The sequence below is a fragment of the Halioglobus sp. HI00S01 genome (assembly GCF_001635445.1).
GTDB lineage: Bacteria > Pseudomonadota > Gammaproteobacteria > Pseudomonadales > Halieaceae > Halioglobus > Halioglobus japonicus.
On the sequence record NZ_LWEE01000387.1, the window covers coordinates 1 to 115,343 of the forward strand.

Here is a 115,343-nt window from a genome sequence, read left to right on the forward strand (position 1 = left end):
GTGGGTTACCACATGGCCAAATCCTTCCTTGAGCCGCAAGCGTTCGATTGCAGCTACAAGCCCTCCGAGGCTGAGAAGAAGATTCCCGAGCAATTGGCAGACAAATGGTCGCAGGGTGATACGGATGCCCTGGCGATGCTGTGGGCCGATAACGTCAAGTACGAAAGTTGGGTGGGTATCGGCAAGATACGCTCTGTGTATCAGGAAATCTTCGACTGTACGACCAACAGAAAACTAGTCATTCGCTCCACCGAGTGGACCCGAGATCCGGTGACTGTCACGGGAGAAGCGATGCTATACGCCACGGGCTGCGGTTGGTGGCCTGAGGGTAAACTGTTCAAGTACTCACTCACGCTCAATGCGGCGGGTGAGATCGATCAAATGTTCTGGTGGTGGCGAGACGAATTTCAGGTGGCATCCCTGTAATCCCAATACGCGCCTCGCTGGCGCTTCTACCGCAGCGCAGGCATGAGGTTCACGCCTCATTTCTGCGCTTTCTCTGCTTGTCTGACTGAAACACTGGCCCCGCCAAGCCGATAGGAACACTACGTCGTTCACAGTGGCTGAGGGGCTTCCCGGTATGGGTTGCAAAACGCAAATAATTTCGGGACACAAGCATGCTAGCGATGCGCGCATTCTGACTGTAGCCCTTGTAACCACTACGTTTCACGACACTGGCAAGTTCCTTGCTTTACCAACGGAGGGCTATCAGAAAGATACATGTAGATGAGGGTCACGAAAGGATTATTGAAGGTGTCGCTCGCCACTTCATTGATGTGTTTGAGTGGCATTGTTAACGCATCACCATTCTCTTCGTGTCCTACGCAGGCGTTTCTCGTTCAGGGTTCGACAGCGAAACTCTACGGTGTCGATCTCTCAACGGGTTACGTTGAGACGCTAGCCACAAACATCGGTACCAGTAGCAAGTACAACGGTGTGGGGTTCAACTACGAGGACGGCTATATGTATGGTTGGAGTTACGAGCACAAAACCATTGCCCGTCTTGGGGAAGATTACAGCCTCACGCCACTCACCCTGACACAGCTTATCGACGATAATTTTTTCGTGGGTGATGTCTCGATTAACGGTAGTGACTATTACATTTACAAACGCGGCAGCGGTGGCACCCACGGACTGTGGCGGATTTCCCTGGACGAGAGTTCGGGCAACTACCTCAACCCGCAGCGCATCACCGATGGCAGTTCATTGTCGCTATCAATATACGATATGGCCTTCCACCCAAGCAATGGGACGTTGTACTCTGTGACCTCTGCAGGTGATCTGGTCGCCATCAATCCCGACAACGGTACAGTAAATTTCATGGGTCGGTTGCCTGAGCGCGGTACCTTCGGGGCGGTATATTTTGATCTGGACGGCAGATTGTATTTCAGCCGCAACACCGACGGCCGTATTTTCCGCGTGGATGTCAGCAGTAGCGATCTTGAGGTGGAGCCCTACGCCCAGGGCCCGAAATCCTTCCAGAACGATGGCGCCCGCTGCGCGTTGGCGCCGGTAGCACCACTACCTACCACCGAGATCGATTTTGGTGATGCTCCCGACAGTTACGGCACTTCCTTTGACAGCAACGGCGCCCGCCATCAACTCGAGGACGGTGCTCCCATCCTCGGTACTCTTGTCGATAGCGAGGTCCAGGCGCCTCTTGGGGTTGAATCGGACGACAGCATGGGTTCTGACGATGAGGACGGTGTCAGCTTTATCACCGACATCGCCGCCGGACAAAAAGCGTTAATCTCGGTAAAAACCACTGGGAACGGTTATGTAAACGCTTGGATTGATTTCAATATTAACGGCGAGTTTGAAGACGATGAGCAAATTCTTCAGGGTCGTGTGATCAACGACGAGACACAAGTCCTTTCCCTGGATATGCCTGCAGATCTGCAAACTGGCTCCAGCTGGGCGCGATTCAGAGTGTCCGATACGCCTAAATTGCCGCCCACCGGCGGTGCCAGCGGCGGTGAGGTCGAGGACTATCCGGTTGAACTGTATGGCCGCCGGGTCACTACCAGCTACTACCCCTCCGAAAGCGGCAGTGTGACGTTGGCGTATGAGGACCTGTGGCCCGCCACCGGCGACTACGACATGAATGACCTGGTGATGAGCTACAGCACTCAACTTATCACCGTTGCGCTGGACAACGACCCGGCTAACCGTTCGGTGTACTCCATCGAAGTATCCGGAGAGATTCTCGCTATTGGCGCCTCGATACACAGTGGTTTTGCCGTGGAAATTCCTGGGCTGCCACGCTCGGCCGTGGATCAGGACAATATGTCACTGAAGATTAACGGCACCTATCAGACCCGCGCATTCCTCGAGGAAGGTGCCGGTTATGAGAATGCGGTGTTTATTGTCTATGACGACGCCCACGACTACGTCACCCGCGGCGAAGGCTGCGAGTTCTTCCGCACGGAAGACTATTGCGGCGGTACGTCTGAGAGCCGCTTTACTCTCTCGGTGCCGGTGAGTGGCGATGTGTCTGACGACGCCATTGACGATCTGCTGTTCAATCCCTTTATCTTTGGCGAGAGCGCGCGCCGAATTGAGGTGCACCTGAAGGGCAAACCGCCCACAGGGAAAGCTGACACAAGCCTGCTTGGCAGTGGCGATGATGCCTCGAACCCGAGCGCTGGCCGTTACTACCAGACCGCGTCCGGCCTGCCCTTTGCCATCGTGATCGGCGACTCCTGGGATCACCCGGAGGAGGCTCACGATCTCGCGCAAACATATCCCTCGTTCGAGCCCTATGCGAGCAGCGGCGGCAGTACCAATAGCGATTGGTACCGCACCGAAAACGCCGTAACCTCAAAACTGTTCCAGGAGTAATGTTCATGATGACGTCTATCAGAGCCTTACTTAAAGCTGGCCTCACGGCCGCTGCCCTGGCAGCCATGGGCGGGTGTATTAGCAGCCCCCTGCCGGTGGGATCGATTGCCATACTGTACCGCTGGGATGATCGCCAGAGCGCGGTGGCCACACGCACCGGTGAGGCCCATGAAGAGGAGGGCGGCTACTTCAGCGGCGACTTCGATTTCAGCGACGTCTTGACGGACTATCCGGAACTCGCAGAGCGCCCCGATGAGCCGATTCTCATCGAAGCCTGTGCCGAGGAAACCTGTTACCGGGTCGTGGTGTTCGGCAATATGTTCAGCTTGTCCGCCGAGGGACTGGTCAACGGGTACGCATCGATGAATGCCATCACCACAGCCATGGCCAACCAGGTGTTGAATCTGCCAGTGGAAGAGGTGCGCCCGGCGCTGGATGTGCTCGCCGGTCGGCTCACCGCCAGCGGTGAACAAAACTACGCGGCGTTTGCGGCCCTGGACCCGGAGCGCAAGCCCAAGCACATCGCCCGGCTGGTCAACGCGCGGCTATACGATACAGCTGAACAAATGATGCTCGAGCAGCCCGGCTTTGGTGTGGACGCCTTGCTGGGGCAGTCTGCCACCGAAACCATTGACCTGGTCGTACCTGACGGTTTCGATTTCGATGACTCCTTCAAGATTAGCGTTGATGTGAATGTGTCATCCATGCTGGAAGAAGAGGCGTTTCTGCTGGTCTGTGCTGAATACGAAGAGAGCGGGGCGGGCTATGAGATTGACTTCGACGCCTGTCAGCTGCGGACGGCGTTGATTGGCGGCCGTTACGTCGGAGAGTTGAATCTCACAGGCACCTCTACGGAACTGCTGGTGGTCGTTCTGCCCATGGAGTCTCCTGAGGATGCGCTCTACTTCCCATGGTCACAGCAAGAGGATGGCAATCGTCTACGGATTTAAGCGGTTCTTTGGTTGCGCGGCGAGGGGTAGCTCCAAACTCGTCGCGCTTTTTTTTTTGCCTGAGAAATTACCGGGCCTGCGGGCCCGCGGCCGCCGGCAGCAGTATCGTGACGTCGGTACCCTTACCTGGCGTGCTGACAATGCGCACACCGCCGCCAGCGTCGCTGGCAAAGCGCTGCACCATTTTCAGTCCCAGCCCGTGGCCCTCCTGATCGCGCGAATCGCACAAGCGGCATTCACAGGATCCTGGCTGTAGCAGGCACCTAATCTGCTCCGATCCCATGCCCACGCCATTGTCGGAAACGGTTATCTTCACATAGTTGCCGGGCGCCAGTTCCTCACCGCGACCGACACTGGCCTGCTCGAGTATCAGGCGGATTCCCCCGTCGTGTTTCCCTTTCACGGCTGACCGCGCGTTCAGGCACAGGTTAAGAATGGCCGATTCGAGGAAGTGGGCATTCACGGTGGCATAGAGCCCCTGCTCGGGCTCTGAGTAGCTGACCCTGCCCTGAAATACGGTGCGATGGGTCCAGCCGTACACAACACTCATACTGTAGTTCACTCTTGCGACAGAGATGAGGTCCTCGCCATTGTCGTTTTTGCTAGACAAGCGAGTTAGGTTGGTGATGGCGTCCTGAAGGGCGCACAGCGCATCGCCAATTTCCTCATTGGCGCGCTGGGTGTTTTTATCCTGCTCTTGCACGAGCAGAAACAGATTGGTGAAGGCGATATGCAAGAGGTTGTTGAGATCATGTACGGCGCCTTGCCGTAGGTGCTCTGAATCGCTTTTGGCAGGTGGGGCCGCACGTGGCGATAGTTCCCGGAAGGCTTGAGGGTCATAGGGGCCTGCGGGAATACTCTCTGCGTGATAGGTCTGGGGGTCGTTCGCCGTATTGGCTTGCATAACGAGAGTCCTTCTTCGGGCCTGTGAGGGCCCTGTCAGTGTCAGTGACATCTTCCATGCTTGTCTTGGTCGCCTGACGCTCTTGTATCTATGGGCAGCGTTCGGCGGTTACCACGCGTTCTTTTGAATATAGTCACAACGCTTGATTTCTGCCCAGCTTTTGGGCTGCTGACCATATTCTCATCCTTATCGACGCCATGGCTTGAATCTTGAGCGTACTTGGCGGAGGAGGCCACCCATTGCGCGTAATCCTTAAGTTACCCTCATGTGAGTCGATAAAAGCAGTGTGTAGCGATGCTGTGTGAATGGCGCACAGCGCCGCCGCGAAGTTGTTGTAAAGCTTGCGTACACAAGCGAAGAGGGCGAGGGCGATGCAGAAAGAACAGCTAAAGTTTCGGTGCTTGGGCGCTGTCCTGCTTTTATCTACTTTGGTGCTTGGTGGGTGTGCCTCCGGCGATTGGGCCAGCTACAACTACGGCCCCGCCGACTGGCTTCACGACCGCGGCATTGGCACCTGGGAAACCATTTACAACTACGAAAAGTTGGCGGATCCAGAGATTCGGATTCATCGCGTTTCCAATGTGCAGGAAATCTGCGGCAACTTCTTTGCACTTGGCTGCGCCAAGTTGCAGGGCGACGTGTGCGATATATGGATAGGTGAGCGCGGACAGCGCAGCACTTTGGATCACGAGCTTCGCCACTGTCATGGCTGGGACCATCATCGTGTGGACCATTCCTTTTGGTATTCAAGGGACCGCAGCAGCAGAGAGCGCGAGCTGGCGCGGGCAGGGGGTTGGTATCCCAGTCGCAGTGTTACAGCGACGCAGGTAGCGGCCGAATTTTAGTCTTGAGAGCGTGGGTGATCGAATTATGCCTGCCTTGACTTCGTTTGGATTCAGGGCGAAGCTGTTCCGGAAGCTGATTCAAGGGTAACGGATTGCGCCTTTTTTCTATAGCGTCACGTGCTGCCAGTACCGCGCTGGTGGCCACAGCAGTTGTCACACTAACCTTCGTGGCAAGTCACGAGGGGCACGCAGTTGTACGTGCTACAGAAAGCCCGGTCGTCAACCCGGATCTCGATCAGGCCTGTGGCCTGAACGTGTTGATGATTCTCGATGAGTCGGGCTCTATCGGCAGTAACGCTGGCAATGTTCGCACGGCGTTCAAGGCATTTACCGCCGCGATTAAGAACACCAGTTCGTCCATGGCGGTGGCGGAGTTTTCCAGGGTGGCCAGGCTGCCAGGCATCGGACCGTTCCAGCCCGGCGACTACATTACCGTTACCGACCAGACCAAAGTCTTTCTCGACGATTACGTGGATTCTGATTACAACCCTAATGGTAATACCAATTGGGAGGATGGCCTGCGCATGGGTATTGCGGGGTCTGCTTTCGCACCTCGCCCCTCGTTCAACGTACCTCACCTGACGGTGTTTATCACCGACGGCGATCCCACCCGCGTGATTCGAAACGATCGCGTGACTACAGCTGAGTATTACAACAAGGTTCCTCTGGAAAACAACGAAACCACCGATTCCAACAAAAACCCGGCGGCCGACCGCGCTGTGGCCAATGCCAATAACCTCAAGTCACAGGGCTCGCATATTCTTGTGGTGGCTGTGGGCAAAGGCGTTACCTCTCCGTCTTCTTTGGATCGCATTAAGAAGATTTCCGGTGACGACGTTTATCCTGACGATGGCGACCCCTTCGATATCAGCACCGATGACGTGTATCGGCAGCCGAATTTTTCAGAATTGGAAGACGCGTTGCGCGAAGCAGCATTCCAGCTGTGTTCGCCTTCAGTGACTGTAGAGAAAATCCTCGACCTCACCCCCGACCCTGGCACCACCAGCGATGGGGTTCCTGGCTCCAACTGGGGCATTACTGGTGATGTGGACGCTCCGGGCAATGGCGATTACGCCTGGATCCTGCCGGTACAGGAAGACCCTGCCACTGGCCCAAAGAGCACACTCACGGATGCCTCGGGATTTGCAACGTATCAATGGCGTCCTGCAGACGAGGTCGGTCCTTCGGGCTTTACTGCCACCGAAGTTGTTCAGGCTGGCTTTACCAATGACCCCGGTCTCACTAACTGCACCTTCCGCACGCCGGATACACCCGATACACCGCTAAATCTCGATGATGTCGGCGATGGCTTCTTTGAGATCACGGTGCCGGAAGAATCTATTGTCACCTGTAAGCTGTTTAACCTGGCGGATCCCGCGCCCTCAATCACTTTGGAAAAACTTACCGACGGCCTGGACGCGGATACGCCGACAGGGCCAACCATCCCACGTGGCGATGCTGTGAACTGGACTTACGAGGTAACCAACGCCGGGAACACCACGCTCAGCAGTATCAGTATTACGGATGTGGTGACTGAACCCAATGCGTTTCAGGGTGAAGTGCAGCCCGTAAATTGTCCCAAGACGGAGCTGATACAGGGGGAATCCATGTTGTGTACCGCCACCGGGGTGGCGGGCGAGACGCCGCAAGGCAACTCATTCAGCGGGCAATTCCGTAACGATGCCACCGTGAATGCGGTGGACAGCTATGGCACGCCAGTGTCGGCTGCTGACCCTTCTCATTACTTTGAGGTTGAACCGGGCGTCAGCATTGAAAAATTCACCAATGGTCAAAATGCCGATCGGCCCCCGGGTCCCTTTATACGTCAGGGTCGCAATGTTGAATGGCGCTACGAGGTGCGCAATACCGGAAATGAACCACTCTCTGATGTCGTCGTAATCGACGATCAGGGCGTGTCAGTGTTCTTCCGCAGCGGTGACCTGAACAACAACGGCCTGCTCGAGAAGAATGAAACATGGGTTTATACCGGCAGTGGCACCGCGATCGCCGGGCAGTACGCAAACCGTGGACAGGTAAGCGCTAAGGGCTCTTTCCAGACGGTTTCGGATGCAGACCCCTCGCATTATTTCGGGCTCGATATTCAGGTGGATATTGAAAAGTCCACTAATGGCGAAGATGCTGATACTCCGCCCGGGCCGATATTGGCGCGCGGTGCTGGTGTGAACTGGACATACACGATTAGCAACGTGGGCAACTACCCCATCGACGACTGGACGGTTGTTGACGATCAGTTAGGTGTGGTGGGAACCTGCCCGAACATTGTGTTACTGCCAGGTGGTCCTCCGGCGATTTGCTCAGTGCGTGGCTTCGCAACGGAAGGGCAGTACCGCAATGTGGCGTTGGTCACGGCGGTGAATCCGGCCGGAGGTGCGCCAGCCACCGATACCGACCCGTCTCACTATTTCGGTGCCACTCCTGCTTTGAGCCTGGAGAAGGCCACCAATGGCGAGGACGCCGACATCCCCACAGGTCCCTTCATCGAGGTAGGGGATCCGGTTAACTGGACTTATGAGGCGACGAACTCCGGTAACATCCCTCTGCGCCTGCTTGGTGTGGTGGACTCCAAGTTGCCACTGAGCGAGGTGACCTGCCCGGACGTGGTGCTGAATCCCTCAGACTCAGCAGTGTGCACAGCCAGTGGCACCTCCCAGCCCGGCCAATACACCAACGTTGGTATTGCTCTAGCGGTGCCTGCAGCTGAGGATCCTAACAATCCCAGCAGTGTAGTAGGCGACTTTGACCTGTCCCATTACTTTGGTGCCAGCCCGGGTATTGCCATCGAGAAATTCACCAACGGCATCGATGCCGACACGCCCGATGCGGCCACCCGGATTCCCATCGGCGATCCGGTGGAGTGGGGCTACGTCATTATCAACACAGGCAACGCCGCGCTTGAGGATGTCGCGGTAACTGATAATCGGGGCGAAGTACCTGTCTATAAGAGCGGAGACGACAACAACAACAGTCTGCTGGATGTGGGCGAGCAGTGGCTCTATGAAGCCCAGGGCGTGGCCGCGTCAGGCCTGTATGCCAACATCGGTAGTGCATTCGGCAGAGATCCACTGGGTTCTGTGGTAGAGGACGAGGATCCCTCGCATTACTTTGGCTTCGAGAATGCCATCAATGTGGAGAAGTCTACCAATGGCGAGGACGCCGACGTGCCTCCCGGGCCCAATCTGGACGTGGGTGACGCGGTTACCTGGGAATATGTGGTGACCAATACCGGTGCCTCAGCCACGCCGCTAGAACAGGTGATATTGGAGGATGACCAGTTGGGTATTATCGCCGGCCCGCAAATGGGCGACGATAACAACGATGGCATACTCGATCCAAACGAAACATGGATCTACACCGTAGGTGGTGTCGCCCAGCAAGGGCAGTACGCCAACATTGCCACTATTACCGGTATTGGCCCTGACAGCGAAGAGGTCGATGATATTGACCCCTCTCACTACTTTGGTGGCGAGAGCTCGCCCGGGTTGTCGATAGAAAAGTATACCAACGGGGTGGATGCCGATGCCCCGCCGGGCCCGCTGCTGGAGGAGGGTTCTCCAGTGATTTTTGTCTACGTGCCACAGAATACAGGTGACGTGCCGCTAGAGCAGGTTGAAATCACCGATGACCAGGGCGTGCAGGTATTCTGTGCCGGAGGAAATCCTATTGCCGAGATTCCTGTCGGTGGTTTCGGCTACTGTGTGGGTCTTGGGACAGTAAGTCTAGGCCAGTACAGTAATCTGGGCACGGCGGTGGGTACCAGCCTTCTGGGTGATGCTCTGATTTCGAGTGACCCCAGCCATCACTTCGGTTATGTCGATGAGAAAGTTGGAGATCTGGCGATCGATATCGAGAAAGCCACTAATGGTGATGACGCTGACAACCCGCCAGGGCCCTTGTTGCAGGTAGGTTCTACCGCCAATTTCACATACCAGGTGACGAACGAGAGTTCGGTGCCGGTGGCTACTGTCTTGGTGACCGATGACCAGGGCGTGACGGTGGACTGCCCCTCGGGCAACCCCATTCCTGTCATGATGCCGGGCGCTACCGAGACCTGTACGGGCGACACGGTCGTTACCAGTGGGCAGTACCGGAACGAGGGCACCGCATCCGGCGTGGGCCCCGGCGTTCTGCCCGATACCGTGGAAGACACTGACCCCAGCCACCACCGCGGCCTGTCCCGCAACGAGCTGTTCGGCGTGCCGGTGATGCCGCTGTTCTACCTGGTGATGTCTGTATTGGCCCTGGCGGCCCTCATAGGCCACGCCCGCCGCAAATAAAACCCTGGGGTCAGGTCTTATTTTTCTCAGACAAGGGTTTGTCTGAGAAAAATAAGACCTGACCCCAGGGTTGTGGTTGGTCGAAAAATAACCACCCTGCGAATTCCTGTCTATACTTCAGAGAAGCTGAAGTCGCTGAACACGCGGGAGGTACAGGATGTACCAGGGAATGCTGTTTGCGTTAGTCATTGTGTTGATGAGTCTGCTCGTCTTGAGGACCTACGGCAGCTGGCGGGATGCCGGGGCCAGTCAGCCGCCCTCCAAACGCAGAACCCGACAATCAGCCGCGGTCGAACCGTGGCACTCCGTTTCTTGCGTGGGCAATTGCCCGGCACTCAATACCTACAAAGGCAAGCGCTTCCTGGTGGCTAGTGTGCCACCGCTCCCCGTCCCCGGTTGTAAGGCAGATCACTGCGACTGCAGGTATGTGCACTACACCGACCGTCGTGACGATATGGATGAGCGCCGTGGCCTGAACGGCTTGCGTGCTGAGCTTTATACCCAATCGGGCAAGGGTGACCGCCGATCGCGCAGCGGCGGGCGCCGATCTGAGGACCGCCTCACCTTTCATTGGTCGCATTTAGTGACTGCCGTCAATCAATATAGTCTGTGAACCTGTTCACCTTGTGCTGATGCAGCGGGTTACCCTCTCTCATGGATTCTGTTAGTGTCGTCCGAACATCCAGAACAAATAGACTAGCTCCCATGTTTGCTAGACCTGCCAGCGTTGGGACCCCCCGGCTTAAGGCGCTGCTGTCAACGCTTACGGCTGTGATGTTTGCGAACACCAATATTCATGCTGCCGTTGATGTCCCCCAATTGTCTGTCCCTGAAACGGATTACGGCGACGCAGCGGGCTATGGCGATGCCGGTCACCAGCAGAGTGGGCTGCTGGAAACGGTGGTTGCGTCCGGTGTGGGCGACGCCTGGCAGACCGTGAGCTTACGCACGGTATACGACAGCCCCGTTATCGTCTGTGCACGCGAACTGGATAACGCTGGCCTTACTGAGGCGGGAGTCAGGGTCAACAACCGCACCAATAACAGCTTCGATGTCAGGCTACAGGTACCCAGTGACCAGCCAGGCTCCGCGGCATCCGATGTGTATTGTCTGGTTGCGGAAGAGGGTGATTACGACCTGACTGCCGTGGGCGGGCCAAAGTTCGAAGCGCGGACGACAGAAGCCACCGAGACCAACGGTTTCGAGCTGTTCTTCGGCTGGGACAGCGCCGACACGGTGAATATAACCCCAGCCCTGGCCCAAACTTATACATCGCCCGTCGTGTTGGGCCAAGTCATGAGCTTTAACGATTCCCGTTACAGCCAATTCTGGACCCACGATTGTACTGACAGGGCCAATCCGCCCACGGGGGCGGCCATCTGCGTCGGTAAGCACGTGGGTAAAAACGACGACCTCACCGTGCGCAACAACGAGACCCTGGGTTATATGGTCTTCGAAAGCGCCAGCGGCACCATCAACGAACGCAACTGGGTTGCGGCGGTGGGCCCTGCGTTTGTAGAGGGCGTGGACAATTCGCCGCCTTACACCTATGGCCTGACGGGCAATTTTGCATCGGGCACCGTTACCCAGACGGCCGAGATTGGCGGGCAGGGCGGATTTGCAGTGCTGTTCGGTGGTGACCCTCTCGCCGATGGAGAGTTGGACCTTGCCATTGACGAGGACACCACGTTTGACGACCGCACACATCTTGCCGAGCGCGTGGCTTATTTCTTGATGGAGACGGCCGAAGGTATCCTGCTGCAAGAGCCCTACATGGGTTCCAACCCGGGTGACCGTGAGGACCCGCAGTCAGATGCCAATGCGCTGGCGGATGATCTTAACGACACCAGCGTGCGCGGCGTTGGCAGTGACGAGATGGGGGTGAGTCTGGCGCTGTCCTTCACGCCGACGCTGACACTTACAGCGACAGTTCGAGCGCAAAACCCGACAGCCGGCGACGTGACGCTTTGCGGCTGGATGGATGGGCCGGTAGTCAATGGCAGTTTTGACGCCGGTGAAGTGGCCGAGGAAGGTTGCGTTGCAGTGGCTCCCGGGTCTTCAGATCAGACACTTACATGGACTGGTTTGCCTGAGTCCGGGTATACCACGTTCCTGCGTTTCAGGATCAGTAGCGACCTATTGACTGCTGCCGATGCAGTCGGCATTGCCACGGACGGTGAGGCGGAGGATTTCATTGTGGAGGTCATCCCGCCACCGTCGCCCGAGAGGGACTTTGGCGATGCACCGGAAGTTGATTACGGGGATGCTTTTCATGGCCATGCGCCCTTGTTGGAGACGCGGGAAGTGTCCGGCAGCGGCGACAATTGGACTACTGTGAATCTGCGCGGCGACTATCAGGACCCGGTCGTGGTTTGCACGCCCATTTTGTCCTCTGCTGGGGATGCCGAGCGAGTGATTCGCGTTCGTAATGTAGCGAGCGAGAGTTTCGAAGTCCGTGCACAGCGCCCCGGCGGGGTATTTGTGGGTAATTGGCAAGCTTCCTGCCTGGTGGTGGAGGCGGGCGACAGCACCCTTCCTGATGGACGTCGCATTGTCGCCGGCACAGTGGAGTCTGACCTCACTAGTGGCAGCACACTGGCAGCCGGATGGTTGACCAGCCAGACAGAGAATGTGAGCCCGGCGCCGGCGTTTGCTGAGCCTGCAGTCTTCGGCCAGGTCATGAGCTTTAACGATACTCGTTTCAGTGCGTTTTGGAGTAACAACTGCAGCGCACGCACGGCACCGCCCGATAGTGGTGGCATTTGTGTTGGCAAGCATGTGGGTGAGGATACATCCGGTCGTGGTTCTGAGACTCTCGGCTATATCATCGTGGAGACTACGGGCGGCACCATCGGTAGCGTTGCCGCTAATGGCGCAGCATATGAAGTGTTTCTTGGCACAGATTCCATTCAGGGTGTTGGAGGGACGCCACCGCCCTATACCTATGCGCTCTCATCCTCAGACTACGTTTCTGGTGTGGCCATCCACGCCGCTATGGATGGTGCAGATGGAGGTTGGGCGGTGCTGCTGCCACCCAACGCAATGACTGATCCTGTTTCCGCAGGAGAAATTAACCTGGCGATAGATGAAGACACTATCGGTGATGGTGAGCGCAATCACACGGCAGAACAAGTGGCTGTCTGGGTGTTCGATCGAGAAAATGCCTTTGTGACCACCGGGCCACATCTCGGTGTGATTCCGCCCGATCTTGAAAGCGCTTCCCAGTACAGTGCGGGCGCTGACGGCGATGACACCAATGATACGAGCGAGGTAAGTGCCGGTAACGATGAGGACGGGGTGATCTTCACTTACACCTCGCCGGGCACTATTCAGGCCAGTGTGACGGTCAACAATTTTGCCTATACGGATGCAACGGTCTGCGCCTGGCTGGATGTGCCCAACCTGGCAGGAGTGGCAGATGGCAGCTTCGATGTGTCTGATCTTGGCACGCCCGGTTGCGTGACCGTCTCACCTAATACCGACGTGCCCCAAGCGCCGGTGCTGTTCTCCTGGAATGGCTTGCCCACCTCAGTGTCCTACTCTACCTATGCGCGTGTTCGGATCAGTACAGATGCACTTACTGCGGCAGATTCCACTGGTGGCGCCAGTGATGGTGAGGTGGAGGACTACCAGATCGTTGTGGATCCAACAGCGGTGACCCTGGCGAGCTTCGGTCTAGAGGCAATGCCGATCGAACAATTTGTGGGATCCGAAGGGGCGCCGGTGCAGGTATTGCTGGCAATGCTCGCAAGTTGGGATGAAAGCCAGGCTGGACTGCTGGAAGATAGCTCACGCGAAGACATCGCCGCCGCGCTGATCGACTATCTTGATCCCGATGGTGACGGCCAGGTCGCGCAGTTGATTTGGGAGACCGTCGAGGAGCGTGGTACTTTGGGTTATTATATAGAGCGGAGGAGTAACAGTGGACATTGGACGCGGATCAACAATCGTATGCTGCCCTCGCTGCCCATCGCACCCATGGGTGCGCAATATCAACTGCTTGATCCAGAGGCGGACCTGCAGCAAGTGTTGCATTACCGGTTGATTGAGCAAGAGGCGAGAGGTAGTAAGCGTACCTATGGTCCGTTCGTGCTGGAAGTGCCGAGCCGATAGGTGGATGTCATGCTTTGGTTAGCTGTGCGCGCCTCAAAACTGAACCCGCAAGGCCCCAATACGCAGGGGTGGGATGCCTGCGCTGACTCATCATTTCGGAACAGATTCAACATATGCGAATAACGAATATTGGTATAACAATTGCCCTAGCCTTGAGTACAGGGCTGGCGGCCACGCAGTCTTCCGCTTATAGCTTTGACTGGGCGGCTGCCACTCGCACTGATCTTGGCAGCGGTGTGTTCACCTATGTTGATACTGTGTCTGGGGTGGGTGCTGATATTCTCGTGAGGGCGACCATAACTCCGCAGGACGTGCAAGATGCCTCGAGCCTTTTCGAGGAAGGTACTCCCTGCACAAATAGCTGCGCATTTGGTGCCCCCTTCGGTCAGCTTGAACTGGCGGCTAATCACGGCAGCAGTGCTGCAAATCCCGATCAACGGGTCGAGATTACGATTGAGTTTTTTGAAACGGATGGAAGTACTCCGGTCGGTGTCAGTGTAGATACAGTGGAGGTGAACGATGTTGATGCCGGCGATAGTGGTGGTTCCAGTTTTGCTGACGGTTATCGAGTTGAGGGTTTTCCTGTATCTGTCGCGACGAGTGTGCCGCCCACTAGTTTTATACCAGGCGCTCAACATGATGTGATTGGAGTGAATGGCGTTCGGCCCGCGGTCACGACCGGTTCGTCTTATGGGCCTGAGTCCAGGTTCACCTTTGGCTTCGAAGGTCGGCAAGCCATCGAGAGAATAGTCTTGACCTGGTTTCCGGTCGTGGAACAGCTTCCGGTGTACCCGTTTCCAAATGACAACCCCACGGTTCAGGGGTCGAGCATATCTGGATTTAGCTTTGAGCGGGGCGCTGCTTTCAGCGATTTTGGCGATATCGATGGTTATGCGGATGCTTCGCATTCTGCAGCTGCGCTCATTGAAACGCGAGAAGTCTCGGGCTCTAACGACGATTGGGTCACTGTCAATTTGAGAGGGAAGTTCGTCAGTCCGGTCGTGGTGTGTACCCCGGTATTGCCTTCAGTTGGTGATGACGAGAGAGTCTTGCGTGTGCGCAATGTCGGAAGTGGTAGTTTCCAAATTCGAGCACAGCGTCCCGGGAAGGCGTTTTCTGCACCAGTAGACTGGGATGCTACCTGCCTGGTTGCTGAATCAGGTGAACAGACTCTCCCAGACGGTCGTCGCATCCTGGCAGGGACGGTAACGTCAACCGAGACAAATTATGGGGTTGCGAATAATGCCTTTTGGAACCCGGCCTCCACAGTGGATGTCACACCGCCGGTTCCATTTGCACAACCTGCCGTGTTCGGGCAGGTGATGACATTTAACGACGAGCGCTTCTCTGTATTCTGGAGTAATGATTGCGTGTCGGAGCTATCTCCACCAGATGCCGATGGTATATGTGTGGGCAAACATGTAGCAGAGGATGTGGGTATCCTCGAAGATGATGGGCCTCGCGCAAACGAAACGCTCGGATACGTTATAGTTGAGACCAATACAGGCACGACTGGGCTTGAAGCAGAAAATGGGGTCGCCTATGAGGTGGCTCTGGGGCCTGATTTTATACAAGGAGTGACCAATCCCTCGACCCCTCCAGGATACACCCTTACGCCAGCGGCGACTGTGTACGTTTCAGGGGTCGCAACTTTGGCGGCGATGGATGGGTTCAATGGCGGTTGGGNGGTGCTTTTTGGTACGCCGCCTATTCAACCGCCGAACCCTGGNCTGATAAATTTACGCATTGACGAAGACACCATTCAGGATGACGAGCGACAACATACGACGGAGCAGGTCGCATATTGGGTCTTTGATCGGCAGAACGTTCTTTTGACCGCTGGGCCATATCTGGGTGTGGTTCCGCCCGATCTCGAAAGCGGCTCCCAGTCCACTGTGGGCGCTGACGGCGATGACATCAATGATACGAGCGAGGTGGGTGCCGGTAACGATGAGGACGGGGTTGTCTTTACTTACACCTCGCCGGGTACTATTCAAGCCAGCGTGACTGTCAATAATTTTACCGGGACGAATGCAACGGTCTGCGCCTGGTTGGATGTGCCCAACGTGGCAGGGGCGGGCATCTTCGATGCGTCTGACCTTGGGGCGCCTGGCTGCGTGACCGTCCCAGCTAATTCGGCTGTGCCTCAGGCACCTGTACTGTTCTCCTGGACGGGCTTGCCCACCTCGGTATCCTACTCTACCTACGCACGTGTTCGCATCAGTACAGACGAACTCGATGAGAACGACTTCGCTGGCCAGGCCAGTGATGGAGAGGTTGAAGACTACCAGATCGTTGTGGATCCTACAGCGGTGACCTTGGCCAGCTTCAGCCTCGAGGCAATGCCTATCGAACAGTTGCTGGGACCCGGAGGAGCGCCGGAACAGGTTTTGCTGGCAATGCTCGCCAGCTGGGACGAAAATCAAGCTGGACTTCTGGACGATGCCTCACGCGAAGACATCGCCGCCGCATTGATCGACTATCTTGATCCCGATGGTGATGGCCAGGTCGCGCAGTTGATTTGGGAGACGCTGGAGGAGTACGGTACCTTGGGCTTTTACGTTGAGCGGCGCGGAAGCGAGGGGCGGTGGAACAGGGTTAACCAGCGGATGCTGCCAGCGCTACCCATTGCGCCCATGGGTGCGGAATATCAGTTGCTCGACCCCGAGGCGGACCTTCAGCAGGTATTGCGTTACCGTCTGATTGAGCAGGAGGCGCGAGGCAGTACTCGGACATACGGTCCGTTCACGCTGGACGCGTCACCCTGATGCGGGGCAACGCACAACAGCTTACTAGCGAAGTTCCAGTTCATATGGTCCGTAGGTGTTCTTGCCGCCGCGGGCCTCTTGCTCGATCAACCTGTACTCCCAGGTGCCTGAGGACACGGCGGGATCTACCAGCTGATACTGCCCACCCATGGGCGCGATGAGCAGCGAGGGTAACATTCTCTCGTTCACGGATTGCCACTCGCCGCCCGGGGTTCTGCGCTCCACGTAGAAGCCCAGTGTGCCTTGTTCTTCCAGGGTCTCCCAGATAAGCAGCGCCACCTGGCCGTCTCCGTCGGGGTCGAGGTAGTTGGACAGTGCCTCAATGTTGGCGTCGCGGTCGTCAGAGACCGTTTGTGCTGCCAGCGCCGGTGCCCAGACCTCCAACACACCGTGCAGCGAGTCGTTGTCCAAGGCTCCGATGCCAGAAGCATCCAGGTAAGCGTCCACTGCAGTCGGTTGCAGTTCAATATTGCCGATAGTCACGGCTGTGGGGTCGTAGACAATCCGATAGTCTTCTACCTCGCCGTCACTGACCACGGTGTTAAAGTCGGCTGTGGTCAGAGGATCGGAGGAGATGCGCACCCTGGCGTAGCTGGCGAACTCCCCGGTATTCGTCCAGGTAAACTCAACAGGTGGGTCCAATGGCCCTGATATTTCGGTTTCGTTCGAACAGCGGCCTTCCTCTGTGGTGAACGTATTGCTTTCATCCAGGTCGACCCAGGCGCAGACGTAATGCGTGGCGATTTCGCTGACGTTCACGATGCTTGCGGTAAGGATATTAGGTGTTTCACCGGTGGACGCCGTAAATGTCACGCCGTCTTCGTCATTGATCGCGTCGTTGTTGTCGTCGCCCACTGCGTCATCGCCCGGAGCGGCGTGTGGTGTTGGGTCTTCAAAATCCGGTGCAATATCACCCAGGTAGATAACATTGCCTGAAGCGGTGTGTTCGGGGTCACCGTAGGTGATGGGTGCATCACCGCGGTCGCTTACGGCAGGCGGCAGGGTGAACGTGAAATCTGAAATAGTGATCGCCTGGCCGGATGGGAGAAGGCTGGAACTCGAGCCGGCGCCATGGGTAATGGTGATTCTGGAAACAAGGTCGGCGCCATCGAAATTTGTGGTCAACCAACTGACGGGGTTTGGATAATCGACAGAAACTGTGCTAGTGGACTCATATGCTGTGGCACTTATCGTATTGATGTTTGTGCCCACGGTCACGTTATTTGGAGACACCGGGATGTTGCTGGCATCAAACCCCTGGATATCTATACGGTCAGAAAACCCCCCTGACAAAAAGCCTGTTGGTGGCGCGCTGTCGATATCCTTAATGATCAAGTTTTGTACTGACACTGCAGGATCAAAGGCTATCTCAGTTACAGTTCCACTGGTAGCTAAGAAAAAGTCATGGAATATTCTCAGCTCCTCATTGCCCGAAACGGTGAATAGCGCGGGTGACGGCGCAACTAGCTCGCCGGTGTTGCCTGAAAATGAGACGGTCACCTCCACGCTACCGGTTCCGTCTGAGAAGTTGAAGGTCTGCGTGTTGGTGGTGTCATTCTCGACGAAGCTGGGTGAGAGATTGTCCCAATCGAAATCAAAGGCGTGCGCGCTGGCGCTGGATAGAATCGAGGCGCCGAGGCCGAGAGTGAGCGCTGTGTGCTTGATCGACATGAGGTTAGATGCTTTTCAGTGTGTAGTTGTTCGCGCTACTAATATACCAGTATTGCCAAGCGCGGCCCAAGCTTGGTGCTATAGGTGCGAGCATGGTCACGCTCTTCCCAAGAAACGTTTGTCAACAATAAAGGAATTGCTTGGCTGGACCGGCTCGCTTGGCTTTATGCCGGTTCTAATGTCGTCCCAATAGATCCGTACAGTCTTTTCAAAATCGAATAAGGACTAGCCAACTACATCAGCCGCGGTCTTTTCTACAAATGGGGCTTTTACAGTTTGTGAGCACGTTCACGCCATTGGGTCACAATCTAGTGGAAGCGGGTTCCCGGAGGAGTCTGGGTATTAGTGATAACTAAACGGTTTTCCTCGGTACTAGCTTTGCCGTGGCTAGCCGGGTCAGGTGCCAGGCGAAGGCCAAGCAGCATGTTAGGCGCTTCGTGGCCTGGGTGCGCAGCGGCTGGCCCTCAATTTCAATAACCCGCCCCACGACCCTGGTTATGGGGAGCAGGGCGTCTGGCCGAGGTTCACGGTCTGCCTTGCATAGCAGGCGTTCTCCGGGAAGAGTGCCAAGTAAGCGGTGCACAAGCATACTGTCATGGCTGGTGGTGAACACCAGAACGTCACCGGGTAGGTATTTGTTCGCTTTCTGGGCTGTAATACAGGACCCAGGACACAATGTGGGCATCATGCACTCGCCATTGACAGTCAGCGTGAGTGCCTCGCCCTCGCGCAGTACCTCGGCGATATGCGCCCTTGAGGTCATGTATGGTTGGCCTCAAGTATGCGGGAATAAATCGTCGTGAAGTCATCTCCTGCCCGCGATTTGAGCTGGTGAAATGGGAGTATCGCAAGAATCTCCAGCAGAACATCCTCCAGCTGGGGTCCGCGTGAATGCAGGGAATTCACTGTTGGGGCACAGGCCATCAGCCGGCCGAAGGCGACCCCCGGAGACAGGGGCTCTACAGCCAGTTCATTGCCTTGGCACAGCCAGAACAAGCCCGCTACGGGGTAGGGGCGGTTACCCTGGCACGCTGTCTGCCCGAGGTCTCCGGCGAAGGGTACTGGTGCTACCTCGTAGCCGCCCTCTGGGGAGGGGAGTAGTAGATTACCGTCATCACTAAGGATAGTCGCGCCGGCCTCCAGTGCTTTGGCGGCGAGGGTTGATTTACCAGCGCCTGAGCGACCCAGGCACAAGTACGCCTTGTCGTTGACGACGACCCCGGCGCTGTGCAGCAGCAGTCCACGCAACTCTAGAGCCATGAGTGCGCTTAGGATTCGCAGGAAGTTTTCGAACACCACCGAGGTAGCGGCCTCGGTGGCGGTGTTGGTGTACAGCACTCCACCGGCGTCGGGGGTGAGGCTGATTTCGCCGCGGTAGTCGACACCCTCCACGCTCAGTTTGGAGTCGGCAATTTCTTCAATCAATTGTCTGTAGCCGGTTTGAGGGTCGTTATAGCGCTCTATAGAGTGCCTCTGAAAAGCCTTTTCAGCGGCACAAATGGTCGCCTGGCAGCGTTGGATGCTCGCCTGATCAGGGTTCAAACCATAGCGCTGCCTGATGGGCGCACACTGCTCTTGCGTCAGCCCCTCAATGCGGAACTGGAAGCCGGCGAACGAGAGATCTACGTGCTGTTCGCCCCAGGTGGCGAGTTCCATCTGACAACCTTTTGCTCGTTGTGTGACGCGGATCATATCACGGTGCATTTGTGGTCTGCAGCAACGTTTACAGGGAAGGTGATAGGGACGATAATTGGGGGTCAAGATCGCTTTGGCTGTCCAGATGACAGCGTGCGATCTATCAAATCGATGGGAGAGGTTAATGCCACTATCAGGCAAGTACAATGCAGCGAGAGCTGGCATCGGCGCAGCGGCGCTGGCGCTCGGCTTGATTGCCGCCAGTGCCGGTACACAGGCAGCATCGCGTAGCAGCGAGCAGGCAGCGTGGGGCGAGTGGCAGGCTATTAGCGGCGGCTTTGTAGGGCGTCGTCGCGAGCCCCACGGCATGGGAGTGAGCCGCGCTGACCGACAAGCGCTGCCATCGCCCGCAAAACTATCACGCAATAGTTTCCGCGGTAGCGATTTTGCTGCTGTCTCGTCCAAAGTGTCTGTGCCGCCCTCGGGACATGTTTGGCTATATACCCAGGGTGACGGGGTCCAAAGCGTTTCGATTGCTAAGCTTGCACTGAAGATGGGCAAATCCGAGGCAAGCATCCGTGATCGAGCAGACCGGGGCAGACTCGTGCTGCGTAATGGCCGCAAAGGTGTGGCCTGGTACTACGACGCCGCGGGCGATTCGATTCAATTTGTTGCAGAGACATACGATACATTCTTCACGAGCGAAAATGCCTATCACCTGAAATTCGGTGGTGGCAAGCGTGCGCTGAGAATGGCCGTCGCCGTGGGTGAGGGCCCCGCAGAAACTGCTCTGACTGCCTTCCAAGAGACCCTGTTGTTCGAAGAAGAGCCGGACATGGTGTACATCCCATGGGCAGTTGCCGAGGAGCCCGAGGCAGACTTTTGGTTCTGGGATGTGTTGAGCACCGGTTTTCCCGACTTTATTACCCGTGAATTTACATTCGATGCCCCTGATCCCGATGTATCTGGTAATGCGAACCTGCGGGTGCGCCTTCGTGGAGCCAGCGAATTACAGACAGGCGACGACCATTATGTGACGGTAGCGCTGAACGGTGTCGATGTGGCAGCGCAAAGTTTCGATGGCTTTCAGGAAGTGGTCATCAGCGCGGCAGCTGTGCAGGACTATCTAATGGTGGATGGCACCAATACGGTAGCGCTGACAATTTCAGGTATTCCAGATGGCGGAAGCCGGGTTTATGTTGATGACATTGAACTCGATTACCAGCGCCAACCTGTTGCAAAAGACGGTTTTTTACGCCTGCACAATGCCGTGGGAGGCCTTCAGTCGGTCTCTGGCTTTTCTAGTGATCAGATCAGTGTGTATGAAGTGGCCGATGGTGGTTCATCCGTGCGGCAGGACGTTGCAGTGGTGGACGGCGGCACCGATGGTTTTATCGCTTCTTTCGACGCACTCGCTGGCGCAGACTATGTGGTGATGCAGCAGGGTACAGCTGCACTTCCTGAAGTCGCGATTGATGAGCGGTCCTCTCTGCAGAGGCGTTCCAATGGCTCTGATTACCTGATCATCGCGCCTCGCTCGCTTACCGAGTTTGCTGAGGAATTGGCAAGCTATCGCCGTCAGATGTTTGGCGCGGTCAAGATTGTATGGATGGAAGACATCTACGACCAATACGCCCAGGGCCGCAAGGATCCGGCTGCAGTGACGTTATTTATGGAAAAAGTCCGCAAGCGCTGGAGTCAGGTGCCTTCCTACGTGGTGCTGTTGGGCAAGGGCAGCCTCGATTTGAAAGACCGGATGGGATATGGCGATGGCATTCTCCCTGTGCGGTTCGTGTCAACTCCGTGGTCTATCGTGGCGTCTGATGACGCATTGCTCGGCAATGACGGCCGTAATGACCTGGCCATAGGTCGAATCGCGGTAACGACTAATGAAGATGGCTTGCTGTATCTGCAGAAAATGCAGGCCTATGAGGAAGATTTGCTTTACGGCAACTTCGCCTCGCATGACAAGGCGGTACTTTTTGCCGACAACGCTGATTCCGCTGGCGATTTCCCTGCCAATACCGTGGAGAAGGGCGCATACCTGGGCAACGAGGGCGGCTTCTTTACGGTTGAGCAGAACGTTCACGTGAGTGGCACCGCCGTGCGCACAGCGTTCAATGACCCTGAAACCTGGAATTCCGGCTATGTCTCTTATGATGGTCACGGTTCCACCCAGCAGCTGGGTAATTATTCAGAGAACTTCTTTAATGAAAGCGCAGCAGCGAGCCTCACAAATACTGGCCGCCCGATATTCTCTGCGCTTACCTGTTCCGCGGGCAACGACTGGTATCCTAATTACTTGTCGTTGGCATCGGCACTTGTGCTCAACCCCGATGGCGGCGCCATTGCTGCGCTGGCGCCTGCTGGAGCATCACTTGATGCGGATGCGCATACGCTAGGCATGAGCCTGGCTGAAGGGCTTTTTGAGACCAATGAATCGATTGGCAACGCGGCAACGGCCGCCAAGGCGGCCAATGTAGGCGTGATTCGGGATTTCATGCCGCTGATTTATGACGTAAAGGGTGACCCTGCGCTGAATGCGCGGTAGTGTGGCTCATCAGCAAGGTTCAGGTGGGAGAGAATACGTGAGTACACAAAAGCACGACAATGATACTCGCAGTGGGGCTGGTCAGAAAGTGCGCAAAGCCTACCAGCCGCCAAAAGTGATTAGTATTGAGCGCTTGGAGGCTGCCGCCTCGACCTGTGGGCCGCCGCCCAATCCCAACGGGCCAGGGAAGAGTGTGCCTCTACAATGTTCTACTCTCGGATCATAGCTGGGCCCTTTGTGTTTACTCTCTCCCCCCGCGCCAGGTACCGTGCGGTAGCTGGCGAAGGGGTTGTTATTCAGCTCGATCGCGACCAGATTGTCGTGGTAAATGAACTGGGCCTTGAATTACTCGAACAATTAAAGGCGGGCGCTACGATCGCTCAACTGGCCACCTCTGTCTCTGCAAATTACGAAGTGACGTTTTCCAGGGCGTCTGACGATATAGCGCATTTTATCGCTGAATTGCAGGCACAGGAGCTGGTGAGCCAACAGGCTGAGTCATGACAGCCGACCACTATAGCCGTGTTGTGCTCAGCCGTATTCGCGAGCAACGCCTTCTCCATGATGTCACCCTTGAGCTTACTTACGGCTGCAATCTGGATTGTTTCTACTGCTACAACGATAGAGACAAACCGGGCGAGGCCCTGAGCCTTGCGCAATACCGAACGCTGCTGCACGACCTCGCCGAGATGCAGACCATGTATCTCATGCTGACGGGTGGTGAGCCCATGCTACACCCGCACTTCTTCGCTATTGGTGCGCTAACACGCGAACTCGGTTTTGCGACGACGATACGCACCAACGGCCATTCCCTTGGCGCTCGAAATATCGAGCGCATGCGTGATGAGGTCGACCCCTACAAGGTTGAAGTGTCCCTCCACGGCGCCAATGCCGAAGTTCACGACCGCCAGACGCGGGTGGCGGGTAGTTTTGAGCGCCTGATGGCGAATGTCGCGCAGGCGGTATCTGCGGGGCTCCGGGTAGATATGGTGTGCACGCCAACGAAATGGAATCAGCATCAGATCTCGGAAATGTTTCTATTGTCTGATGCCCTTGGAGTGCGGTTGCGCTGCCAGGGGCCTGTTGCGCCTCGAGACAATGGTGATACTGCGCCACTGGAGCTGCAACCTTCCAGTGCCGTGTGGGATGTGGTGCGTGCTGAGCTCAGTTCTCGAAATCCTCTGCTGGAATCGGAACTTGAGGGGCGGCAGAGTCAGTCTTGCTCGGTCACCGCGACTTGTTCGGTTGGTGTTCAGGGAGTAGACATTGACCCCTATGGCAATGTGCAGGCATGTATTCACTTGCAACGTTCGGCCGGTAATTTGCATGAGCGTTCTATAAAAGATATCTGGACTGCCTCGCCATTGTTTGTCGAGGCACGTGATCGGGCCGAACAGGCGGCTCAGGGCTTTGCCGAGCGCCCGCCCGAACAATACGGTGCGCCGATATATTGCCTCGCGGTAGAAGAGAACGCAGAGAAGGGCTGCAACACTGATACGCCCTTTGATGAGCTGCCCAAAGGCGTAGAGCTTATCCGGCTGATCCCAAGCTGACGCAAGTTTACTTCAGGCGTATTACTCGATCGGCGAGTGCCAGCGTACTCTCGCGATGAGTGATGAGCAGTACTGTTTTGCCTGTCAGGGATTGGCCGCATTCGTGAATGAATGCTGTTTCACCTTCCTCGTCATACATTGACGTTGCCTCGTCCAGAATCAGAATCGCAGGGTTTTTCAACAATGTCCGTGCCAGCGCCAGCCGTTGCCTCTGGCCACCTGACAAGCGCACCCCCTGATCGCCGATCACGGTGTCGTAGCCATCTGGTAGCGCCCTAATAAAGTCGTCAGCCCGAGCGGAAATCGCTGCAGCCTCGATTTCAGCGTTACAGGCGCCAGGCTTGCCGTATGCAATATTTTCCCGCACAGGACCATTGATCAGCAGCTCCCGTTGAGCGACTAACCCGATAGCATTGCGTACCGATTTTATGGTCGCTTCCCGCGTATCGACACCGCCGATTCGAATCACGCCAGCGTCCGGGTCGGCGAACCTCATTAGCAGGTGCACGAGGGTGGATTTCCCCGCCCCGTTGGGCCCGGTGATCGCCACAGTTTCGCCTGCATCAACATGTAAATTCAAGGCTTCCAGTACCTGTGAGCTACCCGGATAGGCAAAGCTGACCTCACAGAAATCGATGCTCGCGCCTGTTGCCTGCAAGTTGGTTGCGCCGGTATCTTCTGGCTCTCGCTGCTCATTGAGAAAATCAACAATGCGCTCAGCTGCCCCCCTTGTTGCTTGAAGTTGGCCATACAGATTGGCCAGGCTTTGAAGCGGACCCATCATCAGCATCGCATAGAACATCAGCGACACCAGTTCAGGTGCTTCCAGTTGGCCTGCCTGAATTTGCTGGTAACCCAGCGCCAGTGCGCCGACCAAACCGGCGCTGCCGATCAGGTTCATCGTGGGCCCATACAGGGAGTCAATCCACAGGCGCTCCCGCGATACCGCCAGCAGGTGTTGCAGGCTCTCGCCAAAACGGCGGTTCTCCAATGGCTCCCGGGTAAATGCTTTGATGGCTGGGAGCATCCCCAGGTTTTCTTCCATTACCGAATAGCTCGCGCTATCGGCATCCACCAGGCGCCGAGACAGTGGCCGCATCCGGCGGCCCAGTATTTTCATGGCCAGCATGTAGCCGGGAAGAAACAGCATCGCAATACCGCCAAGCAGTGGGTTCAGCCACAACATCATTCCCATTGCCGCCAGCAAAGTCACCAGCGCCGGGAGCGCCTGCAACCCACTGCCTGTCACGAAGTGGCTGATGCGACTGGTATCGGCGTAGAGAATGGTGAGCACATCGCCTCGCCGCTGGCTGTGGTGGTAGCTCAGGGGCAGCACCTGCATGTGTTCGTAAAGACGCTGGCGCAGCTCATGGGTGAGCTCCATGCCGGTTTGCCCGATGATATAGCTAGACGCCGCGCTCAGCCCCGCTTTGACAGCGGCCACCAGCAACCAAAGCCCGACAATGGCCCATGGCCCAACAGCCGCTTCTTCAGGCTGCAGCAGGCCGCGAGTGAACACCCCTGCGAGCATTGGCGGCACGATCGAAGCTGCACTTACGCACAGCAGCAGAGCTAGTATCAGGATCAATCGATCGCGATGCGGGGTCAGATACGCCAGCACGGTGCGGAACTGGGTCACAGCTGTGTATTTTGTCATCCGTGTATATTACCCAATGGGTTCAGCTCTTTCCCCCTCAGCTGTTACAATTTGCCCAGACTCAGGTGGAGATGATTATGAGCAGGTTTTTCCTCACTATTTGCATGCCGCTGGTGTTCACTACGACCGCCTGGGCTGTTCCTATGGGCGACGCTGAGGCAGTCGCCGCTGTCATGCAGTTGGAACGCGACGGTCGTCCCGCATACGAGTTGGTCAATTTGCTAGTGGATGATGGCCGCAGTGTCGAGGATGCCACAGTGCTGGTAGTGCGCGTAGGCAATGAAACTACGCGGGCCGCGGCCACCTTGGCCGGCATGTGCCTTGCGGGGAGGCTGGAGGAATTTGCCGGTAGTGTAGGAAATGCCGTGTATGCCATCGCCCCCGAAGATGACGCGGTGGTGAATACGATCAGTACTTTCAGCTTCGAAAAGTGCGAAACATTCCTGAAGGGTTTGCCCTACCCTCAAGGGGTAGGAGCTCCTGAGCCCCGCGGCCCAGGCGTCCCCGTTAGCCCTTCTAGTTGAGCCCACAGCCCTCTCGATGGGAGGCAGGCCTGTTCGCCTGCCTGCTGTTAGTGCTGGTGTGGGCGCCGCTGCCGTTTGCGTCCAACCGTGTTTGGGGTGCAATGCTGCTCACCACACTCATAGCCCTTCTGTGTGCAGCCTGGGCTATGTTGTATCTAGCAGGTAAAACGCAACTCCAGCAGGATGTCTGGCGTATTGCTCGCTGGCCGCTGCTGGCTCTACTTGGTGTGCAGTGCTGGGTGTTATTGCAACTGTTGCCCTTGCCCAGATGGCTGCTTGGCCTGGTCAGCCCGCAGGCCGATGCCTGGTGGCTTACAGAAGGCCCAGCGTCCATATCGCTAGACCCCGAGGCCACTCGTCAATACCTGCTGAAAGGCCTGGCCGTTACCGGCGCATTCTTCCTGACAGTCGCCCTGGTAAACACGGCAGACAGGATGAAACTTCTCCTGCAGACCCTCGTTTTTTCCGGCACCGCTCAGGCTATCTATGGGTCCATGATGGTGCTGACGGGCCTGGAATACGGGTTTCTGATTGAAAAGTACGCGAGTCTCGGCTCCGCCAGCGGCACGTTTGTGAATCGCAATCACTATGCGGGCTATCTCGTGATGTGCCTTGCTGCGGGCATTGGGCTTCTCCTCTCGCAGCTCAGTACCCGTTCTTCCAATGGATGGCGCGATCGTATTCGCCGTTATCTGCAGCTGATGTTGAGCTCCAAAATGCGCCTGCGCATCTATCTGGCCCTGATGGTGATTGCCCTGGTACTGACGCGATCGAGAATGGGCAATGTGGCGTTCTTTACGGCGCTGGGAGTCACCGGCAGCATACTGCTCATCAGTCAGCGGCGGTTTAGTTGGCGCATCCCCGTCTTCCTGGGCAGCCTTTTGGTGGTGGATCTGCTCATCTTGGGGCAGTGGTTTGGCCTCGACAAAGTGGTAGAGCGACTCGAGCAGACCGCACCGGATACCGAGGCTCGTGTGGACTATTTCAAGCCAGGCCTGGACTACGTCAGCCACTTTCCAATGACCGGGTCTGGCGGCGGTTCTTTCTACGGTATCTTTCCCAATTTTCAGCCCCCGAACGTTGAGGGGTATCTGGACCACGCGCACAATGATTATGTCGAGTTTGCTGCTGAGCTAGGGGTGCCAGTGCTACTGGTGCTGGGTGCGTTGGTGTTGGCCGCGGCTTGGCAGAGCTGGCTAGTCTTGAGGATGCGCCATACTCGCCTTTACCAAGGTGCGGCATTTGCTGTGCTTATGACCATTGTCTGGCTGTTGTTGCACGCCGCTGTGGACTTCAACATGCAGATTCCGGCGAATGCTGTCACCTTCGCGGCCATTCTGTCTCTTGCATGGATCGCGCGTGGCCTGCCCGCTGTGGGGGAACCGTGTCACAAAGTCACAGATTTGTCCTAGCTGCGGAGGTATAGTTTGATTAGTATGGGCATCTGCGCCGAAGTCCATATAAATCGTCGCGAAATGCTGCAATGTGACCGGATGTCTTTCCCGTTTAAATGACAATTAAGAACTCTGCCAGGGATAAAGGCATACCTGATTGCCAGGATGGGCGTTTGCGCCGCGGGATTATTGCCCTGGGGCTGACGTGCGCGTGTGCGCCGGTAGCTGCCCTGCAGCCAGCGAATATTCCTCTCGGCCCCCTTAAAATTGAGCCCACGCTGCTCTTTGATGCCGCCTGGGTGGACAACCTTTACCGCAGCGCGGATGACGAAATCGAATCCTGGGTTTTCTACACCCAGCCCACGCTCGATGTATGGCTAGACAATGGGCCTAGCAAATACATCTTCCATTACGAGCTGCAGGACAGGCGATATTCCGGTACACCTAGCGGTGAAGATGATGACTTCACCGGTCATCTTTTTCGGGGTGATATCCACCAGCGTTTTAACGTGCGCAATGAGCTGAACCTTTACGCCGAACACCACAGGGCAGCGGAGGAGCGCGGCACTGGCCTCACCGAAGGCGATGATGTCGGTCGCTTAACCAGCGAACCGTTGGAGTATGACCGTGATAGCCTGGGAGGCACCTATATTTATGGTAGCCAGACCGGCCAGGGACGCCTGGAGGCTACCGCCGAATACTGGGAGATGGATTACCGCAATTTTGAAAGCTACACGCAAAATTTCGACTACGATGCGACTCATTATCAAGGTGAATTCTTCTGGGGTGTGGCCCCCAAAACGGCCTTGGTCCTGGATGCCTCTTACTTGCAAACCAAATACGCTGAAGATCGGGCTGACATGCCGTCGCTGGATGCGCAGGAGCTCCGTGTGCTGGTTGGCGTAGAATGGGAGGCCAGCGGTCGTACTCGAGGTGCTGTCAAAGTGGGTGGGTATGAGCGAGACTTTGACGACAGCGAACGAGACAAGTCCACTGGTTTTTCATGGGAAGTCGATGTGACCTACCGTTTGAGAACGCACTCTAATTTCGATTTTGGCGCAGCGCAGATCTCCCGCGAGACCAATGGCCAGGGAGACTTCATTGACTCCAAGGAATACACTTTTGATTGGCTGTATATGTTTAAGCGAGGCTATCGCTCTAACTTGGCTATCCTGCGGGCGGAAGATGATTACAAGGGCACGGACCGTGAGGATGTGCGCCTGAATGTCGAGCTCAGTTTAACCAAGGCATTTCGCCGCTGGCTGGAAGCAGGTATCGGCTGGCGCTATGAGGACCGCGATTCCGACGAGGCGCAGTTCAAGTATGAGCGCAATGAGTTCTTTATAGATCTGAAGCTGAGCCTGTAATGGTTGCAAGGGCTGCTGTCGTTAGCCTGTTGGTAGTAGCCTGTGGTACAGCTTTCAGTGCTGCAACAAGAATCCCTGCAGACTTCAAGTATACAAATCTCTCCACTGAAGTGAGCTTCTGGGGTCACAACGATTACAGGCCAACCCCCGACACGCGCGAAGCGACCGCAGCTGGCATCGCTAACCTGGTGAACCAGTATCCCCAGAACGCCGACTACCATGTCTTGGCGGCGCGCACCTATGAGTGGCTCGCGTATTTCACCTTCAACCCAGAAGCTGCAGTAGGGTACCGCCAACAATCCAAAAACTACCAGGAACTAGCTATAAAGCTCCGCCCCGCTCATAGTTATTCCCGTGAAGTCGGTGGTCCGAGATTTCGGAATCCAGTAAACTGACGTCAGAATTCGCCAGTAGCTATCCAATAATGCAGTACGTCACAAAACTACTAACAACACTGTTACTAGTATGGGTCGGTACCATACAAGCCCAAGACGCATATACTCTGTCCGCCGGTGACACTATCCGAATCCACGTCTATGGCGAGCAAGACCTGACCTTCGAGGATCTCCTGGTCGGCCAAAACGGCCGTATCACTTACCCATTCCTCGGTGAGATGAAGGTCAGCGGCCAAACCGCTTCTGAAGTGCAGCAGCGTCTGGTCACCGGGCTGAAGCCCGATTATCTAGTAGACCCTAGAATCTCGGTGAGTGTGGTGAGTTACCGTCCCTTTTTCGTTAATGGCGAAGTTAATGCCCCAGGGGGGGTAGACTTTCAGCCCGGCCTCACGCTCCGCAAAGCCGTTGCACTTGCAGGTGGCTTTACAGAACGAGCCAATAAAAAACAGTTTGTACTCATTGCTGAAAGTGACCCAGAGCGCAAGGAACAGAAGGTAGGCTTGGATTATCGGATAGAGCCAGGCGACATCATTACTGTTCAGAGCACATTTTTCTGATGAATCAGCGTTCTAGTCTTGGCTCAGAGGAACTGGCCCGGCAGCAAGCCCAGGTTGCAGTGATCCAAACCTCGCCTGAGACATCTGAAGACGACCTGATTGATCTCAAGAAAGTATGGAGAGCGGTATTCCGCTACAAATGGGGAATTGTCGGGCTCTCGATACTTTTCGGTTTGATAACGGCAATGTATGTTTCCACGATCGAGCCTGTTTACCGTGCCTCTGCGACTTTGCTGCTCGAGAGTCGCGAAGCGAATCTGGTTGGCGTTGAGGATATATATTCAAGCAGCTATCGCGCATACGATTACTACACGACACAGTTCGAGATACTGAAGAGCCGGAGTATCGCTGAACGTGTAGTCAGGAATCTTGAATTGCACAAGCGTCCCGAATTTCAACCCGGGGAGAAAAAGCAATCTGGTTTCTCTTTGCAGTCATTGCTTCCCGCACGTGAGCAGTCGCCGCCGGTTCAGCTGAGTCCTGCAGAGCGCGAGAAGCGCTTGATCGATCAACTTACAGGCTATGTGGCCGGTGGTCTTGTTGTGGAGCAAGTCGATTACACCCATATGGCGCATCTGAGCTTTAACTCCACCAGCCCCCGGTTGGCAGCAGATATCGTTAATGCCATGGCTGAAGAGTTTATCGCGGCTAATCTTGAGGCCCGTGTCGAGGGAACACTGCAAGCCACAGGGTGGCTTTCTGAGCGCTTGAGCGTATTGAAGAAGAACCTCCGAGACTCGGAACAAGCGTTACATGACTTCAGGGAGATGGAGGGTCTGGTCCACATTGATGGTGAGACCAACCTCGGTGGCAATGAGTTGGCCGGACTGTCTCAGCGCTTGGAAGATGCCCGAAGGTCGAGAATTGAAGCGCAGAACATCAAAGCGGATATTCAAAACATGCCCGGTGCAAGCACCGAAGAGTTGATGGCCTTGCCAGCGGTGTTAAAGCATCCGCTGATTGGAGGCCTGAAGCGAAGCCAGAGTGAGGCAGAGCGCCGGGTAGCCGAGCTGAGCATGCGGTACGGCCCCAAACACCCGGTAATGATTTCTGCTAGATCAGACCTTCAGGTTGCAAACGAGGACTTGCGTCGAGAGGTGCGGAAGGTTATTTCGGGTATCAGCCTAGAGTATGAAATAGCGCTGCGGAACGAGCAGCAATTGCAAGTCAATTGGGAGTCCCGGAAGAAAGAGCTTCAGGAGTTCAATCGCGTCGAGTTCGACCTCCAGGAATTGGAGCGCGATGTTGAGACAAATCGTCAGCTATATGATCTCTTCTTCACCCGGATCCGCGGGGTCAGCGAGGGTGGTGGATTTGAAAAACCTCATGCGCGTATAGTTGATCGAGCGAGAGTACCAGCGAGTCCTCACAGCCCTAATGTAAAACGCGCCGCGGTTATTGCGGCAGTTTTGGGCCTAGTGTTGGGTGCGGCAGTCGCGGCGGTCATAGAGCTTATCGACTACACGATTAAGCAGCCCGATGACGTCCAGAATGAGCTTGGCGTGCCTCTATTGGGCACTCTGCCGCTCGAAAAGACCAAGGGAGAAAGCACATTCCCTGCCTATTGGCACGAGCCTCAGGGCCGCTACGCGGAGGCTATACGTACGATACGAACCGGTGTGTTGCTGTCCGAGCTTGATGAGCCGGAGAAAATTATTCTCGTAACCTCAACAGTGCCGGGCGAAGGTAAGTCGACGCTCGTTTTGAACCTGGGGGCGGCACTTGCCCAGATGGAGCGCATATTGATCATCGGTGCCGACCTCCGCAGGCCCAGTCTTGCCCAGAAATGCGGCCTGGAGCCCGGGCATCTTGGGCTGAGCCACTATGTCTCGGGTACGGCAGAACTGGAAGAGTGCATTTCAGAACTTGAAGACTCTGGTATCTGGGCTATGCCCGCTGGGGTTATTCCGCCCAATCCACTGGAAATGATCAGTTCAAAGAAGTTTGAAAACGCCTTGTCTTCACTAAAAGGGCAATTCGACAGAATTTTGATTGATTCAGCGCCTGTACAGGCGGTGAGTGATGCGCTGGTGCTCGCAGCGTATGCCGACGCTGTGGTGTATGTTGTGAAGGCAGGTTCCACCCACGCCGGGGCCATCAAGAAAGGCATTGGTGGGTTGCTAACTGTCAATAAGTCTTTAAATGGCGTTGTCTTGAATCAATTTGACAGCCGGCGTGCTGACCAATACTTCGCTAACGGCGGGTACTATCAGTATGGTGGTTACTCTCAGGAGCAGGCGTGAAAGGTTTATCCGTTGGTGCTCCAGGCGACCATGGAGCCGTGAAGCGAGGGTTGTTCCAAAATTCCCGAGGTCTCAAGCAGCGGTGCAACGACGCCGTGGCTGTAAGTCAGTGAAGTGACAATACTGCTAGCTTTGCTCAGAAGGGTGTTCAAACTGGCGGATGCTTTCCGAGGAGCCTGTGCGCTTCTGAAATTAAAACTCATATACCCGAGGTCAAGATTCCCTTCAGATATGCGTTTAGCTTCTGGTGCACGCGTACAAGTTACTGACGGAGGTCACGCGGAAATCGGCGCGGGATGTTCGATAGATCGATTCGCTACCATTGTGTCAAGGAGGGCGAATTGGTAATAGGGAGCCATACGCACGTTGGTGCGGGTACACACGTCTGCGCCAGACAAAGCGTGCTCATCGGTGACAACGTGCTCATTGCAGAGCATGTCACGATTCGGGATCAGGACCATATATTCGGCCCCGGATTGGTAACAGCGAGGTCGGGATTCGCGACAGCGCCCATAGTCATCGGAAACAATGTTTGGTGCGGAGCTAAAGTTACTGTTACCAAGGGTGTCTCCATAGGAGACAACGCCGTGATTGGTGCTAATTCTGTGGTGACGAAGGACATTCCTTCCGAAGTAGTGGCGGCGGGTAATCCTGCCGCGGTCATTCGTGAGATCACTTCCTCCAACCCATGATTCCTGAACACTAATGAAGGTGCTTCATGTCATCGACACATTGGGCGTTGGTGGAGCTGAACGCCTTCTGATAACTGCGTTGCCAGAGCTAGCGAGGCGAGGGCACAGTATCACAGTGGCCGTTATGAAAGCGCCCTACGATCTGCAAGTCGTGCTTGAAGACGCTGGAATTCCGGTGGTTAGGCTGCCCGCCAGACACAAATGGAATTTGTTCGCCAGTGCCCGAGACATAGCGATGTTGTGTGACGAGCTGGATGTGAACATTTTACACGCTCACCTATATTTCCCGGCAGTATGTTCATCTTTGGTGCGCTCTTTTCGACTAGCCAAGGTGCGCACAGTAACGACCTTCCACAACCTGGCCTACGCTGAAGGCGTTAACAAGGCAGGAGTCGGGCTGTCACTGAAGAAAAAACTCGCATCTTTAGCATATCCCGCTGGTATAGATCAGTGCCTTGCGGTGAGTAGTGTCGTATCCCATCACTACTCTAAGGAACTGGGTTTGGATGGGATTCGCGTGATTCATAATCCCATTGATATCTCGATTGTCGATCGAGTGATTCGAATGAGTAGCGAACACAGAGATGCTGAGTTACACATTGTGCTGCCGGGCCGCCTGGTGCATGAAAAAGGGCATGGCCTGTTCCTTTCCGCGATAGCCACAATTGCTCAGGAGCTGCCTCCGTTTCGCGTCAGCATCGCGGGCGGCGGCCCGTTAAGGGACGATCTCGAACAGAAAATTTCCGCTTTGGGCTTGGAAGGGCTTGTAACAGTCACCGGCAATCTGGATCATGCTGTCCTGCTGGAGTTGGTGCACAGTGCCAGCATGGTTGTTGTTCCTTCACTGTCAGAGGGATTCGGGCTTACGGCGCTGGAGGCGATGGCGCTGTCGAAACTGGTCGTTGCGTCAGACGTGGGCGGACTAAAAGAAGTAATAGTAGATGGTGAGAGCGGAGTGCTTTTTCCTGTAGGAGATAGTAAAGCGTTAGCCTCGATCCTGCTGGAGCTTGTGAACAGCCCTGAGCTGATGAAGCAGATTGGCCTTGCCGCCAGAGAGAGGGCCGAAGCTGCTTTCTCGCTGGGCATGATTGCGGATCAGTATATCGATGTTTATCAAGAGCAATTGCAGCATGCACAGTGAAATGTGCAGCGAACCTGAATGGCAGAGATGAAACCAAGCGTACTGTATATATCCTACACAGGTATTTTGGATCCATTGGGCGAATCCCAGGTCCTTCAGTACGTTATTGGGCTGAGCAAAAAACATAAGATGGTGCTCCTGACTTTTGAAAAGCCGGAGGCCCTGAAAGATGAGCAGCAGCTATCTGAATTGAAGCGGACTTGTAGTGATGCCGGGGTGGAGTGGCACTACCATCATTATCATCGCCGCCCAAACCTACCGGCCACGTTTTACGATCTTCTCGTGGGAATATTTACTGGAACGCAACTGGCCAGGCGACATGAGATCGACATAGTGCATTGCCGTAGTTATCTGGCTGGCCTTATGGGGCTGGCGGTTAAGAGGCTGACCGGCACATGCCACATTTTTGATATGCGCGGATTCTGGCCTGATGAAAGGGTGGATGGTGGTGTGTGGACGAAAGCGTCACTGCGCTACCGTCTGTTCAAAAGGCTGGAAAGGACTCTGCTGCTGGGCACCGACTATGTGGTGTCACTCACTCGCTCGGGTGTAACGGAGCTTACCAAATTTGACTATCTTGAAGATCGAGATCTTAAGGTATCAGTCATTCCGACCTGCACTAATTTGCAACTTTTTTCGCCAGTAGAAGAGACCAGACCGAGTGCTGGAAGTGGCTTTGTGATGGGCTACGTGGGGTCCGCGGGTAGCTGGTATATGTTCGATCAGGTTGCCAAAGCGGTAAAGCAGCTGTTTGATCAGTTGCCAGAATCGCGATTTCTTGTGCTGAACAAAGGGGGGCATACCGAGATTCTCAGGCACCTGGAATCCGAAGACGTTGATATCTCCAGAGTCGAGTTGAAATCGGTTCCTTATCAAGAGGTCTCGCAGCACATTGCGTGCATGACTGCTGGAATTTCTTTCATCAAGCCGGCCTGGTCGAAGCGTGCGTCATCTCCAACCAGGCTGGGGGAATTCCTGGCGTGTGGAAAGCCATTGCTGGCAAACGCTGGAGTTGGTGACGTTGAGTCAGATTTACTCAGCTCTGGAACGGGGGTTGTCATCAAGGGGTTTTCAGACGAGGAATTATCTGCGGCTCTAGCATCTATCATTGAACTTGTGAGTGACCCTGAACTAGGTGTCAGGTGCAGGGAAACTGCAGAGAGGCAATTTTCTCTACAGGCCGGAGTGGAAGAATACTCCTCAATCTACCTGCGTCTTGAGGATAAACGTTAGTTCTATGGCCTTTCTGCTGTGAGAGTATTGTTTCTGACTCGATACCCCGTCGAGGGAGCGAGCAGTCGCTATCGAGTCTATCAGTACGTCCCTTATCTGGAAGAACTTGGAGTCAGCTGCGAGGTGCAGAGCTTCATGGACCGAAAAATGTACGATCTGAGTCTCGCAAAAGGCCGCACCGTACAGAAAATTTACCTGACTTTGCTGGCCATCGCGAAGCGAATCGCAGCTCTCACAAAGCACCGGCAGTACGACATCATATACATGCAGCGGGAACTGTTTCCCTTGGGCGGTGTAGTCGTAGAGCGTTACTTGAAGAAAAAAGGCGCCGTACTTTGCTTTGACTATGACGATGCTTTGTTCATCAAGAAACCCAGTCGATACAATTCTATTGCGACGTTTTTCCGCTCACCCACCAAGACACTAGATATTTTCAAGGTTGTGGATTGTGTGGTCGCTGGCAACAAGTGGCTCCAGGAATCGGCCCAGAAACACGGTGCTAGGCGTGCCGAGACCATTGAGGTTGCTGAAGATGTTTCACGCTATATCCTTCCCGAGGATCGAGCGTCTCGAGCTACGGTTACCATCGGGTGGCTGGGCTCACCTTCAACATCCAAGTACCTTTTCGAAATTGAAGGCGCTTTACGTAGAGTGGCCAGTGAGTTCAGTGATGTAAGATTTCTGATGGTTGGCGGGGGCGAGCTCATCATGCCCGGCGTCCCATGGGTGCTGAGAGATTGGTCATTGACCGGAGAGGTAGACGCCCTGGCGGAAATTGATATCGGTTTAATGCCACTGCCATCAGAGGACTGGGCGCTTGGCAAATCGGGCGGTAAGGCAAGAACCTACATGGCGGCCGGTGTTGTACCTATCTGTTCGGCCATTGGCTACAATAATGAGTTGGTAGTTCAAGGAGAAACAGGTTGCTTGTGTAGTAGCGAGGAGGAGTGGTACTCAACCATCGCTGAACTAGTGCAAAGCCCAGGCCGACGGGAAAAAATGTCGGCCTCAGCTAGAAATTACGTAATAGAGAACTTCTCAGTTGAAGATAAAGCCAGCCAAATGAACCGCCTCTTTTCCGATCTTGTCCGCCGCGACGAAGAGGGGGTCACCAAAGCTAAGGCGGCAGACTGAACCTTGTACACTTATATCTCAATCTATTTTTCTCTAGCTCTTATCGGTCTGATGAAGGGCTCTCGTCAACAGAACGTTCTGTTGTTATTTGCCCTTTTCTTCCTGTTGGTGGCGTTTGTAGGTTTCCGTTTCGAAACCGGATGTGACTACACAGCCTACTTTTTGCGGTGGAGTAACTTCGACGTAAACGCTGATTTTTGGTCCGGGCTAAATGAGCCGGGATTCTTCCTTCTGACCAAGACTGTCAAGTCTCTCGGGTTGGACTACGTCTGGCTAAACGTGATCTGTGCAGCAATCTTCCTCTATTTCGCGGTTAGTTTTTCATACAGGCACCCTCGCCCTTTGCTCCTGCTGGCGATAATGTTTCCTCTCCTGGTCATTCAGTTGTCAATGTCAGGGGTAAGACAAGCCCTGGCAGTGGCGTTGCTAATGGGCGCTTTTGGTGCTTTTTTCGACCGCTCGCGCATCAAGGTGGCGGCATATGTGTTGCTCGCGTCTACGTTTCATCAGTCTGCAGTCATCTTCCTCCCTTTGGCATTAATGGTAGGCAAAACTGTTTCCTACTGGAGGATGATACTGGCAATGCTTCTCTTGATGCCGGTGGCACTGTATCTCTTGTCTGATCGTCTGGATGTTTATCAGGCTAGATACTTTGACGAGACCTATGGCGAGATGGAGTCAGCTGGCGCACTTCTTCGGCTTGGATTGATCATTATTATTTCCCTGCTGTTCTTCAACTATAGGAAACGCATGCGAAAGTACTTTCCTAAGGAATACAGCCTCATGGAAATTGTGGCGTTGGCATCTCTATTCCTTGTCCCAATTGCCTTTGTCAACACCGTGGTCGTCCACAGGTTGATTTATTACGTCGCACCGATGCAGTTATTTACTTTTGCAGCCTTGCCATACGCTATGAGCGTACACTTTGGTGGTAGACGTTTCAGCGAGCTTATTCCGGCAGGCGTTTTTCTGTTGTATGTCGTTGTCTGGTTTTCATTGTCAAGTCACGCACGGTCTTGCTATGTTCCATATGACTCCTTTTTGTTCTATTGGTAACGGCTGAGTTCGTCAACTAGTGTAGTGCTCTATATAAATATGGATGGGCAATGAAAGGTTCTCTACCGCACGGCGTCGTCTTAGGTATGTCTCCTACAGGTTTGTACGTCCTTAGGGAACTGGGCGGTTTTGGTGTCGATGTAATTGGCGTCGACAAGGAATTCGCCTGTGCCTCATGGTCGAGATTCATCAGAGCTGCCGGTAAGTGTTGGATAGAATCGTCAAGGGATCGGTTGGTTTCAAAGTTGATTGACTTTGCCAAGTCTGTCGAGGAGAAGCCGGTATTGATTCCTACCAGTGATTACTACATTGAATTTGTAATCGAAAATTTCGAGTTACTAAGCGAAGAGTTTCTAGTAAGCACGGGATACAAGCGGGCGGCTTTGACCCTACTTGACAAGACTCTTTTCTCTGAGCTGTGCGTTGGGGCCAATATTGAGGCGCCGAGGATTTGGCGGCTGTCCAAAGATTCAGATGTGTCAGCGTTTGAGAGCGAGATCAAGTACCCATGTATTCTCAAGCCGGTGTTCATTCATCTAGCGAAGCCTTTTCTGCGCGGCGAAAAACTTCTTGTCGTGAATGGCATTACCGAAACTCGTGAGCTGATGAGTAAGTTTTCCAGTGAGTCTGGCGATTGGTTCTTACAAGAATTGGTGCCAGGCGAAGAATCACGGATAACACTTTTGGCAGGTATAGCCACGGATGATGGAGACCTTTCCGAGTACTTTACCGCCCGGAAGCTGCGTCAGTATCCACCGGGGTTTGGCTCTGCGTCTTTGGTAGAAAGTGAGGAGTGTGAGGAAACTGCAAGGCTTTCGAAACGGCTGGTTCGCGCTGCTGGATATTCCGGAATCTTTGGTGCAGAGTTCAAGCGAGATCCAAGAGATGGCCGACTGAAAGCCATCGAAATCAATCCACGACCAACGCTGTGGTTTCAGATCAGCCACGATGCAGGTAAGCGCATAGTACAGAAGTTGGTTGAGGAACTTGTAGGGCTTCACTCTAATGCAGGTGAAGTTCAACGTAATGGTGTCGTCTGGCGCTACTTGCTCAAAGATATGTACTCCAAGATTTTCTACATGTTCCTGCCTCGAAGGTTCGTGTTACCTCCCCCGGACGTGAGCAGCAACCGTAGAGTCGCCGGACGTTCCTGGCCAGTTTTTTCGCTCGACGACCCATTGCCCGTCTTTGCCGAGTTTCTGGTCTCTATTCGAAAATTCGTCGGAAGAATAGTTTGAGCGAACTGATCATTAATGCAGATGACTTTGGGCTATGCGATGGCGTAAACGAAGCAATTATTGAGCTGTTTGAGCTGGGAGTGCTGACCAGCACAACGCTAATGGTCAACGCGGATTCTACCTTGAGCGCTGTCACTATCGCGGAGAAGAATCCGAATCTTGGTGTGGGATTGCATTTTAACCTGACGCTGGGGAGGGCTGTTGCTCCTGCAAATGAGTTAGATGGTCTAGTTGATAGTGATGGGCATTTCTATCCAAGATCTAAGCTCTTGAAGAGGTTGGCGGCGAGGAGTGTGCAAGCGGAGCAAATAAGTCTTGAACTAGAGTCGCAGTATCAACGCATGCTGAGCTTTGGCTTGAAGCCCACGCACATCGACAGTCATCAGCACCTTCATGTTTATCCACTTGTGTTTGATGTTCTCGCTAACTTCTGTGCCTCGAAGTCTCTGCCAATCAGAATGCCCTGGGTTGCGCACAGTCCGAGCAACCGATTGTCGCTCCCGAAGCGCGCCAAACGTGGAATCCTCTCTACCGTGAATAGCTGGAATGCGCGGCGCTGGGATGGCAAGCTCAAGTGGAATGACGCTCTGTGCAGTGTCTTTGATATTGCTAGAAGGCCTTCGTTGGTGACTGTAGGAGATTATGCAGCGCTGATAGGCGAGCAGCCTGGTGGAGTCGTTGAACTGATGGTGCATCCGGCTACCAATCTGCAGGATATAGGATCACTAACCCGAATTGGTGAAGTAAGTCTTCAGGAATGGACCGTAATGCGAACGCCAGAATTCAGGCGCATGCTGGTGGATAGTGGTTTAAGACTTCGCAGCTTTAGAGGTTTGTGAATACTCGTGAAAGTCATGCTTTTTGCCAATACGGATTGGTACTTATATAACTTCAGATTATCGCTTGCAGCCGAGATCAAGCGACAGGGCTTCGATCTTGTCCTGGTTTCGCCGAATGGAGAGTATGGTCCCAAACTTCGTGAACTTGGCTACGAATGGATCGCTGCTCCGATGGACAGAACCAGCCTTAACCCGCTAAGAGAACTAGCGCTGCTTTGGTGGCTGAAGAGATTGATCCAGTTAGAGGGGGTGACTTTAATCCACGGTTTCACAATCAAGTGCGCAGTTTACGGATCACTAGCTGCAAGACTTGCCGGTGATGTCGCGCGAATCAATGCTGTTGCGGGATTGGGATATGTCTTTATCAGCAACGATATAAAAGCTCGCGTGCTGAGGCCTATGGTGCGCGGGATGATGCGGTTTGCACTCGGCGGGGATCGAGCGAGGTTGATTCTTCAGAATCCAGATGATGTGGATATGTTTGTGCGAACTCGCTTGGTGAGAGAGGAGATAATTCGCCTTATCCCTGGGTCAGGCGTTGACTGTGAGAGGTTCAAGCCCAATCAAAGATCTCGAACCAACAATCCACCTAGAGTTCTGCTTCCGGCTAGGTTGTTGTGGGACAAGGGCTTGGCTGAGTACGCGTCTGCTGCAAGGGAAATTATAGCCGACGGCTATCAAGCTGTATTCTTGCTCGCCGGTGAGCCTGATCCAGGTAATCCCGCTTCGGTCTCCAGACGCGATATTGATAAATGGGTAGGCGAGGGTATCCTGGAGTGGCTTGGCCACGTGGATGACATGCCTACGCTGTTTTGTTCTGTGGATGTGGTGGTACTGCCCAGCTACAGAGAAGGACTGCCAAAAGGGTTGATCGAAGCTTCTGCGTGTGGCTTACCGCTGGTCACGACAGATGTACCGGGCTGTCGGCATGTCGTCGAAAACGGAATTAACGGATATTTGGTGCAGCCTCAGAGCTCCCAGATGCTTGCTATTGCTATTAAAAATCTGCTCGATAATTCATCACTGAGGCAAAGGTTAGGGATTGCGGCACGTAGAAAAGCGTTGATGGAGTTTGATGAGAGGATCGTGCTAAGCGAGACAGTATCTACCTATGGCGAGGTGGCATGATTTGTATGAGGTCAATTTAGATCTCCATTTTATTTGGATTGCGCGTCCTGAACGGTAAATTATGGATAGCACTGTTTGCTCTCGGCAACGGTTTTTTCGTCTGGCTAGTTGCGTGAATTTGATTGCATTTCGAACTGCAGCGCCCGAGTGCGCGGCCGCATTGTGTGCAATCGAATGCCCTTCTAATCTGCAGAGTGTAGGTCTGCCAGCGTGAATTGATCAGACTGCTACCATCGACGAAGACTAATAATTCTGCTTCCGAAATTGCTGTTGGGAAAGAAGAGAGCTCTCTAGTATCTGTACTTAGAACTTTGGGCGAGCGTTGAGCGTAGCGGCAACGAAATCGGCGGTGTGTTCGATAGTCGCTAGGACTGTCTGCGAAGCCCAGCTTGGTTGAGCTAGAGGAAACGGGTTTGACTGATTGGCTGAAAATAGGATGAACCTAGCTAGTTAGTCGAGCAGAGATATGATGAGAAATTGGTAGTCGAAGCTGCGATTGAAGTATTAAAGTCGATAGAAAAAGCGGTGTAGTACTCCCTTACTCTTAAAAGCAGAGACAATCATTTGTAGCGAGTGATATCTTTACTTACGCAAGTGTAGCTAATGTTTTGATATGCAGAGAGCGAAGAGTGCCAATCCAGAAAAGTAAAAATTAGTAGTACTTCATAACTTTGGACTTCCCAGCCTTTACTAGACGCCTTCTAGCTCCGCGAAATAGGACTCTTCAAACTTAGCCGGCGAAACACCACCCTGAGGCTGTGGCGCTTCACTGGACTGTAGAACATTTCGATAAAATTGAATATCTCCGCCTTGGCTTCCTCGCTTGTTGAGTAGATTTCTCTTTGGGTGACACGTTTTTTGAAGGTGGCGAAGAAGCTTTCAGCAACGGCATTGTCATGTCAATTCCCGCGACGACTCATCGACGGCTCCAGATTAGTCTCCTTCATAAAGGCAAGATAATCGGCATTGTCATATTGGCTGCCCTGGTCGCTGTGTACCAATACGGTTCTCTTTGGCTGCCGTTTCCAGACCGCGACTAGCAAAGCCCGAATAACCAGGTGCAGATCCATGGTTCCATCCATCGACCAGCCCAAGATGCGACCGGAGAATAGGTCCAACACTGTGGCCACATACAAAAAGCCTTCATACGTACGAACATAGGTAATGTCGGTCACGCATGCCCGATTGGGCTCTTCAGGATTATAATTACGATCCAGCACATTGGCTGCAACATTCGCCAGATTGCCAGCCTTGATATAACGGCGCTTGTAGCCGATTTGAGACTTTATCTTGTTCACACGCATAATCCTCGCAACGCGATGAACGCCGCAGCTTTGTCCGGTCTCGCGCATATCCCGATGAATCCCGGGACTACCGTACGTCGCTCCGCTGGCAATATAGAACTGCTTGATCAGCTTCAGTAAACGCTGGTCCTCTATTGCCCGGTTCGACAGGGGCTTGTCAGGCCAGGCGTAAAAGCCACTGAAGTGCAATTTGAATATCCGACACATGGCTCTGACAGAAGAGGCTGAACGATGGTCAAGGATAAAGGCGTACTTCACCCGGGGTCGTTGGCAAAGTACGCGGCGGCCTTTTTTATAGGATATCATGCTCTTCAGTGACTCGGCGAAGATCCGCCTTGAGCTTGGCAATCTCTGCCTGGTCGTCGACCTAGTTCGCCTGTTGGGGATTGGGCTCTCCATATCGCCTCTTCCACGCATACAAACTGTGGGTGGTCATACCCAATCGTTCCGCGACCTCGATGACAGAATAGCCTCGGTCCGTGCCTTGCTTGACCGCTTCAATCTTGAATTCTTCTGTGTATCGCTTGCTGGTCATAAACATCTCCAATAGAGTTATATTTTAACGCTATTAGGTGTCTAGCAACCCCTGGGAAGTCCACTTTTACGCGTGACTCTTTGTAACAGGTTGTTTTCGTTGAGCTTCCAGTAGATTGAAACTTTATGTTTGCTTTTAGTATTTGTGTCAGGAAATTCTCGAGTTTTATCCATGACCGGAGTATTGAATACAGCGTTACCGTACTCTATATATAGGTGGCCAATAGTTTGGCTGAAGTGTTGTTTTGAAATTTAAAATTATGCACTTTAAAAAGTGATTGGCAGGGAGGAGGTGATATGAGTATACAGTTGTTCGTTCCTAAATTTAGAGTCGATGAGTGTCTGAACGAAGTTAAGGAGTGTCTTGAAAAAGGTTGGACTGGTCTAGGGTATAAGACAGTAGAGATTGAAGAAGAATGGAAAAAATATACAGGCTTGGAGCACGCGCACTTTATTTCCTCGGCCACTGCCGGGCTGCACCTCGCCTTGTATGTGCTTAGGAAGCGGTATGGCTGGAGTGATGGGGACGAGGTTATTTCCACATCACTGACATTCGTTTCAACTAATCATGCAATCAAGTATTGCAATTTGATGCCGGTGTTTGCGGATGTCGACGACCATCTGTGTTTAGACCCGATCGATGTAGAGAAGAAAATCGGCGCAAATACAAGAGCGATAATATTTGTCGGCATAGCGGGAAACACAGGGCAGTTCAATAAAATTGTAGAGCTGTGTAGAAAGCATAATTTGAAGCTTGTACTTGATGCCGCTCATATGGCTGGCACTAGGCTGGAGGGTAAGCATGTAGGGCCGGGCGCCGATGCGACTGTGTTTAGCTTTCAGTCTGTAAAAAACCTGCCTACTGCTGATTCCGGTATGATTTGCTTTGCAGAAAGAGAGGACGATGAAGTCGTGAGAAAGTTGACTTGGTTGGGGATAAATAAGGACACATTCTCTCGTACAGTTGGTAAGGGGGCCTACAAATGGAAGTATGACGTTGAAGATATTGGATTTAAATATCATGGGAATTCAATCATGGCCTCTCTGGCACTTGTGGGCCTAAAATATCTCGACAATGACAATGCATATCGCCGTCAACTAGCGTCTTGGTACAGGCATGGATTGGCTTCGGTTTCTGGTGTTGATTTGATACCAATCGCTCCTGACTGTGAATCGTCTACTCATTTATTCCAGATACTCGTAGAAGAGCGAGATCGGGTCATTATGGCTTTAAATGACCATGAAATTTACCCGGGCGTGCATTACACAGACAATACGGTGTACGAGATGTACTCATATGATGGGTGCGAGAATTCTCGCTCGAGGTCTTTTTCAGATAAGCTCCTCTCATTGCCTATGCACCTTGGCGTGACTAAGAAAGACGTTGACTCAATCGTAGAAGTTGTTGGTATGTATGGAAATAAATAAGCAAGAAATATACATGCGTGACGGTGATCTAGAGTTAAGATCACTTGAGGGTGACGATCTAGCGTACACACTATCTTGGCGGAATAGTCCTGACGTGCGGAAATGGTTTTTAAACGACGCAGTTATCACTGAGAAAGCTCACAAAGATTGGTACCACCGGAATCTGTCCAACGATAAAGATATTGTATTAATTGGACATGGAGGCACCACTAAAGAAAGAGTCTGCCAAGTATCTATTTACAATATTGACGAAAGTTCAGCGACTGCCGAAGTTGGACGTTTCGTTTCTAACCCTAGAACGGTTGGTATGGGGTTCGTGAGAAGGTCCATAGTATTGTTGATTGAATTCGCTTTTAGCGAATTGGAAATGCAGGAGCTTTATCTTGAGGTTAAAGATGACAACTTCCGAGCGATTGAATTGTACAAATCACTAGGGTTTAAGGTCACGCTGGAAAGTGAAAAAATGCTTAGAATGGGTTTGTGCAGGGCTCAATAAGGCATGATTTTTCGAGAAGGATGCACCTTCGATTTTGTATATTGAGCTCACTCTACAGTTTTGGTGTCATTGAGAGCTAGGTGCGCCAAATCAAGAAATCCTTTGGATAGATGTAAGGCGGTTGTGGAAGTGAGCGTACTAAATGACGTTCTAGGTATTACAGACACTCTGCATCGGAGATGATAGTTCGAGCCGAATCACAAGTGTTCTCAGGGGTAATTGTTAGTGCTATTTACTTAGATAGAAGCACTTAGCTTTCAGAAGGGTATTAAAGTGAAAGGTCCGAATTTTATATCAGTAGTTATACCGACCCACAATCGTGGAAAATTAGTACGGTTTGCTATTGAGAGCGCTGCCTCGCAAACCGATGAGAATATGGAGATTATAGTTTCCGATACCTCTACACGGGTAGAGGATCAGTTGCAGGTTAGAGAGGCTGTCGAGAAAGCCAAGTTAAATAGTTCTGTTTCTGTCTCTCTTGTTCGTCCCGATAAGAGGCTAAATATGGCCGACCATTGGGAGTTTGCAGCCAAGGGTTTCACTGGTGATTACCTGGCCATACTCTGTGATCATTACGCATTGAGACCAAGTGCAGTTTCGACCTGGCGTGAGATAATTGGAAATTCAGCGTCTAGCCCCGACATTGTTATGTCAAATGTTCGCTCAGGATACTCCAGTGTTACTCGTACTGAGCGTACAGCATCTTTCACGGGTGAAATTGTATCGAGAAGTGCGCAGGATGTTCTGAGGGATTTCTTGAAGTTTGACGCTTGGAATGATGATTCGATGTTGGCTACCAATCTGCCGCGGGGTATGAACTGTCTTTATAGTAGGAGGATCTGTGATGCTGTTCGTGACCAGCACGGGAAGCTATTTCATGAAATCTCCCCGGACTATACATCGTCGTTTCTTTTGTTGGCACACGCATTAGACGTTTTGTTGGTAGATAAACCTTTCTATTGTACTTTCGGATCTCAGAGTAATGGTCGAAATTCTGTGGTTAATGGCATGGAAAAATTCCTCGAAAATTACCCTGGCGTAGACCCTTTTCAGGATTGTCCTACTCGAATACATGCAGTTCAGAACACCTTGTATAGAGATTTCTACGCCATGAAGAGAGTAGAGCCCAAGCTTGGCGACTACCATATTGATACTGTGGGTTACTGCCTGTCGCTATATCGCGAAATAATGGTCAAGGAGTTTCATGGTTCTGGTTTAGATACTAAGGACATGAAAGCTGAGTGGCATCACTATGTTGGTACTCTTGATTCTGAATCACGCCAAAGAATAGACCACGGAGTTGAGGTTTTAGCAGCTCGAAGAAAAAAAAACACTCTCGTTCGAAAAGTGCTCTTTAAGCTGGGCCTTTTTGAGAAGTCACGAGATGTCTATCGTGAAGCTCGAATCAGAATTGGGAATGCAACTGGTCGTCCTCAGCTCCGTTATGAGAATGTAGTGAATGCGGTTGCTGGCACAGACAGTTATTTGAAAGATTGACAACTAAAAGCAAATGCTGACTGGTCTTTATTGGTTGATCTGAAAACCCTAGTTAGCTAAATGTTTGACTCATCTTAGAGTAGTCCCGCTCTGTTTTCTTTCTGCAGAATACCACCAAAGACTAGTATTCTAAAACGTTAGTTCGATGGTGCGGTGTTGAACTGAGCCGTTAAAAAATGAATATTTGGCATGCAGGGAATGTCTGCCTGATCGAGAGGGTTCCATATCAAGGCAGCAGTATGCGGTCGAAAGCTTTTAAAGGTTAGATGGTAAGTAAGTTCAGAATATGATCAGTCGCTTAGTGGCATTTTTTGGATCGTTCTAGAAGAAATACATATCTATTGGTTAATTTGATGCAAATAGTTCGAAAGCTTTTATTCTTACTTCAGCCAAGAGAGCGAATTCAGCTCTACTTACTGATGGCTGCAGTCATATTTAGCGCGATGTTTGAAATGATTGGAATCGCCTCGATTTCACCATTTTTGACCACTGCCACGAATCCCGAAGCAGTTTATGCTAACGAATGGTTGAGCTTTGCTTATAGATACTCGGGGGCCGAATCGCCAGAGGAATTTTTGATTTATCTTGGTGTTTTTTCTTCAACCTTTATTTGCATTAGTAATGCCTTTATTGCTTTTACTCTCTGGGCGCAGCTCAGAATTGCGGGGAATTTCCGCTACTCTATTTCAACCAGATTGATGGCTCATTACGCAGAACAGGATTATACGTTTTTTTTAGACAATAATACTGCTGAGCTTCACAAGAATGTGATATCGGAAATTGATTTCGTATCTAGCTCGATCCTCAGGCCTGTGTTGCGATTTATAGCGCGCTTAATAGCTTCCATCGCGATAATACTACTAATTGTCTTTATGGACCCGATACTCGCAGCGATTGTTGGCTTTGGTTTTGGACTGGCTTATGTGCTTGTTTTTCTTTTTGTTAGGCGGAAGATTAGTAGGCAAGGGGAGTTGAGAGCAAGCTCCAATACTGATCGAGCGAAGTCAGCCAATGAACTGTTGGCCGGCATAAAGACCATAAAGATGCTTGGTAAAGAGACGTATTTTCTCCGTAAATTCGCGATAGCAGTGAAAGATAACACCAGAACGACGGCGATGAATGGTTTCTTGGGTGAGCTTCCTAGATATCTTCTGGAAGCTATTACGCTAGTAAGCGTCATACTTGTGGCTACTATTTTCCTCGGGACAGACGAAAATTTTATACAAAAAATTCCGATGATGGGAGTGTACATTTACGCTGGCTATCGCTTGCTCCCAAATTTGCAGCAAGTGTACGCGTCATACGTCCAGCTAGACTTCGGCCATGCAGGGCTCGACAATCTCTATTTGGCTATGCGCGACGTGACTGAAATAAATTCGGAATCTGATCCAAAGGTCGAGAAGCGGTTTAGATTGAGTGATTGTATCGAACTGCGTGATACAACATTCACCTACCCGGGCGCGGATAGACCAAGTTTGGATTCACTTAATTGCAAAATATTAGCTCATAGAACATATGGTGTGGTTGGAAAAACAGGCGCGGGAAAAAGTACATTCATTGATTTGTTACTTGGCTTGTTACCAGGCTATCGAGGCGCAATACTAGTTGACGGCTGTCGACTGTCGGAGCGAAATCTTGGCGGCTGGAGAAAAACTATCGGTTACGTACCTCAATCTATCTACCTCAGTGACACTACTATCTCCGAAAATATCGCGTTCGGTGTGCATAAAGATTGCATGGACGAGGAGAGGATTCGAAGGGCCGCAAAGATAGCCCAGGCAGATGAGTTCATACACTTGCTACCGAACGGCTTTAAAACTGTAGTGGGTGAGCGTGGGGTCCGTCTTTCAGGAGGCCAAGTCCAGAGGATTGGCATAGCAAGGGCTTTGTATAGCAGCCCGGAAATACTCGTTTTTGATGAGGCTACTAGTGCGCTGGACAAAGATACCGAGGCCGCTTTAGTAGAGTCTCTTAAAAAACTCCATGGAAACAAAACAATTATAATAGTTGCTCATCGCCTAGAGACACTTAAATACTGCGATAGCATCATTAGGCTAGAGAATGGTTCGATCGCCGAAATAGAAAATTTGATCTAATGACCGCGCTAGTTTTTTGGTTGAGTAAAATCTTCGGGGTTTACATACTTTTCACGGTGTTTGGGATGCAGCATGAGGTATCGTCCAGAGATTGATGGGTTGCGAGCCGTGGCGGTGGTTCCGGTGCTTTTTTTTCATGCCGGGATTTCAACTTTTTCTGGTGGCTTTGTAGGCGTCGATGTTTTCTTTGTTATTAGCGGTTACCTGATCACCTCGATCATAGTTAGAGACCAGAAAAAGGGGGCTTTCTCTGTCTCTAATTTCTATATGCGTAGGCTAAGACGTATATTGCCGGCACTTTTTCTAGTGACGTTTTTGACGGTTCCCTTTGCTTGGCTTTGGATGCTTCCGGATGATTTGGATAGCTTTGCGAGAAGTGTTCTTAGTATCCCATATTTCGTTTCAAATATTTTTTTCTGGAGCGAAATCGGCTATTTCAATACAGATGCAGATCTCAAGCCTTTGCTGCACACTTGGAGCCTTGCTGTAGAAGAACAATTTTACCTTCTCTTTCCTGCATTTCTTGTGACGACGGTGCACTACGGCGCCAAACCTCAGGTAGTACTTTTGATAATCCTTGCTACAGCTAGTTTACTGCTGGCAGAGTGGGGCTGGCGTAACGCTGAATCAGCGAATTTTTACCTCGCACCGACTCGGGCTTGGGAGCTATTAGTCGGTTCTATCTTGGCGCTCTCAAGCTTTCGGTTGAGTGTGCAGTCAGCCAATTATGTTTCTATGGCTGGTCTGGCACTAGTTACATTTTCTATCTTAGTTTTTGACGAAACTGTCCCAACTCCATCGATATATACTCTTGTGCCTGTGTTGGGTACCTCTCTTATACTTATAGGAGCGGTTCGGGGAACGCTGGTAAATGCTCTTCTATCTATGCGTTTATTGGTTTCTATAGGACTCATAAGTTACAGTTTGTACCTGTTCCACCAGCCAATCTTGGCGTTTTGGCGTATACGCACGCAAGACGAAATATTGGGCTTCGATGTCCTCTATTTTCTTATTACTACATTTGTATGTGCGGCGCTTTCATGGAAGGTTGTGGAGGCGCCAATGAGACGATCTAGTTTTATGCCTGCAAGGTTGTTTCTTGCCACATTAGCACTGTCTATTGCGATTCTATCTCTTTTTGGGGTTCATGTGGTTCGAAATGAAGGCTTGCCTAATAGACTTCCATCCATAGTTAATGACCTTGATGAAATCGGTTCGTGGAGTAACTACTGCCTTTTTCAAATTGATGATGGCGCGCCGAGAGATATGCCAATGAGTGATTGTCGTTACGGTCGTGACCGGAATACAGCGTACGCAATCTGGGGAGATTCTATTGCTGCAGCTGTGGCTCCTTCTGTTGCAGCTGAATTTGCGAATCTGGATATAGGCCTGCTACAGCTAACGCATGGACATTGCGCACCAATAAGTGGGGTAGAGCGCGCGTATCACAGGTGGTCATCAAACTGCAGAGAGTTTAACAAAGTCGCTATCGAAATGATTTTATCCAATAAGATTGACACGGTTATATTGATGGCGAATTGGGATGACTTTTTTGGCTCAGAGTATCTCGATTTCGGAGGCGGGGACATATTATCAAATAACATTAACGTATCTGAGCAATTGGCATCTAGCCTCGATTCAACTATAGATATACTCAGAAGCAATGATATTAGTGTGACAGTTGTCTACCCTGTAGTAAGAAGCTCCAAAGACGTCCTACGTTATATTCAGCAGTCATTGGTACATCAAGTAGAATGGCCTCTTGTCCAGGAGACACGAGCAAATGTACTCAATTCGTCGGAGTTTAGTTACAGAATTTTGGACAGAATATCACGCCCTATTACTAGAATTTATCCCGAGGCAGAAATGTGCGAGGAGGGCCTCTGTACGCTATCTTCCAATGGTGAGTTACTAGTATCTGACAAAATTCACCCTACAGAGCAGGGCGCAGCCAAGTTGGCGAAATTTTTTGTGAGATCTATGCCGATTAAGTCAGATATAGTGAACTGATGTACCCTTGGAAATTCTCGTGATAGAGGGAATGCTTCATTACAGAATAGTTGTTCTTTCTATCGGCTGATTTCAGGAGATGCGTTTTCTCTCCATAGGCTCTGGAAGATTTCAGTATTGGTCGAAACTTGATGTACGGATATTTACTGATACTTCCTATATAAAAAGAGTGTCGCAGAGGGAAGAGCCTTGGATATCGAGCAGCTGAATTTACAAGATGAAGATGTTTGGACAGAAGTCAATGAGCTCCAAAAATTGTGCTTTGGGGATTTCTCACCAACGCTCCAGGCCCACATTCTTCGTGATTCCCATCCAGAAACAGTTATGCTGGGAGTCTAAGGCGGGGGGGAACTCAAGGCAGTTAATGGTTTCATCGCCCACAATGTTCATCGTAACGGAGTACATGGATTGGCCTATCAATCTTGTATGAGTGCAACCCACTTTACATTTGGTGGACGAGGAGCGTTTACGGAAATCATAAAAAACTCAAAGGACATATTGGCAGCGTAAGGAGGTGGCTTTATCCCCGATTATCCAAACCAGAATTCCGCTCCCATTTTCCTCAAAAGCTTGGGTTTAGAGATGTATCTATGTCCGTTGCCTATTTGCCTAGTCGACTCCCTGGCTTCGCTATAAATGAAGCACTTTTTATGTATAGGTGCAGAGGGGCTTGCAGGGCACCGTTCAGTGAGGCGAAGCGGGACATCGGTTGCTACCTGATGGACTACTACAACTGGCAACGGCCGCATCAGTACAAACGGGGGTCTATCGCCCGCTGACGCAGAAAATAGACCTAAACCATTGTCCGAGAATAGTTGACCACTACATCTCATACCCTGGGCTATGGCGGAGATGTCTCACAAGGTTCCCTTGGGCAATATCTCTAATGAAGGGGCCTTGCTCGAATGGACTAGAAGTACGTTTCGATCTTCGTGGTCTTCAATGCTACCTAGGTCAACTCTATCTAAGCAGGAAGGGTCAAGAGCAACGTATCCACACCGCTCGAGTAGGTTGGCTGCTTCTCTATTCTTTTCCGCTCCACCTCCATTCGCAAATGTACTTGCAGTTTCCTTGCTCCAGAACTTCTCTCGCGCCTAGAAGAACTTTGCCTTCAACCCCCTCGACGTTCTTAACATGGTTTGGCTTTAGTCCGTGTGTCGAGCAGAATTTTTCAATAGTGGTGACCGATACCATAGTATGAATCCATACGGCTCCCTAGGAATTCCGCATCTAGAGAAGCGCTATAAACCATATCACCTCCAGGATCGAAAATTTGGAGCTGACCCTCTATGTTTGAGGTTGCCAAAGGATAAATTTTAACGTCAAGGCCGGAAACTAGTCGGGTCTCCTCAGGAAGTTTCGCTATTCTTTGTATTGGTTCAAAGGCATCAACAGATGAATTGGGGCAAACGGCTTTGGCAATGAATGCAACAGATGGTTGACTTCAATCTCTTTGTGCCGGCCAATATGGTCTACTTTGGATTTCTTGCAGGCGTGTTCTTTCACCCCTATTCTGAACCGGCTCCGAAGCCTCGCAAGCGCAACACGCCCCGCGTTCCTGTTGAGCGGTCGAAGCCGCTGCTACAGCCGGTGGATGAGGGTAGTGACAGAAATCCGTTTATGGATTGAACCCGGGTCAAGGCCCTGATTGGATGTCTAGACGTTATCTGGGAATTTTTGCAGGCGTATTCTTGGTGCTGGCAGTCGTCGGAACTTCGGTGTTGCGAACAAAGGGGTTTTTATCCACGATATTTATCGTGTCCAGGAGTGGCTGGGCGGCGATAAGATGGCCCACGCCTTGATGGGTGCTGCATTTGTGGTTGCTGGCTGGCTATTCCTGTCTGGAGGTAGACCAGTGGCACGCATGCGCAAGGCGTTTGGTTTGGCCCTGCTGCTGGTGTTACTGGAAGAAGGCTCGCAGGCACTTATTCCCAACCGATCGTTTTCACTGTCTGACTTGGCGATGGGCGTTGTGGGTGCGGCCACTATCTATCTATTCGGCTGCTTTATTATGGGTAAGCTGCCTTCAGCGTGACCTATCCCTTCAAATTATTGCGGATATACCCCGTAAGTTTACCAGGGCTTACTAACATCTTTTTCCCAAGGTGCCGAACTCGGCCCAATGTATCGAGGTAAGTCGCTGTTCTCGCATTGTTGTACCGAGCCTTTATAAGTCGCTCAGTGAGCGCATTAGCTTTAGCCTCTGTAAATAAAATGGGCGCTTCTACTTCGAATAGCCACTTGAGTAAATAGAAAAATTGTTCCCCTCTAATGCCACATGTCTGGGCCACGCTGGCGTTATCAATTTTTGTATCGTCGGCCGTGGCCTCGCTCATCAACTGTATGTAGTCCAAAGCAGGCCGAATCGGCACTCGGCAGGTGGCGGCGTAACCATCGTGAACGAAACTCCCGAGAATCAGGTGAATGGCACGGTGTTCGAAGCTGGGCACCCTGAAACGAATGTCGCCGGCGGTATGTGTAGCTGCGGTGTTGAGCAGGTCCTCTAAAATTCCTGCCTGATCGAAGCCAGCGGGGAGATGGTAACGATGCAACTCGACCAGTGCCGTTGCTTTCGGGTGTGTCATCGGTGGCAGATGGTGGTGGTAGCGAGATTCTTTTAGGGCTCTCTCAATGTCTCTATGCGTGGTGACATTTCCTTTGTTGTCGTTGGGCCTTGTGGTAGTAAAACGATAGCCCGCCTCCACCAGCTGCTCGCAAGCGGCGCGCAAATTAGCGGGCTCGACGACCACGTCGATATCCGCTTGGTCTCTCGCCGCGAAATCTGCTGCCTTCGAACTCAAAAGGGTTGCAGTACCTTTTAGGAATATAGGCGTTATTTCTGCCTTGTTGAGGGTTTCGGCCAGCCTCAGAGCTTGTGCGTAAATGGACATTGTCCGCACGGCAACTTGCCTGCCAAGTCCATTCAGCGATGCAGGGGTTGTTTCTGGTGCGCAAGAGAGGTGGGCGCACGCGTTTAGCTTCGCGGCTAGCGCAGGCAGGCACTGATGGCTGCTCGCGAGGTCCACGAGTGTCGGCCAGCTATCTGTCGAATTGATGCGCTCAATGTAACTCGTCGGTTCACTATCCGTCAGCAATAGGCACAGCAACTGTAGCTGCTCCCAGCCTGTGAGGCTCGAGCCAGTGGGACTTTTAGCGGTCATGTGTGGAAGGAGGGTGGTGCAAGCATGGAAGACCTCTCTGGAGAGTTGTCTTCCAGCGGTGAGGGTTATTCAGTGAAATCAGAGAGATGGCCGCATTGTCGTCGCTGTTGGAGTCGCACCTACCTGATTGTGTGTGGCTGCGGTGGAGATGCTTTCACAGGCCTCTGGCGATCCTATGGTCGCGATTTCGTTGTCGCCTAGGCTTTGTATGCAGCCATTGGCAAAATGCGCCTGAGCGCTGCCACCCTTCATGACCATCAGGCGGTCGCCGGGGTACAGGAACATGCTCTCAGTGGCCTCAACGTAGCTTTCAACCTGATCTGCCATCACGGGAGCCTGCACGTCAGTATGGTTTGCTTGTCTTCGGCGGTGGCAGATAAGCCGGTGGCCACGGCACTTAGGGTGAAAATAGAGGTCAGAAGCTGTTTCATAGATCACGATCCCTGTAAGTCAGATTAATATGTCGCGCGCGCTTCTTCTTAGGGGCTCTTATCGTAATGGCAAGGATAGGAGCGAACTTGGGGCATGGCAAGGTGAAAATCGCACCTTTCTTCGTTGCCTAATGTATCCATTTTGCGGTGTTGTCTTGCCTACCTGCTCGGTTTTGTCATACTGAACCATTGATGGTGCTGTTTTCTTACCGTTTTTGGTTCTGCTGTTCTTATGATTGATCTTCACTGCCATATGCTGCCCGGGATAGACGATGGTGCCCGGGACCTAGAATCCGCCCTGCGTATGGCTGAACTGGCCGTAGCCGACGGCATCACGATGACCGCCTGCACTCCGCATATCTATCCGGGCTTGTTCGAAAACACCCACGCCGGTATCCGCGAGGCAGTGGCCAGTTTTCGGGAAGAGTTGAAAAAGGCGAATATTCCTCTGGAATTGACCTATGGCGCTGACATCCAGGTGGTGCCGGACCTTGTGCGGGGCTTGCAGGATGGCACCCTGCCAAGCTTGAATAGCAGCCGCTATTTCCTGTTTGAACCCCCGCATCATGTGCCCCTGCCACGTATGGCGGATTTGATTCACAACGCCTTGCTGGCGGGTTATGTGCCTGTTATCACCCATCCTGAGCGACTGACCTATATCGAGTCAGATTTTGACAAATTCGTGGGGGTCGCCCGGGCCGGCGCCTGGATTCAGCTCACAGGCGGCAGCCTGCTGGGGCGGTTTGGCCCCCGGGTAAAGAAAATTACCGAGCGTTTTCTGGAAGAGGGTTACACGCATTTATTGGCATCTGATGGACATAATCTCAAGAATCGCACGCCTGAACTGCGCGAGGCACGTGACGCGGCCGCACTCATCGTGGGCGAGGAAGAGGCTGACAGGTTGGTGCAGGGAAGACCCGCAGCGATTATTGCCAATACTGCACCAGGCGAGGTGCCGCTGCCCTGGGGGTTGGACCCAGAGGGTACTCGCCCGTTTAATCCCTCATCACGGCAGAAGGGCTGGTTTGCCAGGTTTTTTAGTGGCGAGTGACTCCGCTTTTATAACGAAGCCACAGTGAATAGCGAACAGCAAGAAGTATAGTGCCAGGCTGACATAGGCAGGTAGCGCTTCCAGCGCCAGGCCCGCCGCCGCCGCAATCGCACCGTACGAGACCATCACCGCCAGCGCCGCGCGTTTTCCAAGTCCCGTAGTATCCACCAATGTGTGGTGCAGGTGCATGCGGTCTGCTTCCATCAGTGGAAGCCGTTTTCTCGCGCGCCGCAGCATGGTCGCCAGCATATCCATGAGTGGCAGGCATACCAGCCAGAGTGCCGTTACCGGTTCGATGATCGCTGTTTCGCCTTGCGAGAAAAATACCAGCGCTGCAGTGACCAGAAAACCAAGGGTAATGCTGCCGCTATCACCAAGAAACATTTTCGGCAGCAGCGCATTGTTGGGGCCCAGGTTGAACAACAGGAAGACACCTATCGGAATGAGCATCAGCAGCAACGCGTTGGCGTGGGGGTGGCCGGCGTTCACCGCCAGGCCAAAGAGCACCGCCAGCGGCAGCGCGACCAGCGATGATGACACCCCGTCGATTCCATCAAGCATATTGTAGGCGTTGCACAGCCCGGCCACCGAGAGTGCTGTCAGTGGCGCTGCGAGCAAGAGCAGGGGAATGTCTCCCATCGCGAGTAAGTTGCCGACATTCTGTATAGATATTCCGCCCCAAGTCGCGAGCATAATGCCCGCGCCATACTCGATGCCCAGCCGGATCCAAGGGTTGATGTGTTTCACATCGTCGAAGACGCCAATAATAAAAACGAACGCCGCGATGGCCAGCATGGCCCAGGTGAAGGGGGGAATGCCAAGCAAGAAAGAGCCGGTGATGATGGTCAGGAAGATCGCGAGACCACCGGACAGGGGAATAGCCCCCACGTGGCTTTTGCGGCTATCCGGGTGGTCCAGAAGCCCCACGCGAAGGCCCACTGATACGCTCGCCCGAGCAAGCACTAGGGCAATCAGCAGGACTTGGAGAACCAGTATTAAGACACCCATGTTAAAACTATCTATCGCTTCAAAAATACAACAGCTAAGTAACAAAAAGACTAGGGTATGATCCTTTGTCTTGTCAAAGCCATTCCGCGCTCTTGAGCCTAGTTGATGCGCTTAGTAAACAATTAACCGGGTGTGCGATGGCAGCCATATTCTGGGGTTCTGATGAGCTCGTGCGGCAAATGGAAGAGGTGGGTATTTCCAGGGCCCAGGCGAGCGCCATCGCGAAAGGTACGGCGACAATGGTGGTTCAAAATTTCAATGCGCTGGTGACCAACGATTACCTCGATGCCAGGTTTACCGCGTCCAAATCAGAGCTCGACGCAAAGATCGAGAAGCGGTTTGTTGAGGTCAACCTTCGCTTTGAGCGCGCCGAAGGCAAATTCAGGCTAATGTTTTGGATGCAGGCCATCACCTTTGCTGCCTTGGTGCTGCCTTCTCTTCGTGATTTTATTCGCTAGCTTGGTTCACCTCATACCCACTATCCAGTAGCAGGCGCTTTTTCCGCGCTGTGTGATGTCTAAGCGCGAAGTTGAAGCGCTGCGGGAGTAGAAGCGGGATTTTTACTGGTTCCACGATGACGATGACGACGGCACGGTGGTGATACACGGCCGGTTTACCCCGGAGGAAGGGCTTGTGGTGTGCAGAACAATCGACACGATGACAAAGCCCATTTGGGAGGCGCGGCAGGCGGACTGGGACGCAGTGCACAAAGGGCGAATGCAGGCAGCGGCACGAAACATAATTGCCCGTGCGCGCGACGCGGAAGATAGGGTGATCAGAGGCGAGGATGTTAACGCGTCGCCGGATGTGGAGTATGAGCAGGCCAAAGAAACAATCTCCGCGGAGAAGCACAAGCAGTTTATGGACCAAAATCGGGCGGATGGGTTTGTGGGTTTGGTGGAACACTTTCTGGCGATGGCGCCGAACTATTCGCAGCTGCAGGGGCTGAAGGGCGCCGAACGGTGCCAGGTGGTGTTGCAAGTGGATGTGAACACGCTACGGGAACAGAAATCGGGGGTGTGTTGTGTGCATGGGCGCGCCGATTATGAGCAGACGCCGAGTCTGGCGCCTGAAACGGCGCGTAGGTTGAGTTGCGATGCTTTGCTGGTGACGGTGATCGAGAGCGAGGATGGCCTGGTGCTGAACGTGGGTCGAAGGTCGCGTGTGGTGCCTGCGCGCATCCGGCGGGCAATGGTCCGAAGGGAGTGAGACAAGCCTCGTCAACCTGGTGACCTTGTGCCGGTTTCACCACCGGCAGCTGCATCGTGGGCGCATGGAGGTGGTGAAAGACGACGTCTCCGCAGAGATTTTATTTGTGGAGACGCCGGAGTAGTTCAGGCGCCGTAGAACTCGCGGTACCAGCGAATGAAATTATCGATGCCTTCACTGACTGGGGTGCTGGGCCGGTAGCCCACAGCGTTCTCGAGGGCATCGATGTTGGCGGCAGTGGCGGGAACATCCCCGGGCTGCATGGGCAGGAGTTCGAGCTTGGCTTTCATGCCCAGAGCGTTTTCGATAGCGCCGATGTAGTCGAGCAGTTTTACCGGGTTGTTGTTGCCGATATTGTAGATACGGTAAGGCGCGCTGGATGTGCCCGGGTCTGGGTTGGCGCTGTCCCAGTCGGGGTTGGGGGTGGCCGTGTTGTCGGTGACACGCACCACGCCTTCGACGATGTCGTTAATGTAGGTGAAGTCGCGCTGCATATTGCCTTCGTTGAATACCTTGAGGGGCTCGCCGGCGAGAATGGCGCGGGTGAACAGGAACAGTGCCATGTCGGGTCGGCCCCAGGGGCCGTACACCGTGAAGAACCTTAGGCCGGTAGTGGGTAGGCCGAACAGGTGCGAGTATGTGTGGGCCATCAGTTCGTTGGCTTTCTTACTGGCGGCGTAGAGCGAAATCGGATGGTCCACATTGTCGTGCACGGAGAAGGGCATGGTGCTGTTCATGCCGTACACCGAGCTGGAGCTGGCGTAGACGAGATGGCCAACGTTGTTATGGCGGCAGCACTCGAGAATGTTGGTAAAGCCCACGATATTGCTATCGATGTAGGCGTGGGGGTTCTCCAGCGAATAGCGTACGCCCGCCTGAGCCGCTAGATTGATTACGGCGTCGAACTGGTGCTCGGCAAACAGTGCTTCAAGCACAGGCCGATCTTCCAGATTGGCCTCAATGAAGGTAAAACCAGGCTGTGCCTCGAGCAGCGCCAAACGGGCTTGCTTGAGACTTACCTCGTAGTAATCGTTCAGGTTATCCAGCCCCACCAGGGTATCGCCGCGGGCGAGGAGTTTCTGGCTAGTGTGGAAACCGATAAAGCCGGCGGCGCCGGTAACGAGAATATGCATCTGGACTTCTTGCGCGAGTGAGCTTTTGCCGAGGATAAGTGATTTAGACAAGCGCCGCTATGTTAGGATGCGCGTGTTCGTCCAATATTTGTTCGAGAATTGATTTATGTCGCAAACTGTTCTGGTCACCGGTGGTGCGGGTTATATCGGAAGCCACGCCTGTGTCTCCCTCGTCGAAGCGGGTTTTACCGTGGTGGTGCTGGATAACCTGTGCAATAGCAGCCGCGAAGCGGTAGCCCGGGTGGAACAGATTACCGGCGCAGACATCCCCGCCATCGAAGGCGACATTCGTGACGCCCAGTGCCTGGCCGATGTATTTGCCTCTCACCGCATCGACGCCGTAATGCACTTTGCCGGCCTCAAAGCCGTGGGCGAATCTGTCGAGAAGCCTCTCGAATACTACAACAACAACGTGAATGGCACGCTGGTGTTGCTGGGTGCCATGGAGCAGGCCGGTGTCACCCGAATGATTTTCTCCTCCTCGGCCACCGTCTATGGCGACCCGGCCTCTGTGCCGATTCGCGAAGATTTCCCTACCTCGGCCACCAACCCCTATGGTCGTTCCAAGCTTATGGTGGAGGAGATTCTCGGCGACTGGGCGGTAGCTCGCCCCAACTGGAGCATCGGCCGGCTGCGCTACTTTAACCCGGTGGGCGCTCACGCCAGTGGCCGTATCGGTGAAGACCCGAGCGGCATTCCGAACAACCTGATGCCCTTTGTGGCGCAGGTGGCGGTAGGCCGACGGGAAAAACTGGCTGTGTTTGGCGATGATTACCCCACGCCCGATGGCACTGGCGTGCGTGATTACATTCATGTGGTTGATCTCGCAGAAGGCCATGTAGCGGCACTGAACTATGTGCTGGAAAAGCCCGGCCTGCTCACCGTGAACCTCGGCACGGGCAATGGATCTTCAGTGCTCGACATGGTGCGAGCCTTCGAGGCCGCCAGTGGCAAGCCTGTGCCGCATGAGATTGTTGCGCGCCGAGCGGGGGATATTGCTGAATGTTGGGCAGACCCGGCTTTGGCCGAAGAGTTACTGGGCTGGAAAGCCAGCCGCACCTTGGAAGATATGTGCGCCGACACCTGGCGCTGGCAGTCGGCGAACCCGGCCGGTTATTCCGGCTGAGTTCGCAGCCTCGCTGTTATAGCTGGCCGATAGCACCCCACAGCGAAAGCACCATAAGGCCCACGTTTGCGAGAAACCCGATGCCCATGCCCGGGCCGCGCGTGGCCGGGTCCTTCATGTAGGCGTTGCGGTACAGCAGCCGGCCCACCATAAACATCACGCCCAGGCCCGCCGCCCACAGCGGGCTGAAAAAATACGCGCACACCCACATGGCGGGCAAAGTCACTGCCATTTGTTCCAGGGTGTTCATCTGCACCCGGAAGGCGCGCTCGAATTTTTCGTCGCCGGAGGTGGCTGGCGCCACCACGTTCTCGCCCCGGGCAAAGCCGCACAGCAACATGTAAGCCGTGTATTGCACGAGCATGAGGATGGTGACAATCGCGACATATTGCATGGTATCTATTCCTTGTTCTTGTTGATTTGTGGCTTAGTATGGTCCCAAGCGCGTTCGAGTATACAGGAGTTGCCCCATCTCATTTGCCGTTACAAAACTGTTGTCGCTGCTGGTGTATCCGCTCACCCAGGTGATTCTGGCGGTATTAATTGGATTATTCCTGCTGAAGAAAGATTGGCCGCGCAGCGGTAAGTGGCTGATCTTCTTTGCCACGGCCTGGCTGTATGTGTGTTCCAGCGCCCTGTTTGCGGATTTCCTGATGGGCAGCCTCGAGGACGATTACCGCCCCAAAGTGATGTCAGTTGTGCCCAAAGCGGAAGCGATCGTCGTGCTGGGCGGCGGCACCCGCGGCGATACTCACTGGAGTAGCCACGGCGATCTCAACCACGCGGCTGACCGCATGCTGCACGCGGCGGATCTCTATAAAAACGGCAAGGCCCCGTTTATTTTGGTGAGCGGCGGGGCCGGGCCAGGAGACCGATCCGAGGCGGATATCATGGAGCAGATTCTGGTAACCATGGGCGTGCCGGCCAGGGCTATTCTTAAGGAGAGCAACAGCCGTGATACCCACGAAAACGCCGTTTTTTCAAAAGTGATTCTCGACGGCAAAGGCGTTGAGAAAATTCACTTGGTAACGTCTGCCTGGCATATGCGCCGCGCCGTGCCCTTATTTGCGCGCGAAGGGTACGAGGTGATTCCCGCGCCCACCGATTACCAGCGCCTCGTCGGTACACCCGCGGTGCCGCCCTTTTTTCCCACTGTGGACGATCTGGCCCGCACCACGTATGCCTTGCGGGAATATGTCGGTTATCTTGTGTATCGCTACCGCGGTTGGCTCTAGATCAAGTAGTGCTTTGCGAAAAAGTACAGAAAAGCTGTCCTGAACTGTGACGGAACTCTAGCTTTTACGCCCCTCAAGCCACCGGCCACTGTAATTTCCCTATACTGATGATCCCCATTTTCGAGGGATTGAAGGACAACGTGGCCAAGATCAGTACCCTTCAGTCGGCGGCGAGCAAACTTTTGCTGGGCTGCCTCGCACTCCTGCTTCTGGCGGGACAGGCGAGCCTTGTCTCGGCGAACGATACTGTCGCTGCCCATGTGGACGAGCATCTGCTGCGTGAGTCGCTATCGCTGAAAGGCGATTGGCGGTTTATGCCCGGCGACGACATGGCCTGGGCTTCGCCCACCTACAGCGATGCCGAGTGGGAGGTGCGTCGTGTTCCCGGACGGTGGGAGCGCCCGGGTTACCCAGAATTCAATCACATGGCCTGGTATCGGCTGACGATCCAACTCGACTCGAACCTCGTTGCCAGCGACCAGGTAAAAAGTCTGGCCATTCGCACCGGCAAGGTGATGAGTGCGTTTGAGCTTTATGCCGGTGGTGAGTTAGTCGGTAAAGTCGGACAACTGCCTCCCCTGGGTGATATTAACTACGACCGCCAGCGCGTATTTGTCATTCCCGCCTCTGCCGTTGATGCCCATGGTCGCGTGGTGCTGGCCATGCGTGTATGGGGCGGCCCGGAGCCCTTAGTGAATGCCTGGAGTGCGGGCCCATCCGGCGGTGAATTCCGCTTCGGTGAATTTGCACCGCTATTACTGAAAGGTGTGATCGGTGAATTGCCGGGCCTGTTGTTTGCCGTGCTCATTTTCGCGTTTGGCTTGTACCACCTGTACATCTACGCGCAGAACAAGGTCCTGGTGAGTTACCTGTGGTTTGGCCTGGCGTCGATGGTGATCGCGCTCTACGGGCTGATGCTCACCCAATGGAAGTTTATGCTGGGTCTGGATTTCGGCACCCTGAAGAAAATAGAGTTCGGCGCTATTTACCTGTTCCCTGCCCTCGGTATTCAACTGGTATGGGCGGTGCTGAAAATTGGCGTGCCACCGTGGCTGCGGATGGTGCAGGTGGCCTTTGTGGTGTTCTCCGCCGCGGTGATGTTGATTCCGGGGCAGAATGTGAACTTCTACACGCTCCGCTACGAGCAATTCCTGGCACTGGGCGTAGTGGCCTATACCGTATATGTCATTTTGGCGGAGACACGCCGGGGCAACCCCGAAGCACGCTCGGTGGCGGTGGGTACGTTTATCTTTATGGCCACTTGCGTCAACGATGTGACCATCGACCTGTTCCACATCGAAACCCCGCGGCTGTCGCCGGTCGGTTTCGTGGCTATTCTGTTGGCCATGGCTGTATCCATGGCGCGCAGCTACACGTCCATGCATTCCGAGTTGGAAGCGCAGGTGGCGGATCGAACCGCCGAACTCAGCGACGCCAATGAAAAGCTCATGAGGGCGGCGAGTATTGATCACCTCACCGGCCTGCTGAACCGTCGCGGTTTTACCGATGAAGTCAGCCAGGAAATCAGCCGTTCACAGCGCTCGGGTAAGCAGTTCTCGATCGTCATTTCCGACGTGGATCACTTCAAGCAGTTCAACGACCAGTACGGCCATGCCTGCGGTGACCACGTGCTGCGCCGGGTAGGCGAGCTGATGCGCGACCGCACCCGCGATGTCGATCGCGTGGCCCGCTGGGGCGGCGAGGAGTTTATTCTCATGCTGCCCGAGACAGATTCCGAAGGCGCGGCGGTACTCGCCGAGAAGTTGCGCGAAACCATCGCCGACAATGTATTCGAGTACGGTGGTGAACGCTTAAGCCTCACAATGACCTTTGGTGTCGCAGAGTATCGCAAGGGTGAGACGCTCGACGCCTGCGTTGCCCGGGCAGATACCGCCCTGTATCACGGCAAGGAGCGCGGCCGGAACAAGGTGATGATCGGCAATTACAAAGGCCTCACACTGGTCGGCTGACGCAACCGCCTCACTTCAGTATCCGCTCTGTTCCCTGTACTGGCTGTACGTTAGCCCGGTCCAGCGCTGGAAGGCGCGGTAGAAGCTGTTCACTTCCAGGTAACCCAGTTCATCCGCCAGGCATTTGCCCGGTCGCCAACGATCTCGCAGTGAGCGTTCACAGCGGTATTGCCGCACCCGGTCCAGCAAAAACTGGTAGCAGGTGTGGTCTTGCCGCAGGCGCCGGCGCAATGTGGTGCCGCTCATGCCGAGGGTCTCGGCAACGGAATCGGCCCTCACTCGCGCCAGGTTACTCTCCAGTAGTATTTTCAGGACGCGCTCGGCGGTGCAGATCTGATGTGAGGGTCTCTCCCGCGGCAGAAAGCCTTCGCTGGCGTCAGGTTCAGGTGGGGCAACGGGCTGGGGTGGCATGGGTGCCAGCAACGGGTTGCCGATGAGTGCTTTCACATCGGGCAGGTAGCCGGAGCCAGCTCCCGCCCGAGAGGTCAGTGCGTGTTCCATAGCCAAAACTTCCATGTTGTGGTTCAGAAACTGTTATGTGTGCCGTCATCCTTGACGGTAAGGATCAGCCTAGCACAGGGGGCGTGCCTCGCCAGCGAATGGTCGATTTTGGTGGGGCGGGCTTCAGCTCTGCAGGTAGCCGGGAAGGGGGCAGTCCATTACCGCGGCCATCGCCGCGACAATTTCGCGCTCTTCGGCGGTGACAGCGCCGTCGGCGCCGGCGGCAAGCGTCATCGCTTTTAGTATCCGCGGCTTTAGGAGGGGGTAGCAGCTGGCCAGCTCGTGCACGGCCTGGCTGAAGGCTGCCACGCTCATCTGGTCGCGCTGCATCAACTGCATTTTATTGAAACCCAGTTCATCGGCGCCCAGGCGGAAGGCCTGTTCGCTGTCCTCTATGCTGCTGGCGCCGCCTTCATAGGCGAGGGTGGAAAGGACCACGCGTAAATGGAAGTCGACCTTGGCCAGCTTGCGGTAGCGCGGCTTGCTGGGCTTCACCTGGATGTATTCCGGATCCAGGTAGTGGCGAGCGAGTTGGAACAGGCACCATTCATGCAGTTCAGTGCGCGTGTCCGCTTTAATCAGTTGCAGCAGATTGGTTTTGAAGGCCCGATACTGTCCGAGGGACATGGCCTTGAGAGCGGGCAGGCACAGCTCGAGCAGCGGCAACCGCTTGGGTGCTCCCAGCGCCTGTACCGCTGGGTAAACGGTATGGGTGAGCTCGGCCAGGCCCTGCACACCGGATTCGCTAAGCACTTGTGACTGCACCTGGTAAACCGGCGCCTGTGGGCTGGCCAGCAGCGCACACACCAGTGCCTGGGCGCCTAACGGTTCGTGGCTGTGGCGCACCAGGGCCACGGGAATAGCGGCCTGAGTCGCGGTCTCCGCTTCAAAGTCTGCGGGTTCGCCAAACCAGGCGTCTTCCTCAGCGCTTACCTCATCCTGTTGGTCAGCCACATCTGCTGTGGCCGCCATCGAAGCCGCTATGATACCTGCGCGTGCCAGCCCTGATTCAGCCGCCGAGGTGCCGGGGTTGGGGTAATGCTTGGGTTGGCGTTTGATGAACTGGCCATCCCAGGCAGGGTCGACGCGATGAATGCGCTCGGCCAGCGGCGGGTGAGTGGAAAACACCTGCCACAAGTGATGCTCCACCTGGCCAAAGAAAATGTGCGACATCTCTACCGCGCGTGCGGCGTGCACCAGCGTGCCGGGCACATAGCCCCCTATGACCTTCAGCGCATCCGCAATGCTGCTGTTGTCGCGGGTGAACTGCACCGCACTGGCGTCGGCCAGATATTCTTTCTGGCGGCTGATGGCGGCCTTGATAAAGCCCGCCGCGAGACCGCCCAACCAGCCCAGTAGCCACAGCAGCAGGCCCAGTATCAGCAGTGCTGGGCCCTCATTATTACTGCGTGCCCCGGTGCGAACGCGGTTGGTGCTGCGCATCAGAATGTGGCCCACATCGCCCACAAACGTAATGCCCTTGAGCATTGCCGCCAGGCGAATGTTCAGGCGCATATCGCCGTTGAGTATGTGGCTGAACTCGTGGGCGATAACGCCCTGCAGTTCTTTGCGGGTGAGGTGGTCAATACAGCCCCGTGTCACCGCGACTACGGCGTCTGCCGGCACGATCCCGGCGGCGAAGGCGTTAATGCCGCGCTCTTCCGGAAGTATGTAGACCGCCGGCACCGGCATATTTGCCGCCAGTGCCATCTCCTCTACCACATTGAGGCAGCGGCGTTCGGCTTTGTCGGTGGTTTGCGGCAGCAACCGCACGCCGCCCATGCTCTCGGCTACTACCTTGCCGCCGCTGGAAAGGTGTATCCACTTGAACAATATTACCAGCGCGATCGTGGCCGTGGTGGCCATGCCGATCGCCCCGAAGCGCTCCCAGCTAAAAAAGGCCATAAAGCTCTGCACACCGCTGCTGCCCGAATACACGTTGTAATCCTGGCTGAAGTACAGAAAGCCCGATACCAGCAGGTTGGTAAGCAATACCAACAAAAACACCGCCGCCACAAACAGAGTCACCAGCAGCCGGCTGTTTCTGCGAGCAATATCCTGTTGCTGAAAAAAATCCATAACCCTTCCCGCTGTCGGAAACCCTGGGGTCAGGTCTTATTTTTCTGAAACAGCTGTTTCAGAAAAATAAGACCTGACCCCAAGGTGTTAGAAGGCGATTTTGGGGGCGGCCTGGAGTTGGGGGGAATCGTCGAACTCCAAGAGTTGGGCGTCTTCGGGGTGGCCGAAGCGGGCGGCGAAGAATACCGGGGGGAAGCTCTGGCGGTAGGTGTTGAAGGCCATGACGGCATCGTTAAAGCCCTGGCGGGCGAAGGCGATGCGGTTTTCGGTAGTGGTGAGCTCCTCGGTGAGTTGCATCATGTTGTCGCTGGCCTTGAGGTCCGGGTAGGCCTCCATGGTTACGTTCAATTTGCCCAGGGCGCCCTGCAGGGCGTTTTCCGCGCTGGCGAGGTTGCCCAGGTCGGTGGCGCCGAGGTTGCCGTTTTCCAGCGCCTTCAGCACGGCGGCCGCGTCGTTGCGGGCGGTGACCACGGCATCCAGGGTTTCGCGTTCGTGGGCCATGTAGCCCTTGGCCGTCTCTACCAGGTTGGGGATGAGGTCGTAGCGGCGCTTGAGCTGTACTTCAATTTGCGCGAAGGCGTTCTTGTAGCGATTTTTGAGAGTGACCAGGCGGTTGTAAATACTGATGATGTAAATCACCAGCGCCAGTAGCACGAGCCAGAAGATGATGCTTCCCATAGGTCACTCCGTTTGGTTTATGGTGCTGACTGCTCGAGCAGCCATTATTAATTGTTGCGGCGCGGAGCGCTCAGTCGCTCAGCTCGACCAGGCCCATCTTGGCCAGTTTGCTGAACAGCTCGCCCATGTCTTCCTCGAGCTGCTCTGCGGTAACGTCATACTCAGCCAGCATGCGGTCGTACACATCTTGCAAGCTGCCGGTTTCCTCGGTGAGTTGCCAAATACGCGTACCGACCTCGTCCAGGCCGAAGTAGTTCTCGCTTTTGAGATCGAGAATCACGGTTTCACCGGACACTTCCTGATGGATGGCATCCGGGGAGATTGTGACAGTCTGGGCCAGATTCATCTGCACTGCATCCTTATCTTTGGTATGAATGCAGGGTGTATAAATTGGAGCGGGAATTCAAGCGTGTTGTGTTGCCATTTGTCGCGAAGTGTCGTGCTTGTGTCGACGGATCGGTGGGGGGAATAGCGCGGATTGAGATTCCTGGAACAAGTTGTAGCGGAGAGTCGCGGAGCTCGGACTGCGGCCGGCTCCGCGAAGGGCGCTGTTAGCGGCGGCGGTTGCGGCGCGCGGCCAGTCCACCCAGGGCAATCACCAGCGGCACGAGCCACAGCGAGGGCAGGGGCACCGGCCTTGGATCAAAGGCTGCGCGGCTGTCACCGTCGCCAGCGACCCCGGCCTCGGCGGCCACCGCCGTGTCGGTGCCTGAGGTAGTGTCTACGGACGTAAAGTCAAAGTTATAGGCGGCGCTGTAGCCCGCACCTGCGCTGTGCGCAATTGAGACGTTATCCACGTACCCGATCTGGCCCTGGTATAGGAACCCACACCCAGGCTCACCTGTACCAGGTCAGCATCGGCAAAATCAGTTGAGAGCTGGGCGAGCCATTCATTGAGCGTATTCAGCGGCGGGCCGCCAGCGGCGTTGCCGGTGCCGAAGCCGCGGGTAGACCATAAGATGCCTTTGTCGCCGTCGATGGTTTCTGTAGTCCAGGTGTCCAGCGGTGGCTCGCTGTTGCCATAGTTCCAGTAGGGCACGTAACCAGCGTCATGAAGCAGTCGTCCGCACTGATCACGTCGTCGCAGGTGTCATTGAAGAATGTCAGTCGCAGCGCAGGAGCGGCGAAGGCACTCTGGCCGACGTTGGTGGCCTTCAGGTAGCTGTAGCTGAGCTGAAGTGAGCCAAAGATGTCGGTAGGCATACCGTAGGCATCCAGTACCCCGATTTCACTCTTGGCTTCGTTGGTGAAGTCTGTGTTCAGCAGGGCGGCGCCGACTGGCAGTGGCGCACTGTTCTCCAGGTTGCCCCCCAAGTCCGGTCAGGTCGACGATGCCGGCGGTGCCACCTGTGCGAACGTCGTTTTCATACCAGACCTGAGGGTCGGTATTGGTCGAGTCGGCGATGGTGGTGACAAGGGTTTGTGACAGGGCCGCGGGGGCTATAGCGACGCCCAGACAGACGGCGAGGAACTTCTGGTGGTACACGGTGGATCAGACGCCATCCTGGTGGATGAGTAAGGGCGGCCATTGGCGCGAATCTTGAGGGCTGCAGCAGTTGAAAACTGGAGATTGCGCCAGAAAGTGTGCGGTGGGTCACACAACTGGTCTCAAGTGGCCAAGGCCGCTGTTTGGTCTATGCTGAGCAGAACCAGTTAAGGACCCGGAGTCGACGTATGAAATCCCCAGCTATCGCACTTTCTCTCGCCCTGCTAGTAAGCGCCTGCTCCGGCGGAGACGGCGGCGGCACCGGTAGTCCCGCGGTGGGATCGGATGTCGACGAGCATGGCTGTAAGGCTTCCGCAGGCTACAGCTGGTGCGCCAAAACCCAGCAGTGCGAGCGCCCCTGGGAGTTGGCCAAGCAGCAGGGCTTTGAGAATAGCGAGGCCGCCTATAAAGCGTTCTGCGAGGAGTAGCAGCCCGCTGGCCGGCGTTAGTAGCCAGCCTGGGTGTTCACCTTGTTTAGCAGTGGTTCACCGGCCACGTAACGTCTGAGATTCTCCACGGTGAGTGCGCTCACCCGCTGCACTGTGCCTGCGCCTGATGCAGACAGATGCGGTGTGATGATCACGTTGTCCATCTTCCACAGGGGATGATCCGCGGGCAGGGGTTCCGGGTCAGTCACATCCAGACCCGCCGCATAAATCTGCCCGGAGGTCAGGGCCGCCATCAGGTCGTCGGTGACGGTACTCTTGCCCCGGCCGATGGACAGGAAGATAGTGCCGGACTTGGTCGCGTTGAAAAACTCTTCATCAAACAGGCCGGTGGTGGAGGTAGTGAGCGGTAAGGCGTTCACGACCACATCGGCTTCTCCCGCCAGTTTGTGCAGTTCATCGGCGAGGCCCACGTAGCTCACAAAATCTGGCCCACTGCGGCTGGAATTTCTCGTGGCTGTCACGTTCATGCCCAGTGCATGGGCGCGGCGGGCGATTTCCGTACCAATACCGCCGAGGCCCACCACGAGAAGGGTTTTTCCGCGCAGTTCGCCAAAAGGCATATTGCGTGCAGGGCCACCCAGCCATTCGCCCGTTTGTTGGGCGTTGATCAGCAGGGGCAGGTTGCGGGTGAGGGCCATCAGCATGGCAATAGTGTGCTCGGCAATGGCTGGGCCCATCAGGCGCTTACTGTTGGTGAGCACCCGCTGGTCGAAGGCGTCCATGGGGCAGCGGTCAACACCGGCGGAGATGTTGTGCACCCAGAGCAGCTTATCTGTGGCGGCCTGGATGAGGTCCAGTGAGCAGAACCCGATCACCGCATCGGCGTCTGCGAGCTCTCTGGTCAGGGTGTCGCGGGTAGCGAACACGAGTTGTGCATCCCCCGCGGCGGCCTTCAGCTGTGCCTGGTAGCCGGGCATGGCCTGAAGCATGGTCGGCGGTACGGCCGCCACAATTTTGCCGGGTGCCCAGCCGGGGTGCTCGCGCATGGGCTCAGCGGCCTCGCGCAGGCCCAGTTCATTAATCATGGCTTGCACCTGGGGACTGGGGCCCGCCTGGGCGGTCAAGGTGATCAGCGTGGTGATCATCAGGGCAATTATCTGGCGCATCGGCAAGTCCTCAGAGATTTCGTGATCGGTTGTACGCAAGAAGTTGCCAAGCGTATCAGGGTCTGCGGGCCTTTGCCCCCTGAGCCTGGCCCTCTATACTGCGCGCAGCTTTTGTCCCTGACGGAGAATCCCACTGTCTACTAACGCCCCACAACCCGCGCCGCGCAGTAATACCCCACGTGCCATCGCCTGGATGATGTTGGCGCTGTTTTGCTTCTGCCTGCTGGCGGTGGCCAGCCGCGAGTTGACGGTGGAGATGGGCACGGTGCAAATTCTGTTCTGGCGCAGCCTGTTGGGGCTGGTCATGGTCAGCACCATTCTCTATTCCAAGGGGCTGTTGAATCGCGAGGGGTTAAAGCCCGAAGTGGCGCCCTGGCACTTCCTGCGCAACGGCGCGCACTTTGCCGGCCAGTGTGCGTGGCTAATAGCCATTGCCGCGCTGCCCCTGGCGGAGGTGTTTGCGCTGGAGTTCACTACCCCTCTATGGGCAGCATTGCTCGCGGCGGTGTTTATGGGTGAATCCATGACCCGTGGCCGCTGGGCCTCAATTTTATTGGGACTTATCGGTGTCCTGGTGATTTTGCGCCCCGGCGCGGCGGTCATCGACCCTGCCAGCCTGGTGCTCCTCGCCGGGGCGGTGGGTTTTGGTATCAGCATAATTGTGACGCGTAAGCTGACGCTGCTGCTGAGCGGTACCAATCATACTTTCCTGTTGATTCTGTTCTACATGACGGCCATGCAGTGTGTGTTCTCGCTGCTGTTGTCGCTGCCGGCGCCGGGCTTGCCCCCGGCGGATGACTGGGGGTGGATGATCGCGGCAGCAGTGACAGCACTGGTGGCTCACTACTGCTTGAGCCGGGCCTTGTCCTACGCGGACGCGGCGATTGTTATGCCCATCGACTACCTGCGCTTACCGCTAATCATGCTGACGGCATGGTGGTTGTACGACGAGGCTGTGACGATCTGGTTGGCCCTGGGTTCCGGGCTGATTATCGGCGGCAATGCGCTTGGATTATTCCTGGAGTCGCGGCGCAGGAAAGTAGCCAGCACCTAGCCGCCAAAGCTCGCGAAATCAGCTGGATGCTGTTGTGAACCACCCGGCGCCTCCACCTGGCCTATATCTAGTGTACACAAGCTTGGTCTGGTAAGTTTGGCCGCATTAGCGAAACCTTACTGCTGGGGATGGATGAATGGTGTCGAAAAGTCGCGTGCATTCTGGGTGCCATGGCCCTTTCGGTAGGGGCTTTGGAGGCCCGCGCCGATTTGACGGGTCAGACCATCACCCTATGCATCGAGTTTTAACCCGGTGACGTGGCGCCACCGCTAACGGCTCCCACGACGGACACTGCAGCCTGCAGCCTGCCGCACGTTTAGCGATGATCCGTACGTGCCCGGTGATGTTCCCGCCGGCACTTGGGTTGTGGGGCCTGGTATCGAATATGACGATGTGGGTTCAGGCGCGCCGTTTGATCGCGATGTGGAATTCACCGGGACCAGCCTGACTATCACCTACGGTTCGGAATTGGCCGACGGTGATTTTTACCTGTTCACCGATCTCGTTTCCACTGTGCCCGGTGAAATCATTACCCATGTCACATTGGTGGGCTTTATGGACGCAGGAGTGTCGGTTGCGTTTGATTCCACCAGCATCGGTCTGTTCGTGGAAGATAAGGGCCGCCTTGGCCGCGAAGGCCGCGTCACGTTCAATATTGAGCTTAGCAACCCTAATGCGCCGGATGCCGCGCCCGCACACGCTCCTTATGCGCAGGCCATTCCCGCGACCTCGACAGGTGCGCTTGTTTTTCTCGCAGTGCTATTGCTGCCGGTTGCTCGCCACCGGATTCGACGCCAGCCACCTTTGCGCTAACACTTGTGTGACGAGTGCGCGTGCAGCTCGGGCGGTTTGGCGGTACCTCCGAATTCAGCGAGGTAATCGCAGGCTGCGATAATGTCGTTGGCCAGTTGTTCGACCACAGTACGATTGAGATGCGGGCGCACTACAATCCGCAGTGAGTTAATGGACTCTGCATTGGGTGGCATGGTGTACGCCGACAGTACCCAGCCTTTCTCGCGCACCTTGAAAGACACATCGAATTCGTTAAAGCGCGTGATGTCGTCATTCAGGGTGAGCGCCACCACCGGAATGCGTTGAGTCTGGTTCATGATTTCAAAGTAATCACTGTCGACCAGGCGATCGCGCAGGTAGGCAGCGTTTTCTACCGTCTGCTGCATGATACGTGTGTAGCCTTCCCGGCCGTGGTGCAGGAACTTGTAGCACTGGGCGATGATTTGCCCGGCGTTGCGGCTGAAGTTAAGCGTGGCGGTGGCGGATTCGCCGCCGAGGTAGTTCACATAAAAAATGAGCCCCTCGTTGAAAATCTCCTTCTCGCGGAAAATCACCCAGCCAATGCCCGGGTACACCAGCCCGAACTTGTGTCCGGAGGCATTGATGGAGGCGACACGCGGCAGGCGGAAGTCCCACTCGTAGTCGGGGTACAGGAACGGGTTTACGAACCCGCCGGAGGCGCCGTCGATATGCAGTGGGATGGAGATGCCGGTTTTCTTCTCGTACTCATCGAGCCAGTCGTGAATGGCCTGAATGTCGTCGTCTTCGCCGGTAAAGGTCTGTCCGGCAATGGCCACTACGCAGATCGTGTTCTCGTCGACATATTCATCCAGATGCTCGGCGGTGAGCCGGTAGTTGCCGGGCTCCAGCGGGATGATGTGATCTTCCACGTCGAAGTAGCGCATAAATTTTTTCCACACCACCTGCACATTACCGCCGGTGACCATGTTTGGCCTTGAGATGTCTTTCCCCTCGGCTTTGCGCTTTTCCCGCCAGTTCCACTTGTGCGCAAGGCCCGCCAGCATACAGGCCTCGGAGCTGCCCACGGTGGCTGAGCCATAGGGCTCCTTGTCCTTGGGGCCGTTCCACAAATCGTGCAGCCACTTCACCATGAGCTGTTCCATGGCGTAGGTTTTCGGGTACATGTCATGGTCGACATAGTTGACGTGCAGGTGCTCTGTCATCAGGTCGCGTACCTCAGGCTCCATATACGTGGTGACAAAGCTCGACAGGTTTAACATGGGATTGGCGTCGGTCCACATGGCAGAATCCACCAGGGCTCGCGCGGCACTTGCGCTGATGGACTCCTGGGGAAAAGCATCCTGGGGAACCTCAATGTTGAACTCCTCATACACGGTCATTTTTTTGTCTTCAGACATGTGTTGTTTCCTTATACAAAACTTCTGTTAGCAGTAGCTGCTCGGGCCTCTGTGGCTCAGGCAAGCATAAGCACGATGACCAGACCCCAGAGAGTCAGTGTGGTGTTGGCGACGGCATAGGGTACGGTGTAGCCCAGCATGGGCACGTTGCTCTTGGCCACGTCGCCCACCATGGCGACCGACGCGGTGCTGGTTCTGGCGCCGCCGCAAACGCCGAGGTTAATCGCGGGATCAAACTTGAAGATGTATTTGCCGATGAGTGGCGCCAGGAGCATGGGCACGGACGTGGCGAAGATGCCCCAGAAGAAAATGCCAAAGCCCACCTCCTGCAGGCCTGCGATAAACGTCGGGCCAGAGGTAATGCCGACCACGGCAATAAATACGTTCAGCCCGACAGAGTTCATCATCCAGAGGGCGCCGGATGGTACAGCGCCAAAGGTGGGGTGTACGCCCCTCAGCCAACCGAGCAGAATGCCGGCGATCAGCGCGCCGCCAGAGGTGGACAGCGTGAGGGGTACACCGCCTACGGGCAGGGTGAGCGCGCCGATCAGGCCGCCAATGGCGATGGCGAGTCCCACCCAGACCATATCTGTTTCGGAACTGGGACGGTCGGCATAGCCCATGGCGTTCACCACTCGACTGGTGTCCTTGCGGGTGCCGACGATGGTCAGAATGTCGCCTCTGTGAATTTCTGTGAGGGGGAGGAGCGGTATCTCCACCGATGTAGCGCCGCGAGTGATCTTGTTCAGGTAGACACCGCGGGTGAACTTTTCGCGGGCCAGATCGATGATGGTTTTGCCGGCGTAGCCTTTGTGGGTAATCACGAGGTTGACCCGCTCCGTGGGCACGTCGAGCAGTTCGCGGTCCTCAACTTCCTGGTGGTTGTTGCCCAGCGCGACAACAACCTCGCGCTTGCCAGAGACAGCAACGATGTCACCAGCTTGAAACACGGTGTCTTCGTCGAACTCCAGAATAGTGCCATCGCGACGAATTCTCTGGATGAACACCCGCACACCTTCGTGCTGGGCCTCGGCGTGGGCGATGGTCTCACCCACTGGCCACTCCTGGTGCAATTGGTAGGCGCGCATCTCTACCTGGTGCCAGGCGGTTTGTCCGGCCTCGGGTGGGTGGTCGCCTGACATTTCTCGCTCATAGCGCTTGCACTCTTCGGCCAGATCAATGCGCAGCAGCTTGGGCCCGAGCACTGACAGAATAAGCCCCGTGCCAATCGTGCCCCAGAGATAAACAACCGCGTAAGCCACCGGGATGTGATTGAGCATGGTCTGCTTTTCTTCGGAGCTGATATCCAGATTATTGATGGCATCGGTGGCCAGGCCTATAGATGCCGAAATGGTTTGCGAACCGGCTAGAAGTCCAGCGGCGAAGCCCACGTCATAGCCAGCGACGACGGCAGCGATATAAACCGATAGCAGGCACAGCACGGTGATGACGACAGCGAACAGGGCCTGGGGTGCACCGTCGGTAGCAATGCCGCGCACAAACTGAGGTCCCACGCCGTAACCGACGGCAAACAGGAACATGATAAAGAAGACGGATTTGACCAGTGGGTCGATCGTGATGCCCAGCTGACCCACCACAATGCCGGTCAGTAATACACCTGTCACAGAGCCAAGCTCAAAGTTGCCGATGCGAATCCGGCCGATGGCGTAACCGATGCCAAGTGTCAGAAAAATGCCGAGCTCGGGGTTGGAGCGCAGTGTGTCGAAGATGTACCCGAGCATATGTGTGGCCTCAGTTTATGTTCAGCGTTTCCAAGGGTTACCTCTTCAAGTTAAGTTCACGATTTGAGTCTGTTCAAGTTTTGGTCATCGACTTTGTCGACAGGTACCTGCAGGCGTTGCTACCTGAGTCGGACTGAGGCTCTCTGCCTTAAGTGATTTGTTGACGGGGCGGAGATTCAGGCTCTGGTGCCAGTTCATGGAGCTGCTTTATCTTGATATTGGCATAGCCGTATACGAGCGCGATGACAGGGTTTATCAGGTTGAAGAAGCAGTACGGCAGATAGCTGAGGGTGGCGACGGCCAATGTGCCTGCCATGAATACACCACAGGCATTCCAGGGAATAAGCGGTGATGTAAGCGTCCCGGCATCTTCCAATGTGCGCGAAAGGTTGACTGTATCGAGATTGCGCTTGCGGTATTCCTCTTGCCACATCTGCCCGGGCAGTACAAGCGACAGGTACTGATCTCCGGTCAGCACATTGACGCCGATACATGTCGTCATCGTGGTGGCGATTAGCGATCCTGTTGATCTCACCAGGCTCACCATGCCGCGCATGATAAGTTGTATGAAGCCGACCTTTTCCATGACGCCGGCCATCATCATTGAGCTGAGGACCAGCCAGACCATATTTACCATGGAACTCATGCCGCCACGAGACAGCAGTGAGTCCACGTCCTCGTTCCCTGAAGCCAGGACGAAGCCGTCGAACAGTACGAGCCAGAGCCCCTTGATGACCAGCATGGTCTGGCTTAGCTCACTGTCATTTACAAAGCGAGATAATGTCGGTTGCTGGAAGAGCGTTGCGAATAAACAGGCGAGCAGCGTACCGGCGGTGATGGCAAGCAGGGCCGGGACTCGCTTTATCGCCAGCATGAGCACGAAGACAATGGGTATGAGGTTGTACCATGCGATGTTGAAGCTGGAGTCCAGAGTGACAAGAAAACGCTCTACCTGGGCCTGGCTCTCGCTCTCGACGTTGGCGGTCAGGCCAACGATGGCGAAGAGTACAACGCTTATAATAAAGCTGGGGATCGATACCCATGTCATGTGCCGGATGTGGCTGAACAACTCGCTGCCAGTGACAGCGGGAGCCAGATTGGTGGTTTCTGACAGGGGCGACATTTTGTCGCCGAAGTAGGCGCCGGAAATGACGGCGCCTGCGGTGATCTCTGGCGAGAGCGAGAAGCCGTAAGCGACACCGATGAGGCCCACGCCCACGGTCGCCGCTGTGGTCCAGGAACTGCCGATGCACAATGAGGTTAGCGCACAGATCAGGCAGCACAGCGGATAAAAGTATTCAGCAGAGAGTATGTTCAGTCCTACATACAATAGCGTTGGCACAGAACCTGACAACATCAGGCTGCCGATCAATGAGCCAATGGATAAAAAGATGAGATTAGTGCCAATGGTGCGCGACGTGGCCTTGACGATATTGGCTTCGATTGCGTTCCAGCTCAAACCATTTTTCATGCCGATAACCGCCGCCGCAAAGCCGGTGAGCATTAAGGCTATCTGGGTCGCGCCCTGCAGCGCGTCGCTGCCAAACAGCGCAATAGCCCCGCCTAGCAGCACGACCAGCGTGGCGGCGATGATCATCGCATCAAAAAGGCTCAGGTCTCTTGTCTTCATCATTCTTCTGTCGCCCTGTACCGGGTTCGGCTCGCTCAGGACCTGAGCGACAGCCGTATCCTTGGGATAAGGTACAGGTAACTCGCGTGCGTCTAAAGCGCGTCGCGATGATTTTTTGTGGTATTTCAAGTCATCTCGCTGGACTGGAAAGTACCGGGGCTGAGAATGGCTGCAGGCGGATGGGAAATGGAGTTTTCCACCACAACGAAAGGACCCGCTTAAGACGTGATGGTCTCAGAATTCTCAACACAGAACGCCCCACCATGGGGTGTTGCGTCGGTATTAAGAATAAAGTCAGAGAAATCAGACTTTAAGAAATGGTGCCCAGGAGAGGACTTGAACCTCCACGCCTTTGCGAGCACTAGCACCTGAAGCTAGGGAAACTCGGCTCGGATGTTGCCCGGACGCAGCGTTGCTGCTCCCTGACCTGTGTCGGTCACCCACATCAGGTTAATCTCTTCCATGGCGAACGGCAGTGTGCCACCGACAAAGCTGACGGCGCTTAAAGCGTCTGTGTCCTCGCAGTCAAAGGCGTATACCGCGGTAATATCGCTGTGGGCATTCTCGTCATGATCGTGATCATCATGTGAGTGACCGGTATTTCCATGGTCGCGCTCGTTGCCATGTTCTTGCTCATAGGAATGGTGGTGCTCATCTCCATGGTCATGGGTCGACGTGCCAGCCTTTGGCGCTACGCCTGCCATATCAACCTGTGTGGAAGTCAGCGTACACTGCCCCCCCCCTCGAGAGTTAGCCAGGTGCTCACTGCATTCAGCTTCTCCTTGGCTTTCTTGACGTTCGCTTTCTGCTCAGGGGTCGAAGCGGGGTGCTCAAAGCCCGCGATGCTCATCGCTGGCGAGGTAAATTCCAGTTCCAGCGTGTTGTCTTCTGCGACCACCATTAATTCGGCGAGCCCGTGGACGTGCGCGCCGTGGTTCTCGCTTTGTGCCGCGGCCAAGCCAGGCAACATCGCCATGGCCAAGACAAGTTTGGTGAGCAGGTAGCTGGGCTGAGTCGGGTTTTTTTTCATGGGCGATGGGCGTATGAGTTCTCGGTTAGGGTGGTGATACAGTATATAACTAAGGTAGACCGCTTTACGCCCGCTTGGTTCGCCGAACCATTCACTTCACCCGCTATCGTGGCCTTGGCGAGGCCTGCCCCGATGCTTTGGTTGATATTCATAACGGAGGCAGGGAAGTGCTTCTGAGAGCCATTAGACAGCGTGATCGTGGTGTGTTTTTCGGAGCGTGGGTTGGCGTTTATCCAAATGATGATTGAGACGGTTATGTCTATTTCCGGTCGATGACCACAGCATTGTGGGCGTGCAGGCTTTCCTGATGCTCCACTTTGAACCAGTAGTCAATAATGGCGGGCATGTGCTCTAGTGTTTGTTTGATGCGACGTGCGGCATCTTCGCAAAACAGCAGATTCTCAGCGTTGAGTCGTGCGAACTCCTGCTCGTCGACGCGCTTGACGGCGGTCTGTACCGGGGTACCGATCGCGGATTCCAGATGCGCGATCAGGGTGGCAAAGTCGGGCCATGCGTTGTCAGCCGTTGTTAACGTGAGGTAGGCATAAGACCGCTGGCTGTGCGGCGTGGCAATGCTGCCCTCGGCAGAGGCCACCCAGTTCAGCAGGCTAGCCTTGTCGATGGTGTCGCCGGCGAACTGTTCTGCAATAGCTTCGGCATACAGTTGGCGAGACAGAGACGCGGAACACGGGCATGTGCTGGAGTAGGGGATGGTCACTTCCAGCGCATAGCTTCGAATACCACCTGCGACTTCCCCGCGAATGACCATGGGGTAGGTCTGATAGCCGCTTTCACCACTTAGCAACGCTGAGCGCTTCAAAAGTAGTTCGAAAGAGAGCTCCAGACGTCCATTCTGACTTAGCCCGCCCTGCGATGAGATGAGCTCATCGAGCAGCCGGTCGAGCGTTGTCTTGCTGCTCTCTGCCTCCGCCAGTTGGTTGAGCAGACGATGCAGGCGAGACATATGAATGCCCTTAGCGTTCCTGTCGTCGAGGCTCACAAAGACATTGGCCTTGGCAGCCACTGTTTGAGGTGGATTGTTATCCACAGCGAGGTGCAGTGGAACGGCAATCTGCTCCATGCCCACCCACTGTAATGGGAGCGCGCTGTGCTGCATTGCACTGCTCGTAATATCCGGTAAATCGTACATAGGTTTTCGCGTATCAGCGGTTAAAGGCAAGGCGCATGGCGTGTGAGCGCTCGTCGCGCAGGTTTTCTCCGTCAAACACCAGCGTTCCATTCACCCAGGTGCTGCAGATGCGTGACGTGAACGTATGGCCGGTAAACGGAGACCAGCCGCACTTGTAGCGAATGCTCTCTTCGGTGACGGGGGAGGGCGCGCTTGGGTCGATCAACACCAGATCGGCATAGTAACCCTCACGAATGTAACCGCGTTCCTTCACACCGTAACGAATCGCCGGGTTGTGAGCGGTTTTCTCTACGACCTGAGCGGCACTCAGGCGCCCGTGGTGGACATGGTCCATCAGGGTGGGCAGTGCATGTTGAACCAATGGCAGGCCGGCTGGTGATTGCCGGTAAGGCTGCTCCTTTTCTTCGAGCGTGTGGGGAGCGTGATCCGTGGCAACAATATCGATCTTGCCTGTGTGGAGGGCGGCTAACAGGGCATCCCGGTCATCTTTACGCTTGATCGCGGGATTACACTTAATGAAATTGCCCTTCTCTGCGTAGTCCTCCTGGCTGAACCAAAGGTGATGTACGCAGGCTTCCGCGGTGATAGCTTTGCCTTCAATAGGGCCGGCCGTGAATAGATCCAACTCCTGAGCGGTGGTGATATGCAGTACGTGCAACTGTGAGCCATGCTGCTTCGCCAGCCTCACAGCGTACTCTGATGAGGCGTAGCATGCCGTCGCATCGCGCAGGACCGGGTGATCGTGAATGGTGAGCACATCCTTGTCGCGCAGAACCCGTTTATGATTCTCCAACATCACCGGGCCGCTTTCGCAGTGGGACACGATCAGTGCGGGTGAGTCACGAAAGATAGCATCCAGCGCCTCCGGATGCTCTACCAGCAAGTCGCCGGTCGATGCGCCCATAAAGACTTTGACGCCGCAATGTTGGTTCTTGTCCAGGCGTTTGATCTGCTCCAGGTTGTCTTCTGTTGCACCGAGGTAGAACGAATAGTTGGCGAGGGACCGATCCGCGGCAATGGCGAACTTGTCTTCAAGGGCTTCGATGGTGGTGGTTGCGGGGCTTACGTTGGGCATCTCCATATAGCTGGTGATGCCGCCTGCAACAGCCGCGCGAGACTCGCTGTAGATATCGCCCTTGTAGGTGAGGCCGGGTTCCCGAAAGTGTACCTGGTCATCAATCATTCCCGGCATCAGCAGGCAGCCCTCGACGTCAATCACCGTCTCCGAGTCGCGGGCATTCAGGGAAGGTGCTACTGAGGCGATCCGCTCGCCTTCGATACGCAAGTCGGCTTCAGTAATTTCGCCTTCATTGACGATAAGCGCGTTTTTGATCAGCGTTGATGTCATGGGTTATCTGGTTGCTTGTTCGTATGATCGCGGTGGGTAAGAGCGCTAACCTGGACAGTGAGGGGGTTGCAGTATGTCGCCTCGGCCATTGTGTTCTCTCCGAACTGGCGCGAAGGTTACCCCCCGGAGTGGCTCAGGCCCCCGGTGGCGCTGTGCACCAAAAAAGATATGATACAACATATCATTTGACGCGAAAAGTGAACGGTTACCATCTCAAGCTCCCACTCAGCCCATGCACCTATGTGGCGGTCGGTGTATCCTGCCGCGCCCCGTCCTCTATAATGACCCCTTTGTGAGCGCCAAGAGGGGCAACGAATGGCCCGATTGTTTGTAGAAAATCTGACCGTAATGGATTTTTCTTACCTCGATGCAGATCGCGGAGTGGTGGGTGAATCCTGGATTGTCGACATTGAACTGACCGGCGAGTTGGACGATCAGGGCATGGTGTTTGATTTTGGGCATGTCAAAAAACAGATCAAGCAGTTTGTCGACGCCCAGGCCGACCATCGCTTGTTGGTACCCGCCGCCCATCCGGGCTGTCGCACTCAGATGCAGGGTGAGCAATTGCGAGTAGAGTTTGAGCTGTCCTCCGGTGGATGCATCCGCCACATCTCGCCCCCGGATGCGGTGCTGTTGGTGCCCGAGGCGACGGTAGAGCCCGCGAGCATTTCGCGGTCCTTGGCGGAAGAGCTGAAACAGACTTTGCCAGGCAACGTTCATGGCGTATCGCTCCATTTTCGCACAGAGAGCATACAAGGCGCTTACTACCACTACACGCATGGCTTACAGCAGCATCAGGGGCAGTGTCAGCGGATCGCCCATGGGCATCGTTCCAGATTGGAAATCCAGGTTGATGGGCACCGCAACGAGGAACTGGAAGCCCGCTGGATGGCGCAATTTGAGGACGTCTACATCGCCTCCGAGTGGCATATTGTTAAGACCCCCGTGATCAACGGTATTGAACACACGCAGATGGTCTATACAGCACAGCAGGGCGATTTTGAAATGACCTTGCCCAGCGACCGGGTGGTCATCATTCCCCTGGTAAGTACCGTGGAGAATATCGCGGTCTACCTCGCGCAACAGACCGCCGCCAACTTGAGCGGCGAGGTGACCGTCAAAGCATTTGAGGGGCCGGCCAAGGGCGCCTACGGTTTCGCGAAAGGGGAATGATAGCGCGGTCTAATGTGTGCCCGCGTTGTCCTGTAGGTTGGCCTGTTCAAGCACGTGCGCTGTTGCCAGCGCCATCGCGTCCAGACGTGCGAACGAAGCCACACTTTAGATGCCATCAAGCTCTGCCCTATCCGCCAGAAATACCTTTGCCGTAACTACCGCCAGTATCGCGATACCGACGTACTACCCAGCGCGTGAACGTTGGCGAAACATCGCTATTCATTGCACTAGCACCCGAAGTTAGTGTGTCGACCAATTTTACCACCTGAGCTTCGAACGGTTGCTGTACAACAAATGCCCCTCATCAACGGGCGATTCCCTCCGGAGAGATTACAGGGGTAAACCGGCTGCGGAAGTCAGTCAGTTGCAGTGTGAAGTCATCTGCCATCATGAACTCTGCATCCGTTGCGTCTGGCTTTTCCTGGGCCTTGTACCAGTTAGCGTAGTTCTCAAAGTCGACGGAGAAGCCACCGTAATGGGGCGAGTAAGTGCGTACGGCGACCAGTGGGATCTCACCCGAGAAGTCAAACTGCATCAGCCTCAGCCAGCCATCGCCAATGCCAATCAAGCGATCTGCGACTCCGCGTATCGAAGGATCCACGTCCAGCAATGACTGGCCCCTGTCTTGGTAATCCGCCAGGATCTGAACAACCTCATTCCCACTGGCATTGGTATCGAATCGCACCGACTGACCGTGCTGGTGACCACATAGAACCAGGAATATCTGGTCGTTGGGGTATATCAACTTTTCATACAACTCCTGCGCAGAATTGTGCTGGTCGGGATCGAGGGCGGCCAGATCGATAATGGGATTGGCAATTCTCTCCCCTTCCTGATTCAGGTAGTCGTGGGTTGTGACAATGGTCGGGTACCCAGCATGCTCTCTCAGCACCTGCTTCGCCCAGTTGATCGCATCGTCAGGAGGGCTCATCTCCAGCGCGACGTGGAGGAAGCGATACCCACCTGCGGTGAACACCTGGGCCGAACTGGTGCCGCCGCCGTGACTGGATACGTACCACTGCTGGTCGCGGAAAAAATCGCTGCCGGCACCAAAGGCCGAGCGAAAGTTCTCAAGCCCTCCTACGTGCAGGCCGCCGATTACATTGCGGTCACTGGTATCCACATCATCTGAGAACAAGATCTTGAACAGACTTCCCGGGTAGCGGTCGTCGGTCCACATGGCATCGAAATCATGGTTCCCTGGTACCACCGAGAACGGCACACCGGCCTCTGCCAGCACTTGGTAGCCACTGACGGCCATGGGAACTTCAAACTCGAGCGTTTCAGGGCCATAGCCAACCTCGCCTGACAATGCGATAGGGGACCAGCGAGTGTAGTCGAAGCCACGCTCGCGGTGCTCCTCGTCCATCTGAAAGCTCTGGCGCTGCCAAACATCACCCACAGAGGTCGCGAAGACAATGTCGCCGCCATTGCTGACGCTGTTGGTGGCAATATATTCCATCATGCCCAGAAATTGGTCCGCGGCGTTGAAGGGAAAGTCGCCAAAGCCTTTCAGGTCTTGCCCTTGCTGAAAGCGAAAATCCAGCATGTTCTGTGTATCCGGGATAACCGCTATGGTGAAGCGGTCGCTAGCCCGGTCATCCGAAGCGTGCAGCGTAACAGCCAGAACGCTCAGCATCAGGCCAGTGAATGTTGCGCGAAGTAGCGACCCTAAGCAGGTTATTTCCGGCTTGGTGATGTCGTTGATGGCCAGCGGCCGCCCTGGCCTTTTGAATACAACGGCTCTCATTATTTCATTCCCCGAACAGATACCCTAGTCTAAACGATTTTCGATAGTCGCTAAGTGTAGTGAGGTTTATGGCCGTAATGCGGTTGGAGTTTCTTTTGCCACGCCTTTGAATCACCTGTCTTGAGGCGTCTCTTGGCCACTTACTTTCTGATCACTCGGGATCATTGCCAGAAAATTTCCTGAGCCAGGGCCTGGTCCGCAAAATCGACCGCTTCTCTATAAATGTTATGATGTAACATAACATAATTGCATTAAGCGGTTGGCCGCGAACTACCTGGGGAATGACATGGCGATGACGCAACCTATCGATAAGCGACTTCCGGTTACCGTGCTTTCGGGCTTCCTCGGCGCTGGCAAAACCACGTTGCTGAACAGGGTGCTGAACAATCGAGAGGGCCGAAAAGTAGCTGTCATCGTCAACGATATGTCCGAGGTGAACATTGACGCCAGCCTGGTGCGCACGGGCGCAGAACTCAGTCGCACGGACGAAACTCTGGTGGAAATGTCCAATGGCTGTATCTGTTGCACGCTGCGCGATGATCTTCTCGAGGAAGTTAGAAAGCTTGCCGCGGAAGAGCTCTTTGACTATCTACTGATAGAGTCTACAGGTATATCTGAGCCCCTTCCGGTAGCCGCAACCTTTGATTTTCGGTCTGAACAGGGAGAGAGTCTCTCGGACGTGGCGCGTCTGGATACAATGGTGACCGTGGTTGATGCAGTAAATCTCACGAACGATTTCTCAAGCCATGCGTTCCTCAGTGATCGCGGCGAAGTGATGGGTGAAGAAGATGAACGCACGTTGGTTCATCTGCTGACTGACCAGATCGAATTTTCTGACATCGTCGTCCTCAATAAGGTGGATGATGCCTTGCCTGAGCAGCTAGATGCTGCGCGCAAAATTATTCGCAGCCTCAATGCCGACGCCCGTGTTATTGAGACTAACTACTCGCAAGTGCCTGCTACGTCGATACTGGATACCGGACTTTTCGACTTCCAAAAGGCACAAGAACATCCGCTATGGGCGAAGGAACTTTACGGGTTCGCAGACCATACCCCTGAAAGCGAGGAATACGGCGTTAGCTCACATACTTACCGTGCCCGCCGACCGTTTCAGCCCGAGGCCATCCACGAACTGCTGAGCAACCCCCTGTCTGGCGTTATACGGGCAAAAGGCCATTTCTGGTTAGCCACACGTCCGAAGCTGGTCATCGAGTACTCACTGGCAGGAAAAATTTCGGGCTTTGATGCTATAGGCACCTGGTGGGCAAGCGAGATGCGCGATCGCTGGCCCCAAAGCGAAGAATTAGACGCTTACATAGAAGAGCATTGGCAAGAACCCTTCGGCGACCGCCGACAGGAGCTGGTGTTTATCGGTGCGGGAATCGACTGGCCCAGGCTAAAGGCGCAGCTGGATGCGGCGCTACTGCCGGAGGATCTGGACTACTCGCCGGGCGTCAAGTTCCGGATGCCGGATCCATTCCCGCGCTGGGCAACACAGATGGAAACCTGCATTTAGCCCTGCTCCTAACAAGACTAAAGACTCACCCACTACAGCAATACTTATGAGACTGAAAGACTGTCACAACTTCCAGAATTTTCGCTCACTCGCGAGACAAAAGCTTCCCGGCCCTATTTTTCACTACATCGACGGTGCAGCGGATGATGAGTGCACTTATCGTCGGAACACGGCTGCGTACGATGACTGCGACCTTATCCCCAATGTGCTCGCTGGGGTTGAACACGTGGATATGTCTGTCGAAGTTATGGGGCAGAAACTGGACCTGCCCATCTACTGTGCACCGACCGCACTCCAGCGCCTGTTCCATCACGAAGGCGAGCGGGCGGTAGCACGCGCCGCCAGAAAGCACGGCACTATGTTCGGGGTGTCCTCTCTCGCGACCGTAACCATAGAGGAGATCGCCGCCATCACCGATTCTCCCAAGATGTTTCAATTCTACTTTCACAAGGATCGCGGTCTCAATGACGCTCTTCTGGAGCGAGCGAAGGCGGCAAAATTTGACGTACTCGCGCTTACGGTGGACACTATCACCGGCGGCAATCGCGAGCGTGATCTGCGCACCGGCTTTACCTCGCCGCCACGCCTCAACCTGAGTTCGTTGATCAGTTTTGCCATGCACCCCTCTTGGGCCTGGAACTTTCTGACCCGAGGCAAGTTCGACATGCCCCACCTGTCCGGGTACGTCGCAGAAGGCACTAATGTGGCCGTTTCAGTTGGCGATTACTTCTCGACGATGCTCGATCAGTCAATGGACTGGGACGATGCAGAAAAGCTCTGTGCCCAGTGGGGTGGACAGTTTGCACTGAAGGGAATCATGAGTGTGGAAGATGCGCAAAGGGCCGTTGATATTGGCTGTACCGGCATCATGGTGTCCAACCACGGTGGACGTCAGTTGGATGGTTCGCGCAGCCCCTTTGATCAGCTGGCAGAAATTTGCGACGCCGTAGGCGACAAAGTCGACGTGATTTGTGAGGGCGGAATTCAACGTGGCACTCACATTCTCAAGGCCCTTTCGGTGGGTGCCAAGGCCTGCTCGGGCGGCCGCCTTTATTTGTATGCATTGGCGGCGGCCGGCGAGGCCGGTGTCGATCGCGCCCTCAATAACCTGCGCACAGAAATCGAGCGAGACATGAAGCTCATGGGGATTACATCGCTGGACCAGCTAAGCCGAGACAATCTGCGCTTCCGCTGAGAGCTGGGCAGCCCAATGGTGCACAGCTTGCGCCTAAGCACTATGCTGTCTGGCCGGTTCTACACACCTTCACAGACACGAGCATTTATGGACACACTTTCTGACGTTTTACTCACTACACCCGGCGCCAATAGCACAGCCATATTTGTGGTGAGTTCAGACGAGTTTGACACTTGGCAGAAAACTTTGTCGGAGGCAGAGCGCAACTGGCTTTCGCGCCAGTCTTTCACCGCCAAATCCGGTCAGTACGCCTGGCTGGAAGCCGATGGTAATGCCAGGGTGGTTTGCGGCTGGAACGGTGAGGCCGACCTGGCTACCCTGGGGCACCTCCCTCTGGCGTTGCCTGAGGGCGACTACCACCTGGTCAGCGACATCACTGATGTCCAGGCGCTGGGATGGGCATTGGGCGCCTACCAGTTCGATCGCTACAAGGCAGCAAAACGCCAACCAGCGCGTCTTTTCGTTGGCACCAGCGACAGCACCCGGCACATGGCGGATGCCGTTGCCCTGGGCAGAGACCTTATCAATACGCCAGCGGAAGATATGAATCCCGCAGACCTGTCGGAGGTCATCAGCGGCCTTGCCAGCAATTACGAAGCAAAGCTGAAGCTGTATCAAGGAGATGAGCTCCTAGATCTGGGCGCCCGGACGATCCACGCCGTGGGCCGGGCCGCAGATGCTCCTCCAGTACTGGCCGACCTGACCTGGGGCGACCCCCGGCATCCTAAAGTCACTCTGGTAGGCAAAGGCGTCACCTTCGACAGCGGTGGCCTGAATATCAAGCCCGGCTCAGGCATTCGCCAGATGAAGAAGGACATGGGGGGCGCTGCGATCGCCATCGGTCTGGCGCAATTGATTATGGCCACCCAACTCCCAGTACAATTGCGACTGCTCATTCCCGCGGCCGAGAACGCGATTGCTGGCAACGCTTTCAGGCCCGGTGATGTCATATCCACCTATAATGGTCTGACCGTAGAGATAGACAACACCGATGCTGAAGGTCGGCTTTTGCTCTGTGATGCCCTGGCGATGGCATCGGAGGACGATCCAGAGCTGATTATTGACTTCGCAACCCTCACCGGCGCAGCACGAATAGCGGTTGGTACCGAAATTTCGGCTATGTTTGCAACCTCTGATGAGGTGGCCCAGGCACTGCACACGCACGGCGAGTCCGCAGACGATCCGGTGTGGCGCATGCCGATTCATGAAGGTTACGAGCACATGCTGAAAAGCAATGTCGCCGATCTGGTGAATTCAGCGCCCACCGGTTACGCCGGCGCCACCACAGCAACGCTGTTTCTGAAGAAATTCGTCACCGATGTTGACTGGGTACACTTCGACATCATGGCATTTAACACCCGGGCCCGCCCTGGGCGACCAGAGGGTGGTGAGCCCATGGCACTCAGAGCCGTATACGAATACCTCACTGCACGTTATGGCCCCGGATCGCAGCTTGCTGACAGTCCCGACGTCTAGCGAAGAGGGCGATGGCTCGCGCTCAGCGTGCTTAAAAAAGCGGATGATCTGCGCAAGGTAGGTATCACCGTGCTAGGGACTAAATTCTCTGGTGGTCGGGTCCGAAGTATCATGGGTACTGACAAATTAACTGCTTTTCCTAAAAGAATTGGTGCCTAGGAGAGGGCGGTTCTCCGCTCTTTAGAAGCATTGCTTCGAGCGGAGTTCGCGCCGGCGCTGTATCAGCCGGCCGGAAGTCCGATCCTGGAAACGAAAAAGGCCGAGCATAGCTCGACCTTCCGTAATTTGGTGCCCAGGAGAGGACTTGAACCTCCACGCCCTTGCGAGCACTAGCACCTGAAGCTAGCGTGTCTACCAATTTCACCACCTGGGCATAGCCGTTTTGCTCTGCAAAACGCTAGGGTGCGCACTTTACTGTCAGATATAAGACTTGTCAACGGGATACTTACACTGAAATCGGCCATGTGCTACATAGGCAAAATCACGTGAAGCTGATCCGTGGCGCGCCAGCGATGATCGACACTTATTTTTCGGGTAGTTAAACTGCACGCTTCATTCAACAAACATACTTACCGAATAGTTGGTGTAATGCACAAAGTCCCTCGCCGAGTGCCACGCAATGCACGCGCGTTTTTTGAGCGCATTCTCCGCGCGTTCAGCTTCAAGCTGCTGATGCTGGTTGGGGCCAGTGCGTCCGCGCAGGTGCCTTCTGTCACAGTTGCACCGCCCACGGCACTTGAACCGCTGAGCGGCCTACCAGTAGAGCCCCTTATTGGCGAGCGTTTTTGTGCCAAGGCAAGTTTCGAAAATATTGCAGGTGATACGGGTTACGGCCCGTATCTGATAGCCGCTGTCGACCCTGGTATCTCTCAGCTATCTGTATCGTTTGTAGATGTTCAGCCAGTTTTGGCGCCCATTGGAACTTTTGGGCCTGATGGAGTGCTTATTGATCCAATTTCCGGCGCAGTGATCAACGGTGTTTTAGATGGTGCAGCTGAGAATGTACTGTATCCGGTGGGCGCTGTTGATGTGGGCACGCCTGCGCTCGATCTCGAGTTTTGCGGCGTCGTTGATGTGGATGTTACTCCAGAGGTGCCTCTGTTAGTGACGTTTATTCCCGGATTTCAGTTCGGTGATACCCCGACAGGGGATAATGGAGCAATTGTTGGTCAGCCCTTCAGTTCCACTGTAACGCCTAAGCTGGCACGCCTGCGAAAGTGGAACACTGCTCCTGAGAACGAACGTCCCCCAGGTCCCAGTCACCCTTTTAGCTATTTGTTGGATGTTGACGTTTCCGAGGGTGTCCTGCTGGCCGAGGTGGCTTTAAACGATGAGCTGCCGCCTGAAGTACAGTGGACCGGCAGGCCGATCACCATAGATGCGCCTCTCGGGCAAAATTGTGGTTTGTCAGGACTGCCCAACTTTCCACCTAATCCTGGAGGGGCAGTGGCGCTTAGTTGCGACTCGCTGCTGGGTTCTAGCAGCGACCGAGACCTAAGGATGTCCGTCCCTGTATATATTACCGATATCTTGGATGAGACCTTTGATGATCGTCAACCTCTGATCAATGAAGGTACGTTGGACTACGATTTCGGGCCCGGTAACTATCAAGACAGTGATCCCAGCGAGGTTGTTGCAGTTCATGGTGCAGTACAGAAAATTCTGACTGAGGGTAACCGTCCGCCAGCGGCTAATCTTCCAGGCGATGTACTGACGTATTCCGTGAATTTCCAGTTAACTGACTATCCGGAGTTGACGGGAGCAGGTGCGAATAATTTCGTTATTACGGATGTTGTGCCTGATGGCCTTGCGTTCATCGAGACACTCGAACTAGATATTGACGGGACTATCATCCCTGGCGCTGATGTGGTCGTTAGTATTGCAACCGATACGCCCTCTTTAGGTGAAACCACTATTACCTGGGACATCGGTTCAACTCTAGGGAGTCCCGGCTCTTTCGTTCCCAATGGAGTTAACGGGCGGCTGCGGTATCGAACAGAGATACTCACTCGGTACAAAAATCCCGATGGTCCCGTGAACGCGGGTGACCGCTTTTTCAATACCGCCTCTGCCGATTTTGGACTCACAGAAGGTGCTTCGGGAAGCGATGACACCGATGAGAGGATAGACATCGAGCGCAATGTTGCTGATAAAGTGCTCTCAACACCACCCTCGCCAGGTACGGGAGATACTATTCAGCCAGGGTCGCTCGTCACGTTTACGCTCTCACTGAGCATTCCCGCAGGGTCTTCTTCCAACGTAGTCGTGACCGATTACTTGCCTAAACCAGTGTTTGATGTGGTTAACCTGCCGCCGACCGTCATTTCATCTGTGCCACCCCTTGCAGAGAGCATTCTTGACAATGACAACGCGGTAAGGCTCGAGTACGGGAATATAGAGTCGCCAACCCCTCTTGATGTAGAGATTGAAATTACCGCGGAGGTAACTTCCGAGCCGTTTGCCGATGAGCTTTTCCTAACTAATTTAATGCAAACTCAGTACACGGATACTGATGGCAGAATTATCTCCGATCAAGACGCCGCGGGTATCACTGTGGGTGCGCCCGAATTAGTGATCACGAAAGGTATCGTCAGTATCGATAACCCGGCCGCATCGCTGGACCCGGGGCCCACGTTGACGCCGGTGGATTCCGATGGCCGTGATGCGGATGCGTTCGACCGGATTAGTTACCGTATTACTGTCGAAAACGTGGGTAGCCAGCCTGCATACTTCGTGACGATTAGCGACCCGGAGATCCCCGAACTCGACTGCGATGACACCTCTGTAGCGGTGACAAACGGAACAGGTGACATACTTGCTCCCACTGGAAGCCTGGCGGATGGCCTGGTCATCCCAGGGGTGGTGTCGGCTAACGACGACAACCCTGCGGGCGGAGGAGCGCCCTTCGGTGACGACACGGTGTTCGTAGATCTTGACTGCACCCTTACTGAGAGTGTCACGCCATTGCAGGTGGTGAGCAATACTGCCTCTGTGACGTGGGTCTCCACAAATGACGCAAATGATGTGCCATTTCCTGCTATCAGCGACGATGCTAACGTCACAATCGCCGCCCCTGTAGTCACAAAGTCGATAGTGGGTGTAACGCCTGGTTACGTTTTTGATGCTAGTGCGCCGCCTCGCGCACAGATTGGCGAGGTGGTGACATATCAATTGGAGATAAGGCTTCCGGAGGGTACAACGCCTGTAGCGAGGCTGGAGGATATACTCGACGAAGGCTTTGCTCATGTCGCGATTAATGAGCTATTGCTGCCCGCGGAGGTCGAAAGCGATATTGGTAATGCGGCCGCCATTCTGAACAGGGCGGGTTTTTTGCCGGTCGGTGGTGGCAGTGAAGCGCCAGATCGACTTTTGGTGCTTGGTCCGACCAAAGCTCTTAGTGGCTTTGGAACACTCGTTAACAGAAACGACGATAACAGTGTGGCGGAGGTGCTGAGGCTGCAATATCAAGCTCGTGTCTTGAACTCGGCTGGAAATGTTGCCGGACAGCAGCGTAGAAATGTAGCGAGATGGTTCTGGCAAACGGCAGATGGCATAGAACGCAGAGTGCAAGATCGCGCATCGAGTGTCATTGTCAGTGAGCCCGATCTGCGCTTGCGCAAACGATTTACGCCTGATATCGGCAATAACACAACGCCACCTGCTGTCCAGATTACCGTGTCGCACCGTGGCGCGTCTTCTGGCGATGCCTTTGATCTTGAGGTGGTTGATCAGCTGCCACTCGATTTTCGGGTCGCCGGTGGAACCGGCGGTGTGACGTTGTCGGCCGGCTGTGGCGTGAATACCACCGTCGCTATAGACGAGGGTCTAGGCATTTTGCCAGACCTGCTCAGCGTCACGCTCGACGAATTTCCACTGGGCGCCCAGCCCTGCCAAATTAGCTTTGATACAGAGCTGAAGGTGCCCGAGTTGCCTGCCGGAGCGCTGATAGAGAATTGTGCCGAACTTCAGTGGCAGAGTCTTTTTAGCGATGATCAACCGCTGATCGCCCCCCCTAACAACACCATCGCCGTGGAGCGCACTGGGGATGTTGTGGACATTGGTGGAGCTGCAAACGACTATCGTAAGAATGCATGCGACGTCTTTCAGGTGCTTGGCGTCGGAATTGTTAAATCGGTAACGGGCTCCAGCCAAAGCCACACCGATAATGTCTCGAGTAGCTCGGGTGAACCCGGCGTCGAGACGCTGACTATCGGTGAGAAGGTGGATTTCGCGCTAATTACTACAGTGCCAGATGTCGCGGTGCTTGAGCTGGAGATCGTGGACTTTTTGCCGCGTGCTGAAGTGGTGCTGGAATACATCCGTGATTCAGTAGAAGTCACGGTTGGCTCGGACTTGCAACCTGACTTTCCAGACCCTGACGTTATTGAAAGTGACTCCGATAGCGACGGCGTAGTGGATACCATTACATTAGATTTCGGCAATGTTTTGCAATTTAATGATGGGGTTGTTAATGAAGACGACCGTATAAGAATAAACTTCACTGCTCAGGTACTTGATGTGCCAAGCAATAGGAACAACGACGTCGATGCAAATAACGCACTCGCTAAGTTCGTGCCGGCTACTGAATCCGGCAGTGATAGCTACCCTATCGAGATAGTTGAACCGCTACTGAATATCAGTAAAGCTGCAGATGTTAGCCAGGCAGACGCCTCCGACGAAATTCGTTACAGGCTGACTGTCGAACACAATCCTCAGTCACGCGTCAACGCGCAAGAGGTAGTGTTACAGGATGAGCTACCAGACAAGCTCACACTGATACCGGCTTCGCTGGCATTGTCGGGTAACTGCACGGACCCACCTGAAGAACTGTTGGTTTCCGGCCGCACGATCACTGCACAATGGGATGACTTTGTCATAGGTGCCACGTGCGACATTGAGTTCAGCGCTACGGTCGATATTCTCGCGATAGCCGGAGAACTCATTGTAAATGAAGCGGATCTTAGCTGGTCCAGTTTGAACGATGACGAGCAACCAGCAGATCCTCAGGATAGGGTTTACACAGATACTGCGCAGTGGGAAGTCATTGTGAGTCCACCCGGCTTGCTGAAACGGCTGACTGCGACGAGTGAAGTCGATACTCCAGAAGGGTTCTTCGGTGATGCTGAGCTGACCATAGGCGAAGAGGCCACCTTTACGTTGGCGTCAAGTTTTCCCGACGGCACCACTTTAGACGCTGTGCTGTCCGATTTGCTGCCCAGCAATGACGTTGAGCTCGAACTTGTGGCGGCGGAGGTCACCGCCATCGGGGGTGATTTATTGACTTTGGCGCCGGGTGTTGTCGTAGGACAACAAGAAGGCGCCTGCACTCCCGCATCGCCTGAATGCTTGCAATGGGAGATTGGCACTGTGATCAACGCCCCGGATAACAGGCCTACACCTGATGAAGGTGACGTTGCCCAGTTCGACGTCACAGTCAGAGTCATCGACAGTCCTGTGAATTCAGGTGCCCCCAGTGACGATAAGGATCTCCTTAACCGCGCAATTCTCAAGACCTCGGAAAATGAATTCTCCTCCGTGGCGAGGTTCGATATTGTCGAGCCCAAGCTGCGACTGGCAAAGCTAACTTCCAATGGCACATCGCTAAAAACGACGACGGCTGGAGCTCAAGAGGTTTTTACGCTGCGCATCGAGCATACCGAACAGTCCACGGCCAACGCGCGCAGGATTGTTGTTACAGATGAACTGTCGCCACAAACAACCTGGATTCGCAATGATGAGGTGGATAGCAATTGTGCTGGTTTGGTGATCCAGTCCCCAGGGCAAAATTCGACCGGGGTAGTCACATTCGAGTTCGATCGACTCAGGCTTGCCGGCCAGTCTTGTGAGATATCCTATCCAGTGACAGTATCGTCTTCGCTTCCTGACCAGGGTGTATTTGTCAATCGTGCAGATATGCAATGGCGTTCAGGCGAAAGTGACGGTGCACGGGCATATGACACAGCAGCGGCAGCGACACTATATCGATCAGAGAAGCCTGTCGTCAGTAAGCAAGTTGCTGCAACTAGTGTTTCTGAAACACGTGCTGGAGTACCTATACTGGGACAGTTACCGCAGGTAGCCATCGGTGAGCAGATCAATTATCGGCTTGTGTTGCGTTTCCCCGAGGGCGAAACAGACAACGTCGTCGTCGAGGACCTTTTTGACAACACCGACGGTGTGCTGACTTTACTCGGCGGCGATCTGACGTTCCTCGGGCGGAATATAACAGTTAGCAGCATCTCACCGCCAATTGTCGATGCGGAAAGCATTCGCGTGGTTCTTGGGGATGTTGAGAATAATGCTGATTTGCAAGTTGATCTGGGTGATGTCGTGGTTCTACAGCTCGATCTTCAAGTAAGAGACATTTCCGAAAATGCAGCGGGTGATATTCTTACGAACGAGGTCAATTTAAGCTTTGGTTCTGGATTAGCCGCCGGCGTGGCCACGGCGTCCGTAGATGTGGAGGTCGTAGAGCCCGAGCTACTGGCGACGAAAAAATTTATAGATACCGACTCGGCGGTAGTCACGCTCGAGATTGGTGTGGAAAACGTTGGCAATGCGCCTGCGTTCGACCTGATGTTGATTGATGAATTCCCTGTGAGTGTGTGGCTACCCGGTAGTCTTGATCCAGTCAGTGTGCCTAAAGGGTTTCGTCTCACTGAGGCGTTGGTGGGTGACCAGATCGAGATCAAGTTGGTATCAGAAACGGTATCTACGACCCCCTCTGCAGACCAAGTGCTTCTGCCAGGGAATAGTAATAGCGTCACCTTCAGTATGACCCTTCAGAATGATGGCCTGCCTGGCCCAACAAGTATCGAAAATACTGCGACTATCATAGCCAGCTCTCTACCAGGCGTTTTTGACGATGGTATAGAGCGTACTTACACGGTTGAGGCCAGCGATACATTGCAATTGCCGGCTGTAGATCTTCTTAAATCTTGGTCTGGTCCGAATGACCCAGCATTACCCGGGGACACCCTTCTTTACACGGTAACAGCGCGCAATACCGGTCAGGCCCTGCTCACTGACGTCAATGTTACCGATGAGCCCGAGTCACCCAGTGAGTTTCAAAGCGGGACTGTGAATGCCCCTGGAGGCGTTGTAGTAGAGGGTAATACACCGGGCGATAGCGAGATAATAGTTGAGTTTGCAGCGATTGCGCCGGGAGCAGAGGCAACTTTTTCTTATCAGGTGAAGGTGCCGCTGCCTTATCCAGCTGGCATCGTGAGTGCCGAGCGGCTGGAGAACCAGGCCATTTTGACGTCGAAAGAGTTACCTGACATTAGATCTGATGATCCTACAACGATAGAGCCAGATGACATCACCATAGTCCCGATTGTTGCTGACCCAATCATGAGTATTGGCAAGACTGACAATGAGGTTAGGGCAGATCCTGGTGACTTGTTGGCCTATGAAATTTCATACGGTAATGCTGGCAACCAGGATGCGACTGGAGTAGTGATTAGCGAGACTGTGCCGGCGAATACGACGTTTCAAGACGCCCTAACGTCGGCTCCCTGGATTTGCACCGGACGAAATTGCACGCTCGATATTGGCACACTCGCGGGCGGCGAGTCTACAACGGCTGATTTTGTTGTGCGGATTGATGATCCGATTAGTGATACTGGAGTTTTCTTTATCGAGAATACAGTCGGGATCGTTGAAGATGGTCTCGAATTTGACGGCCCTTCAACACCGTCCGCTGATACGGGCAATGACTTCACATTTCTGCAAGCTTTCCCCGAGTTGGTAGTCGTGAAAAATGACGGTGGCACAACGGTTATACCAGGTCAGACTTATGCGTTCGAGATCGCGTACGGAAATGTTGGAGACGAGGGTGCTCTTAACGTTACGTTAAGTGAGACCGTGCCTGAGTTTACGACTTTTAGCCGCGCTTCTAGCTCACCTGCCTGGGTCTGTGATGGCAGTGTAGCTGGCTCTATCTGTACGCTCGATATAGGCGATTTACCGGCTGGTACCGGGGGCGTGGTCGAATTTGGACTCACGACTGATTTCCCCGCGCTCGCGGGCGCTGAATTGATCCTGAATACGGTGCGTGTAGAAGCCGAAGCTGGGATACTGGGCTTAACGTTGGAGGACGCAGATTCTGACATTACCCCTCTGATCGCTCGTCCAGATCTGGAGATAACTAAGGACCTGCCCGGAGTGGAGATTTCGATAGGGGACGTTTTGGTTTATCGAGTTCTCTATAAGCAGGTCGGCAATCAGAATGCGACTGGCGTCGTAGTGCGTGAAATTGTTCCATTGGGGACAATATTTGATGAGAGCAATTCTAGCGCCGGTTGGAGCTGCGCAGTCGATGCACCAGCGGGTACGCTGTGCGAGCTTAGTGTCGGAAACATGGAGGCGGGTGAATCTAGGGAAGCCATGTTTGCCGTTAAAGTTACCGAAATTTCAGATACCAATGGCATTCAAAACGTTGTCACAGTCAGTGATAACGGCAGCAATGGTTTGGATCCGACGCCAGAAAACAATATTTTTCGTTTGGTAACTCCTTACTTTCTTGAAACTATGAATATACCTGCGATGCCCAGAGCTTTGCTGATCTTGTTGGTGTTAGGGCTGTGTTTGATGGGCGCAAACCGTTTGAGACATCGTAGCCGACGGGACATGTGAGCAAGCGAAGGTTCATTAGGCACTAGGATCTGCGCCCAGCAAATAGAGCAAGGTAAGTTCGACCACCAGGGAAAAGTATTTCGTAATTAACGAGGCCTGGTTTGATGAAGACCGAGTGATTAATTGTTTGCGGGAAGCGATACGCGGTAATCGCAGCGAAGCCACGAAATAGACGAAGAACGATGGCTCCAAAGCTGCAAGTAAAACCCTAATGCATCGTCGTCGCTCGGCGCTGACGGGTAAGCATTATAACTCGTTTAGGAATACATCTAGATACTGATTGAACACTTCATGTCTTTCCCAGAACATAAGGTGCTTCCCCGTGTGTGAAAACTTAGCGGAGCGCAAATATTGGTCTTTCCAGGCACCAACTGCCGTGGCCCATTCCTCCCGGACAAATAAATAGACGGGAATCTTACCATCCAGGTTCTTCAGCGTATGTTCATAGTCAGCATATGACGCTGTCTCATTAGTTATGGCGGCAATTAAAGGCGGTGTTTGTAAAGCGATCTCTTTCATGACTCTGACATTTTTCTGTGACGGATTTTCTAGCATCCACTTTACAAAACCATCTATGGTCTTACTCGCATTCGTCAAAATACCCTCGGTGATCGATTGCCTAGCTCTGTTTGTGTCAGCTTGATCTATCCACACCCAGGTATCAGTCGATGTTTCTCCCATTGTCTTTGGTGTGCCATCTAAAATCATAATAGCTTTGACGTTGTCGGTGCCGAATTGATCGATATAAGAAAGCATGTCTAGGGTGCCAAGCGACCAGCCTACGAGGATCACATCTTTTAGATCGAGCATTTCAATAAGGCCCGCGAGATCTTTCCCACGTTTTTGTATAAGTATGTCCTGTGCCTGTTTTTGTTGACAGTCCCTGACCTCGTGGGTCGATCGCTATGGCTCTAAAGCGTGTCGACCTCTGAAAATGCGCCAGCTGATACTTGAATACTTGACTGGACATCGACCAGCCGGGAATAAATATAATGGGCTGCGACCCTTCCCCAGTCTCTTGCTAATAGATGTTTAGGTTTTCACTGATTGTGGCGATTTCTGCGCGTATATCCGCAGCATGGCTGAACTGGAGCAAGAGCAATAGCGACAGAGATACTTTGGCAAATGCGGCTAGACAAACATTTGTCATATTAATGGCCATTCTTAGATAGCTCCCTACATGGTGCATGGGTGACAATACATCCTTTAGGGAATTATCGCATTTGAAAATCATTCCAAGCTAAACTAACTTCAAGGTAATTTCTTAGCATTAGTACGGGAGCGTCCGCAATGAAATACTTTGATCAATTGCAGCAAAAACCGAAAGTTTTGCTTCTGCTCGCATTATTTTTGAGTGGCTCTTATGCCACAGCAAGTGATAGAGCCTCTAAACCTGAGGCTAGACATTTGGATCAGTTTTTCTCTCCACTGGGCTTGGTTGTTACTGAGGAATACTACCCGGTAGCGGAATCGGCCAGGCAGATGCTCGAAAGTCAAAAGAAGGGTGGTGGTGTGAATCGTTTCGAACATTTGTCTGAGTTGACGCCTACAGACAATCAGCCTGTAGTGCGGATGAATCGTGACGCATACTACTCAAAAGCAGTGATTAATGTATCTGCAGGAGCGACTGTTACACTGCCGCCAGTTCCCAAAGGGCGTTATTTGTCTATGCAGCCCGTCACTTTAGATCATCGTCCACAAGCCATGTCTTATGGCGCAGGTACTTATGAACTAGCTACTCACTTTGGCGACCACCTAATCGTTATTATCCGTCTAGACTCAAATTTTTCTCCCGACGAAGTAAAAACCATTCAGGATAAAATCCTTATCAAAGCCAACAGCGATACACCCTTTTCTACGCCGGCAGTTGAAAAGGAATCGTTCTACCGAGTTGAGAATCAATTGAAAGAGAATCTCCTAGAACTCATGGAAAAAGAAGGACCGGTCAAGCTGTCTGCAACGTTATTTTCATCACCGACAGATGAAACACGCTCATATTATCGGCCTGAGAAGACGCAGATCGCGGCAGCCATCGGCTGGGGAGGAGCGTTAGCGAAAGATAATATTTACGAAACCTCGCCTAATTTTCCTGCGTCAGGATGCTATCAAATGACTTTTGAAGACCCGGCGAATAGAGATTTTTGGTCGATCACCGTGTATGACGAGCAGGGATTTATGTTTAATGACAATGCGAGTATTAATTCCTATAAGGCCAAACCAAACGCGGATGGCACTTTTACCATTAGTCTCGGCTGTCAGAAAGGATCGCCTAACAACATACCGATCTCTAATGACTCTGGTGTTTTTAGTATAACGGTTAGACATTATGGGCCTTCAGAGCGAGTCGTAGACGAAGGCTATCGCCTGGTCCCACTAATAGAAAAGGTGAGCCAGTGATGGCTTGCACCTAATGATTTCGCAACTTTGGAGATGTTGGACATCGCCATAAAGACTACAGGCTATCGGGAAAAACTTTAGTTCTTGCTTTGCTCTTGAGCGTCGCAATGACACTGCCCCAAGCGACTACAGCAGATATCGGTGATCGCGCCAGAGCTTATCTGCCGCCGCCGATTAACACGAGTATTATTACTTTTGCCAGCTCTGTCATACCTTACATTTTGGATAACCCCCGCTACCGTGACGCCGCAATTGCGCAGCACATGACTGAACCCGATCGCACTATAGTGTCCCGAGTGGTTTAGGAGGATGACGCCGGCGACATTCGGGTAAAACGCGGTAATCGGGTCCAATTCAACAACTCTATTGGTCCCTATGAAGGTGGGCTGCGTTTTCATACCTCGGTCAACCTGTCGATCCTCAAGTTTCTGGGTTTCGAGCAGACCTTCAAGAATAGCCTTACCACATTGCCCATGTGCGCGGACAAGTGCGGGGCTGATTTTAATCCCAAGGGTAATTCAGATCGCGAGGTCAGGCGCCTCTGCCAGTCGTTTATGACAGAACTATGGACTCATGTTGGTCCGTGTATCGATGTTCCCGCCGGGGATGCTGGTGTGTGTGCCCGTGAGATCAGCTATATGTTCGGCCGACATAAGCGCCTGGTTATGGAATTTACTGGCGTGCTCCCCGGCAAGGCGCTAACGTTTGGGACAGCCTGATCCGAACAGAGGCCACCGGTTACGGCAACGCGTTCTTCATGCAGAAAATGCGGGCACACAAGGGCGACGGCATGAGAGATAAGATCTGCGTAGTCTCCGGGGCGGGCTATTTAGTGTGCTGAGAAGATCTGCGAGCTAGGCGTTAAGGTGGACACTCTGACAGAGTCATCCGAGTTTATAGATGACCCCGACGGCATCGATGATGCCAAGCTCGAATGGATGAAGGATTTGAAGGTGGTGCGTCGCGGTCGCACATACGAATATGCAGATCAATTTGGCTGTGAATTCTGCGAGTGCAAACCATGGGGGGCTGCGAACTCGCGATTCCTTGCGCGACCCAGAACGAGCTGGATGTCGCGGACGCGGTGCGACTCATCCAGAATGAATGTATGGCCGTTTTTGAGGGAGCTAATATGCCGACCACGGTCGAGGCCATCGATCTGGTCGCCGACGCCAAGGTGCTTTACGGTCCGGGCAAGGCCGTCGACGCTGGCGGCGTCGCGGTGTTGGGGTTGGAAATGACACAGAATAGTATTCGTCTAGCCCGGACTGCCGAAGAATTAAAGTCGCGCTTGCAGCAGGTTATGATGAGCATTCACCGCCAGTGCGTGCAGTGCGTGCAGTGCGTGCAGTGCGGGCAGGAGGATGACCACGTGAACTATGTGCGGGGCGCCAATGTGGCCGGCTTTATCAAAGTGGCGAACGCGATGTTGGCCTACGGTGTGGCGTGAAGTATCCGAACGCCAGACGTGTGACTCGAGTATACTTGTACCTATAGTTCGATCCCCGAACCCACTAAACAGGCCCTCCTGAATGCCCAAGAAAGGCAAGATTACCGATCCTCACGCAGAGCGTGAGGCCGCTAAGTACAACAACCCAATACCCAGCCGCGAGGTCATCCTCGAAGTCTTGCGCTCGGTTAAGAAACCTTTGAACCACAACCAGCTGGCCAGGCACCTGCAGCTGGGTGACCTCGAACAGGCCGACGCCCTAGGCAAGCGTTTGCGCGCTATGGAACGCGACGGCCAGATTATGTCTGACCGCAAGGGCGCCTATGGCCTTGTCGATAAGATGAACCTTGTGCATTGCAAGGTGCAGGGTCACCGCGATGGCTACGGTTTCGCCATGCCGCTGGAAGAGGGTGAAGACATTTACCTCAGCGCCCGCCAGATGCACTTTGTGTTCGACGGAGATGAGGTGCTGGTGCTGGTCACCGGCGAAGACCGTCGCGGCCGCCTTGAGGGCCGGGTGGTGGAAGTGTTGGCTAGGGGGCTTACGTCTGTAGTGGGGCGCTACCAAGAAGAGAGCGGCATTGGCTTCGTGATACCCGACAATGGCCGGCTCACGCACCAGTTCCTGATTCCACCCAAGGAAAAGAATGGCGCGCGCAATGGCCAGATTGTCACGGCCAGGATCACCGATTATCCCACCCGGCAGTTGGGTGCCAAGGCCTCGATAACCGAGATTCTGGGCGACCATATGGACCCTGGGCTGGAGATCGACGTGGCCATTCGTTCCCACGAGATTCCTTGGGAGTGGCCGGAGGCGGTGCAGCGTGAGGCGGCGAGCCTCGAAGATGAGCCCTCTGAAGCGGATAAGCGCAACCGCAAGGATTTGCGCAAGCTGCCTTTCGTCACGATTGATGGCGAGGACGCTAGGGACTTCGACGACGCGGTGTTCTGTGAGAAGCGCCGCGGTGGCTGGCGCCTGTATGTCGCCATCGCCGATGTCTCCCACTATGTGCGCCCGAGCATGGCCCTGGACGAAGAGGCGGCTAATCGCGGCAACTCGGTGTATTTTCCCGAGCGGGTGGTGCCGATGCTCCCTGAGGCACTGTCGAATGGGCTTTGCTCGCTCAAGCCCCAGGTCGACCGTTTGGCCATGGTCTGCGAAATGGAACTCAGTCGTGTGGGCAAATTGCTCCGGTATCAGTTCTATGAGGCGGTGATTCATTCCCATGCCCGGCTCACCTATACCCAGGTGGGCGAGGTGCTGGATGAAGGCTGGCATGCGGACGTGGATCCGGCCCGGGTACCTGATCTGCTGTTGCTCCACGAGTTGTACAAGGTGCTGCGCGGGCAGCGCGACACCCGTGGCGCCATCGATTTCGAAACCGTGGAAACCCGGATCATTTTTGATGCCCAGAAGAAGATCGAGTCGATTGTTCCGGTGGTGCGCAACGATGCCCACAAGCTGATCGAGGAGGCCATGCTGTGCGCCAATGTGGCAGCGGCGCGGTTCTTTGAGGCCAATGAGTTGCCGATTCTGTATCGGGTGCATGAAGGGCCGAGTGAAGAGCGGTTGGAGGGTTTGCGCAGTTTTCTCGGTGAGTTGGGCCTGGATTTGTCCGGCGGCCCGAAACCGACGCCTCTCGATTACCAGCACTTGCTGCAGCAGGTGGCTGAGCGCGAAGATGCGCATGTGATCCAGACCATGCTGCTGCGCTCGCTGAGCCAGGCCCAGTATCAGCCGGACAACGGCGGCCACTTCGGCCTTCATTACGACGCCTATGCCCACTTTACTTCGCCCATTCGCCGCTATCCGGATTTGCTGGTGCACCGCGGTATTCGCGCGCTGGTGCGCTCCGAGCAGCCCGCCGAGGGTGTGCTGAGGGTGGAGGGCGCTGAGCCGATCCCCCGCAAGCGCATCTTCCCTTACGACGAGGCCGCTATGATGGTGCACGGCGAGCAGTGCTCGATGACGGAGCGCCGCGCCGACGATGCCACCCGCGAGGTCAATGCCTGGCTCAAGTGCGAATATCTGCAGGAGCATGTGGGCGACGAATTCGATGGTCTGATCGCCGCTGTCACCAGTTTTGGATTGTTTGTAGAACTGCAGGACTTGTACATAGAAGGGCTTGTCCATGTCACCTCGCTACCGGGCGACTACTACAACTACGACAAGAACCGACAGCGCCTGATAGGTGAGCGCAGTGGTCGCACGTTTAAACTGGGTGGCAAGGTGCGCGTGCAGGTGGCCCGTGTCGATCTCGACGACCGCAAAATCGACCTCGAAATGATCGATACCCGCCCCCCCAAGAAGGACAAGCCCCACAAGCCCAAGCCCGGTTCCAAACGCGACCCCAAACGCAAAGACAAAAAGAAACCCAAGAACAAAGGCAAAACCGGCCTTCGCCGCCGTTACTAACCCCCTGGGGGCAGGTCTTATTTTTCTGAGAATTTTAAGACCTCGCCCAAGGTTTTGAGAGAACATTATGCAGTACATATATGGATTCCATGCTGTCGACAGCTTGTTGCGCAAAGCGCCCAAGTCGGTGCAGCGGTTGTGGGTGCAGGAGGGGCGTGACGACAAGCGGATTTCTGCCCTGCTGGAACTGGCCCAGAACCAAGGGGTGCCTGTCGCCAGGGAGCCCAAGCGCGATCTCGATGCCATGGTCAGCGGACGACATCAGGGGGTAGTGGCGGAAACGCTGGATGAGCCGGTACACGGTGAAGTGCACCAGGCCAACCTGTGGCAGGAGGCAGACTTGCTGCGCATGGTGGAAGCCAAGCAGGAGCCAGTGCTCATTCTGGTGCTGGATGGGGTCACAGATCCTCACAACCTGGGGGCATGCATGCGTTCAGCCGATGCCGCGGGGGTGGATGCGGTGGTAGTGCCCAAGGATAAATCTGCCGACTTAACCCCCACTGCCAGGAAGGTGGCTTGCGGGGCCGGCGAGGTCGTGCCCTTTGTGCGGGTGACCAACATCGCCCGCACCCTGGAGGCCCTGCAGGAGCGCGGTGTATGGGTCTACGGTACTGCTGGAGAAGCTGAAAAACTTTTATATGACAATGACTTAAGGGGATCAATGGCGCTGGTGATGGGCGCCGAGGGCGCCGGTTTACGCCGCCTTACCCGTGAGCACTGTGATTTTCTCATCAAACTCCCCATGGCGGGCTCTGTCAGCAGCCTGAACGTCTCCGTGGCCACCGGTATCTGCTTGTTTGAGGCGGTAAGGCAAAGGGTCTGATTCGTACCATGTCTTCACAGTCTCTCACCTATCGACCAGAGATAGATGGCCTGCGGGCTGTCGCAGTGTTCGCGGTCATGATCTATCACGCGAAATTTGAGTTGACCGGCACTAATCTTCTACCCGGTGGCTTCCTTGGGGTGGATATCTTCTTCGTGATATCGGGTTTTCTTATCACCTCGCTATTGAGAGACGAATGGGTAGAAACCGGTCGCATATCTTTTGTCGGATTTTATGGTCGTCGAATACGACGCTTGCTGCCCGCATTGTTTCTGGTGATGATCGTCAGTTTGCCGCTGGCATGGGAGATTTTGTTACCCGGGCAATTGTTAGAATTTGCCAAGTCACAGCTAGCCTCCATCCTATTCGTCTCGAACTTTTTTTGGGACGTGAGCCTGCAGGAGTACGGCGCGGAATCTGCATTGTTAGCGCCTTTTTTGCATACTTGGTCGCTAGCGGTAGAAGAACAGTTTTATCTGTTATTTCCTCTGTTGTTTGTGTTGTTGGGCAAGTTCGGTTCGGCCTGGCTCTGGCGATTGCTCATGGCGCTCGGTGTGGCCAGCTTTGGTCTGGCGGTTTGGATTGCCCCCGTCGATAATTCGTCGGCGTTTTATATGCTGCACACTCGCTTCTAGGAATTGCTCGCGGGAAGCTTGCTCGCACTGCAATGTCACAGGGCGCAAGTCACAGGTATTAGTAGGCACCTGCCTTATGTAGGGATGGCGGGGATATTAATCTCTCTCGTCTGGGTGGAATACTCAGACGGCCACCCTGGTTGGATAACGCTGTTGCCAGTCTTTGGTACGGTCCTTTTTATTGGCTTTGCGAGCCCTGCGAATGCACTCGTCAGGCTACTTTCGGCCAGATTTTTTGTAGGTGTGGGGCTGATTTCGTATGCGCTTTACCTTTGGCACTACCCGATTTTTGCCTTTGGTCGGATGTTTACCTGGCACCCCGGGCTCTCTGAAAAAGCACTGTGGATTGTCCTGACTGTGGGTTTGGCGTTGAGTTCTTATTGGCTTGTTGAGAAGCCGTTGCGTAATCGGCGCCGGGTCAGTTGGAGAACCTATTTCGCAGTGACTGGCGGTGCGCATGGGGTGATATTGCTCGCTAATGGCGCCTGGATACTAGGTGGTGGCTACCCAGACAGAGCCGATTATGTGCACAGGCTGATCAAGGATTCCCAGCATGTAGATTTGATGCAAGATGGCAGGCGCTGCCATTCAGGCGGACTAAATCAGCCTTACTTCAACGTAGATGACAGCTGTGAGTTCACCCACTTTCCAGATGCATCCTACTTGATGCTTGTCGGTGACAGCCATGCTGGAAATCTCGCCCACAGTGCATATAGGCTTGCGAGAGAGAGCGGCCTGAATTTTATACAGGTGACCCAGGCTGGATGTAGCCACTTGCTGTACCAGACGCAAGGTGGGTTGTGCCGAAGTAGGGCCAAGCGCTTGCGACAATTGCTCAAAAAACATCCAAATAGCACCATTGTGTACAGTGCGCGCTTGCCGCTGTACCTGGAGATGGTCGGGTTTGATGGTGGTGAGGGCTTCTGTGAGGCCGGATATCCGGCTGCGTGGGCTGAGGAAGTTGCAGAGCACCAACCGGTGGTGCGGCAATCTATCCTGTCCACGGTTCAAGGCTGGCTCGATAGTGGACACAATGTGGTTCTGGTATACCCGGTGCCTGAGCAGGGCTTTCATGCCAGCTATATGCTAGCTCATCAGCGTCCACCAATCCTTGAGGAGGCAGACTTGCCGTTACTTTCCACCAGTATGGCTGTTTTTAAAGCGCGCACCGCATCGTCATACGCTGCACTGGATGAATTACAAGGTCAAAACTTGTCTAGGGTATACCCCGAAAAACTCTTCTGCCGTGAGGCGACAGGCCGTTACCTGGTAACGGAGGGAGAACGGCTGTACTTTTTGGTTGATAACCACGTGGCCAGGTTGGGAGCCGAAATGATCATGAGCGAGGTTAGTAAAGTTCTGGGTCTGGAAGTACCGCCAGAGGGCCGTTTATAGGGGGTGTTGCGTGGGGTGATTAAACTCTATACAATCCGCGCCTCAAAATTTGCCCGGTGGCTGTAAGCCGCCGATCTCCTTGCTGCACCACATTGCGATGGGCAGCATTAACCCGTAAGGAGCTACTGTATGCGTCATTACGAAATCGTATTTATGGTCCATCCGGACCAGTCTGAGCAAGTGCCCGGCATGATCGAGCGCTACTCCAACACCATCTCCAAGGACGGCGGCAGCGTTCACCGTCTGGAAGACTGGGGCCGTCGCCAGCTGGCATACCCCATCAACAAGATCCACAAGGCACACTACGTGCTGATGAACGTGGAAGCTTCCAACGAAGCGATGGAAGAGCTCACCACCACTTTCCGTTACAACGATGCTGTGATCCGTAACCTGGTGATCCGCCGCGACGAAGCCGTGACTGAAGAGTCCCTTATCATGAAGGCTGAGAAAGAGTCACGCGAGCGTAAGAGCCGTTACGAAGAGCGCAAGGCTGCTGAGGCAACTGCCGAAGAGAAGCCTGCGGAAAAAGCAGCTGAGCCGGCCGAAGACGCCGCCTCCGAAGAGTAATAGAGAGGAGTATTAAAGATGGCACGTTTTTTCCGTCGTCGTAAGTTCTGCCGTTTCACTGCTGAAGGCGTTAAAGAGATCGATTACAAGGATCTCGAAACCCTGAAGGCGTACGTTTCCGAAACTGGCAAGATCGTACCTAGCCGTATCACTGGCACCAAGGCCAAGTACCAGCGTCAGCTGGCCACTGCTGTGAAGCGCGCGCGCTTCCTGGCCCTGCTGCCTTACACGGATTCTCATAAGTAAGAATCTGTTTCCGGGCGGGCAATACGAGGCCTTATGAAGGCAATCGCTGAATTTGCCATGCGCGGGCGCTTCCAGGCGCTGCTCCTCACCGTAGGGGGTGCCGGAAGCATTCTGTTTTGTTGGATCAGCGCCGCGGTATTGGCACTGGTCACCCTGCGCAAAGGCGCGGGAATGGGAGCCCAGCTTTGGTTTTGGGCTCTGCTGCCCTCCGGCGCGGTGTGGTACACCTCCGGAGACAGCGGTCCGCTGACACTACTCACGGGAACTCTGGTTCTGGCGATGGTGTTGCGAGCCACGGTAAGCCTGCCCCTGGCGGTGCTTTCCAGTGTTGCCATCGGTGCGCTCTCGGGCCTAGCGATGTTGACACTGGGACAGCACTACCTGGACCAGATGGTGAGCGTGTTCGGCGAGTTTCTCGCCCAACTCGAGCAGAATCTGGCCCAGGGCGGCGAAGCGGTCCAGTTGCCGCGGCCCACCAACCTGCAGATTGCAGGCATGCTGGGCGCGGGATCAGCGATGACCTCGGTACTGTGCCTGTTATTGGCGCGTTACTGGCAGGCAGCGCTGTACAACCCGGGCGGCTTTGGCGACGAGTTCAGGGCACTCCGGTTCACCCCGGCGGTGGCTACTGGCACGGCACTGGCGGCCGCAGCGGTCTCTGCGCTGGGCGCTGAGTTCCGCACCTGGGCAGTGATATGTATGTTGCCGCTGAGCTTTGCAGGTCTTGCACTGGTTCATGCGCGCGCCCGATACCGCGGGCAGGGCACGGGATGGCTAGTGGCGTTTTACGCTATCTGGATCATCTTCGACCCGATAAAACTGATGGTGGTTTTCGTCGCCATCGCCGACAGCTGGTTTGATTTTCGCCAGCGTTGGGCAAAGCCAGGCAAGGACCTGGATCGCGGCGAAGACTGAGCAAGAATTTTGAAGTAGTGGGAGCACGCTCCCCAATAACGAGGAAAGTAAGATGGAAGTCATTTTGCTGGAAAAAATCGGCAACCTGGGTGGCCTGGGCGACAAGGTTGACGTTAAAGCTGGCTTTGGCCGTAACTACCTGATCCCTCAGGGTAAAGCCGTACCTGCCACTGAAGACGCCGTAGCGCAGTTCGAAGCGCGCCGCGCCGAGCTGGAAGCCGCTGCCGCTGAAACTCTGGCTGCTGCTGAAACCCGCGCTGAAGCGATCAACGGCCTGGAGCTGGTCACTATCGCCGCTAACGCTGGCGACGAAGGCAAGCTGTTCGGTTCAATCGGTACTCGCGACATCGCCGAGGCCGTATCTGCTGCTGGCGCTGCCGTGGACAAGGCTGAAGTTCGCCTGCCCGAAGGCGCGCTGCGCGAAGTGGGTGAGTACGAAATCGCCGTTCAGGTACACAGCGACGTGACCGCCATGGTCAACGTTGCGGTTGTTCCCGAGTAAGGGACCTGCCTGCCCGCTTCGGCGGGGCTATCGAATAGAATGCACCGGCTGCTTTGCGGTCGGTGCATTTTTTGTGTCTGGCTGAAATGCAGGGTGGCCATCGTCGGCCTGGCCCGTGCACTTCAGAACCTGGCCCGTACGGAGGCAATTTGCGCCCTGGCCACCTCGGCTATATCGCCCGGCTGCATGGTATCGGGCAACTCAAAGCCCAACTCCTCTCGCAATATCTCCCGCGCGTAGTCTGCAAAGCGCACTGTGCCGTCATCAGTGATGTCTTCTACCCCGTCGCGGCGGGTGGCGGCTCGCATCATCTCCACGGCTTCATCGCGGTCCCAGTCGGTGGCCAGGTCGAGTTGGGTTTCACCGCGCTCGATCAGCACCGTGTAGCCACCGGGTAAACCCAGCGGGGCCGGCGCATGGAGCCGGTGGGTCGCGCCGCTGTCATCCAGCAATGCCAGCGCATTGCGCGCGGCGAGTATGCCGGTGGTCGATGAGAAAGCGGCGCCCGGCTCGTAGCAGTGATTGATGGCGCGATTAAGTAAGGCGCGGCTGTCACGGAACTGGCCGGTAATGTTTTCGCCCTGCTGGGATATGCGCAGCAAAAACGGCGCATCGTTGGCGTAGCCCGGCTCCCGGGGCGTCACCCAGTGAATGTGGTGGGCGACCAGTTTTACTTCCAGGTCTTCCGGGTCTGTCATGAGCTCGCTGGCTGCCAGGTGTTGGATGGCTGCGACCATCAGCCCTACATTGCCCGCGCCACAGGCGGGCCGGACCAGCGCTTCCCGAGAACTGAAGCCGGTGATAATCGGAATAGTGATGTCGGGCAGGTTGCCCACCATCAGCCTGGCATTCGGGCAGGTGTTGGCCATGGCTCTGGCGACGGTCAGCCAGGCAGCCACCTGAATCGGCTTGAATGCACCCAGGCCCGCGGCGGAGAGGCGGGTGTAGTTGGGCAGTTGTTTGGTGGCGTCCCAGGTGATGGGAATGGCATAGTTGATCACTAGTGCCGGCCGCTCACGGGCCAGAACAGACTCTATCTGGCGCTGATCCAATACATCGATATCGCCATGGTGGCTGAGGCGGGCCCGGCAATCCGGGTCGGCAAGGCGGGTCTCGGNGAGAATGCGCGCGGCAATCTGGCCGAGTCGCGTCTCCGGGATGAGATCTGCCAGTGCGACATCCAGCCCGCAGCGGGTGAGCTCAGCGGCCAGTTGTTGCCCCACCCGTCCCGCACCACCAAAAATCACCACTTTTGCCATAGCGTTATCCATCCTGAGAATGCGCTAGTCACCATGGCTGGGCCGGCGGACCCTCGCAAGTATCGCCGTGTTTTGCTTTGCCCTCGTGCCGACTTCCTTTATTCTGTGCAATCCGCTCAAAAAACTGTGCACAGGTAGAATTTCGCGATGTCCGAGCCGGACTTCCCAGACAACGTTGCTGAGCTGCCCTACAACCAGGACAGCGATATTGCCCGGATCAAGATGCAGCCCCACTCGCTGGAAGCAGAGCAGTCGGTGATCGGTGGTCTGCTATTGGCGGCCGAAGGCTGGGATTCCGTGGCTGAAGAAGTGGCCGCCAGCGATTTCTACAAGCCGGCGCACCGGGATATTTTCCGTGAAATTGCGGTGCTGGCCGATGCGGCCGAACCGATCGACGTGATCACCGTGGCGGATAAGCTCGAGGCCAAGGGGCAGCTGGAAGGCGCCGGTGGTCTGCCGTATCTGGCCGAGCTCGCTCAGAACACGCCCAGTGCCTCCAATATTCGCGCCTATGCCCAGGTGGTGCGTGAGCGCGCCAGCCTGCGCAAGTTGATTGAGGCGGCTCAGGACATCGCCGAATCAGGGTTCAACCCTGAAGGCCGCAGCTCATTGGAACTGTTGGACGAGGCTGAGCGCCTGATCATGCAGATTGGTGAGCAGGGGCCCAAGACCGGCGGCCCCCAGGACGTCAATCCACTGCTGCAGAAAGCGCTCGGCAGGATCGAGGAGCTGTTTAATTCCGGCGGTGATATCACCGGCCTGACCTCGGGCTTTACCGACCTCGACGGCATGACCTCCGGCCTGCAGCCCTCCGACCTAGTCATTGTGGCCGGTCGACCTTCGATGGGTAAAACCACCTTCGCCATGAACCTGGTGGAGAACGCCCTGCTCGCCACCAAGAAGCCGGTGCTGGTGTTCTCCATGGAGATGCCCGCAGACCAGCTGGTGATTCGTATGCTGTCGTCGATCGGCAAGATCAACCAGACCCGTATTCGTAACGGCAAGCTGGAGCAGGAGGACTGGCCCAAGCTCACCACGGCGGTTAATAAGCTGAAGGACATGCCGCTGTTTATCGACGACACGCCGGCGTTGACCCCTACTGAGGTGCGTTCGCGGGTGCGCAAGGTCGTGCGCGAGAACAACGGCGAAATTGGCATGATCATGATCGACTACCTGCAGCTGATGCAGGTGGCGGGTTCCTCCGAGGGGCGGACGGCGGAGATCTCAGAAATCTCCCGAAGCCTCAAGGCCATTGCCAAGGAGTTCGAGGTGCCCATGGTGGCGCTGTCGCAGCTCAACCGCTCGCTGGAGCAGCGGCCCAATAAGCGCCCGGTAAACTCCGACCTGCGTGAATCCGGAGCCATCGAGCAGGATGCCGACGTCATCATGTTCATCTACCGGGACGAGGTGTACAACGAGGATTCCCCCGACAAGGGTGTGGCCGAAATCATTATCGGCAAGCAGCGTAACGGCCCCATCGGTACCTGCCGCCTGGCCTTTATTGGCGAGTTCACTCGCTTCGAAAATCTCGCCATGGGTTATGGCGGGGGCGACGACTACTAACGCGTACCGCGTTCCCCTCGTTTCCCCGCGGCGCCCTCTACCGTCATTCTTCCGAGTTGCCCACTGCGCCATTCACCGTCATCCCTCCGAATTGCCCGGTACCCCCTTCGCCGTCACTCCACCGACTTGCCCAAAGCGCCTCTCACCGTCATTCCCGCGCAGGCGGGAATCCAGTGGGACGAAAACTATCTCTCACTGGATGACCTGATGCCATAGATCCATCCAATCGGGGTTCTTTTCCTCGATAATTCGTAGCTTCCAGCGCCGATGCCATTTCTTCAATCGCTTCTCCCTAGCTATCGCTTCCTCCATGCTCGAAAGAAACTCGAAGTAGACCAGTCGATGTACTGTGTATTTTTTGGTGAACCCTTCGGCGATGACGTTCCTGTGATGCCAAATTCTTCTGATTAAGTCGGACGTGACTCCGATGTAGAGCGTGCCATTGCGGCGATTCGCGAGTATGTATACAGCGGGTTGCTTGGCCATTCCATGCCCTCCGTGGCTAGGTTCTGGCTAAGCATAACCACCAAAGCACTTGCCCGGTGGCGCAGGGGCGAAAAGGATGAAAGTTGGGTTGTGTTGCCGGTTTTGTGGATCCCCGCCTTCGCGGGAATGACGGCAGCGGGGTTAGAGCCCGCTGCTTTCTCGCAGTTTTTTGAGGGCGGCGAGCTGTTCGTCGTTACTGAGTGGCTCGGAGGCGTGTTTCTCCAGGGCTTCGGATGCTGGAATAGTCAGGCTTTCGCCGCGTAGCACGGCAGCGCAATAGCGCTGGTAGTGGCTACGAAATACCGGCCAGGTCAGGCGCTCTTCGTTGTTGGCCAGGAAAAACCATTCGCTGTCGCGCCCGGCAAGGTACACCGCCGGGTGGCTCCAGGCCTGAGCCGATTTGGGCGAGGGTGCCTGACAGGCTTCCACGTAGGCATCGTGAGGGGCGGGGAGGCCGAGCTCTACCAGGCCTGCCTGGCAGCATTCGATCATGCGGTTCAGGGTGGGCAGGTATTCACTGTTTTCAATGGCGTGCTTGGCGCCCTTGAGAATTTGCTCTACCGGGAAATCAGCGAGGGATTCCAGCCACAGGCGCTTTACCTGATTGAGCTGGCTGGCTTCGGAATAGGCCGCGAAGTACTGGTTGTGATAGTTCAGCCGAAACAGGGCAAAGACCTGGTTAATGGCCTCCACATGGGTGTCATCCGGCGTGCGCTGCCGGGGTTCAGCCTGCCCAGCTGGTGTCGTTGAGGTCGTCTTCGAGGCTTCGATCTCTTGTGCGACCTGTTGGATGAGTTCCCTGCTGTCCGCCATGGCTTAGATCCGATTGCTGTAATTGGTGGCGCTTGGCCCAGTGGTGTTTTACGTGCTGTAGAAATTTGCTGTTCCAGGAAGTGTGAGCCTGGTTGGTGTCCTTCCAGTACACAATGAATTCCGGCAGCAGTGACTTGGCAAAATCCAGATCGATATGCGACATGCGCAGGATATCGAACACGTCTTCACTGGGCTGCCAGTGATTAACGATACGCTTGGGTTCGGTGGAGTGCTCCAGACCCGAACTGTAGCGCGCCCACTGAATGCGAATGTGCTGGATGAATTTGGAATTGAGTTCCTTGGGAGCGGCGCCGCGCTCACGCCAGTACAGAATAAACTCGGGAACCGACTGATCGATGAAGTCGCGGTCTATGCCTGAGCGGGCCATGATTTCCAGGGCGTCTTCGCTGGGGCGCCACTCGCGACCGAGGCGTTGCGGTGCCTTCACGTCGAAATCGGAGGTGTTGGAGCGAGTGGTCTGTTGCTGGTGACGCCAGTTGCCCAGCACGTGCTGGCGGAACTTGTTTTCCCAGGCGTGGCTTGTCTCGCCGCGCTCGCGCCAGTAAAAGATGAAATCTTCCAGTTGATCCAGGGCAAACTGGCGCGGAATATTGTGATTGAGGGCGAGCATTTGCAGCAGGTCTTCGCTGGGTGACCACTGCATGGGCAGCAGCCCAGCGCTGCGCCGGGTGGGGGCAGGCTCTGCTGGCATCGCCGGCGGCGGTGCGGGCGCGCGCTGTACGGGTTCGTTCAGTGCAAACAGCAGGTGATTGGCGCTATGCAGCGGTGGCGATTCCAACAGGATGACACCCTTGTCGACCAGCGAGCGGCTGATACGGTGCAAATCCACGGCATTCCAGAAGGGCAGGGAATGCAGCAGGTAATCGCGGGAAATGTTCAGCCAGGCAAAGTTATCGCGCAGCTGGGCATCGCGATGCTCGAACAGCTGCTGCAGGTGTTGCAGCAGAATGGCTTCTTCCAGCCCGATAGTCGCCGCCAAGCCGGGCGAGAAGACCAGCTGGCGTTCGGGAACTAGGGAAGATTCGGACATCGTTTTATCAGTTTTCGTGAGCGGTCTGATAGGATACCGCAGAACCTGAACCTGAGGCACCAATGGCCAAACAAAAAACAGCGTTCGTGTGCAACGAATGCGGCTCTGACTATGCCAAATGGCAGGGCCAGTGCTCCGACTGCGGCGAGTGGAACACCATTACCGAGATCAAGCTGGGCCCCGCCAAGGGCTCTGGCCGCGCCGGCGCCGGTGTCACGGCCAATCGCGCCGGCTTTGCCGGTGCCCTGGCCAGCGCACAGTTGCTCAAGGATGTGGATCTCGACGATTTGCCGCGCTTCACCTCCGGTGCAGAGGAGTTCGACCGGGTGCTGGGCGGTGGCCTGGTGCCGGGTTCGGCGGTGCTGGTGGGCGGCCACCCTGGCGCAGGCAAGAGTACGCTGCTGCTGCAAACCATGTGTCACCTGGCCCAGGGCATGGAAGCGCTGTATATCACCGGCGAGGAATCCCTGCAGCAGGTGGCCATGCGCGCCCAGCGGCTGGGCCTGCCCACCGACAAGCTGCGGCTGATGTCGGAAACCAACGTCGAAACCATTGTCGCCGCCGCTGAGGAATTCAAGCCCAAGGTGCTGGTGGTGGATTCCATTCAGGTTGTGCACACCGCCGAAATCGCCTCAGCCCCGGGCAGTGTGTCCCAGGTGCGTGAATGTGCGGCCTATCTCACCCGGTTTGCCAAACAGACCGGCACGGTGCTGTTCCTGGTGGGCCACGTTACCAAAGATGGCTCGCTCGCGGGCCCGAAGGTGCTGGAGCATATGATCGACTGCTCCATCCTGCTGGAAGGCACTCACGATTCCCGTTTCCGCACCCTGCGGGGCCAGAAAAACCGCTTCGGTGCGGTGAATGAGCTCGGTGTATTTGCGATGACCGAGCAGGGCATGAAAGAGGTCAAGAACCCCTCTGCCATCTTCCTCGATCGCAGTAGCGAGCCTGCCTCGGGCAGTGCGGTGATGGTGGTGTGGGAAGGCACCCGGCCGCTGCTTGTCGAAATTCAGGCCCTGGTCGACGACAGCCAGCTCGGACATCCCCGCCGCGTGGCGGTGGGCCTCGAACAAAACCGCCTGGCCATGCTGCTGGCCGTCCTACACCGCCACGGGGGCTTGCAGGTGGGTGACCAAGATGTGTTCGCCAACGTGGTCGGCGGTGTTAAAGTGTTGGAAACCAGCGCCGACCTGGCGTTGTTGTTGGCCATTGTGTCCAGCTACCGAGACCGCCAGCTCCCCCGCGATATGGTGATCTTCGGCGAAGTCGGCCTGTCCGGCGAGATCCGCCCGGTCCCGTCGGGCCAGGAGCGCCTGTTTGAAGCCGCCAAACACGGCTTCAAACGCGCCATCGTCCCCAAAGCCAACGCCCCAAAAAGCGCGATCTCCGGCATGCAGGTCGTCGCCGTCACCAAGCTCTCCGAAGCCCTCGCCGCCGTCGATTAGACAACCCTGGGGTCAGGTCTCAAAAGTCTGAAACACCCGTATTAGAACCCTGGGGTCAGGTCTTATTTTTCTGAAACATCTGTTTTAGAAAAATAAGACCTGACCCCAGGGTTGTCTGAGAAATTTGAGACCTGACCCCGTGGTTTAGTCGAGGCGGGCGAGTTCTTCTTGGAGGGTGGTGGGATCCATGTGTTGTTCGAGTAGGGCACTCAGGGGTTCGATATTTTCGCGGTCGACGTGTTGGACTTTGAAGCCCAGGCGCATGGATTCGACGTGCTGCAGGTAGGCGTGTAATTCCAGGTCGGTGCCGTCTTCGAGTTTGATGATTAGCGTGAAAGGCTCGTTGTATTGGGCGTCCCAGAGGTCGGGCTGGTCGGTGGATACGCCGTTCAGGGAAATGTCGATGGTGCGCTGGGGCCATATGCTGCCCCCCTGGTGGACTTCAACCGGGAGGTCGATGGCGACGCGGGTAAAAATGCGGCGCTCGCTGCGGATATCGCTCATGCTACTACTCTTGTTATTCGGGGTATGGCGCCACTATAGCGTAGTATGTGAGCCGTCGCGACAATCGGAATTTCACTATGATCAAGCCCTTGTCACAGGCCCTGTGCCTCTCGCTGTTGGCGGTTACTACGCAGGCCCAGACCTTGCTGGTGGCCAATAAGAGCGAAGCCAGTGTCACCCTGTTTCAGTTGCCTGAAGCGGAGGTAGTGGCCACGCTCCCCACAGGCGTCGGGCCCCATGAAGTGGGCGTGTCTCCGGATGGTCGCCAGGCGATCGTGACGGACTATGGCACCCGGGATGCGGGCCCCGGCCAGTCGCTGACGATTGTCGATGTGCCCGCGCGCAAAGTGCTGGGCACTCTGGCTCTGCCCCAGGGCAGCATGCCCCACGGTGTGGAGTGGATCGATAACCAGCACGCGGTGATTACCGCCGAAGGCATTGCCAGCGTGCTGGTGGTGGATGTCGATGCGATGGCCGTCACCAGCCAGGTCGCAGTGAATCAGCAGGTGGCGCATATGCTCGCCCTCGATGCAGCCGGCCAGCGGGTATATACCGCGAATATCGGTTCAGGGACGGCCACGGCGGTGGATTTGAAAGCGGCCGCCAAACTCAAGGATTTGCCGTCAGGGGCGGGGAGCGAAGGCATTGCGCTGGCCCGTGACGGCGCCGAGCTGTGGGTGACCAACCGGGCTGCGGATACGGTGACCGTGTTTGATACCGGTAGCCTCGAGCAGCTTGCTGCCATTCCCGTGCAGGGTTTCCCGATTCGGGCGGAAGCGGATGCCGCGCGGGGTTTGGTTTATGTCTCGTTGCCCGCAGCGGACGCGTTGGTGGCCATTCATGTGGCCAGTCGTAAGCAGGCCTGGCGGATCGATTTTGATATTCCCCCGGACCACACCCGCAAGACGTTGTTTGGCGACCGCCTGCCGGGCAGTTCTATTCCCATCGGCGTGCAGCTGTCAGGCGACGGCAGGCATTTGTATGTCGCCCATACCAATTCCCACGTGGTCAGTGTGTGGGATGTCGATACCCGGGAGCGGGTGGGGTTGATCAAGACCGGGCTGGAGCCCGATGGGATGGGGTGGTCGCCGCGCTAACGGCGACCCCAAGTGCCGCGCTCGGGCCGTGGCCCGGTGCGCGGTGAAAGCACGCTTACTTGAGTGCGCGATACTTGATGCGGTGAGGCTGGTCCGCGGCGGCGCCGAGGCGCTTTTTGCGGTCTTCTTCGTAGTCGGTGAAGTTGCCTTCGTGGAACACCACGCCGCCGTCGTCTTCATAGGCGAGGATGTGGGTGGCGATGCGGTCGAGAAACCAGCGGTCGTGCGAGATCACCATGGCGGAGCCCGGGAAGGCCAGCAAGGCTTCTTCCAGGGCGCGCAGGGTTTCTACGTCGAGATCGTTGGTCGGTTCGTCCAGCAGCAGCACGTTGGCGCCCTGCTTCAGCAGCTTGGCCAGGTGCAGGCGGTTGCGCTCGCCACCGGAAAGGNCCTTCACGAACTTCTGCTGATCAGAGCCCTTGAAGTTGAAGCGCCCGCAGTAAGAGCGTGAGTTCACCTCATAGGTGCCGATGCGGATGATGTCGTTGCCGTCGGAGAGTTCTTCCCAGACGGTTTTGGAGCCTTCCAGATCATCGCGAGACTGCTCAACGTAGCCCAGCTTAACGGTCTCACCGAGTTTCACCTCGCCGGAATCCGGGGTTTCTTCCCCCGCCATAATCTTGAACAGGGTGGATTTACCCATGCCGTTGGCACCGATAATGCCGACAATGGAGCCGGGGGGCACCACAAAGCTCACATCATCAAACAGCAGGCGATCGCCAAAACCCTTCTTGAGGTTGGTCACTTCGATCACGTTGTCGCCCAGGCGGGGACCCGGGGGAATGTAGATCTCGTTGGTTTCGTTGCGGCTCTGGAATTCCTGCGATTGCAGCTCGTCGAAACGGGCCAGGCGCGCCTTGCTCTTGGCTTGGCGCCCCTTGGGGTTCTGGCGCACCCATTCCAGCTCGGCCTTGATGGCCTTCTGGTGGGAAGCTTCCTGGCGGGCTTCCTGTTCGAGGCGCTTCTCTTTGGCTTCCAGCCAGTCTGAGTAGTTGCCCTCGTAGGGAATGCCGCGGCCGCGGTCGAGTTCGAGGATCCAGCCGGCGGCGTTGTCGAGGAAGTAGCGGTCGTGGGTAATGGCCACCACGGTGCCGGGGAAACTCTCGAGGAAGCGCTCCAGCCAGGCCACGGATTCTGCATCCAGGTGGTTGGTGGGCTCATCGAGCAGAATCATATCGGGGTTGGAGAGCAGCAG

The 115,343-nt window shown here is 54.9% G+C and carries 90 protein-coding genes, 1 tRNA gene and 3 pseudogenes (1 of these 94 running past the window's edge); 61 read left to right on the forward strand and 33 right to left on the reverse strand.

Annotated elements, in window-relative coordinates:
* The 3 genes from A3709_RS21035 to A3709_RS21045 all read left to right on the forward strand — a co-directional run.
* Positions 1–426, forward strand: a 426-nt coding sequence (locus A3709_RS21035; protein ID WP_231871276.1) for a hypothetical protein, incomplete at its 5' end; no start/stop codon positions are given.
* Positions 427–753: 327 nt separating this feature from the next.
* Positions 754–2,841, forward strand: a complete 2,088-nt coding sequence (locus A3709_RS21040) for an LruC domain-containing protein (RefSeq protein WP_197484350.1) — start codon at positions 754–756, stop codon at positions 2,839–2,841.
* Between the two features lie 8 nt (positions 2,842–2,849).
* Complete coding sequence (locus A3709_RS21045; RefSeq protein ID WP_231871277.1) at positions 2,850–3,791, forward strand: hypothetical protein; 942 nt, start codon at positions 2,850–2,852, stop codon at positions 3,789–3,791.
* A 67-nt stretch (positions 3,792–3,858) separates the two neighbouring features.
* On the opposite strand, the gene A3709_RS21050 is transcribed toward A3709_RS21045, so the two are convergent.
* A complete protein-coding gene (locus tag A3709_RS21050) occupies positions 3,859–4,695 on the reverse strand; it encodes an ATP-binding protein (protein ID WP_066059398.1) in 837 nt (278 codons plus the stop codon).
* 371 nt (positions 4,696–5,066) lie between these two features.
* Between A3709_RS21050 and A3709_RS21055 the strand changes: the two genes are divergently transcribed.
* The 5 genes from A3709_RS21055 (at position 5,067) to A3709_RS21075 (ending at position 16,716) form a co-directional block, all read left to right on the forward strand.
* A complete protein-coding gene (locus tag A3709_RS21055) occupies positions 5,067–5,540 on the forward strand; it encodes a hypothetical protein (protein ID WP_066059402.1) in 474 nt (157 codons plus the stop codon).
* Between the two features lie 92 nt (positions 5,541–5,632).
* Positions 5,633–9,835 carry a vWA domain-containing protein gene (locus A3709_RS21060; RefSeq protein WP_066059405.1) on the forward strand — a complete coding sequence of 1,401 codons (4,203 nt, stop codon included), beginning with the start codon at positions 5,633–5,635 and terminating at the stop codon, positions 9,833–9,835.
* 157 nt (positions 9,836–9,992) lie between these two features.
* Positions 9,993–10,448 carry a hypothetical protein gene (locus A3709_RS23480; protein WP_156507885.1) on the forward strand — a complete coding sequence of 152 codons (456 nt, stop codon included), beginning with the start codon at positions 9,993–9,995 and terminating at the stop codon, positions 10,446–10,448.
* Between the two features lie 92 nt (positions 10,449–10,540).
* A complete protein-coding gene (locus tag A3709_RS21070; RefSeq protein ID WP_156507886.1) occupies positions 10,541–13,948 on the forward strand; it encodes a GEVED domain-containing protein in 3,408 nt (1,135 codons plus the stop codon).
* Positions 13,949–14,100: 152 nt separating this feature from the next.
* The gene (locus A3709_RS21075; protein ID WP_066059414.1) at positions 14,101–16,716 is read left to right on the forward strand and encodes a GEVED domain-containing protein; all 2,616 of its coding nucleotides are present in this window, start codon (positions 14,101–14,103) and stop codon (positions 16,714–16,716) included.
* A gap of 24 nt (positions 16,717–16,740) precedes the next feature.
* On the opposite strand, the gene A3709_RS21080 is transcribed toward A3709_RS21075, so the two are convergent.
* The 3 genes from A3709_RS21080 to A3709_RS21090 form a co-directional block, all read right to left on the reverse strand.
* A complete protein-coding gene (locus A3709_RS21080; RefSeq protein WP_066059417.1) occupies positions 16,741–18,387 on the reverse strand; it encodes a GEVED domain-containing protein in 1,647 nt (548 codons plus the stop codon).
* A gap of 352 nt (positions 18,388–18,739) precedes the next feature.
* Positions 18,740–19,150 carry a S24/S26 family peptidase gene (locus tag A3709_RS21085; protein ID WP_066059420.1) on the reverse strand — a complete coding sequence of 137 codons (411 nt, stop codon included), beginning with the start codon at positions 19,148–19,150 and terminating at the stop codon, positions 18,740–18,742.
* Positions 19,147–20,043 (reverse strand): hypothetical protein, encoded by an 897-nt coding sequence (locus tag A3709_RS21090; protein ID WP_066059423.1) that lies wholly within the window; start codon positions 20,041–20,043, stop codon positions 19,147–19,149. The genes A3709_RS21085 and A3709_RS21090 overlap by 4 nt, the downstream gene beginning before the upstream one ends.
* A 163-nt stretch (positions 20,044–20,206) precedes the next feature.
* Here A3709_RS21090 and A3709_RS21095 point away from each other — a divergent pair, with 163 nt between their 5' ends.
* From A3709_RS21095 to A3709_RS21105, 3 genes are all read left to right on the forward strand, one after another.
* The gene (locus A3709_RS21095; RefSeq protein ID WP_066059426.1) at positions 20,207–22,573 is read left to right on the forward strand and encodes a C25 family cysteine peptidase; all 2,367 of its coding nucleotides are present in this window, start codon (positions 20,207–20,209) and stop codon (positions 22,571–22,573) included.
* Between the two features lie 237 nt (positions 22,574–22,810).
* Positions 22,811–23,077 carry a PqqD family peptide modification chaperone gene (locus A3709_RS21100; RefSeq protein ID WP_169843805.1) on the forward strand — a complete coding sequence of 89 codons (267 nt, stop codon included), beginning with the start codon at positions 22,811–22,813 and terminating at the stop codon, positions 23,075–23,077.
* On the forward strand, positions 23,074–24,126 hold the full coding sequence (locus A3709_RS21105; RefSeq protein WP_066059432.1) for a radical SAM/SPASM domain-containing protein: 1,053 nt from the start codon (positions 23,074–23,076) through the stop codon (positions 24,124–24,126). The genes A3709_RS21100 and A3709_RS21105 overlap by 4 nt, the downstream gene beginning before the upstream one ends.
* 7 nt (positions 24,127–24,133) lie before the next feature.
* Here the strand turns inward: A3709_RS21105 and A3709_RS21110 are convergent, their stop codons facing one another.
* On the reverse strand, positions 24,134–25,783 hold the full coding sequence (locus A3709_RS21110) for an ABC transporter ATP-binding protein (protein WP_066059434.1): 1,650 nt from the start codon (positions 25,781–25,783) through the stop codon (positions 24,134–24,136).
* A gap of 77 nt (positions 25,784–25,860) precedes the next feature.
* Here A3709_RS21110 and A3709_RS21115 point away from each other — a divergent pair, with 77 nt between their 5' ends.
* From A3709_RS21115 to A3709_RS21180, 13 genes are all read left to right on the forward strand, one after another.
* Positions 25,861–26,307 carry a hypothetical protein gene (locus tag A3709_RS21115; protein ID WP_146004255.1) on the forward strand — a complete coding sequence of 149 codons (447 nt, stop codon included), beginning with the start codon at positions 25,861–25,863 and terminating at the stop codon, positions 26,305–26,307.
* 146 nt (positions 26,308–26,453) lie between these two features.
* Positions 26,454–27,719, forward strand: coding sequence for an O-antigen ligase (locus A3709_RS21120; protein ID WP_197484351.1), 1,266 nt, complete (start codon positions 26,454–26,456; stop codon positions 27,717–27,719).
* Positions 27,720–27,817: 98 nt separating this feature from the next.
* Positions 27,818–29,068 carry an outer membrane beta-barrel protein gene (locus A3709_RS21125; protein ID WP_082850285.1) on the forward strand — a complete coding sequence of 417 codons (1,251 nt, stop codon included), beginning with the start codon at positions 27,818–27,820 and terminating at the stop codon, positions 29,066–29,068.
* Between the two features lie 424 nt (positions 29,069–29,492).
* Positions 29,493–30,020 carry a polysaccharide biosynthesis/export family protein gene (locus A3709_RS21135; RefSeq protein ID WP_066059445.1) on the forward strand — a complete coding sequence of 176 codons (528 nt, stop codon included), beginning with the start codon at positions 29,493–29,495 and terminating at the stop codon, positions 30,018–30,020.
* Complete coding sequence (locus A3709_RS21140; protein ID WP_082850286.1) at positions 30,020–32,263, forward strand: polysaccharide biosynthesis tyrosine autokinase; 2,244 nt, start codon at positions 30,020–30,022, stop codon at positions 32,261–32,263. Before A3709_RS21135 ends, A3709_RS21140 begins: the two co-directional genes overlap by 1 nt.
* Before the next feature lie 296 nt (positions 32,264–32,559).
* Complete coding sequence (locus A3709_RS24915) at positions 32,560–32,955, forward strand: acyltransferase (protein ID WP_066059448.1); 396 nt, start codon at positions 32,560–32,562, stop codon at positions 32,953–32,955.
* A gap of 13 nt (positions 32,956–32,968) precedes the next feature.
* On the forward strand, positions 32,969–34,096 hold the full coding sequence (locus A3709_RS21150) for a glycosyltransferase family 4 protein (RefSeq protein WP_066059451.1): 1,128 nt from the start codon (positions 32,969–32,971) through the stop codon (positions 34,094–34,096).
* Positions 34,097–34,114: 18 nt separating this feature from the next.
* Positions 34,115–35,329 carry a glycosyltransferase gene (locus A3709_RS21155; protein WP_082850287.1) on the forward strand — a complete coding sequence of 405 codons (1,215 nt, stop codon included), beginning with the start codon at positions 34,115–34,117 and terminating at the stop codon, positions 35,327–35,329.
* Positions 35,330–35,476: 147 nt separating this feature from the next.
* Positions 35,477–36,463 carry a glycosyltransferase gene (locus A3709_RS21160; protein ID WP_197484352.1) on the forward strand — a complete coding sequence of 329 codons (987 nt, stop codon included), beginning with the start codon at positions 35,477–35,479 and terminating at the stop codon, positions 36,461–36,463.
* Positions 36,464–36,466: 3 nt separating this feature from the next.
* Positions 36,467–37,519 carry an EpsG family protein gene (locus tag A3709_RS21165; RefSeq protein ID WP_066059457.1) on the forward strand — a complete coding sequence of 351 codons (1,053 nt, stop codon included), beginning with the start codon at positions 36,467–36,469 and terminating at the stop codon, positions 37,517–37,519.
* A gap of 50 nt (positions 37,520–37,569) precedes the next feature.
* A complete protein-coding gene (locus A3709_RS21170; RefSeq protein ID WP_156507889.1) occupies positions 37,570–38,757 on the forward strand; it encodes a hypothetical protein in 1,188 nt (395 codons plus the stop codon).
* Entirely contained in the window at positions 38,754–39,596 is an 843-nt protein-coding gene (locus A3709_RS21175; protein WP_066059463.1) for a carbohydrate deacetylase, read from the forward strand. The genes A3709_RS21170 and A3709_RS21175 overlap by 4 nt, the downstream gene beginning before the upstream one ends.
* Before the next feature lie 15 nt (positions 39,597–39,611).
* The gene (locus tag A3709_RS21180) at positions 39,612–40,724 is read left to right on the forward strand and encodes a glycosyltransferase family 4 protein (RefSeq protein WP_231871288.1); all 1,113 of its coding nucleotides are present in this window, start codon (positions 39,612–39,614) and stop codon (positions 40,722–40,724) included.
* A 690-nt stretch (positions 40,725–41,414) separates the two neighbouring features.
* On the opposite strand, the pseudogene A3709_RS22915 reads toward A3709_RS21180, so the two are convergent.
* A pseudogene (locus tag A3709_RS22915) lies at positions 41,415–42,563 on the reverse strand (IS3 family transposase).
* A gap of 296 nt (positions 42,564–42,859) precedes the next feature.
* Between A3709_RS22915 and A3709_RS21195 the strand changes: the two are divergent.
* From A3709_RS21195 to A3709_RS21230, 8 genes and pseudogenes are all read left to right on the forward strand, one after another.
* The gene (locus A3709_RS21195) at positions 42,860–43,990 is read left to right on the forward strand and encodes a DegT/DnrJ/EryC1/StrS aminotransferase family protein (RefSeq protein WP_066059469.1); all 1,131 of its coding nucleotides are present in this window, start codon (positions 42,860–42,862) and stop codon (positions 43,988–43,990) included.
* A 13-nt stretch (positions 43,991–44,003) separates the two neighbouring features.
* On the forward strand, positions 44,004–44,486 hold the full coding sequence (locus A3709_RS21200) for a GNAT family N-acetyltransferase (protein WP_197484353.1): 483 nt from the start codon (positions 44,004–44,006) through the stop codon (positions 44,484–44,486).
* A gap of 273 nt (positions 44,487–44,759) precedes the next feature.
* Entirely contained in the window at positions 44,760–45,983 is a 1,224-nt protein-coding gene (locus tag A3709_RS21205) for a glycosyltransferase family A protein (protein ID WP_197484354.1), read from the forward strand.
* 353 nt (positions 45,984–46,336) lie between these two features.
* Entirely contained in the window at positions 46,337–48,079 is a 1,743-nt protein-coding gene (locus A3709_RS21210; protein WP_066059479.1) for an ABC transporter ATP-binding protein, read from the forward strand.
* 72 nt (positions 48,080–48,151) lie between these two features.
* Positions 48,152–50,089, forward strand: coding sequence for an acyltransferase family protein (locus A3709_RS21215; RefSeq protein ID WP_066059482.1), 1,938 nt, complete (start codon positions 48,152–48,154; stop codon positions 50,087–50,089).
* A 689-nt stretch (positions 50,090–50,778) separates the two neighbouring features.
* Positions 50,779–50,908 (forward strand): annotated as a pseudogene (locus tag A3709_RS24755) (IS3 family transposase); the annotation flags it as partial.
* Positions 50,909–51,523: 615 nt separating this feature from the next.
* On the forward strand, positions 51,524–51,718 hold the full coding sequence (locus A3709_RS21225) for a hypothetical protein (protein WP_066059488.1): 195 nt from the start codon (positions 51,524–51,526) through the stop codon (positions 51,716–51,718).
* Positions 51,719–51,875: 157 nt separating this feature from the next.
* Positions 51,876–52,124, forward strand: a complete 249-nt coding sequence (locus tag A3709_RS21230) for a hypothetical protein (protein WP_066059491.1) — start codon at positions 51,876–51,878, stop codon at positions 52,122–52,124.
* Between the two features lies 1 nt (position 52,125).
* Here the strand turns inward: A3709_RS21230 and A3709_RS21235 are convergent, their stop codons facing one another.
* Complete coding sequence (locus A3709_RS21235) at positions 52,126–53,250, reverse strand: nucleotidyltransferase family protein (RefSeq protein WP_066059493.1); 1,125 nt, start codon at positions 53,248–53,250, stop codon at positions 52,126–52,128.
* A 78-nt stretch (positions 53,251–53,328) separates the two neighbouring features.
* The gene (locus A3709_RS21240; RefSeq protein ID WP_066059496.1) at positions 53,329–53,577 is read right to left on the reverse strand and encodes a hypothetical protein; all 249 of its coding nucleotides are present in this window, start codon (positions 53,575–53,577) and stop codon (positions 53,329–53,331) included.
* Between the two features lie 336 nt (positions 53,578–53,913).
* Between A3709_RS21240 and A3709_RS21245 the strand changes: the two genes are divergently transcribed.
* A complete protein-coding gene (locus A3709_RS21245; protein ID WP_066059499.1) occupies positions 53,914–54,732 on the forward strand; it encodes a tyrosine-protein phosphatase in 819 nt (272 codons plus the stop codon).
* Here A3709_RS21245 and A3709_RS21250 read toward each other — a convergent pair.
* Positions 54,688–55,659, reverse strand: coding sequence for an MraY family glycosyltransferase (locus A3709_RS21250; protein ID WP_197484356.1), 972 nt, complete (start codon positions 55,657–55,659; stop codon positions 54,688–54,690). The genes A3709_RS21245 and A3709_RS21250 overlap by 45 nt on opposite strands.
* A 218-nt stretch (positions 55,660–55,877) precedes the next feature.
* On the opposite strand from A3709_RS21250, the gene A3709_RS21255 reads away from it, so the two are divergent.
* Together A3709_RS21255 and A3709_RS21260 are read left to right on the forward strand one after the other, a co-directional pair.
* Positions 55,878–56,198 carry a hypothetical protein gene (locus tag A3709_RS21255; RefSeq protein ID WP_066059504.1) on the forward strand — a complete coding sequence of 107 codons (321 nt, stop codon included), beginning with the start codon at positions 55,878–55,880 and terminating at the stop codon, positions 56,196–56,198.
* Between the two features lie 199 nt (positions 56,199–56,397).
* Positions 56,398–56,949: a hypothetical protein gene (locus A3709_RS21260; protein ID WP_231871278.1), complete on the forward strand. Its 552-nt coding sequence runs from the start codon at positions 56,398–56,400 to the stop codon at positions 56,947–56,949.
* Positions 56,950–57,074: 125 nt separating this feature from the next.
* On the opposite strand, the gene A3709_RS21265 is transcribed toward A3709_RS21260, so the two are convergent.
* A complete protein-coding gene (locus A3709_RS21265) occupies positions 57,075–58,082 on the reverse strand; it encodes an NAD-dependent epimerase (protein ID WP_066059509.1) in 1,008 nt (335 codons plus the stop codon).
* Positions 58,083–58,188: 106 nt separating this feature from the next.
* On the opposite strand from A3709_RS21265, the gene galE reads away from it, so the two are divergent.
* Positions 58,189–59,208: a UDP-glucose 4-epimerase GalE gene (galE, locus tag A3709_RS21270; protein WP_066059512.1), complete on the forward strand. Its 1,020-nt coding sequence runs from the start codon at positions 58,189–58,191 to the stop codon at positions 59,206–59,208.
* 16 nt (positions 59,209–59,224) lie between these two features.
* Here galE and A3709_RS21275 read toward each other — a convergent pair whose 3' ends face one another.
* Complete coding sequence (locus A3709_RS21275) at positions 59,225–59,602, reverse strand: MAPEG family protein (protein ID WP_066059515.1); 378 nt, start codon at positions 59,600–59,602, stop codon at positions 59,225–59,227.
* Between the two features lie 100 nt (positions 59,603–59,702).
* On the opposite strand from A3709_RS21275, the gene A3709_RS21280 reads away from it, so the two are divergent.
* Entirely contained in the window at positions 59,703–60,443 is a 741-nt protein-coding gene (locus A3709_RS21280) for a YdcF family protein (protein WP_082850292.1), read from the forward strand.
* 140 nt (positions 60,444–60,583) lie between these two features.
* Entirely contained in the window at positions 60,584–62,413 is a 1,830-nt protein-coding gene (locus A3709_RS21285; protein WP_197484357.1) for a diguanylate cyclase, read from the forward strand.
* A gap of 15 nt (positions 62,414–62,428) precedes the next feature.
* On the opposite strand, the gene A3709_RS21290 is transcribed toward A3709_RS21285, so the two are convergent.
* The 6 genes from A3709_RS21290 to A3709_RS21315 all read right to left on the reverse strand — a co-directional run bounded on the left by A3709_RS21290 (position 62,429) and on the right by A3709_RS21315 (position 66,985).
* A complete protein-coding gene (locus A3709_RS21290) occupies positions 62,429–62,914 on the reverse strand; it encodes a helix-turn-helix domain-containing protein (protein WP_231871279.1) in 486 nt (161 codons plus the stop codon).
* Positions 62,915–63,037: 123 nt separating this feature from the next.
* Positions 63,038–64,993 (reverse strand): M48 family metalloprotease, encoded by a 1,956-nt coding sequence (locus A3709_RS21295; protein ID WP_066059524.1) that lies wholly within the window; start codon positions 64,991–64,993, stop codon positions 63,038–63,040.
* A gap of 87 nt (positions 64,994–65,080) precedes the next feature.
* Positions 65,081–65,671, reverse strand: a complete 591-nt coding sequence (locus tag A3709_RS21300; RefSeq protein WP_066059527.1) for a LemA family protein — start codon at positions 65,669–65,671, stop codon at positions 65,081–65,083.
* Positions 65,672–65,741: 70 nt separating this feature from the next.
* Positions 65,742–66,017 carry a PqqD family protein gene (locus tag A3709_RS21305; protein ID WP_066059530.1) on the reverse strand — a complete coding sequence of 92 codons (276 nt, stop codon included), beginning with the start codon at positions 66,015–66,017 and terminating at the stop codon, positions 65,742–65,744.
* A gap of 205 nt (positions 66,018–66,222) precedes the next feature.
* Positions 66,223–66,468 carry a hypothetical protein gene (locus tag A3709_RS21310; RefSeq protein WP_066059533.1) on the reverse strand — a complete coding sequence of 82 codons (246 nt, stop codon included), beginning with the start codon at positions 66,466–66,468 and terminating at the stop codon, positions 66,223–66,225.
* 106 nt (positions 66,469–66,574) lie between these two features.
* Positions 66,575–66,985 carry a hypothetical protein gene (locus A3709_RS21315; RefSeq protein WP_066059535.1) on the reverse strand — a complete coding sequence of 137 codons (411 nt, stop codon included), beginning with the start codon at positions 66,983–66,985 and terminating at the stop codon, positions 66,575–66,577.
* 360 nt (positions 66,986–67,345) lie between these two features.
* On the opposite strand from A3709_RS21315, the gene A3709_RS21320 reads away from it, so the two are divergent.
* Positions 67,346–67,585: a hypothetical protein gene (locus tag A3709_RS21320; RefSeq protein WP_066059538.1), complete on the forward strand. Its 240-nt coding sequence runs from the start codon at positions 67,346–67,348 to the stop codon at positions 67,583–67,585.
* Positions 67,586–67,602: 17 nt separating this feature from the next.
* Here the strand turns inward: A3709_RS21320 and A3709_RS21325 are convergent, their stop codons facing one another.
* Complete coding sequence (locus A3709_RS21325; RefSeq protein ID WP_082850293.1) at positions 67,603–68,712, reverse strand: D-2-hydroxyacid dehydrogenase; 1,110 nt, start codon at positions 68,710–68,712, stop codon at positions 67,603–67,605.
* A 193-nt stretch (positions 68,713–68,905) separates the two neighbouring features.
* Between A3709_RS21325 and A3709_RS21330 the strand changes: the two genes are divergently transcribed.
* Positions 68,906–69,766 carry a DMT family transporter gene (locus A3709_RS21330; RefSeq protein WP_066059540.1) on the forward strand — a complete coding sequence of 287 codons (861 nt, stop codon included), beginning with the start codon at positions 68,906–68,908 and terminating at the stop codon, positions 69,764–69,766.
* A 333-nt stretch (positions 69,767–70,099) separates the two neighbouring features.
* Positions 70,100–70,579 (forward strand): hypothetical protein, encoded by a 480-nt coding sequence (locus tag A3709_RS21335; RefSeq protein ID WP_066059543.1) that lies wholly within the window; start codon positions 70,100–70,102, stop codon positions 70,577–70,579.
* Here A3709_RS21335 and A3709_RS21340 read toward each other — a convergent pair.
* From A3709_RS21340 to A3709_RS21365, 6 genes and pseudogenes are all read right to left on the reverse strand, one after another.
* Positions 70,576–71,937 (reverse strand): glutamate decarboxylase, encoded by a 1,362-nt coding sequence (locus tag A3709_RS21340; RefSeq protein ID WP_066059546.1) that lies wholly within the window; start codon positions 71,935–71,937, stop codon positions 70,576–70,578. The two genes, A3709_RS21335 and A3709_RS21340, sit on opposite strands and share 4 nt — an antisense overlap.
* A 56-nt stretch (positions 71,938–71,993) precedes the next feature.
* Entirely contained in the window at positions 71,994–73,679 is a 1,686-nt protein-coding gene (aspT, locus tag A3709_RS21345) for an aspartate-alanine antiporter (RefSeq protein WP_066059549.1), read from the reverse strand.
* A gap of 148 nt (positions 73,680–73,827) precedes the next feature.
* Positions 73,828–75,312: a Na+/H+ antiporter NhaC gene (gene nhaC, locus A3709_RS21350; protein WP_066059552.1), complete on the reverse strand. Its 1,485-nt coding sequence runs from the start codon at positions 75,310–75,312 to the stop codon at positions 73,828–73,830.
* 371 nt (positions 75,313–75,683) lie between these two features.
* Positions 75,684–76,339 (reverse strand): annotated as a pseudogene (locus A3709_RS25120) (DUF2796 domain-containing protein).
* A 259-nt stretch (positions 76,340–76,598) separates the two neighbouring features.
* Positions 76,599–77,489, reverse strand: coding sequence for a GTP cyclohydrolase FolE2 (folE2, locus tag A3709_RS21360; RefSeq protein ID WP_066059555.1), 891 nt, complete (start codon positions 77,487–77,489; stop codon positions 76,599–76,601).
* Between the two features lie 13 nt (positions 77,490–77,502).
* Positions 77,503–78,837, reverse strand: a complete 1,335-nt coding sequence (locus A3709_RS21365) for a dihydroorotase (RefSeq protein ID WP_066059558.1) — start codon at positions 78,835–78,837, stop codon at positions 77,503–77,505.
* Between the two features lie 315 nt (positions 78,838–79,152).
* On the opposite strand from A3709_RS21365, the gene A3709_RS21370 reads away from it, so the two are divergent.
* Positions 79,153–80,010 (forward strand): 6-carboxytetrahydropterin synthase, encoded by an 858-nt coding sequence (locus A3709_RS21370; protein ID WP_066059560.1) that lies wholly within the window; start codon positions 79,153–79,155, stop codon positions 80,008–80,010.
* Between the two features lie 304 nt (positions 80,011–80,314).
* Here A3709_RS21370 and A3709_RS21375 read toward each other — a convergent pair whose 3' ends face one another.
* A complete protein-coding gene (locus A3709_RS21375; RefSeq protein ID WP_156507890.1) occupies positions 80,315–81,760 on the reverse strand; it encodes a metallophosphoesterase in 1,446 nt (481 codons plus the stop codon).
* Between the two features lie 292 nt (positions 81,761–82,052).
* Between A3709_RS21375 and A3709_RS21380 the strand changes: the two genes are divergently transcribed.
* The 3 genes from A3709_RS21380 to A3709_RS21390 all read left to right on the forward strand — a co-directional run bounded on the left by A3709_RS21380 (position 82,053) and on the right by A3709_RS21390 (position 85,947).
* Positions 82,053–83,276 (forward strand): GTP-binding protein, encoded by a 1,224-nt coding sequence (locus tag A3709_RS21380; protein ID WP_066059755.1) that lies wholly within the window; start codon positions 82,053–82,055, stop codon positions 83,274–83,276.
* Between the two features lie 46 nt (positions 83,277–83,322).
* Positions 83,323–84,471: an alpha-hydroxy acid oxidase gene (locus A3709_RS21385; protein WP_066059564.1), complete on the forward strand. Its 1,149-nt coding sequence runs from the start codon at positions 83,323–83,325 to the stop codon at positions 84,469–84,471.
* Between the two features lie 87 nt (positions 84,472–84,558).
* On the forward strand, positions 84,559–85,947 hold the full coding sequence (locus A3709_RS21390) for a M17 family metallopeptidase (RefSeq protein ID WP_066059757.1): 1,389 nt from the start codon (positions 84,559–84,561) through the stop codon (positions 85,945–85,947).
* Between the two features lie 286 nt (positions 85,948–86,233).
* Here A3709_RS21390 and A3709_RS21395 read toward each other — a convergent pair.
* Positions 86,234–86,320, reverse strand: a tRNA-Leu gene (locus tag A3709_RS21395).
* Positions 86,321–86,619: 299 nt separating this feature from the next.
* Here A3709_RS21395 and A3709_RS21400 point away from each other — a divergent pair.
* The gene (locus A3709_RS21400; RefSeq protein WP_197484358.1) at positions 86,620–94,584 is read left to right on the forward strand and encodes a DUF11 domain-containing protein; all 7,965 of its coding nucleotides are present in this window, start codon (positions 86,620–86,622) and stop codon (positions 94,582–94,584) included.
* A 246-nt stretch (positions 94,585–94,830) separates the two neighbouring features.
* On the opposite strand, the gene A3709_RS21405 is transcribed toward A3709_RS21400, so the two are convergent.
* Both A3709_RS21405 and A3709_RS25125 read right to left on the reverse strand, forming a co-directional pair.
* Positions 94,831–95,394 (reverse strand): alpha/beta hydrolase, encoded by a 564-nt coding sequence (locus A3709_RS21405; RefSeq protein WP_066059570.1) that lies wholly within the window; start codon positions 95,392–95,394, stop codon positions 94,831–94,833.
* Position 95,395: 1 nt separating this feature from the next.
* On the reverse strand, positions 95,396–95,578 hold the full coding sequence (locus tag A3709_RS25125; RefSeq protein WP_369795175.1) for an alpha/beta fold hydrolase: 183 nt from the start codon (positions 95,576–95,578) through the stop codon (positions 95,396–95,398).
* A 296-nt stretch (positions 95,579–95,874) separates the two neighbouring features.
* On the opposite strand from A3709_RS25125, the gene A3709_RS21415 reads away from it, so the two are divergent.
* The 13 genes from A3709_RS21415 (at position 95,875) to dnaB (ending at position 108,752) form a co-directional block, all read left to right on the forward strand.
* Positions 95,875–96,981: a DUF1214 domain-containing protein gene (locus tag A3709_RS21415; RefSeq protein WP_082850296.1), complete on the forward strand. Its 1,107-nt coding sequence runs from the start codon at positions 95,875–95,877 to the stop codon at positions 96,979–96,981.
* A gap of 365 nt (positions 96,982–97,346) precedes the next feature.
* Positions 97,347–97,700 (forward strand): Glu/Leu/Phe/Val dehydrogenase dimerization domain-containing protein, encoded by a 354-nt coding sequence (locus tag A3709_RS25130; RefSeq protein ID WP_369795176.1) that lies wholly within the window; start codon positions 97,347–97,349, stop codon positions 97,698–97,700.
* A gap of 47 nt (positions 97,701–97,747) precedes the next feature.
* The gene (locus A3709_RS25135; RefSeq protein ID WP_369795177.1) at positions 97,748–97,822 is read left to right on the forward strand and encodes a hypothetical protein; all 75 of its coding nucleotides are present in this window, start codon (positions 97,748–97,750) and stop codon (positions 97,820–97,822) included.
* A 180-nt stretch (positions 97,823–98,002) separates the two neighbouring features.
* Complete coding sequence (locus tag A3709_RS23495) at positions 98,003–98,431, forward strand: hypothetical protein (RefSeq protein WP_231871289.1); 429 nt, start codon at positions 98,003–98,005, stop codon at positions 98,429–98,431.
* A gap of 82 nt (positions 98,432–98,513) precedes the next feature.
* A complete protein-coding gene (gene rnr, locus A3709_RS21425; protein ID WP_066059576.1) occupies positions 98,514–100,847 on the forward strand; it encodes a ribonuclease R in 2,334 nt (777 codons plus the stop codon).
* Between the two features lie 67 nt (positions 100,848–100,914).
* On the forward strand, positions 100,915–101,670 hold the full coding sequence (gene rlmB, locus A3709_RS21430) for a 23S rRNA (guanosine(2251)-2'-O)-methyltransferase RlmB (RefSeq protein WP_066059578.1): 756 nt from the start codon (positions 100,915–100,917) through the stop codon (positions 101,668–101,670).
* 8 nt (positions 101,671–101,678) lie between these two features.
* Complete coding sequence (locus A3709_RS21435) at positions 101,679–102,305, forward strand: acyltransferase (protein WP_066059581.1); 627 nt, start codon at positions 101,679–101,681, stop codon at positions 102,303–102,305.
* Positions 102,306–102,458: 153 nt separating this feature from the next.
* A complete protein-coding gene (locus A3709_RS21440) occupies positions 102,459–103,700 on the forward strand; it encodes an acyltransferase family protein (protein WP_231871282.1) in 1,242 nt (413 codons plus the stop codon).
* 129 nt (positions 103,701–103,829) lie between these two features.
* Positions 103,830–104,267 (forward strand): 30S ribosomal protein S6, encoded by a 438-nt coding sequence (gene rpsF, locus A3709_RS21445; protein WP_066059588.1) that lies wholly within the window; start codon positions 103,830–103,832, stop codon positions 104,265–104,267.
* Positions 104,268–104,285: 18 nt separating this feature from the next.
* Positions 104,286–104,513, forward strand: coding sequence for a 30S ribosomal protein S18 (gene rpsR / locus A3709_RS21450; protein WP_066059591.1), 228 nt, complete (start codon positions 104,286–104,288; stop codon positions 104,511–104,513).
* A gap of 33 nt (positions 104,514–104,546) precedes the next feature.
* Entirely contained in the window at positions 104,547–105,428 is an 882-nt protein-coding gene (locus A3709_RS21455; RefSeq protein ID WP_066059594.1) for a hypothetical protein, read from the forward strand.
* A gap of 52 nt (positions 105,429–105,480) precedes the next feature.
* The gene (rplI, locus tag A3709_RS21460) at positions 105,481–105,930 is read left to right on the forward strand and encodes a 50S ribosomal protein L9 (protein WP_066059597.1); all 450 of its coding nucleotides are present in this window, start codon (positions 105,481–105,483) and stop codon (positions 105,928–105,930) included.
* A 1,406-nt stretch (positions 105,931–107,336) separates the two neighbouring features.
* Positions 107,337–108,752, forward strand: coding sequence for a replicative DNA helicase (gene dnaB, locus A3709_RS21470; protein ID WP_066059603.1), 1,416 nt, complete (start codon positions 107,337–107,339; stop codon positions 108,750–108,752).
* 192 nt (positions 108,753–108,944) lie between these two features.
* Here the strand turns inward: dnaB and A3709_RS21475 are convergent, their stop codons facing one another.
* From A3709_RS21475 to A3709_RS21485, 3 genes are all read right to left on the reverse strand, one after another.
* Positions 108,945–109,238 carry a GIY-YIG nuclease family protein gene (locus tag A3709_RS21475; RefSeq protein WP_066059606.1) on the reverse strand — a complete coding sequence of 98 codons (294 nt, stop codon included), beginning with the start codon at positions 109,236–109,238 and terminating at the stop codon, positions 108,945–108,947.
* Between the two features lie 141 nt (positions 109,239–109,379).
* A complete protein-coding gene (locus tag A3709_RS21480) occupies positions 109,380–110,051 on the reverse strand; it encodes a replication protein P (RefSeq protein WP_231871283.1) in 672 nt (223 codons plus the stop codon).
* Entirely contained in the window at positions 109,963–111,102 is a 1,140-nt protein-coding gene (locus tag A3709_RS21485) for a DnaT-like ssDNA-binding domain-containing protein (protein WP_066059609.1), read from the reverse strand. Before A3709_RS21485 ends, A3709_RS21480 begins: the two co-directional genes overlap by 89 nt.
* 62 nt (positions 111,103–111,164) lie before the next feature.
* Between A3709_RS21485 and radA the strand changes: the two genes are divergently transcribed.
* A complete protein-coding gene (gene radA, locus A3709_RS21490) occupies positions 111,165–112,547 on the forward strand; it encodes a DNA repair protein RadA (protein ID WP_066059612.1) in 1,383 nt (460 codons plus the stop codon).
* 144 nt (positions 112,548–112,691) lie between these two features.
* On the opposite strand, the gene A3709_RS21495 is transcribed toward radA, so the two are convergent.
* Positions 112,692–113,051 carry a PilZ domain-containing protein gene (locus A3709_RS21495; RefSeq protein ID WP_066059615.1) on the reverse strand — a complete coding sequence of 120 codons (360 nt, stop codon included), beginning with the start codon at positions 113,049–113,051 and terminating at the stop codon, positions 112,692–112,694.
* A gap of 77 nt (positions 113,052–113,128) precedes the next feature.
* Between A3709_RS21495 and A3709_RS21500 the strand changes: the two genes are divergently transcribed.
* Positions 113,129–114,148, forward strand: coding sequence for a cytochrome D1 domain-containing protein (locus A3709_RS21500; protein ID WP_066059618.1), 1,020 nt, complete (start codon positions 113,129–113,131; stop codon positions 114,146–114,148).
* Positions 114,149–114,203: 55 nt separating this feature from the next.
* Here A3709_RS21500 and ettA read toward each other — a convergent pair whose 3' ends face one another.
* Positions 114,204–115,343, reverse strand: partial view of an energy-dependent translational throttle protein EttA gene (gene ettA / locus A3709_RS21505; RefSeq protein WP_066059621.1) — the 3' portion only. 525 nt of this gene lie beyond the right edge of the window; 1,140 of the gene's 1,665 nt are visible here — the last part of the coding sequence; its start codon lies off the right edge, out of view; its stop codon occupies positions 114,204–114,206.

Excerpts from the sequence above, each read along its gene's own strand:
- A3709_RS21045 (WP_231871277.1), top strand. The coding sequence starts at position 2,850 with ATGACGTCTATCAGAGCCTTACTTAAAGCTGGCCTCACGGCCGCTGCC.
- A3709_RS21050 (WP_066059398.1), bottom strand. The coding sequence starts at position 4,695 with ATGCAAGCCAATACGGCGAACGACCCCCAGACCTATCACGCAGAGAGT.
- A3709_RS21055 (WP_066059402.1), top strand. The coding sequence starts at position 5,067 with ATGCAGAAAGAACAGCTAAAGTTTCGGTGCTTGGGCGCTGTCCTGCTT.
- A3709_RS23480 (WP_156507885.1), top strand. The coding sequence starts at position 9,993 with ATGTACCAGGGAATGCTGTTTGCGTTAGTCATTGTGTTGATGAGTCTG.
- A3709_RS21070 (WP_156507886.1), top strand. The coding sequence starts at position 10,541 with ATGTTTGCTAGACCTGCCAGCGTTGGGACCCCCCGGCTTAAGGCGCTG.
- A3709_RS21080 (WP_066059417.1), bottom strand. The coding sequence starts at position 18,387 with ATGTCGATCAAGCACACAGCGCTCACTCTCGGCCTCGGCGCCTCGATT.
- A3709_RS21085 (WP_066059420.1), bottom strand. The coding sequence starts at position 19,150 with ATGACCTCAAGGGCGCATATCGCCGAGGTACTGCGCGAGGGCGAGGCA.
- A3709_RS21090 (WP_066059423.1), bottom strand. The coding sequence starts at position 20,043 with ATGGAACTCGCCACCTGGGGCGAACAGCACGTAGATCTCTCGTTCGCC.
- A3709_RS21095 (WP_066059426.1), top strand. The coding sequence starts at position 20,207 with ATGCCACTATCAGGCAAGTACAATGCAGCGAGAGCTGGCATCGGCGCA.
- A3709_RS21105 (WP_066059432.1), top strand. The coding sequence starts at position 23,074 with ATGACAGCCGACCACTATAGCCGTGTTGTGCTCAGCCGTATTCGCGAG.
- A3709_RS21110 (WP_066059434.1), bottom strand. The coding sequence starts at position 25,783 with ATGACAAAATACACAGCTGTGACCCAGTTCCGCACCGTGCTGGCGTAT.
- A3709_RS21115 (WP_146004255.1), top strand. The coding sequence starts at position 25,861 with ATGAGCAGGTTTTTCCTCACTATTTGCATGCCGCTGGTGTTCACTACG.
- A3709_RS21120 (WP_197484351.1), top strand. The coding sequence starts at position 26,454 with ATGTTGTATCTAGCAGGTAAAACGCAACTCCAGCAGGATGTCTGGCGT.
- A3709_RS21125 (WP_082850285.1), top strand. The coding sequence starts at position 27,818 with ATGACAATTAAGAACTCTGCCAGGGATAAAGGCATACCTGATTGCCAG.
- A3709_RS21135 (WP_066059445.1), top strand. The coding sequence starts at position 29,493 with ATGCAGTACGTCACAAAACTACTAACAACACTGTTACTAGTATGGGTC.
- A3709_RS21140 (WP_082850286.1), top strand. The coding sequence starts at position 30,020 with ATGAATCAGCGTTCTAGTCTTGGCTCAGAGGAACTGGCCCGGCAGCAA.
- A3709_RS24915 (WP_066059448.1), top strand. The coding sequence starts at position 32,560 with ATGTTCGATAGATCGATTCGCTACCATTGTGTCAAGGAGGGCGAATTG.
- A3709_RS21150 (WP_066059451.1), top strand. The coding sequence starts at position 32,969 with ATGAAGGTGCTTCATGTCATCGACACATTGGGCGTTGGTGGAGCTGAA.
- A3709_RS21155 (WP_082850287.1), top strand. The coding sequence starts at position 34,115 with ATGGCAGAGATGAAACCAAGCGTACTGTATATATCCTACACAGGTATT.
- A3709_RS21160 (WP_197484352.1), top strand. The coding sequence starts at position 35,477 with ATGTACGATCTGAGTCTCGCAAAAGGCCGCACCGTACAGAAAATTTAC.
- A3709_RS21170 (WP_156507889.1), top strand. The coding sequence starts at position 37,570 with ATGAAAGGTTCTCTACCGCACGGCGTCGTCTTAGGTATGTCTCCTACA.
- A3709_RS21180 (WP_231871288.1), top strand. The coding sequence starts at position 39,612 with ATGCTTTTTGCCAATACGGATTGGTACTTATATAACTTCAGATTATCG.
- A3709_RS21195 (WP_066059469.1), top strand. The coding sequence starts at position 42,860 with ATGAGTATACAGTTGTTCGTTCCTAAATTTAGAGTCGATGAGTGTCTG.
- A3709_RS21200 (WP_197484353.1), top strand. The coding sequence starts at position 44,004 with ATGCGTGACGGTGATCTAGAGTTAAGATCACTTGAGGGTGACGATCTA.
- A3709_RS21210 (WP_066059479.1), top strand. The coding sequence starts at position 46,337 with ATGCAAATAGTTCGAAAGCTTTTATTCTTACTTCAGCCAAGAGAGCGA.
- A3709_RS21215 (WP_066059482.1), top strand. The coding sequence starts at position 48,152 with ATGAGGTATCGTCCAGAGATTGATGGGTTGCGAGCCGTGGCGGTGGTT.
- A3709_RS21225 (WP_066059488.1), top strand. The coding sequence starts at position 51,524 with ATGGTTGACTTCAATCTCTTTGTGCCGGCCAATATGGTCTACTTTGGA.
- A3709_RS21230 (WP_066059491.1), top strand. The coding sequence starts at position 51,876 with ATGGCCCACGCCTTGATGGGTGCTGCATTTGTGGTTGCTGGCTGGCTA.
- A3709_RS21235 (WP_066059493.1), bottom strand. The coding sequence starts at position 53,250 with ATGACCGCTAAAAGTCCCACTGGCTCGAGCCTCACAGGCTGGGAGCAG.
- A3709_RS21240 (WP_066059496.1), bottom strand. The coding sequence starts at position 53,577 with ATGGCAGATCAGGTTGAAAGCTACGTTGAGGCCACTGAGAGCATGTTC.
- A3709_RS21245 (WP_066059499.1), top strand. The coding sequence starts at position 53,914 with ATGATTGATCTTCACTGCCATATGCTGCCCGGGATAGACGATGGTGCC.
- A3709_RS21255 (WP_066059504.1), top strand. The coding sequence starts at position 55,878 with ATGGCAGCCATATTCTGGGGTTCTGATGAGCTCGTGCGGCAAATGGAA.
- A3709_RS21260 (WP_231871278.1), top strand. The coding sequence starts at position 56,398 with ATGACAAAGCCCATTTGGGAGGCGCGGCAGGCGGACTGGGACGCAGTG.
- A3709_RS21265 (WP_066059509.1), bottom strand. The coding sequence starts at position 58,082 with ATGCATATTCTCGTTACCGGCGCCGCCGGCTTTATCGGTTTCCACACT.
- galE (WP_066059512.1), top strand. The coding sequence starts at position 58,189 with ATGTCGCAAACTGTTCTGGTCACCGGTGGTGCGGGTTATATCGGAAGC.
- A3709_RS21275 (WP_066059515.1), bottom strand. The coding sequence starts at position 59,602 with ATGCAATATGTCGCGATTGTCACCATCCTCATGCTCGTGCAATACACG.
- A3709_RS21290 (WP_231871279.1), bottom strand. The coding sequence starts at position 62,914 with ATGGAACACGCACTGACCTCTCGGGCGGGAGCTGGCTCCGGCTACCTG.
- A3709_RS21295 (WP_066059524.1), bottom strand. The coding sequence starts at position 64,993 with ATGGATTTTTTTCAGCAACAGGATATTGCTCGCAGAAACAGCCGGCTG.
- A3709_RS21300 (WP_066059527.1), bottom strand. The coding sequence starts at position 65,671 with ATGGGAAGCATCATCTTCTGGCTCGTGCTACTGGCGCTGGTGATTTAC.
- A3709_RS21305 (WP_066059530.1), bottom strand. The coding sequence starts at position 66,017 with ATGAATCTGGCCCAGACTGTCACAATCTCCCCGGATGCCATCCATCAG.
- A3709_RS21320 (WP_066059538.1), top strand. The coding sequence starts at position 67,346 with ATGAAATCCCCAGCTATCGCACTTTCTCTCGCCCTGCTAGTAAGCGCC.
- A3709_RS21325 (WP_082850293.1), bottom strand. The coding sequence starts at position 68,712 with ATGCGCCAGATAATTGCCCTGATGATCACCACGCTGATCACCTTGACC.
- A3709_RS21330 (WP_066059540.1), top strand. The coding sequence starts at position 68,906 with ATGATGTTGGCGCTGTTTTGCTTCTGCCTGCTGGCGGTGGCCAGCCGC.
- A3709_RS21340 (WP_066059546.1), bottom strand. The coding sequence starts at position 71,937 with ATGTCTGAAGACAAAAAAATGACCGTGTATGAGGAGTTCAACATTGAG.
- aspT (WP_066059549.1), bottom strand. The coding sequence starts at position 73,679 with ATGCTCGGGTACATCTTCGACACACTGCGCTCCAACCCCGAGCTCGGC.
- nhaC (WP_066059552.1), bottom strand. The coding sequence starts at position 75,312 with ATGATGAAGACAAGAGACCTGAGCCTTTTTGATGCGATGATCATCGCC.
- folE2 (WP_066059555.1), bottom strand. The coding sequence starts at position 77,489 with ATGTACGATTTACCGGATATTACGAGCAGTGCAATGCAGCACAGCGCG.
- A3709_RS21365 (WP_066059558.1), bottom strand. The coding sequence starts at position 78,837 with ATGACATCAACGCTGATCAAAAACGCGCTTATCGTCAATGAAGGCGAA.
- A3709_RS21370 (WP_066059560.1), top strand. The coding sequence starts at position 79,153 with ATGGCCCGATTGTTTGTAGAAAATCTGACCGTAATGGATTTTTCTTAC.
- A3709_RS21375 (WP_156507890.1), bottom strand. The coding sequence starts at position 81,760 with ATGAGAGCCGTTGTATTCAAAAGGCCAGGGCGGCCGCTGGCCATCAAC.
- A3709_RS21380 (WP_066059755.1), top strand. The coding sequence starts at position 82,053 with ATGACGCAACCTATCGATAAGCGACTTCCGGTTACCGTGCTTTCGGGC.
- A3709_RS21385 (WP_066059564.1), top strand. The coding sequence starts at position 83,323 with ATGAGACTGAAAGACTGTCACAACTTCCAGAATTTTCGCTCACTCGCG.
- A3709_RS21390 (WP_066059757.1), top strand. The coding sequence starts at position 84,559 with ATGGACACACTTTCTGACGTTTTACTCACTACACCCGGCGCCAATAGC.
- A3709_RS21400 (WP_197484358.1), top strand. The coding sequence starts at position 86,620 with ATGCTGGTTGGGGCCAGTGCGTCCGCGCAGGTGCCTTCTGTCACAGTT.
- A3709_RS21405 (WP_066059570.1), bottom strand. The coding sequence starts at position 95,394 with ATGCTCGATCTAAAAGATGTGATCCTCGTAGGCTGGTCGCTTGGCACC.
- A3709_RS21415 (WP_082850296.1), top strand. The coding sequence starts at position 95,875 with ATGAAATACTTTGATCAATTGCAGCAAAAACCGAAAGTTTTGCTTCTG.
- A3709_RS23495 (WP_231871289.1), top strand. The coding sequence starts at position 98,003 with ATGGGGGGCTGCGAACTCGCGATTCCTTGCGCGACCCAGAACGAGCTG.
- rnr (WP_066059576.1), top strand. The coding sequence starts at position 98,514 with ATGCCCAAGAAAGGCAAGATTACCGATCCTCACGCAGAGCGTGAGGCC.
- rlmB (WP_066059578.1), top strand. The coding sequence starts at position 100,915 with ATGCAGTACATATATGGATTCCATGCTGTCGACAGCTTGTTGCGCAAA.
- A3709_RS21435 (WP_066059581.1), top strand. The coding sequence starts at position 101,679 with ATGTCTTCACAGTCTCTCACCTATCGACCAGAGATAGATGGCCTGCGG.
- rpsF (WP_066059588.1), top strand. The coding sequence starts at position 103,830 with ATGCGTCATTACGAAATCGTATTTATGGTCCATCCGGACCAGTCTGAG.
- rpsR (WP_066059591.1), top strand. The coding sequence starts at position 104,286 with ATGGCACGTTTTTTCCGTCGTCGTAAGTTCTGCCGTTTCACTGCTGAA.
- A3709_RS21455 (WP_066059594.1), top strand. The coding sequence starts at position 104,547 with ATGAAGGCAATCGCTGAATTTGCCATGCGCGGGCGCTTCCAGGCGCTG.
- rplI (WP_066059597.1), top strand. The coding sequence starts at position 105,481 with ATGGAAGTCATTTTGCTGGAAAAAATCGGCAACCTGGGTGGCCTGGGC.
- dnaB (WP_066059603.1), top strand. The coding sequence starts at position 107,337 with ATGTCCGAGCCGGACTTCCCAGACAACGTTGCTGAGCTGCCCTACAAC.
- A3709_RS21475 (WP_066059606.1), bottom strand. The coding sequence starts at position 109,238 with ATGGCCAAGCAACCCGCTGTATACATACTCGCGAATCGCCGCAATGGC.
- A3709_RS21480 (WP_231871283.1), bottom strand. The coding sequence starts at position 110,051 with ATGGCGGACAGCAGGGAACTCATCCAACAGGTCGCACAAGAGATCGAA.
- A3709_RS21485 (WP_066059609.1), bottom strand. The coding sequence starts at position 111,102 with ATGTCCGAATCTTCCCTAGTTCCCGAACGCCAGCTGGTCTTCTCGCCC.
- radA (WP_066059612.1), top strand. The coding sequence starts at position 111,165 with ATGGCCAAACAAAAAACAGCGTTCGTGTGCAACGAATGCGGCTCTGAC.
- A3709_RS21495 (WP_066059615.1), bottom strand. The coding sequence starts at position 113,051 with ATGAGCGATATCCGCAGCGAGCGCCGCATTTTTACCCGCGTCGCCATC.
- A3709_RS21500 (WP_066059618.1), top strand. The coding sequence starts at position 113,129 with ATGATCAAGCCCTTGTCACAGGCCCTGTGCCTCTCGCTGTTGGCGGTT.